At 65.7% G+C, this 115343-nt stretch carries 94 protein-coding genes and 1 riboswitch (1 of these 95 running past the window's edge); of the genes, 36 read left to right on the plus strand and 58 right to left on the minus strand.

What is annotated here, in order from left to right; translation table 11 throughout:
- From B0E47_RS06390 to glnK, 6 genes are all read right to left on the minus strand, one after another.
- Positions 1-1144 (minus strand): M56 family metallopeptidase (locus tag B0E47_RS06390; RefSeq protein ID WP_139351374.1); only part of this gene is annotated, 1144 nt, incomplete at its 3' end.
- A 1-nt stretch (position 1145) separates the two neighbouring features.
- Positions 1146-1532 carry a BlaI/MecI/CopY family transcriptional regulator gene (locus B0E47_RS06395; protein ID WP_077513188.1) on the minus strand — a complete coding sequence of 129 codons (387 nt, stop codon included), beginning with the start codon at positions 1530-1532 and terminating at the stop codon, positions 1146-1148.
- A 164-nt stretch (positions 1533-1696) separates the two neighbouring features.
- Positions 1697-4942 carry a carboxypeptidase regulatory-like domain-containing protein gene (locus tag B0E47_RS06400; protein ID WP_077513189.1) on the minus strand — a complete coding sequence of 1082 codons (3246 nt, stop codon included), beginning with the start codon at positions 4940-4942 and terminating at the stop codon, positions 1697-1699.
- Between the two features lie 265 nt (positions 4943-5207).
- Entirely contained in the window at positions 5208-6233 is a 1026-nt protein-coding gene (locus B0E47_RS06405) for a ribonucleotide-diphosphate reductase subunit beta (RefSeq protein ID WP_077513190.1), read from the minus strand.
- A 95-nt stretch (positions 6234-6328) separates the two neighbouring features.
- Entirely contained in the window at positions 6329-8812 is a 2484-nt protein-coding gene (locus tag B0E47_RS06410) for a ribonucleoside-diphosphate reductase subunit alpha (protein WP_077513191.1), read from the minus strand.
- A gap of 153 nt (positions 8813-8965) precedes the next feature.
- A riboswitch (cobalamin riboswitch) is annotated at positions 8966-9180 on the minus strand.
- Between the two features lie 68 nt (positions 9181-9248).
- Entirely contained in the window at positions 9249-9587 is a 339-nt protein-coding gene (gene glnK, locus B0E47_RS06415; RefSeq protein ID WP_077513192.1) for a P-II family nitrogen regulator, read from the minus strand.
- 191 nt (positions 9588-9778) lie between these two features.
- Between glnK and B0E47_RS06420 the strand changes: the two genes are divergently transcribed.
- The 3 genes from B0E47_RS06420 (at position 9779) to B0E47_RS06430 (ending at position 13649) form a co-directional block, all read left to right on the plus strand.
- Positions 9779-10042: an accessory factor UbiK family protein gene (locus B0E47_RS06420; RefSeq protein ID WP_077513193.1), complete on the plus strand. Its 264-nt coding sequence runs from the start codon at positions 9779-9781 to the stop codon at positions 10040-10042.
- A 145-nt stretch (positions 10043-10187) separates the two neighbouring features.
- A complete protein-coding gene (locus B0E47_RS06425) occupies positions 10188-11681 on the plus strand; it encodes a YifB family Mg chelatase-like AAA ATPase (protein ID WP_077513194.1) in 1494 nt (497 codons plus the stop codon).
- A 174-nt stretch (positions 11682-11855) separates the two neighbouring features.
- On the plus strand, positions 11856-13649 hold the full coding sequence (locus B0E47_RS06430) for a sodium:proton antiporter (protein WP_077513195.1): 1794 nt from the start codon (positions 11856-11858) through the stop codon (positions 13647-13649).
- An 84-nt stretch (positions 13650-13733) separates the two neighbouring features.
- On the opposite strand, the gene aceA is transcribed toward B0E47_RS06430, so the two are convergent.
- Together aceA and aceB are read right to left on the minus strand one after the other, a co-directional pair.
- Positions 13734-15026 carry an isocitrate lyase gene (aceA, locus tag B0E47_RS06435; RefSeq protein WP_077513196.1) on the minus strand — a complete coding sequence of 431 codons (1293 nt, stop codon included), beginning with the start codon at positions 15024-15026 and terminating at the stop codon, positions 13734-13736.
- A 142-nt stretch (positions 15027-15168) separates the two neighbouring features.
- Positions 15169-16779 (minus strand): malate synthase A, encoded by a 1611-nt coding sequence (gene aceB / locus B0E47_RS06440; RefSeq protein ID WP_077513197.1) that lies wholly within the window; start codon positions 16777-16779, stop codon positions 15169-15171.
- A 123-nt stretch (positions 16780-16902) separates the two neighbouring features.
- Between aceB and B0E47_RS06445 the strand changes: the two genes are divergently transcribed.
- Complete coding sequence (locus B0E47_RS06445; protein WP_077513198.1) at positions 16903-17940, plus strand: LysR family transcriptional regulator; 1038 nt, start codon at positions 16903-16905, stop codon at positions 17938-17940.
- A 46-nt stretch (positions 17941-17986) separates the two neighbouring features.
- Here the strand turns inward: B0E47_RS06445 and B0E47_RS06450 are convergent, their stop codons facing one another.
- The 8 genes from B0E47_RS06450 to B0E47_RS06485 form a co-directional block, all read right to left on the minus strand.
- Positions 17987-18724, minus strand: a complete 738-nt coding sequence (locus B0E47_RS06450) for an energy transducer TonB (protein ID WP_168171025.1) — start codon at positions 18722-18724, stop codon at positions 17987-17989.
- 46 nt (positions 18725-18770) lie between these two features.
- Positions 18771-19370 carry a 1-acyl-sn-glycerol-3-phosphate acyltransferase gene (locus B0E47_RS06455; protein WP_077513200.1) on the minus strand — a complete coding sequence of 200 codons (600 nt, stop codon included), beginning with the start codon at positions 19368-19370 and terminating at the stop codon, positions 18771-18773.
- Positions 19367-19789: an alternative ribosome rescue aminoacyl-tRNA hydrolase ArfB gene (arfB, locus tag B0E47_RS06460; protein WP_077513201.1), complete on the minus strand. Its 423-nt coding sequence runs from the start codon at positions 19787-19789 to the stop codon at positions 19367-19369. The genes B0E47_RS06455 and arfB overlap by 4 nt, the downstream gene beginning before the upstream one ends.
- A gap of 112 nt (positions 19790-19901) precedes the next feature.
- Positions 19902-20612: a pseudouridine synthase gene (locus B0E47_RS06465; protein WP_077513381.1), complete on the minus strand. Its 711-nt coding sequence runs from the start codon at positions 20610-20612 to the stop codon at positions 19902-19904.
- A 54-nt stretch (positions 20613-20666) separates the two neighbouring features.
- The gene (gene ubiB / locus B0E47_RS06470; protein ID WP_174566968.1) at positions 20667-22307 is read right to left on the minus strand and encodes a ubiquinone biosynthesis regulatory protein kinase UbiB; all 1641 of its coding nucleotides are present in this window, start codon (positions 22305-22307) and stop codon (positions 20667-20669) included.
- 5 nt (positions 22308-22312) lie between these two features.
- The gene (locus tag B0E47_RS06475) at positions 22313-22963 is read right to left on the minus strand and encodes an SCP2 sterol-binding domain-containing protein (protein ID WP_077513382.1); all 651 of its coding nucleotides are present in this window, start codon (positions 22961-22963) and stop codon (positions 22313-22315) included.
- A gap of 26 nt (positions 22964-22989) precedes the next feature.
- Positions 22990-23460: a tRNA (uridine(34)/cytosine(34)/5-carboxymethylaminomethyluridine(34)-2'-O)-methyltransferase TrmL gene (gene trmL / locus B0E47_RS06480; RefSeq protein ID WP_077513203.1), complete on the minus strand. Its 471-nt coding sequence runs from the start codon at positions 23458-23460 to the stop codon at positions 22990-22992.
- 54 nt (positions 23461-23514) lie between these two features.
- Positions 23515-23724, minus strand: coding sequence for a hypothetical protein (locus tag B0E47_RS06485; RefSeq protein WP_077513204.1), 210 nt, complete (start codon positions 23722-23724; stop codon positions 23515-23517).
- Positions 23725-24011: 287 nt separating this feature from the next.
- Between B0E47_RS06485 and B0E47_RS06490 the strand changes: the two genes are divergently transcribed.
- The gene (locus tag B0E47_RS06490; RefSeq protein ID WP_077513205.1) at positions 24012-26915 is read left to right on the plus strand and encodes a pitrilysin family protein; all 2904 of its coding nucleotides are present in this window, start codon (positions 24012-24014) and stop codon (positions 26913-26915) included.
- Between the two features lie 144 nt (positions 26916-27059).
- On the plus strand, positions 27060-27455 hold the full coding sequence (locus B0E47_RS06495) for a DUF4156 domain-containing protein (RefSeq protein ID WP_077513206.1): 396 nt from the start codon (positions 27060-27062) through the stop codon (positions 27453-27455).
- Positions 27456-27611: 156 nt separating this feature from the next.
- On the opposite strand, the gene B0E47_RS06500 is transcribed toward B0E47_RS06495, so the two are convergent.
- On the minus strand, positions 27612-28343 hold the full coding sequence (locus B0E47_RS06500) for a DUF6445 family protein (protein ID WP_139351375.1): 732 nt from the start codon (positions 28341-28343) through the stop codon (positions 27612-27614).
- Between the two features lie 256 nt (positions 28344-28599).
- Here B0E47_RS06500 and pssA point away from each other — a divergent pair, with 256 nt between their 5' ends.
- Positions 28600-30003 carry a CDP-diacylglycerol--serine O-phosphatidyltransferase gene (pssA, locus tag B0E47_RS06505; protein ID WP_077513383.1) on the plus strand — a complete coding sequence of 468 codons (1404 nt, stop codon included), beginning with the start codon at positions 28600-28602 and terminating at the stop codon, positions 30001-30003.
- Between the two features lie 11 nt (positions 30004-30014).
- Here pssA and B0E47_RS06510 read toward each other — a convergent pair whose 3' ends face one another.
- Positions 30015-30644 carry a GNAT family N-acetyltransferase gene (locus B0E47_RS06510; RefSeq protein ID WP_077513208.1) on the minus strand — a complete coding sequence of 210 codons (630 nt, stop codon included), beginning with the start codon at positions 30642-30644 and terminating at the stop codon, positions 30015-30017.
- Complete coding sequence (locus B0E47_RS06515) at positions 30637-30843, minus strand: DUF465 domain-containing protein (protein WP_077513209.1); 207 nt, start codon at positions 30841-30843, stop codon at positions 30637-30639. Before B0E47_RS06515 ends, B0E47_RS06510 begins: the two co-directional genes overlap by 8 nt.
- Positions 30844-31288: 445 nt before the next feature.
- On the opposite strand from B0E47_RS06515, the gene B0E47_RS06520 reads away from it, so the two are divergent.
- The 3 genes from B0E47_RS06520 (at position 31289) to B0E47_RS06530 (ending at position 34485) form a co-directional block, all read left to right on the plus strand.
- A complete protein-coding gene (locus B0E47_RS06520) occupies positions 31289-32491 on the plus strand; it encodes an amino acid aminotransferase (protein WP_077513210.1) in 1203 nt (400 codons plus the stop codon).
- Between the two features lie 175 nt (positions 32492-32666).
- Positions 32667-33584, plus strand: coding sequence for a recombination-associated protein RdgC (locus tag B0E47_RS06525; RefSeq protein WP_077513211.1), 918 nt, complete (start codon positions 32667-32669; stop codon positions 33582-33584).
- A 130-nt stretch (positions 33585-33714) separates the two neighbouring features.
- Positions 33715-34485: a YgjP-like metallopeptidase domain-containing protein gene (locus B0E47_RS06530; protein WP_077513212.1), complete on the plus strand. Its 771-nt coding sequence runs from the start codon at positions 33715-33717 to the stop codon at positions 34483-34485.
- A 48-nt stretch (positions 34486-34533) separates the two neighbouring features.
- On the opposite strand, the gene B0E47_RS06535 is transcribed toward B0E47_RS06530, so the two are convergent.
- From B0E47_RS06535 to B0E47_RS06570, 8 genes are all read right to left on the minus strand, one after another.
- On the minus strand, positions 34534-35118 hold the full coding sequence (locus B0E47_RS06535) for a sterol desaturase family protein (protein ID WP_077513213.1): 585 nt from the start codon (positions 35116-35118) through the stop codon (positions 34534-34536).
- Between the two features lie 152 nt (positions 35119-35270).
- Entirely contained in the window at positions 35271-36254 is a 984-nt protein-coding gene (locus tag B0E47_RS06540) for an alpha/beta fold hydrolase (protein WP_254422842.1), read from the minus strand.
- 88 nt (positions 36255-36342) lie between these two features.
- Entirely contained in the window at positions 36343-38205 is a 1863-nt protein-coding gene (locus B0E47_RS06545; protein WP_077513215.1) for a M1 family metallopeptidase, read from the minus strand.
- Between the two features lie 78 nt (positions 38206-38283).
- Positions 38284-38925, minus strand: coding sequence for a glutathione S-transferase family protein (locus B0E47_RS06550; protein WP_077513216.1), 642 nt, complete (start codon positions 38923-38925; stop codon positions 38284-38286).
- Between the two features lie 89 nt (positions 38926-39014).
- Positions 39015-39968: a prolyl aminopeptidase gene (pip, locus tag B0E47_RS06555; RefSeq protein WP_077513217.1), complete on the minus strand. Its 954-nt coding sequence runs from the start codon at positions 39966-39968 to the stop codon at positions 39015-39017.
- A 22-nt stretch (positions 39969-39990) separates the two neighbouring features.
- Positions 39991-41691, minus strand: coding sequence for an acid phosphatase (gene acpA / locus B0E47_RS06560; RefSeq protein ID WP_077513218.1), 1701 nt, complete (start codon positions 41689-41691; stop codon positions 39991-39993).
- Between the two features lie 31 nt (positions 41692-41722).
- On the minus strand, positions 41723-43279 hold the full coding sequence (locus B0E47_RS06565; RefSeq protein WP_077513384.1) for a peptidase S10: 1557 nt from the start codon (positions 43277-43279) through the stop codon (positions 41723-41725).
- A 166-nt stretch (positions 43280-43445) separates the two neighbouring features.
- Complete coding sequence (locus B0E47_RS06570; RefSeq protein ID WP_077513219.1) at positions 43446-45023, minus strand: peptidase S10; 1578 nt, start codon at positions 45021-45023, stop codon at positions 43446-43448.
- Between the two features lie 145 nt (positions 45024-45168).
- Between B0E47_RS06570 and B0E47_RS06575 the strand changes: the two genes are divergently transcribed.
- The gene (locus tag B0E47_RS06575) at positions 45169-46086 is read left to right on the plus strand and encodes a DMT family transporter (RefSeq protein ID WP_077513220.1); all 918 of its coding nucleotides are present in this window, start codon (positions 45169-45171) and stop codon (positions 46084-46086) included.
- A 20-nt stretch (positions 46087-46106) separates the two neighbouring features.
- Positions 46107-46805: a glutathione S-transferase family protein gene (locus B0E47_RS06580; protein WP_077513221.1), complete on the plus strand. Its 699-nt coding sequence runs from the start codon at positions 46107-46109 to the stop codon at positions 46803-46805.
- Positions 46806-46850: 45 nt separating this feature from the next.
- On the opposite strand, the gene B0E47_RS06585 is transcribed toward B0E47_RS06580, so the two are convergent.
- From B0E47_RS06585 to B0E47_RS06620, 8 genes are all read right to left on the minus strand, one after another.
- A complete protein-coding gene (locus tag B0E47_RS06585) occupies positions 46851-47465 on the minus strand; it encodes a hypothetical protein (protein ID WP_077513222.1) in 615 nt (204 codons plus the stop codon).
- Positions 47465-47818 (minus strand): DUF2249 domain-containing protein, encoded by a 354-nt coding sequence (locus tag B0E47_RS06590; RefSeq protein ID WP_254422843.1) that lies wholly within the window; start codon positions 47816-47818, stop codon positions 47465-47467. Before B0E47_RS06590 ends, B0E47_RS06585 begins: the two co-directional genes overlap by 1 nt.
- 22 nt (positions 47819-47840) lie before the next feature.
- A complete protein-coding gene (locus B0E47_RS06595) occupies positions 47841-48509 on the minus strand; it encodes a Pr6Pr family membrane protein (protein ID WP_139351376.1) in 669 nt (222 codons plus the stop codon).
- Between the two features lie 44 nt (positions 48510-48553).
- Positions 48554-49306 carry a bifunctional demethylmenaquinone methyltransferase/2-methoxy-6-polyprenyl-1,4-benzoquinol methylase UbiE gene (gene ubiE / locus B0E47_RS06600; protein WP_077513224.1) on the minus strand — a complete coding sequence of 251 codons (753 nt, stop codon included), beginning with the start codon at positions 49304-49306 and terminating at the stop codon, positions 48554-48556.
- Between the two features lie 145 nt (positions 49307-49451).
- Complete coding sequence (locus B0E47_RS06605) at positions 49452-50822, minus strand: amidohydrolase family protein (RefSeq protein ID WP_077513225.1); 1371 nt, start codon at positions 50820-50822, stop codon at positions 49452-49454.
- A gap of 74 nt (positions 50823-50896) precedes the next feature.
- Positions 50897-53560: a glycerol-3-phosphate 1-O-acyltransferase PlsB gene (plsB, locus tag B0E47_RS06610; protein WP_077513226.1), complete on the minus strand. Its 2664-nt coding sequence runs from the start codon at positions 53558-53560 to the stop codon at positions 50897-50899.
- A 26-nt stretch (positions 53561-53586) separates the two neighbouring features.
- Positions 53587-54519, minus strand: a complete 933-nt coding sequence (locus tag B0E47_RS06615; protein WP_077513227.1) for a hypothetical protein — start codon at positions 54517-54519, stop codon at positions 53587-53589.
- Positions 54520-54917: 398 nt separating this feature from the next.
- On the minus strand, positions 54918-55832 hold the full coding sequence (locus B0E47_RS06620; protein WP_077513228.1) for an HAD family acid phosphatase: 915 nt from the start codon (positions 55830-55832) through the stop codon (positions 54918-54920).
- A gap of 148 nt (positions 55833-55980) precedes the next feature.
- Here B0E47_RS06620 and B0E47_RS06625 point away from each other — a divergent pair, with 148 nt between their 5' ends.
- The 3 genes from B0E47_RS06625 (at position 55981) to B0E47_RS06635 (ending at position 63460) form a co-directional block, all read left to right on the plus strand.
- Positions 55981-57012, plus strand: a complete 1032-nt coding sequence (locus tag B0E47_RS06625) for a hypothetical protein (RefSeq protein ID WP_077513229.1) — start codon at positions 55981-55983, stop codon at positions 57010-57012.
- Between the two features lie 254 nt (positions 57013-57266).
- Positions 57267-60164, plus strand: a complete 2898-nt coding sequence (locus B0E47_RS06630) for a TonB-dependent receptor (RefSeq protein WP_077513230.1) — start codon at positions 57267-57269, stop codon at positions 60162-60164.
- A gap of 380 nt (positions 60165-60544) precedes the next feature.
- Complete coding sequence (locus tag B0E47_RS06635; RefSeq protein ID WP_077513231.1) at positions 60545-63460, plus strand: TonB-dependent receptor; 2916 nt, start codon at positions 60545-60547, stop codon at positions 63458-63460.
- Positions 63461-63585: 125 nt separating this feature from the next.
- On the opposite strand, the gene B0E47_RS06640 is transcribed toward B0E47_RS06635, so the two are convergent.
- The 3 genes from B0E47_RS06640 to B0E47_RS06650 all read right to left on the minus strand — a co-directional run bounded on the left by B0E47_RS06640 (position 63586) and on the right by B0E47_RS06650 (position 68943).
- The gene (locus B0E47_RS06640) at positions 63586-65157 is read right to left on the minus strand and encodes a sulfotransferase (protein ID WP_077513232.1); all 1572 of its coding nucleotides are present in this window, start codon (positions 65155-65157) and stop codon (positions 63586-63588) included.
- A gap of 72 nt (positions 65158-65229) precedes the next feature.
- Positions 65230-66807, minus strand: a complete 1578-nt coding sequence (locus B0E47_RS06645) for a sulfotransferase (protein WP_077513233.1) — start codon at positions 66805-66807, stop codon at positions 65230-65232.
- Between the two features lie 153 nt (positions 66808-66960).
- Positions 66961-68943, minus strand: a complete 1983-nt coding sequence (locus B0E47_RS06650; protein ID WP_077513234.1) for a UvrD-helicase domain-containing protein — start codon at positions 68941-68943, stop codon at positions 66961-66963.
- Positions 68944-69047: 104 nt separating this feature from the next.
- Here B0E47_RS06650 and B0E47_RS06655 point away from each other — a divergent pair, with 104 nt between their 5' ends.
- The 3 genes from B0E47_RS06655 to B0E47_RS06665 all read left to right on the plus strand — a co-directional run bounded on the left by B0E47_RS06655 (position 69048) and on the right by B0E47_RS06665 (position 72009).
- On the plus strand, positions 69048-70379 hold the full coding sequence (locus tag B0E47_RS06655) for an NAD(P)/FAD-dependent oxidoreductase (protein ID WP_077513235.1): 1332 nt from the start codon (positions 69048-69050) through the stop codon (positions 70377-70379).
- A 125-nt stretch (positions 70380-70504) separates the two neighbouring features.
- A complete protein-coding gene (locus B0E47_RS06660; RefSeq protein WP_077513236.1) occupies positions 70505-71215 on the plus strand; it encodes a thymidine kinase in 711 nt (236 codons plus the stop codon).
- A 26-nt stretch (positions 71216-71241) separates the two neighbouring features.
- Positions 71242-72009, plus strand: a complete 768-nt coding sequence (locus tag B0E47_RS06665) for a hypothetical protein (protein WP_077513237.1) — start codon at positions 71242-71244, stop codon at positions 72007-72009.
- Position 72010: 1 nt separating this feature from the next.
- Here B0E47_RS06665 and mutM read toward each other — a convergent pair whose 3' ends face one another.
- Genes mutM through B0E47_RS06690 form a run of 5 tightly spaced genes read right to left on the minus strand, consistent with a single transcriptional unit; the run spans position 72011 to position 76221 of the window.
- The gene (gene mutM, locus B0E47_RS06670; protein ID WP_077513238.1) at positions 72011-72838 is read right to left on the minus strand and encodes a bifunctional DNA-formamidopyrimidine glycosylase/DNA-(apurinic or apyrimidinic site) lyase; all 828 of its coding nucleotides are present in this window, start codon (positions 72836-72838) and stop codon (positions 72011-72013) included.
- 16 nt (positions 72839-72854) lie between these two features.
- The gene (locus tag B0E47_RS06675; protein ID WP_077513239.1) at positions 72855-73352 is read right to left on the minus strand and encodes a hypothetical protein; all 498 of its coding nucleotides are present in this window, start codon (positions 73350-73352) and stop codon (positions 72855-72857) included.
- 3 nt (positions 73353-73355) lie between these two features.
- Entirely contained in the window at positions 73356-74711 is a 1356-nt protein-coding gene (locus B0E47_RS06680; RefSeq protein ID WP_077513240.1) for a GldG family protein, read from the minus strand.
- Positions 74711-75466, minus strand: coding sequence for an ABC transporter permease (locus B0E47_RS06685; protein ID WP_077513241.1), 756 nt, complete (start codon positions 75464-75466; stop codon positions 74711-74713). Before B0E47_RS06685 ends, B0E47_RS06680 begins: the two co-directional genes overlap by 1 nt.
- The gene (locus tag B0E47_RS06690; RefSeq protein ID WP_077513242.1) at positions 75463-76221 is read right to left on the minus strand and encodes an ABC transporter ATP-binding protein; all 759 of its coding nucleotides are present in this window, start codon (positions 76219-76221) and stop codon (positions 75463-75465) included. Before B0E47_RS06690 ends, B0E47_RS06685 begins: the two co-directional genes overlap by 4 nt.
- A 186-nt stretch (positions 76222-76407) precedes the next feature.
- On the opposite strand from B0E47_RS06690, the gene B0E47_RS06695 reads away from it, so the two are divergent.
- A complete protein-coding gene (locus B0E47_RS06695) occupies positions 76408-77601 on the plus strand; it encodes a fatty acid desaturase (protein ID WP_077513243.1) in 1194 nt (397 codons plus the stop codon).
- A 395-nt stretch (positions 77602-77996) separates the two neighbouring features.
- On the opposite strand, the gene rpmG is transcribed toward B0E47_RS06695, so the two are convergent.
- Positions 77997-78164: a 50S ribosomal protein L33 gene (rpmG, locus tag B0E47_RS06700; RefSeq protein WP_007513765.1), complete on the minus strand. Its 168-nt coding sequence runs from the start codon at positions 78162-78164 to the stop codon at positions 77997-77999.
- A gap of 10 nt (positions 78165-78174) precedes the next feature.
- Positions 78175-78411: a 50S ribosomal protein L28 gene (rpmB, locus tag B0E47_RS06705; protein ID WP_077513244.1), complete on the minus strand. Its 237-nt coding sequence runs from the start codon at positions 78409-78411 to the stop codon at positions 78175-78177.
- Positions 78412-78726: 315 nt separating this feature from the next.
- On the opposite strand from rpmB, the gene secB reads away from it, so the two are divergent.
- The 7 genes from secB (at position 78727) to B0E47_RS06740 (ending at position 88575) form a co-directional block, all read left to right on the plus strand.
- Entirely contained in the window at positions 78727-79230 is a 504-nt protein-coding gene (gene secB / locus B0E47_RS06710; protein ID WP_077513245.1) for a protein-export chaperone SecB, read from the plus strand.
- A 9-nt stretch (positions 79231-79239) separates the two neighbouring features.
- Positions 79240-80265 (plus strand): NAD(P)H-dependent glycerol-3-phosphate dehydrogenase, encoded by a 1026-nt coding sequence (locus B0E47_RS06715; protein ID WP_077513246.1) that lies wholly within the window; start codon positions 79240-79242, stop codon positions 80263-80265.
- A 109-nt stretch (positions 80266-80374) separates the two neighbouring features.
- Positions 80375-83392 (plus strand): DEAD/DEAH box helicase, encoded by a 3018-nt coding sequence (locus B0E47_RS06720; protein ID WP_077513247.1) that lies wholly within the window; start codon positions 80375-80377, stop codon positions 83390-83392.
- Between the two features lie 207 nt (positions 83393-83599).
- The gene (locus B0E47_RS06725) at positions 83600-84265 is read left to right on the plus strand and encodes an ABC transporter ATP-binding protein (protein ID WP_254422844.1); all 666 of its coding nucleotides are present in this window, start codon (positions 83600-83602) and stop codon (positions 84263-84265) included.
- Positions 84249-86144, plus strand: coding sequence for an HlyD family efflux transporter periplasmic adaptor subunit (locus B0E47_RS06730; protein WP_077513249.1), 1896 nt, complete (start codon positions 84249-84251; stop codon positions 86142-86144). The genes B0E47_RS06725 and B0E47_RS06730 overlap by 17 nt, the downstream gene beginning before the upstream one ends.
- Entirely contained in the window at positions 86141-87346 is a 1206-nt protein-coding gene (locus B0E47_RS06735) for a hypothetical protein (protein WP_077513250.1), read from the plus strand. The genes B0E47_RS06730 and B0E47_RS06735 overlap by 4 nt, the downstream gene beginning before the upstream one ends.
- The gene (locus tag B0E47_RS06740) at positions 87343-88575 is read left to right on the plus strand and encodes an ABC transporter permease (protein WP_077513251.1); all 1233 of its coding nucleotides are present in this window, start codon (positions 87343-87345) and stop codon (positions 88573-88575) included. The genes B0E47_RS06735 and B0E47_RS06740 overlap by 4 nt, the downstream gene beginning before the upstream one ends.
- Before the next feature lie 6 nt (positions 88576-88581).
- Here B0E47_RS06740 and B0E47_RS06745 read toward each other — a convergent pair whose 3' ends face one another.
- The 4 genes from B0E47_RS06745 to B0E47_RS06760 form a co-directional block, all read right to left on the minus strand.
- Entirely contained in the window at positions 88582-88899 is a 318-nt protein-coding gene (locus B0E47_RS06745) for a hypothetical protein (protein ID WP_077513252.1), read from the minus strand.
- A 108-nt stretch (positions 88900-89007) separates the two neighbouring features.
- Positions 89008-89691, minus strand: coding sequence for an HAD family hydrolase (locus B0E47_RS06750; RefSeq protein WP_077513253.1), 684 nt, complete (start codon positions 89689-89691; stop codon positions 89008-89010).
- 46 nt (positions 89692-89737) lie between these two features.
- Positions 89738-90853: a glucokinase gene (gene glk / locus B0E47_RS06755; RefSeq protein WP_256363535.1), complete on the minus strand. Its 1116-nt coding sequence runs from the start codon at positions 90851-90853 to the stop codon at positions 89738-89740.
- 4 nt (positions 90854-90857) lie between these two features.
- Positions 90858-92534, minus strand: a complete 1677-nt coding sequence (locus B0E47_RS06760) for a S53 family peptidase (protein WP_077513255.1) — start codon at positions 92532-92534, stop codon at positions 90858-90860.
- A gap of 179 nt (positions 92535-92713) precedes the next feature.
- On the opposite strand from B0E47_RS06760, the gene hemB reads away from it, so the two are divergent.
- Complete coding sequence (gene hemB, locus B0E47_RS06765) at positions 92714-93706, plus strand: porphobilinogen synthase (protein WP_077513256.1); 993 nt, start codon at positions 92714-92716, stop codon at positions 93704-93706.
- Positions 93707-93791: 85 nt separating this feature from the next.
- Complete coding sequence (locus B0E47_RS06770) at positions 93792-94682, plus strand: hypothetical protein (protein WP_139351377.1); 891 nt, start codon at positions 93792-93794, stop codon at positions 94680-94682.
- An 859-nt stretch (positions 94683-95541) separates the two neighbouring features.
- Here B0E47_RS06770 and B0E47_RS06775 read toward each other — a convergent pair.
- The 4 genes from B0E47_RS06775 to trxA form a co-directional block, all read right to left on the minus strand.
- On the minus strand, positions 95542-96426 hold the full coding sequence (locus B0E47_RS06775) for an EamA family transporter (protein WP_077513258.1): 885 nt from the start codon (positions 96424-96426) through the stop codon (positions 95542-95544).
- A gap of 215 nt (positions 96427-96641) precedes the next feature.
- On the minus strand, positions 96642-98009 hold the full coding sequence (locus B0E47_RS06780) for a glutamate--cysteine ligase (protein ID WP_077513259.1): 1368 nt from the start codon (positions 98007-98009) through the stop codon (positions 96642-96644).
- Between the two features lie 226 nt (positions 98010-98235).
- Entirely contained in the window at positions 98236-100062 is a 1827-nt protein-coding gene (rho, locus tag B0E47_RS06785; RefSeq protein WP_077513260.1) for a transcription termination factor Rho, read from the minus strand.
- A 190-nt stretch (positions 100063-100252) separates the two neighbouring features.
- Positions 100253-100579 (minus strand): thioredoxin TrxA, encoded by a 327-nt coding sequence (gene trxA / locus B0E47_RS06790; RefSeq protein WP_077513261.1) that lies wholly within the window; start codon positions 100577-100579, stop codon positions 100253-100255.
- Between the two features lie 544 nt (positions 100580-101123).
- Here trxA and B0E47_RS06795 point away from each other — a divergent pair.
- The 6 genes from B0E47_RS06795 (at position 101124) to rpoH (ending at position 107455) form a co-directional block, all read left to right on the plus strand.
- Positions 101124-102866, plus strand: a complete 1743-nt coding sequence (locus B0E47_RS06795) for a DEAD/DEAH box helicase (protein WP_077513262.1) — start codon at positions 101124-101126, stop codon at positions 102864-102866.
- Between the two features lie 182 nt (positions 102867-103048).
- Complete coding sequence (gene ftsE, locus B0E47_RS06800) at positions 103049-103726, plus strand: cell division ATP-binding protein FtsE (protein ID WP_077513263.1); 678 nt, start codon at positions 103049-103051, stop codon at positions 103724-103726.
- A 2-nt stretch (positions 103727-103728) separates the two neighbouring features.
- Positions 103729-104697 (plus strand): permease-like cell division protein FtsX, encoded by a 969-nt coding sequence (gene ftsX, locus B0E47_RS06805; RefSeq protein WP_077513264.1) that lies wholly within the window; start codon positions 103729-103731, stop codon positions 104695-104697.
- 136 nt (positions 104698-104833) lie between these two features.
- Positions 104834-105700 carry a response regulator gene (locus B0E47_RS06810; RefSeq protein WP_077513265.1) on the plus strand — a complete coding sequence of 289 codons (867 nt, stop codon included), beginning with the start codon at positions 104834-104836 and terminating at the stop codon, positions 105698-105700.
- Complete coding sequence (ung, locus tag B0E47_RS06815; RefSeq protein ID WP_077513266.1) at positions 105697-106422, plus strand: uracil-DNA glycosylase; 726 nt, start codon at positions 105697-105699, stop codon at positions 106420-106422. The genes B0E47_RS06810 and ung overlap by 4 nt, the downstream gene beginning before the upstream one ends.
- A 172-nt stretch (positions 106423-106594) precedes the next feature.
- Positions 106595-107455, plus strand: coding sequence for an RNA polymerase sigma factor RpoH (gene rpoH, locus B0E47_RS06820; RefSeq protein WP_077513267.1), 861 nt, complete (start codon positions 106595-106597; stop codon positions 107453-107455).
- A 96-nt stretch (positions 107456-107551) separates the two neighbouring features.
- Here rpoH and B0E47_RS06825 read toward each other — a convergent pair whose 3' ends face one another.
- From B0E47_RS06825 to B0E47_RS06835, 3 genes are all read right to left on the minus strand, one after another.
- On the minus strand, positions 107552-108835 hold the full coding sequence (locus tag B0E47_RS06825) for an NAD(P)/FAD-dependent oxidoreductase (protein ID WP_077513268.1): 1284 nt from the start codon (positions 108833-108835) through the stop codon (positions 107552-107554).
- Positions 108836-108900: 65 nt separating this feature from the next.
- On the minus strand, positions 108901-110286 hold the full coding sequence (locus tag B0E47_RS06830) for a S41 family peptidase (RefSeq protein ID WP_077513269.1): 1386 nt from the start codon (positions 110284-110286) through the stop codon (positions 108901-108903).
- 130 nt (positions 110287-110416) lie between these two features.
- Positions 110417-111556, minus strand: a complete 1140-nt coding sequence (locus B0E47_RS06835; RefSeq protein WP_254422854.1) for a peptidoglycan DD-metalloendopeptidase family protein — start codon at positions 111554-111556, stop codon at positions 110417-110419.
- A 226-nt stretch (positions 111557-111782) separates the two neighbouring features.
- Between B0E47_RS06835 and B0E47_RS06840 the strand changes: the two genes are divergently transcribed.
- Positions 111783-112556 (plus strand): NRDE family protein, encoded by a 774-nt coding sequence (locus B0E47_RS06840; RefSeq protein ID WP_077513271.1) that lies wholly within the window; start codon positions 111783-111785, stop codon positions 112554-112556.
- A 100-nt stretch (positions 112557-112656) separates the two neighbouring features.
- On the plus strand, positions 112657-114348 hold the full coding sequence (ligB, locus tag B0E47_RS06845) for an NAD-dependent DNA ligase LigB (RefSeq protein ID WP_077513272.1): 1692 nt from the start codon (positions 112657-112659) through the stop codon (positions 114346-114348).
- 3 nt (positions 114349-114351) lie between these two features.
- Here the strand turns inward: ligB and B0E47_RS06850 are convergent, their stop codons facing one another.
- Positions 114352-114753, minus strand: a complete 402-nt coding sequence (locus B0E47_RS06850) for a YchJ family metal-binding protein (RefSeq protein ID WP_077513386.1) — start codon at positions 114751-114753, stop codon at positions 114352-114354.
- A gap of 44 nt (positions 114754-114797) precedes the next feature.
- Positions 114798-115343, minus strand: partial view of a DUF938 domain-containing protein gene (locus B0E47_RS06855; RefSeq protein WP_077513273.1) — the 3' portion only. The gene runs 51 nt beyond the window's last position; only the last 546 of its 597 coding nucleotides appear in the window; its start codon lies beyond the right edge, outside the window — the gene reads right to left on this strand; its stop codon occupies positions 114798-114800.

Below are 115343 nucleotides of genomic sequence, written 5' to 3' on the forward strand. Positions count from 1 at the left end.
GTAGCGGTGCAGGTGGTGCGGGTGGCGCCGGCGCATTCATGGGTGGCGCTGGCGGCAGGGGAGCCAGCGGCGTCAGCGCGGAGGCGTTTGCCGCGGGCAAGGCAGCGCTGTCGTGCTTGCTGCTGGCCGCGGTGACGCGATAGGGCAAGACGCCGGCCACGGCGACCAGCGCCACCAGCAGCCATCCACGCAGGTGCCGGCGGGAAACGGGGTCGAAATGCTGGAGCATGGTCAGTCGCCTCTTCAGGTTCTGGAACGTGGGGGACGCACCGGCGAGACCGGCATGCATCGGGTGGGATACGCCCAGGCGCAACAGCAGCTGGCCGTAGGCCTGCGGCATCGTGCCGGTCTGCTGCAGTACCTGCGCATCGCAGGCGGCCTCGCGGCTCAGCGCGTACTCGCGCACCGCCCACGCCACCAGTGGATGAAAGAAGAACAGTCGTTGTGCGACCGCCGGTATCCAGCCAAGCCACAGGTCACCGCGGCGCAGATGTGCCAGCTCGTGAGCCAGCGCCATCGACGATTCGGTCAGTGTCAGGTGCTGATCAGCCGGCAGCAACACGGTCGTGCGCCACAGGCCGGTGACTTGCGGCGAACGGATCGCCGTGGAAACACGCAGTTGCGGCTGACGGCGTAAACCCAGTTTGCGTACCTGTTCCGCGCACACCGCGCGCAGCGAATCATCGGTCAAAGATTGTGAATCGCGCAACATGCGGCGAGCGTCGCGCCAATGCCGGCCTGCGATGAGCAACTGCACGAGCACGGCGGCCAGCCACAGCGAAATCAGGATCAGTCGCCACTGCGCATACCACGCGGTCGGCAATGACTGGACCGGTATGGATGCCACGTGGAGCACGGGCAGGGCTCCCGTGATGGCAGTGGCCGGCAAGACAGCATGGTCTTGCGCAACGGTCGCGATCGGCACTGCCGGTGCCAGCACGCGCAGTTGCAGTGGCGAGCTCCAGCACAGCCCGAGGAGCAGCTGCAGGCCGACCAGCCACCACAGCGTGCAGCGCAATGCCGACGGCAGTTGCGGCAGCAGGCGGCCGATCAGCCAGACGGTACCGATCAGCAGCACGGCCTGGGCCGAAGTCCACGCCAGCCGGATCAGCAGGGTATCGAGCAGGGCAGTCAGCGATTCCATCTCACGACTCCTTGCGCCGGGTCTGCAGTTGCGCGACCAGCGCCTCGAGTTCGGCCAGCTCGGTCTCGCTGACCTCGGCATGCTCGGACATCCACGCGACGAACGGCGAGACCGAGCCGCTGAGCGTCTTCTCGACGAAGCTGCCCACCGCGCTGCGCATCGCCTCCTTCGGCCCGGTCGCGGTGTTGTAGCGGAACATGCCGCGCAATTGCCGGCGCTTCAGATAACCCTTGCCGCGCAGGCGTTCCATCATGGTCAGCACGGTCGAGCGGGCCAGCCCGCGCGGCTCGCCGAAGCCGCTGGCGACTTCGCCGACGGAGGCGCCGCCGTTTTCGGACAGGTAGTGAAGGAGCGCAAGCTCCTGATCGCCGATGGAGGGTTTGGGCATGACCGGAGTATTTCATGACTACAGGTGTAGTCACGGTACGCCTTGACTACACCTGTAGTCAATAGGTCGTCGGTAACGGTGCCCACGCCGCAGAGTGAATACACAAAAAAGCCGGCGCCACTGGGGCGCCGGCTTTCACATGTCGTGCGGGATCAACGAATCATTCAGAACGAATAACGCAGCGTCAGCATTGCCGACCAGCGTGAGACCACCCGGCTGGGATCGTAGAAACCACCGTCGTAGTAGGCCAGCTGCTGCGGCTGGTAGTTGCCGTTCTTGTCGGTGGGCAACGAGTACACATACTGGCCCTGCGCATTCACGCCGGCGTAGCTGGCCAAGTTGCGGGTCGGGTACAGGCCGGTGTTGAGCACCTCGCCCCAGTTCTTGTCGAGCAGGTTGAGGAAGTTGTACACGTCCAGCCGCAGCTCGCCCTTGTTGCCCTTGAAGATGCCCGGTACTTCCTGCGAGAAGCTCATGTCGAGCGAGTTGACCCATCCGGTGCGTGCACCGTTGCGGCTGGCGATCTGGCCGCGGTGATCGCGCAGGTAACTGTCGCTGGCGAGGAAGTCCTGGAACTGCTGGATCACCTGCGCACTGGTGCCCGCCGCATAGGCCACCTTCGGATCGTTGGTCGCCGGAATATAGGCCGGATCCCAGCCGACGACGCTGTCGCCGTTAGCATCGTTGCTGAATACCCAGGTGTAGGGATTGCCGGTGCGACCGTTGTAGAACATCGACACCTGGCTGCGGTAGTCGCCGAAGAAGTTGTGCTGCCAGGTCAGCGAGGCCTTGAAGCTCTTGGCGATGCTGTAGTTCGAGGTGGCCGCGACATCGGCGTTCGGGTTCAGTCGTGCCACGCGCTGGTAGCCGTTGTAGGCGATGGTGTCGGTGCCAGGGTCGACTTCGGTGGCGTGGTTGAAGGTCAGGCTGAGATTGCCCGAGAAGCTGTCCGAGAACGGCTTGCTCAGCGCCATGGTGAAGCTGTCCGACTTGCCCTTGTGGGTATTCGTGAGCAGGGTCGATGCGGTGCTGAAGGCATGGTTCTGGTTGGCCAGCGCATCGATCGACTTGGGCGCCTCGCCTGGCGTCTTCCAGAACTGCAGGCGACCGTCCGGCAACGTGCCGGTCGGTGCGCCGTAGTTCACCACCTGGTAGAGAATGCCGTCGCGTACCTTGATGTGTTCGTATTCGGCCGAGGCGATCAGGCCCCACCACGGCAGTTCGCGATCCAGCGCCAGACTGGCCTTCCACACCGTAGGCAGGCGGAAGTTCCTGGCGATGGTGTCGATCGAGCCGGCGCCGCCGCCCGCGGGAATGTTCTGGTTGAACGGGTCCGGGCTGAACGGGGCGCTGGCCGGATTGAACGAGGTATACGAGGAGAGGGTGACGCCGTTGTTCTGGAACGGGTTGGTCATCCACACCGTCGGCGGCGAGGTCTGGAACAGGCCGACGCCACCGCGCAGTTGGGTCTTGTAATCGCTGTCGAACGAGTAGTTGAACGAGAGCCGCGGCTCGACCACCCGATTGCGGGAGCCCACCGTGTTGTTGTTCGGATAGCCGAACACCTGCTCGAAGGCGGCGTTGTATACCGGCTTGGTGCTGGAGTGGGGAATGTCCACGCGCACGCCGTATTGCACTGACAGCTGGCTGTTGACCTGCCAGGTGTCCTGCAGGAACGGGCTGTACTGGCTGTAGGTCCACTTGGCGGCAATGTCGGCCAGGGTGTAGCCCGGCGCCGGGTGATACAGCACGTACTTGTTGTAGTTGCCGGCGAGGAAGTTGGCAATGCCCCAGAAGTTGTACTGGCCGAACTCGGTCTGACCGAACAGATTGTAGATCTTGTTGCGCTGGTAGTCGATTCCGCCCTTGATCGTGTGATCGCCGAGGTAATAGGTGCCGGCAAGGAAGACGCTGAGCTTCTTGGTGTCGATGTGGTTGTAATGACGGAATTGTTCCTCACCGAGGTTGACCGACGGCCCCACGCCATTCGGCGACAGGTTCACGTTCACCGCGGGCTGCTGGAACGGCGCGGCGGTGTCCTGTACGTACTTCTGGAAACCGACCTTCGCCTCGGTGGAGAAGTTGTCGGTCCAGTCGTCGAATACGTGGGCGACGTAGTTGTTGGTGGTGATCGTCTTGGTGTAGGTGTAACTGCTCAGGCCGACGCTGCTCGGGCCGTTGCCGCCGACGGCGGGCAGCAGTTCCTTGGTGTTCTGGTAGGTGAAGCTGGCACGGTGGTTGTTGCTGATGTTCCAGTCGATCTTGCCAAGGTAGCGCTTGTCGTCGTAGGTCAGCCCGGTGGGGCCGCCGAAATTGCCCGGGGTGAGGCCGAGCTGCGTGGCCGCGTCGATCACTTTCTGCAGGTCGCCCGGCGAAACCTTGCCGCTGGTCGAGGGGCCCTGGCCAAGGGTGTTGTCCAGGCCGTTGGCCGAGTCGGCGCCGATGCCGGTGGTCTTCTCGTGCTCGGCGGAGACGAAGAAGAACAGCTTGTCCTTCACGATCGGGCCGCCGACGTTGAAGCCACCGGTCCAGTCTTTCCCATAGCCGTGGTAGTTGTAGCCGTGGTCGCTGCTGGGCAGCCAGCCGGCATCGCCGACCAGCTTGCGCGCGTTGCGATAGGCGTAATAGACCGAGCCGTGGAACTGGTTGGTGCCCGACTTGGTCACCGCGTTGATGTCGGCGCCGACGGTGTCGGAAATGACGTCGAAGTTGGCGGTGGAGATGTTGTATTCGGCGATCGTCTCCGGCGAGATCGGTGCCTTCTGGTACGGCAGGCCGTTGGCGTTGAGGCCGAACGGATCGCCCTGGGTCACGCCATCGACGCTGATGTTGTTGTAGCGGTTGTTCATGCCGTTGGCGGAGATCGCGCCGACGCCCTGGTCGAGCACGGTGATGCGCGGATCCAGTCGGGCTACGTCGTCGATCGAGCGGTTACCCTGCGGCGTGGCCTGCAGCTGGCGCTGCGAGATATTGGTCGACAGGCCCTTGTTCTCCGACGAGAACGTCTGCGCCAGCGACGAGGCGCTCACGGTGACGCCGGCCAGATTCTTCGCGCTCTGCGCACTGGCGCCCATGCTCAGGTTGATCGAGGAAGGCTGGCCAAGTTGCAGGTAGACGTTGTCCTGCTCGGCGGTGGCGATACCGGCCTTGCTGACGCTGATTTCAAACGGGCCACCGACGCGCAGGCCTTGCGCCGCGTAGCGGCCATCGGCATCCGTGGTCACCGTCTTGGAGGTGCCGGAGGGTTCGTGCAGGATGGTCACCGTGGCGCCGGCGACCGGCTGACCCTGGGCGTCCAGCACGCGGCCGTTGACACCGGAGGTGGTGATGTTCTGCGCCGCGAGGGGCGCCATCACCAGCAGTGCGGCGATGGCGAGCGGCAGTGCCCGCATGCGGATTGAATTTGTCATCGAAAGATCCTTGATGTGGTGACGGTACGGGGCTCCCCCTCGCACGAGAAATCCATCCGACACCTTGCCCCATGAACCGGATCATCGATGTATTCCCCGTTGACAGTCGACGGGCAGCAGCGGTGAACAGCCGACGACCTTCGAGCCAAGCCGGGATTCTAGACCTGTTTTTGTGACAACCAAATGGCCCCCGGCCGTGGCAATATAACCGGCCGGGAGAGGTGCGGTATTCCGTGAGCCAGCGCGCCTGTGGGTGGCTCTGGACTCAGAACGCCATGTCGAACGCCACCTCGCCCTGCACGCCAACCTGATACGCGGAGACGCGGCGTTCGAAGAAGTTGGTCACCTCCTGCACGTCCTGCAGGTCCATGAAGTCGAACGGGTTCTTCGCGCCGTACTTCTTCGGCATGTCGAGCTGGGCGAGGCGCTGGTCGGCGCAGTATTCTAGGTACTGGCGCATGTCCTTCACCGACAGGCCGACCACGCCGCCGGAAAGCACGTCCTCGGCGAACAGGGTTTCGCAGGCGATCGCGTCTTCCATCATCTGCTCGACCTGCGCGCGCATGGCGTCGTCAAACAGTTCGGGCTCCTGCTCGCGCACCGTGCGCACGACATCGAATGCGAACGCCATGTGACCGCTCTCGTCGCGGAACACCCAGTTGGTGCCCGCGGCGAGGCCGTGCAGCAGACCGCGCGAGCGCAGGTAGTAGACGTAGGCGAACGCGGCGTAGAAGAACAGGCCTTCGATGCAGGCGGCGAAGCAGATCAGGTTGAGCAGGAACTGCCGCCGCTGCTCGCGCGTCTCCAGGCGGCGCAGGTCCTGCACCGAGTCGATCCATTTGAAGCAGAACTCGCCCTTGGCACGAATCGAGGGGATGTTCTCGATCGCCGCGAACGCCTTGTTGCGCTCGGCCGGATCAGGGATGTAGGTGTCGAGCAGGGTGAGGTAGAACTGCACGTGCAGCGCTTCCTCGTACAGCTGGCGCGATAGGTACATGCGCGCTTCGGGCGAATTGATGTGCTGATATAGGTTCAGCACCAGGTTGTTCGACACGATGGTGTCGCCGGTGGCGAAGAACGCCACCAGGCGATGGATCAGGTGGCGATCGGCGGCGGACATCTTCGACGAGAGGTCCGCCGTGTCCATCGAGAAATCCACTTCCTCGACCGTCCAGGTGTTCTTGATCGCGTTGCGGTACATCTCGTAGAAACCGGGATAGCGCATCGGGCGCAGGGTGAGCTCGAAGCCCGGGTCGAGGATGTGAGCGTTGCGGATGGGTTGAGTGGACATGGGTTACCTCAAGAAGATTTGTAGGAGCGCACCCTGTGCGCGATGGGCGTCACGGCAATGCGATTCGCGCACAGGGTGCGCTCCTACAGACAGGGTTACTGGCAGGCTTCGCAGTACTCGGGATTTTCCAGCGAGCAGAACACCGCGGCATTGGCCTGCGCCTGATCCACGACCAGCACGGTCTTGTCCGTCGACACGGTGGTCTTGGTGATCTTGGTGGCTGGGCGCGAGCGCAGGTAGTAGGTGGTCTTGATGCCGGCCTTCCACGCGTACATGTACATCGAGCTGAGCTGGCCGATGTTCGGGTTTTCCATGAACAGGTTCAGCGACTGGCTCTGGTCGATATAGGCGCCACGCGCGGCACCGAGTTCGATCAGTGCCTTCTGCGGCAGCTCCCACACCGTGCGATAGATCGCGCGCAGTCGTTCCGGAATCGCGCCGATACCCTGGATCGAACCTTCCGCCAGCTTGATCGCGTCGCGGATTTCAGAAGTCCACAAGCCGAGTGTCTTCAGTTCGTCGGCGAGGTAACGATTGACCTGAAGGAAATCGCCCGACAGCGTCTCACGCTTGAACAGGTTGCTGACCTGCGGCTCGATGCACTCGTAGCAGCCGGCGATCGAGGCGATCGTCGCGGTCGGGGCAATCGCGATCAGTAGCGAGTTGCGCAGGCCGTGTTGCTTGATGCGTTCGCGCAGTGCCTCCCAGCGCGCACTGTCTTGTGGCGTGGCACTCGGCCAGTAGTCGAACTGCAGTTCGCCGTTCGCGGCACGGCTCTTGGCGAAGCCCGGATGGGCGCCTTCGGCCGCGGCCAGTTCGGTCGACATCGACAGCGCGTGGAAATAGATCTCCTCGGCGATGCGGGTGGACAGTGCCAGCGCTTCGGTTGAATCGAATGGCAGGCGCAGTTTGAAGAACACGTCCTGCAGACCCATCACGCCGAGACCGACCGGACGCCACTTCATGTTGGCGGTGCGCGCGGTGTCGATCGGGTAGAAGTTGAGGTCGATCACGCGGTTGAGCTGGCGCACGGCGGTACGCACGGTCGAGGCGAGCTGTTCGAAATCGAACGCGTAGCTTTCATCGGCGGCGCGGACCACGTGCCGCGCCAGATTCACCGAGCCCAGGTTGCACACGGCCGTCTCGCTGGCCGAGCTCACTTCGAGGATCTCGGTGCACAGGTTGGACAGGTGGATCACATTGTCGGGATGGGCAGTCTGGTTGCTGGTGGCGTTGCAGCGATCCTTGAACGTCATCCAGCCGTTGCCGGTCTGCGCCAGCGTGCGCATCATGCGGGCATACAATTCGCGTGCCTTCACCGTCTTCACGGCGAGGCCGTTCGCCTCGGCTTCGCGATAGGCACGATCGAAGGTTTCGCCCCAGTTGTCGACCAGATGCGGCATGACCTTCGGATCGAACAGTGACCAGTCGCCATCGCTTTCGACGCGGCGCATGAATTCGTCGGGAATCCAGTTCGCGATATTGAGGTTGTGCGCGCGACGCGCGTCATCGCCGGTGTTGTCGCGCAGCGCGAGGAAATCCTCGATGTCGGCGTGCCACGATTCGAGATAGACGCAGGCTGCACCCTTGCGTTTGCCACCCTGGTTCACCGCCGCGACCGAGGCATCCAGCGTCTTCAGCCATGGCAGCAAGCCGTTGGAATGGCCGTTGGTGCCCTTGATTAGCGAGCCGCGCGAACGCACCCGCGAATAAGCCAGGCCGATGCCGCCGGCGAACTTGCTGAGCTTGGCGACGTCGGCGTACTTGTCATAGATCGACTCCAGCGAGTCGAGCGGCGAGTCGAGCAGGTAGCACGAGCTGAGCTGCTCGTGTGCGGTACCGGCGTTGAACAGCGTAGGCGAGCTGGCGATGTATTCCAGCGAGGACAGCAGTCGGTAGAGTTCCAGCGTTTCGCCGATCTCGTTGCCGCCGAGCGCGCAGGCGATGCGCATGAAGAAATGCTGCGGCGTCTCGATCACGAAGCGCAGCTGCGGATGGCGCAGCAGGTAACGGTCGTACACCGTACGCAGGCCGAAGTATTCGAAGCGGCGGGTGGCGAGCGGATCGATCGCGTCGTTCAACTTGCGTGCGTTGATGGCGACGAAGTCGCGCAGGCGCGCGTTGAGGATGCCCAGTTCCGCGCCGCGCGCGATCGACTGCGAGAAACTCTGGATTTCCTGGCCGCTCACTTCCTTGTCGATATAGGCACCGAGCAGGCGTGCGGCGAGCTGGCCGTACTCCGGCTCTTCAGCCGTAAGTGCAGCAGCGGTGCGGATGGAAAGCTGGTCCAGCTCCTGGGTGGTGGCGCCGTCGTACAGGCCGCCGATGGTCTTCAACGCCACGCGCAGCGGGTCGACGCCATGCAGGCCTTCGCTGCTGCGGGTCACCGCGCGCACGATCTTGTTGACGTCGACGGTTTCCTGGCCGCCGTTGCGCTTGGTCACGCGCATCTGGCTGGGGTTGTGTGGCGGGGTTAGCCTGAAAGCGGTTTCGGGCGAGGACGGTGCGACCGCTTCAGTGATGGGTGAATCGACGCGCGCGATGGTGCGCTCGCGTTCTGCGGTATCGAGGGGTTGCATGGCTGGTAGCTCCCGGCATGGACATCAAACACCTGCTCCCGCGCGCAGGGCCTGAAGCGATGGATTCCGGGAACGGGTCACAATGCAGGCGCCATGCGGCCTACTGCACTGCAACGTGCCTCCCCGCGAAAGCCGTCACTACGCACCGGGACACGTTCGTCCCGATGTGCCGGCAGGTCTTCGGACTTGCGGACATGGATCTTGCGATCCGCCTACTTGCTCCCGCTTCCCAGCCACGGAGGGCCAGTGCATGTGGGTGCTTTCGTTTCCGCTTTACCGCTGCGGGGCAGTTCCGGAATTACACCGGATTCCCTTTCAAGCCCGGCCGATGTCGCATCGGGTCGGGCACCGACGGGCACAACATATCGGGTGGCCGGGCAAAGATCAACCCAAGCACTTGTGTAGCCGTGACTGCTTTTGCTGGGCGCTGGCGCGGCTACAGCGCGTCGTTGTCCAGTTCACCGGTGCGGATGCGGATGACCTGCTCCAGCGCGCTGACGAAGATCTTGCCGTCGCCGATCTTGCCAGTGCGGGCGGACGCCTGGATCGCTTCAAGCACGCGGTCGAGCTGGTCGTCGGCCACGGCCACCTCCAGCTTGATCTTCGGCAGGAAGTCGACCACATATTCGGCACCGCGATAAAGCTCGGTATGGCCCTTCTGGCGGCCGAAACCCTTCACCTCGGTCACCGTGATGCCTTGCACACCGACTTCGGCGAGCGCCTCGCGCACATCGTCCAGTTTGAACGGCTTGATGACCGCCACGACCAGTTTCATGAAGCATCCCTCGATTCGGCAGGCATCGGCATGACGCCACCGCGAAACAACATTCTGCCCGTCCAGCGCGGCGTTGTCGCCTGATCGGCAGCGGTGTAGGACAATCCCTACAGTTTTTGGCGGAGCATACCGATGGCGGCAACCTTTTCCCTTCACCTAGTATCAAACCCGACGAGTGCGAGGCGCTGTCCATGATGGACAAGCAGGATATCGATCAGATTGCCCTGCGGCTTGTGTCGTTGGTGCCGCCAGGGTTGGCACAGGCGCAACAGGATTTGCGAGCCAACTTCCAGGACGTTCTGGTGCAGGGACTGCGCCGCCTCGACCTGGTCACCCGCGAAGAATTCGACGTCCAAGTGCAGGTGCTGGCGCGCACCCGCGCCAAGGTCGACGAGTTGGAGCAGCGTGTGGCCGAACTCGAGGCCGTCGCGATTACCCGCGGCAGCCAGCAGTAACCACCTCCCGGGAGCCGCCTCCGATCCGTCACCCTCACCCCGAGAACGATCGGAGGCGGTTATTTATCCAGCGTCGCTGATGGAGTCGCGCGATGTTTGTGCCTGTCAGCGCGCCATGCCTCATGCGCCACCCGACCAGGGTCGCATGAGTCTCGCCGTCACCCTCAGTCGTGCGCAGGAAGGCATCGCTGCACCGCAGGTGATGGTCGAGGTGCACCTCTCCGGCGGCCTGCCCAGTACCAATATCGTCGGCCTGCCCGAAGCTGCGGTGCGCGAGGCGCGCGATCGCGTGCGCGTGGCGATCCAGAACACCGCGTTCGAATACCCCAATCGCCGGGTCACGGTGAACCTGGCACCTGCCGAGTTGCCGAAGGATGGCGGCCGCTTCGACCTGTCGATTGCGCTGGGCATCCTCGCCGCCAGCGGTCAGGTGCCGCGCGAGAAACTGGACGATTGCGAATTCCTCGGCGAACTGGCTCTGACCGGTTCGTTGCGCAGCATTTCCGGCGTCCTGCCGGCGCTGCTGCGCGCGCGGGCGCGTGGTCGCCGCGTGGTGGTGCCGCGCGAGAACGCCGCCGAGGCGGCGCTGGTGCCGGACGTGGATGTGCGGGTCGCCGAGACCCTGGCCGAGGTCTGCGGTTGGCTGCGTGGCGCCCACGAACTGTCCATGCCAGTCGGCATTCCCAGCGATGGTGGTGCCCACGACGGTCCCGACCTGGCCGACGTGCGCGGCCAGCAGCAGGCACGGCGGGCGCTGGAAATTTCCGCCGTCGGGGGCCACCACCTGCTGCTGATGGGTCCGCCCGGCACGGGCAAGACCATGCTGGCCGAACGCCTGCCCGGCATCCTGCCACCGCTGTCCGAATCGGAGGCACTGGAGACTTGCGCGGTGTTGTCGGTTTCCGGGCAGACCACCGATCTGGTGCGCTGGCGGCGCCGACCGTTCCGGGCGCCACATCACACGGCATCCGCCGTGGCCCTGGTCGGCGGTGGCTCGTACCCGCGCCCGGGCGAAATTTCGCTGGCGCACAACGGCGTACTGTTCCTGGACGAACTGCCCGAGTTCAGCCGGCACGTGCTGGAAGTGCTGCGCGAGCCGATGGAATCGGGTCACATCGTGATTTCGCGCGCGGCGCGGCAATCGACCTTTCCCGCGCAGTTCCAACTGGTCGCGGCGATGAATCCCTGTCCTTGCGGCTACGCCGGCGATCCGCGCTGCCAATGCACGCCCGATCAGATCCAGCGCTACCGGTCGCGCATCTCCGGGCCGCTGCTGGATCGCATCGATCTGTGCGTGCAGGTGCCACCGGTGCCGCTGGCCGAACTGGGCACGCCACGCAACGCGCGTGACGAGGATTCCGCCACGGTGCGTGCGCGCGTACTCGGCGCACGCCGGCAGTCGCTGATGCGCGCAGGCCGTCCGAATGCCGAGATCAGCACGCGCGAACTGGAGCGCGATTGCGCGCTGGGCGCGCCCGAGCGGCGCTGGTTCGAGAGCGCGCTGGAACGGCTTGGCCTGTCCGCCCGTGCCTATCACCGCGTGCTGCGGGTAGCGCGCACGATCGCCGACCTGGATGGTGGCGCGGCGCTGCTCGAACGCGAGCACCTGGCCGAGGCGTTGCAATACCGCCGGTTTTGAAATCGGGAGTGAGTGGGAAGGAGTGAGAAGTGAGAGAGAGCCGGATCATGGCGTGCTTTGGCATTTCTCTCACTCCTCACTCCTCTCGACTCACTCCTGGCCTTTCTCCACTCGCTCCTCGCTTTTCATACCGTCGCGTGTTTCGATAGCGCCCTGATATTTCCAGGGACTGCGATGACTATCGAGCTCGGCCTGATGCTCGCCGGCATGTTGACGATCGGCTTCCTGGCGCAGTGGCTGGCATGGCGGGTCAGGTTGCCGGCGATCGTGTTCCTGTTGCTGGCCGGCATCGTGCTCGGTCCCGTCAGCGGTGTGCTGGACCCGGACAAGCTGCTTGGCGATCTGCTGTTCCCGGTCGTGTCGCTTGCGGTGGCACTGATCCTGTTCGAGGGCAGCCTGACCTTGCGCTTTCATGAATTGCCGGGCATCGGTCGGGCCGTGCGCGGGCTGGTCAGTTATGGCGCGGTGGCCACCTTGCTGCTGCTGGCCTGGGCTGCACATGTCGTGGCCGGACTGAGCTGGCCGATTGCCCTGCTGTTCGGTGCGTTGGCCTGCGTGACCGGCCCGACGGTGATCGCGCCGATGCTGCGTACCTTGCGGCCGAACGCGCGCATCGCCAACACGCTGCGTTGGGAAGGCATCGTGATCGACCCGCTGGGCGCGCTGTTCGCGGTGCTGATCTTCGAGGCGATCGTGTCGCGGCAGGAAGGTCACACCATCGGCATCTTCGTCGCCACGATCGGCTGCGGCGCGCTGACCGGTGCGCTGAGTGCATGGCTGACCGGCTTCCTGCTGCGCCGGCAGCTGATTCCCGAATACCTGCAGAACTACGCCGTGTTGGCCGCGGTGCTACTCGCCTTCAGCGTCTCCAATGTTATTACGCATGAATCGGGATTGCTGGCAGTGACCATCATGGGCATCGCGCTGGGCAATATGCGCGGTGTGCATATCGACGACATCCTCGACTTCAAGGAAAGCCTCACCACGGTACTGGTGTCGCTATTGTTCATCCTGTTGGCGGCGCGGCTGCACTGGCCGCTGCCGGACGGCATGCTTGGCGCGGGCATCGCGCTGTTTGCGATTGCCCAACTGCTTGTGCGGCCGCTGACCGTATTGCTGTCGAGCATGGGCAGCGGGCTGAGTTGGCGCGAACGGGCCTTGATCGGCTGGGTGGCGCCGCGTGGCATCGTGGCCGCCTCGGTGTCGGCGCTGTTTGCGCTGCGGCTCGATGCGCTAGGCGTGACCGGCGCCGGGGCGCTGGTGCCGCTGGTGTTCATCCTGATCATCGGCACGGTGGTGCTGCAGAGTGCCACCGCACGACCGCTGGCGTTGTGGCTGAAGGTGGCCGAGCCGGAGCCGCGTGGGCTGCTGGTCTTCGGCTCCGACGAAGTGGCGCGGGCGATCGGCAAGGTATTGAGCGAGGCCGGCTTTCGCGTGGTGCTGGCAGATGACGACTGGGATGGCATCCGCCTGGCACGCATGGATGGGCTCATCACGTTCTTCGGCAACCCGGCCTCGCCGCATGCCGAGCGCCATCTGGATCTCACCGGCATCGGTCGCCTGTTGGCGGTATCCACCCATCGTGAGCGCAACTCACTGGCCTGCGTGCATTACCGGCAGGAATTCGGTCGCGACAAGGTGTACCGGCTGCGCAACCTGACCCCGCAGGAAAATACCGATCGTGCAGCGCTGTCCGGCAGCCTGCTGGCGCCGCCGCTGTTCGACGAGGAGATGACCCATGGCCGCTTTGCCGAAATGCTCGAACAAGGCTGGCGGATCAAGTCGACCCGGTTGAGCGCCACCTTCGACTGGCCACACTTCATCGAGCAGTACGGCTCAAGCAGCGTGCTGATGTTTGGCATCGAGGAGAAGGGCACCTTGCGGGTCGCTTCGACCAAGCGCGAACTGGAACCGAAGGCTGGCTGGACGGTGATCGCACTGGTACCGGAGAACAGGAGTGAGAAATGAGGAGTGAGAAGTGAAAGAAAGCAGGTGCGAAGCACATCGCCAGCTCTCTCTCACTTCTCACTCCTCTTCCCTCACTCCCCGCTCTCACGCCACGGCTTGGCGGAACTGCGCCTCCTCGGTGGACCCGGTCAACGCCGTGGTGGACGACTGGCCCTGCTGGATCGCCTGGGTGACGGCGTCGAAATAGCCGGTGCCCACTTCGCGCTGGTGCTTCACTGCGGTGAAGCCGCGCTCGCCGGCGGCGAATTCCTTTTCCTGCAGTTCGACGAAGGCGCTCATCTGGCGGCGGGCGTAGCCGTGGGCCAGGTCAAACATGCCGTAGTTGAGGCTGTGGAAGCCGGCCAGGGTGATGAACTGGAATTTGTAGCCCATCGCGCCGAGTTCCTTCTGGAAGCGGGCGATGGTGGCATCGTCCAGGTTCTTCTTCCAGTTGAAGCTGGGCGAGCAGTTGTAGGCCAGCATCTTGCACGGGAACTTCGCGTGGATCGCCTCGGCGAAGCGGCGCGCATCTTCCAGGTTCGGCTTGCTGGTCTCGCACCAGATCAGGTCGGCATAGGGCGCATAGGCAAGGCCGCGGCTGATCGCCTGGTCCAGGCCGGGCTTGACCCGGAAGAAGCCTTCGACCGTGCGCTCGCCGGTGATGAACGGCTTGTCGTTGTCATCGACGTCCGAGGTCAGCAGGTCGGCGGCATCGGCGTCGGTGCGGGCGACCAGCAGGGTCGGCACGCCGGCGACATCCGCGGCAAGGCGTGCGGCGTTGAGCTTGTCGATCGCCTCGCGGGTGGGCACCAGCACCTTGCCGCCCATGTGGCCGCACTTCTTCACCGAGGCCAGCTGGTCCTCGAAATGCACGCCGGCGGCGCCGGCTTCGATCATCGCCTTCATCAGCTCGAACGCATTCAGCACGCCACCAAAGCCGGCCTCGGCATCGGCCACGATCGGCACCAGCCAGTCGATGTCGTGGTTGCCCTCGGCGTGGTTCAATTGATCGGCGCGCAGCAAGGTGTTGTTGATGCGCTTGACCACCAGCGGCACCGAATTGGCCGGATACAGCGACTGGTCGGGATACATCTCGCCGGCCACGTTGGCGTCGGCGGCGACCTGCCAGCCACTCAGGTAGATCGCCTGCAGGCCCGCCTTGACCTGCTGCATCGCCTGGTTGCCGGTGAGTGCCCCAAGGGCATTGACGAAATCTTCCTTGTGCAGCGATTTCCACAGGCGCTCGGCGCCGCGGCGGGCCAGCGAATGCTCGATCTGCACCGTGCCGCGCAGGCGCACCACATCATCGGCGGAATAGTTGCGCTGGACGCCGGTCCAACGGGCGTTGTTCTTCCAGTCCAGACTGATCTGTTCGGCGGTGGGCAGGTGGCTTTTCATGATGTGACTCCGTTTGGTTTAAGCCCCTCTCCCTGGGGGAGAGGGGTTGGGGAGAGGGTTCGGGCGGAGCGTGTTGATTCGCTCCGGGCGCACCCTCATCCGCCCTTCGGGCACCTTCTCCCAGAGGGGGAAGGGATGATCGTCAAAGCTGGTCGTAGGCGGGCAGGGTGAGGAAGTCGCCGAGCTGGTCCGCATGGGTCATCGTGGAAATCAGCGCGGCGGCGGCATCGGCACGAGTGGCGCCGGGGTGTCGGCTGCTGCGCAGGTGATGGGTGTGCGCGGCCAGCGCCTGGTCGAACAGGGCAAAGTCGATCGGCGCGTGGTCGGGGAACTCGAGGGCGCCGCCGGCCGGAACATCGGCATGGTGCAGCCACTGCCACAGCTGGGCGCGGGCGATCTCGGCGGTGGCGGCGTCTTCCATCAGGTGATGGATCGGCACGCAGCCCAGGCCGTCCAGCCAGGCGGCGGTATAGCGCAGGCAGACCTCGACGTTGTTGTCGAAACCGGCGCGGCTGATCGTGCCGCCGGGTGCGGCCAGCAATTGCTCGCGGCTCACCTGGACGTCCTCGCGCAGCTTGCCCAGCTGGTTCGGTGTGGGCATGTACTTGTCGAAGATCTCCTGTGCCACCGGCACCAGCGCCGGGTGGGCGACCCAGGTGCCGTCGTGGCCGGCCTGCACTTCGCGCAGCTTGTCCGCGCGCACCTTGTCCAGTGCCGCCTGGTTCGCCGCTTCGTCGCCCTTGATCGGGATTTGCGCGGCCATGCCACCCATCGCGAAGGCGCCGCGGCGATGGCAGGTCTTGATCAGCAGTTCGGAATAGCCTTTCAGGAACGGCACCGTCATGCCGACCTGGCCGCGCTCCGGCAGCAGGCGGTCGCGGTGACCTCGCAGCGTTTTCAGGTAGGAAAAGATGTAGTCCCAGCGGCCGCAGTTGAGGCCGACGATGCGCCGACGCAGCGCGTGCAGGATCTCGTCCATCTGGAACGCCGCCGGCAGCGTCTCGATCAGCACGGTGGCCTTCATCGTGCCGACTGGCAGCTGCAGCTCATCCTCGGCGGCGCTCATCACCTCTTCCCACAACGCGGCCTCTTCCATCGCCTCCAGCTTGGGCAGGTAGAAATACGGGCCTCGATCGCGACGCTGCAGGGCGCGCGCGTTGTGGAACACGAACAGGCCGAAATCCACCAGCGCGCCGGAAATCGGGGTGCCGTCCACATGAAAGAAGCGGTCGTGCAGATGCCAGCCGCGCGGGCGCACCACCAGCACGGCGGGGTTGTCGCCGACGCGATAGCTCCTGCCTTCGGGCGAGCGGAACTCGATGCTGCCGTTGACCGCGTCGCGCAGGTTGACCTGGCCGTCGAGCTGGTTGGCGAAGGTCGGCGAGGAGGAGTCCTCGAAGTCGGCCATGAACACCTTGGCGCCGGAGTTCAGCGCGTTGATGATCATCTTGCGCTCGACCGGGCCGGTGATCTCGACGCGACGATCACGCAGCGCGACGGGAATTGGCGCCACCGTCCAGTCCGAGGCGCGGATCGCCGCGGTGTCGGCACGGAAATCCGGCAGGCCGCCAGCGTCATAGCCGGCCTGGCGTTGGCGCCGGGCCTGCAGCAGGCACTGCCGCGTGGCCTCGAAACGACGGTGCAACTGGGCCAGGAAGCCCAGCGCCGCCGGGGTCAGGATGCCTTCGTAACCGGCGCCGTCGGCCAGGATCTCGGCCGCGCCGGTGTCGAGTCGTTCCTGCGGTACTGCCATGGGTTCGCTCCGTGTCGTGGATGACTCGAAGCTAGAGCAGAAATAATCTATTTGACAAAGTGAATGTTTCAATCAGTAATATGAGCATATTCAATATCAAACTCAATACGCTGAAATGAAACGATGAAAGTGGATGACGGGGCACCAAATCGGCCAAAAAAAACGCGCCGCACCGCAGCAAAAAAGCGTGCCGGTCGCGGGTCGGCTGCCGAAGGCGGCGGTCGCTACTACTACAAGGGCAACCGTCACAAGCAGTTGCGCGCGTTTGTCAGCGTGGTGAAGCTGGGCACGCTGACCCGTGCTGCCGAGGCGCTCTATCTGTCGCAGCCCACGATCAGCCTGCAGTTGCAGGCGCTGGAGCGCGAGCTGGGCGTGACCCTGGTGGATCGCCGCCGTCGTCGCATCAATCTCACCGACGCGGGCGAGGCGCTGTACGAACTGGCGCGGCCGCTGGTCGAGGGCTGGGAAACGCTGGATCGCGATTTCCAGGCGAAGGTGAAGGGCCTGCAGGCCGGCCGCCTGGTCGTCGCTGCCGGCACCTCGACCATCCAGTACCTGCTGCCGGAGCTGGTGCGTCGCTACCGCGAACGCTTTCCCGCGGTGCAACTGCAACTGGCCAACGTCACCGGCAAGGACGGCATGGCCCTGTTGCGCGCGGACGAGGCGGACTTCGCAGTCGGCTCGATGCTGGACGTGCCCAACGACATCGCCTGGGCGCCGGTGCACCACTACGATCCGATGCTGATCATGCCGCTCGACCATCCGCTGGCCGCGCAGGACAGGATCACGCCGGAGGATCTCTCACCGTACGGCCTGATCCTGCCGCCGCAGCGGTTGTCCACCTACCGGCTGGTGGACCTGGTCTTCCAGCAACGCCAGGTGCCGTACCACGTGGCGATCGAAGTCGGCGGCTGGGACGTGATCAAGGAATACGTGGCGATGGGCATGGGCATCTCCATCGTCACCGGCATCTGCATCACCGAAGCCGATCATGCGCGCCTGGCCGTGCGCAACATGAAGCAGTTCTTTCCCCAGCGCAGCTATGGCGTGGTGATGCGCAAGGGCAAGTTCCTCAGCGCCGAGGCGCGCGCCTTCATCGACCTGATCCGGCCGGGGTTGCTGACACGGGACTACGACGAGCCGGGACATTCGGGGCGCTGAAGGCCGAATATCCGGGGTTGACACGGACGATGCAAGCGTTGGGTGGCTAGGGTGAGGTGGACACCAGCCGCAAAGGACTGTCGAGTACGACCGGCACGTCGGCGAAGTGAGTAATGTCGATGCTGCCCTTGGCCGCTTTGTCGTGAGGTGCGTCCAGTGCGTGACGCAGATCACTCAGATCGTAGTTGTCCAGGGAAAAGGTGAATGGCACGCGCATATGGGTGACCACGGGCCGTCCATCGACCAGTTCCGGCAAATATTTCCCTTTCTCGACGGCATCGATCGATGCTTTGTAGAAAGCACTGCCTCTTGTGCCCCCGCTGGTCTTGGCGGTGACGACGTGAACATTCGACACACGGCCATCGCCGTTGACGTCCAATGCCACGACGACGGTTGCCTGAACCAGCTGCCTCTGCATTTCCGTTGGATATGCGGGTGACTGCAGCGAGATCGTGCCCGGACCATGCCAGATGTAGTGCAGACGCAATTGTTGATCGCCATCAACCGTCTGCATCTGCACATGGAACAAGGCATAGGTGCGCGCCGGTGCAGGCTTGCCGCCTACCGTTGCCGGCACGAATCGCCAGTGCTGGGTGGTTTGCTCGGTCAACTGTTGCAACTGCGGCAAGACATCCCTGCCGACAACTTGCGCATGCACGACATGGCCCCGCGCGTCGACGTCCAGCGCAGCGGTTATCGGAGGTCCGACTCTCGTCCATTCCTGCGCGGCCATGCAGGCCGGCGTAACCAGCAGCATCAAGAGAACCAGCAACATGTTTTTCATGAACATTACCTGCCTGCGCAACATGCGATGCCGTGAGCAGCCTAATCTAATCCACGTTGCGATGTTTGCCCTTGAACGGCGCATACCACGCACGCAGGCGCGCGATGTCCGCGTCCATGTCGGCGCTGGTGTCGAACAACGGGCCGAGATGGATCGTCTTGTCGGGATAGTGGAACGCGACCGGGAAGATCGGCACGCCGGCGTCGTGGGCGATATGCCAGAAGCCGCTCTTCCAGCGCTTCACCGGCTTGCGCGTGCCCTCCGGGGCGATGCCCAGCCAGAGCCCATCGCGCTTGCGGAACTGGTCGATCATCTGCTCGACCACGCCCTTGGCGGCGCTGCGGTCGATCGCCATGCCGCCGAGTCGGCGCAGCAGACCGCCCAGCGGCCAGCGGAACAGTTCCTGCTTGCCCATGAAATGCACGTCGGCGCCGACCGCCACCTTGATCAACAGACCCCAGACGCCGTCCCACCAGGACGAGTGCGGTGCCGCGAGGAGCACCAGCCGAGGCACGTCGGGAAAGTCGCCGACCAGGCTCCAGCCGGCCATGCGCAATACGCCGCGACAGGCGCGGCGCTGCCAGCCGTCACGCAGCCTGGGCATCTGCGGTGGCAGTTGCGCCGGTGCGAACAGACGGCGGCTCATTCGATATCCGGCTTGCGCGAGCGGCCCTGTTTGATCCTGCCGCGCTGCTGCTTTGCGACCAGTCGCCGCTCCTTCGAGGCGCGGGTCGGCCGGGTGGCCACGCGTTTCTTCGGTGCCTCCAGCGCGCCATGGATGATCTCGACCAGGCGCTCCCGCGCATCGTCCCGGTTGCGTGCCTGATCGCGGAAACGGCGGGCCTGGATCACCAGTGTGCCTTCTCCGGTCAGCCGGCGATCGCGACGCGCCAGCAGCCGCGCGCGAACATCATCGGGCAGGGACGGTGAATGGGCTACGTCGAAACGCAGCTCCACCGCGCTCTCGGTGCGGTTGACATGCTGCCCGCCCGGGCCGTCCGCGCGCAGGAAGCGCTCGACCAGTTCGGACTCCGGCAGGTGGATGGCGCGGCTGACGATCAACATGGGGGAAGTGTAGAGGAGCTGAGGAGTGAGTGATGAAGCGAGAAGTGAGAAGTGAGAGAACAGCCAAAGCGCGCCAAGCTCCTGCCTTCCCTCACTTCTCACTCCTCTCCACTCACTCCTCGCTCTTCGCCTTCACCGTCCAGCCGAAGCGATCAAGCAACTCGGCATATGCAGCGTCCAGCGGCGCCTCGAGCGTCATCGACGCGCCACTCAGCGGGTGGGCAAAGCTCACCCGCCACGCGTGCAGCAGCATGCGGTGGCAGCCGAAATGCTGCTTGTACAGCCGGTTGTGATCGCCCCGGCCGTGCTGGCAATCGCCGATCACCGGATGGTGGATGTGCGCCAGGTGCTTGCGGATCTGGCGGAAGCGGCCGCTCTCCGGTTCGGCCAGCAGCAGGGCATAGCGCTGTTGTGGATAGCGGCCGAGTTCGATCGGCACCTCGATCGAGTCCAGTTGCCGGTAACGAGTGCGTGCCTCGCGGCGCGGGCCGGTTTCGCGCGAGCCGGGCAAGGCGTAGTCGATCACGCCTTCGGCCGGTTCCGGCCAGCCGCGCACCACCACCAGGTATTGCTTGTGCACGGTGCGGCCCATGAACTGCTCACCCAGCAACGCAGCCACTTCCTTGCTGCGCGCCACCAGCAGCACGCCGCTGGTGGCGCGATCGAGCCGGTGCGCGAGATACACGTTGTCGCCGATCTGCTCGCGCAGCAGGTCGATCAGGAATTCCTCCGCATTGCCGACCATCTTCGAGCGGTGCACGGCAAGGTTCGCGGGCTTGTTCACCGCGATCAGGGCGTCATCCTGGTAGAGGATATCGAGCATGGGCTGGGTCATCCGATCCATCTGCGAGCCCGTTCGCGGGCGACGACACGCGGGTCAACGCTGGCGCGAACTGCCGAACGCGAAGGCGAGCAGGCCGGCCGCACCGAGCAGCAGCGGTGGCCAGACGCCGTGTTGCGGTGCCAGCGACCAGAGCAGGGTCGCGCTGAGGATCAGGGTGGCGCCGAGCAGGCCGCCGCCGAGCATCCGCAGCACGCGACCGGTGAGCCGGGCCTGCTGGCCCAGCGCATCCGCGTCGGCCAGCAGGCGCTGTTCGCCGCGGCCGGCCTGGCGCAGTGCATCGCGCACCAGTTCGGGGAACTCCGGTGCATGGCGCAGCCACTCGGGCAGCCGCTTGCGGATGTCGCGCAAGGTACGCAGCGGGCTGTAGCGTTCGCGCAGGATGCGCTTGAGCACCGGGTGCGCCACTGCCCAGATGTCGATCTCCGGGTCGAGCATGCGCCCGACGCCCTCGATGTTGAGCAGGGTTTTCTGCAGCAGGATCAGCTGCGGCTGCAGGGTCAGCTCGAAGCGGCGCGCGGTCTGGAACAGTTTCACCACCAGCTCGGCCAGCGAGATCTGCGACAGCGGGCGCGTGAAATACGGCTCGCACACGGTGCGCACCGCGGCTTCCAGTTCATCCAGCCGCACATTGGAGGGCATCCAGCCGGCGGCGACGTGCAGCTGCGCGATACGCGCGTAGTCGCGCTCGAACAAGGCGATGAAGTTCTGCGCCAACCAGTACTGGTCGGCTTCGGGCAGCGAACCCATGATGCCGAAGTCCAGCGCGATGAAACGCGGTTCATCGACGCGCGTGGGGTCGACCCAGATGTTGCCCGGATGCGCATCGGCGTGGAAGAAGTTGTCGCGGAATACCTGCTCGTAGAACACCCGCACGCCCTTGGCGGCGAGCGCCTTGCGGTCAAGTCCGGCGGCGTCGATCGCGGCGATGTCGTCGCTGCTGATGCCGTGCACACGCTCCAGCGTGAGTACGCGTGCGCTGGTGAGCTCCCAATGCACCGCCGGCACGTACAGGTCCACGCCGCTGGCGAAGTTGCGTTTGAGCAGGCTGGCGCTGGCACCCTCGCGCTGCAGGTCGAGCTCGTTCTCCAGCATCTTCTCGACTTCGGCCACCACGTCGAGCGGGCGGATCTTGTCCGCGTTCGGATGCCAGCGCTGGGCCAGTTCGCCCAGCGAGCGCAGCAGCTTCACGTCGCGGGCGATCTGCACGTCGATGCCGGGGCGCAGCACCTTCACCACCACCTCGCGACCGTCGCGCAAGGTGGCGGCGTGCACCTGGGCGATCGAGGCCGAGGCCAGCGGGGTTTCGTCGAAGCTGGCGTAGAGCTGGTCGGTCGACGCGTTCAATTGCTGCTCGACGATGGCGCGCGCCGCGCTGCCGAGGAACGGTGCCACCTGATCCTGCAGCAGCGACAGTTCGTCGGCGATATCGGCGGGGATCAGGTCGCGCCGGGTCGACAGCACCTGGCCGGCCTTGACGAAGATCGGGCCCAGTTCGGTCAACGCCATCCGCAGCCGTTCGCCGCGCGACAAGGCAGCCACGTTGGCGCGTGGTCGGGCCAGCAGCGGTCGCAGCAATTTCAGGGGCCGGTACAGATGCGCGGCGTCGACCAGCTCGTCCAGCCGCCAGGCCAGCAACACCGAGGCCACCCGCAGCAGGCGCGGCACCACCTTCAGCGGGGTCACGCGGCGTCGCCCCGAAGGCGTCGGGTCAGCCGTTGCACGCGCGACTCCAGCCGTTCGCCGCGTTCGCGCAAGGTGTCCACATCGTCGAGAAAGGTCTCGACCTCACCCGGCGCCAGCACGATACGCGCCTCGTCGCGCAGCCAGTCGGCACCGTCCTCGGTGAGATGCGCGGCGGATTCGCGGGCGTGCGCCAGACCCTTGCGCACGGCCCTGGCCAGCGGCACGCCGAGCACATCGCCGAAGGTGCGTGCGAAGGCCTCTTCGAAGTCCGGGGCGAATTTGCTCGCCAGCTTTTCCAGTCGGCGCGCCAGCTCGGCATCGCCGGCGATCTCCACCTTGCCCGGTGCGATGCCGTCTTCGTCGCGGCGGAACACCATCGCCAGCAGGCTGCCCGGCGTGGCCGCCACTTTCAGCTGGCTGTCGTCGTCGGGGGGCCCGACCTGCAGCCGGCCATCGGCGACAGTCACCGCGAGCGCGATTTCCGGCCCGCGCAGGTGCAACTGCACGCGGCGGCCGTCCAGCATCGCCAGTTTCTGCCGGGTGTCCGGATCCAGCGCCAGCGTGTGGTTGAGCGCGCTTTCCAGCGCGCGGCCGGCCAGCTTGCGCAACGGTTGCGGCATCCAGGCGTTGGGAGTGGCGGCGTTCATCGCGCCATTGTAGCCGTGGGCCGGACTCAAACGTTCGCTGCGCCGGCGAATCCGAGCTGGCGCCAGGCTTCGTACACCGCCACGGCCACCGTGTTCGACAGGTTCAGGCTGCGGCTGTCCGGCTGCATCGGCAGGCGCAGGCGCTGCGCGGCGGGGAGGCGGTCGAGCACCTCGGCGGGCAGGCCGGCGGTTTCGCAACCGAACAGCAGGGCATCGCCGTCGGCGAAGCGGGCGTCGACATGGGCGACACGGCCGCGCGTGGTGAACGCGAAAACGCGCGCCGCGCCGATCGCATCGAGGCAGGCGGCGAGGTCGTCATGCACCGCGATACGGGCGTATTCGTGGTAGTCCAGACCGGCCCGCCGCAATCGCGCATCGTCGAGCTCGAAGCCGAGCGGGCGGACCAGGTGCAACGCGGCGCCGGTGTTCGCGCACAGGCGAATCACGTTGCCGGTATTGGGCGGGATCTCGGGGCGGAACAGGATGACATGGAGCATCCCGCCATTATCGCGTGTCGCGCCTTGGGTCGTGTCCCGGGGCGTGTCGCTTCCTCAGCCGGCGATGCGCGGGCAGACCACGCCGTCGGGCGGCAGCGCACAGGTGCTCGGTGCGGCCAGAAGGATCGCACCGATGTGGCTGGCCGCCACCAGCTGCGTGCCGCCGGGCGACGGCACAGCCGTCACCATGGCGCCGAAGATCAGGCCGCAAACCGCCAGGCAGGCGAGGAACAGGCAACGCAGCATCAGGCTTTCGAATTTCATGGGGATCTCTCCTGCAAGTGGGTGAATAGTCCTGTGCGGTACCTCAGAGCAATCGCCGTGCCAAGCCGCATTTTTCATTCATTCGATTGAAATGACTGGAATTTTTCATGGAGTGATGGTGCGCGGGTGGCTGTCCGCGGACAGTTGTCCGTCCAGCAGCGGACGGTCGGACGCGACGCCGGCACAATCGGCTGTGTGCTTGCCGATGAGACCGATCGCAAGGATTTGCGATGCTGCTCCGACGCCGGTAGCCTGCGTGGACTCATCCGTGCAACAGGAGGTTCACCGTGACAAAGAAGCCACTCGCCCTGCTCATCACCGCCCTGCTCGCCTTTGGCGCCGCGGCACCGCTGGCGCTCGCCGCCCCCGATGTGCCCACCGCCAGCGCCAGCGCGGCGGCGACCCAGCAGATCCCCGAGCTGGCTTACAGCCGCTTCACCCTGCCGAACGGCCTGACCGTGGTGGTGCACGAGGACCACAAGGCGCCGGTGGTGGCGGTGAGCGTGTGGTATCACGTCGGTTCGTCATACGAGCCGAAGGGCAAGACCGGTTTCGCGCACCTGTTCGAGCACCTGATGTTCCAGGGTTCGGAAAACCACAAGGACGAGTATTTCAAGCCGTTCGAGCTGGCCGGCTCCACCGACCAGAACGGCACCACCTGGCTGGATCGCACCAACTATTTCGAGACCGTGCCGACCACCGCGCTGGACATGGCGTTGTGGATGGAGTCCGACCGCATGGGCCATCTGCTCGGCGCGATCGGGATGCCCCAGCTCGACGAACAGCGCGGCGTGGTGCAGAACGAGAAAAGGCAGGGCGAGAACCAGCCGTACGGTCGCGCCGGCGAGATGATCCAGGCCGAGGCCTTCCCCGGCAACCATCCCTATCACCACGACACCATCGGCTCGATGGCGGACTTGAACGCCGCCTCGCTGGCCGACGTGAAGCAGTGGTTCCGCGATTACTACGGCGCCGCCAACACCGTGGTGGTGCTGGCCGGCGACATCACCCCGGCGGTGGCGAAGGAAAAGATGCTGAAGTACTTCGGCGACATCGCCGCCGGCCCGCAGGTGCCGCGGCCGCAGCCGTGGATCGCCGCGCGCACCAGTTCGACCAGCGGCACGCTGACCGACAACGTGGCGCAGACGCGCATCTATCGCGAATGGAATGTGCCCGGTCGCGGCAACAGCGACGAAAACCAGCTGGAACTCGCCGCCGCGGTGCTGGGCGGCAGCAAGACCTCGCGGCTGTACCAGCGGCTGGTCTACCAGGACAAGCTGGCCGACGACGTCTCGGTCGACGTCGAGCAGCACGTGCTGGCCAGCATGTTCGAATTGCAGGTCGATGTGAAGAAGGGCGTCGATCCGGCCAGGGTCGAGGCGGCGGTCGCCGACGAATGGCGGAAATTCCTGAAGGACGGACCCACCGCCGACGAGCTGGCGCGGGTGAAGACCGAGACGCGCGCATCGTTCGTGCGCGGGTTGGAGCGGGTCAACACGCAGGCCTCGATCCTGGCCCAGGGCCAGCTCTACCACGGCGATCCGGGCCAGTACCTGAAAGACTTCAAGGAGCTGATGGCGGCCACGCCGGACAGCGTCAAGGCGGCGGCTAACAAGTGGATCGCGAAGGGCGACTACACCCTGACCGTGGTGCCGGGCAAGGTCGAGTCGACCGACATGGCCACGCTGGCCGGTCGCGCTGCCGCGCCGGGCGCACCCGCGCCGGTGCTCTCGCCCAAGGGCGATTTCAAGACGGTGAGCAGCGACGTCGATCGCAGCAAGGGCGTGCCGCAGGTCGGCAGTTTCCCGGACCTCAGCTTCCCGGCTCTGCAGCGCGGCAAGCTGGACAACGGCGTCGAGGTGATCCTGGCCGAGCGCCACACCGTGCCGGCGGTGCAACTGCAGTTGCTGTTCGACGCCGGCTATGCGGCCGACCAGGGCCGCAAGCTGGGCACCTCCAGTTTCAGCATGGCCATGCTCGACGAAGGCAGCAAGGATCTGGATTCGGTCGAGATCGCCAAGCGCAAGCAGCGCCTCGGCGCGTTGATCGCGTCCGGCTGCGGGCTGGATTACTGCAACGCTTCGCTCAATGCACTCGACGACCAGCTCAAGCCCTCGCTCGACCTGTTCGCCGACATCGTGCGCAACCCCGCCTTCCGCGACGCCGACATTGGCCGTCTGCGCGGCCAGTGGCTGGCGCGCATCGCGCAGGAAAAGAGCCAGCCCACCGGGATCGCCCTGCGCACCCTGCCGCCGCTGCTGTACGGCAAGGGACACGCGTATGCGATACCGTTCACCGGCTCGGGTACGGAGGACTCGATCAAGGCCTTGTCCGCCACCGACATGCAGCAGTTCATGACCGACTACACCCGGCCGGACAACATGCAGATCCTGGTCGCCGGCGACACCACGCTGGACCAGATCATCCCGCAATTGAATGCGGTGTTCGGCAACTGGAAGGCGCCGTCCAGCAAGGTGCCGCACAAGAACATCGGCAAGGTGGCGCCGCCGAAGCAGGTGCGCGTGTACCTGGTCGATCGCCCGGGGGCGCAGCAGAGCCTGATCCTCGCCGGCAGCCTGGCGCCGTCGACCGAGGCGCCGAACAACCTGCAGATCCAGACCATGAACGGCGCCTTCGGCGGCACCTTCACTTCGCGTCTCAACATGAACCTGCGCGAGGACAAGCATTGGGCCTACGGCGCCTTCAGCTTCCTGCAGAACGCGATCGGGCAGCGTCCCTTCATGCTCTATGCGCCGGTGCAGACCGACAAGACCGCGCCTTCCATCGGCGAGATGCTCAAGGAAGCGAACGGCATCATCGGCGACAAGCCGCTGACCGACCAGGAGATCAGCAAGGTCAAGCTGGGCGACGTACGCAGCATGCCGGGCGAGTACCAGACCACGTCGGCGGTGATGGGCGCGATGCAGGGCATCGCCCTGTACCACCGTCCGGACGATTACGTGCAGACCCTGAAGTCGCGCATCGAGGGTCAGAGCGATGCCTCGGTGGAAGCGGCCGCGAAGGAGATCATCCATCCGAACGGGCTGACCTGGGTGATCGTCGGCGACCTGGCCAAGATCGAGGCACCGATCCGCGCGTTGAAACTCGGCGAGGTGCAGGTGCTCGATGCCGATGGCAAGCCGGTTGCCGACCCGGCATCGAAGGCCTCGTCCGCGAAGGCGGTGAAGTAAGTCACGGGCGCGGTGGCGGGCACGCTCCGTCACCGCGCGTTTCGGATCCATTCGGGGACGCCGCGGCATCCCCGCGTTAGGATGGAGGCCGGGTCGGCAACGGCCCGGTCTCTTTACATTCCAGCCATCGTCGCGGAGCTCCTCATGCGCAAGACCCTGTTGTTGCTAATCCCCGTGCTGCTGAGTGCCTGCAGCTGGGGCATCACCATGGATCCCGCCGCGAAGAACGTACGCACCGCCTGGAACGGCGACGTTTCCGGTTGTCGCGAGCTGGGCAAGGTCACCGTGTCGGTGATGGACCACGTGGGCCCGGTCGACCGCAACAACATCACGGTGCGCGACGAACTCGAAGTGCTGGCGCGCAACCAGGCCGCCGAAATGCACGCCGACACCATCAAGCCTCTGGCCGAACCCAGCAACGGCTCGCAGCCCTGGGGGGCTTACCAGTGTGGTGCAGGCGGATTGAAGTCGACGGGCCGCCCTGCGGCGGCGCACTCGGCGGGCGGCGCTGTGCAGACGTTTCCGATCAAGGGTGGCTGAGGACTGCTGCGTTCGCATCAAACGCCTGGGCACTTCACCCAACCACGCCCTTAGCTCTCGATGGATGGGCGCCCGGAGTCGCTGGCCTCTCGTCGCGGCTGATGGTGGCGAAAGGCTGGCGATTGAACTTTCCGGTGCAAGGCGGCGCAGCCCGCTTCAGCTCGCACGCCTGCGGCAGGTATAAAAGCCGTTGAGGGTCAGGCGGCCACTCAGCGGATCGTTGTTGAGCTTTTCCGGAGCCACGATGTCACCCGAGTGCAGGAGGGTGCCGTCGTAGAACACCATCCGGTTCCAGCGCGCCGCGACCCCGCCGATGCGGTTGAAGTAGCGGTTGGAGTCGAGCATGTATCCGGCCTCGATTCCATGGCGTTCGGTGAAGGCGTCGGCGGAAAGCTGGATGGCGTCGCCGAACAGGTTCCTCATCTCGGCTGCCGGGCGAGCGGGCTCATAAAATCCGGTGCCACCCAGCCCCGGGTCCTTGAACAGGTAGAGTACCGACGCCTGGATGCTCTGCGCGGGCTCGAGCCCGAAGTGATCGCTGTGGCAGAGCCATTGCGCCGGACGCAACGCCGCCGGCGGCAGGGTCACCATCGACAGGCGCACATGCATCCTGATCAGGCGGCGGGCATCGAACAGTGGCCGCATGTACTGCGTGAACCAGGCACCGATAGCGGCATCCAGGTCCGCTGGCAGCATCACGAACTGGCCGGGATAGGCACTGAAGTCCACCGGCCTGAACGCCGACCTGCACGTATCGGCCCATGCCACCAGCCGCTCCGGTTCCAGCAGCACGTCGTCCACCACGTAGCAGCATTGCCCGCTCGACAGGTCCAGCCTCTCGATGCGCATGTGGGGACTGAAGAACGGACGCAAGGAATTGGAGTTCATGCGGGACGGTTTCACGCGGGCAGGGAGGACGGACTGCCCGGACTATACCGGCTCGACCAGCAGGGACTGGCGGGGACTGGCAGGCCGGTGCCAGGCCTGACACACACGGACCCCGGGCCGGCAGCGGCCACTCTTGCTCGACGCGCCGCCACTCGCAGGCGAACGCGGCGACGCGCAGCATTGCAACCTGTGGCGCGTACGGGCAAGCGGGCAAGGCCGGTAGGCGCGCGCGACAGGGTTTGCGATGATGGAAGGCATGACCGAGCGCAAATTCCTGATGACCACCCCGGTTCGCATGGCCCGGCGATTGTTGCCGTTCCCGCGACGTGTGCGCGGCACACCGGATGCGCTGCCGACGTTCGCCGTTCCGGCGCAGGCAATCACCTGCCTGCCCGATCCGGTTGCATTCCGGCAGACCTTGCTGGAGCTGATCGCGCAGGCGACCCGACGCATCGTGATCGTGACCCTTTACCTGCAGGACGATGACGCCGGCCGCGAAGTACTGGAGGCCCTGTACGCGGCCAGGCTGCGGCGGCCCGAGCTGGAGATTTCGGTGTTCGTTGATTGGCATCGTGCCCGCCGCGGCCTGATCGGAAGCCGGAAAAGCGACGGCAATGCCGGCATGTACCGTGCGTATGCCCAGCGTTTTGGCGAGGGCGTGGCGATCCATGGCGTGCCGGTGCAGAACCGCGAGTTGTTCGGCGTGCTGCACCTGAAAGGTTTCGTGATCGATGATGCGTTGCTGTACAGCGGTGCCAGCATCAACGATGTCTACCTGGCGCGTCACGGGCGCTACCGGCTCGATCGTTACCACCTGCTGCGGCATGCGGGGCTGGCCGAGTCGATGGCCGAATTCATGCAGCGCCACATCGCCGGCAATCCCGCGGTGCGGCTGCTGAACGCGGCGAACGCGCCAACCGCGCGGGGCCTGCAGCCGGATATCCGCCAGTTCCGCCAGCAGCTGCAACAGGCGGCCTACAGCGTGCCGCCCGGGACAGCGGGGCCGCGCGAGGTGGCGGTGACGCCGCTGCTCGGTTTCGGCCGTACCGGCAACACGCTGGACGCGGTGCTGCTGGCGCTGCTGCGCGGCACCCGCGAGCGGGTGATCCTGCTCACGCCATACTTCAATCTGCCGCGGCCGGTGCGGTTGGTGCTGGGCCAGTTGCTGCGGCGGGGTTGCTGCATCGACATCATGGTCGGCGACAAGACCGCCAGCGATTTCTTCATCCCGCCCGGCCAACCGTTCACCACGATCGGGCTGCTGCCCTATCTGTACGAGAACAACTTGCGCCGCTTCGCGCGCACGCACCGGCGGCAGATCGATGCCGGCCAGCTCAACCTCTACCTGTGGCGCGACGGCGACAACAGCTATCACCTGAAAGGCCTGTTCGTCGATGACGATGTGGCGGTGCTCACCGGCCACAACCTCAACCCGCGGGCGTGGTCGCTGGACCTGGAGAACGCGTTGCTGCTGCGCGATCCCGCGCGGCTGTTGCAGGGCCAGCATCAGGCCGAATGGGCCGCACTACGGCAACATGCCACCCGGCTGTCGGACTATCGTGCACTGGAGAGTCCGGGCCAGTATCCGGAGGCGGTGCGCAAGCAGCTGAAGCGGCTCAACCGCACGCGACTGGATCGCCTGCTCAATCGCCTGCTGTGAGGTGACGGTTTTTATCGCGAGCCGGCCGCGACGAGCCGCGCCAGCCGAAGTGCCAGCCAGCGTTTCACGTCCGGCCATTCGCTGGCCACGATCGAATAGCAGACGGTGTCGCGGATGGTGTTGTCGGGACGCCGCTTGTGCGCGCGCAGCACGCCGTCACGATGCGCGCCGAGGCGCTCGATCGCGCGCTGCGAATCGAGGTTGCGATGGTCGGTGTGGAACTCCACCGCGACGCAGCCCAGCGATTCGAAGGCGTGCTGCAGCAACAGCCGCTTGCACGCCACGTTGAGATGGCTTTTCTGCCAGCGCCTGGCGTACCAGGTGTAGCCGATGGCGATGCGCGGCAGCTCGGGCACGAAATCGTAGAAACGGGTGGTTCCCACGATCTCGCCGCTGCCTGCCTCGCGCACGGTGAACGGCAGCATCAAGCCTTCGGCGTGGCCTTGCAGCGCCTTTTCGATATAGCCGGAAGCCTGGCCCGGCGCCGGTACGCCGGTGAACCACAGATCCCACAGTTCACCGTCCGCCGCCGCCCGCTCGAGCGCCGTTGCGTGATCGGGTTGCAGGGGTTCCAGCAGCACATGCCGGTCCTGCAGCCAGATCGGGGCGAGAGGGGGCGTCGGTGGCGTCTGCTCACGCATCGAGATCGGGGATCAGCTTGCTCTCGAGCCGGGCAATGTGATCCTTGAGCAGGAGCTTGCGCTTCTTGAGCCGGGTCAGTTGCAGCTCGTCGCGGCCGATCGCATGGGCCAGCTGCTCGATCGCCGCGTCGAGATCGCGATGCTCCAGCCGCAACTCGGCGAGCATGTGGACGATTTCGGCGTGATCCTGAACCTGCATGGCGATGGCGGCATGGGGATGATCGCCAAGTTTAGCGCGGTTTTTTGGTTCGCCATCGGCGGCAGCGCAGGCGGAATATGTAAAGATCCCCGGCCGCCATGCGGCGAGGACACCAGCAAGGCCACAGTACCGCCGTGTGTTGCTATAGTCGGGAGTGAACGGGCGGCGCTGTCAAGAGATCGAGGCAACGACCGCTCATGCACATCCATTCGGCAGGCAAGCCTTGCGGCTTGCCGCGTACCGGGTGCTCGGGAGACGCGTTCGCCGGTGCAGCAGCGGAAGGTCGCAACCGTCCTCCGGGTTCGCAAACAACACGGCGGGATCGGGCGCACTGCCGCGAGACGGCGGCAGGGCAGCTGGTGTTGCGCGCCATGGCCGATCTGAACATGCTGTCCGCAACCGTCATTGAAGTTCCTGTTTTCATTCCATCTGTCGAGTAGCCCACGTGTCCTACTTTGCTTCTGTTGAAATGGCCCCCGGCGATCCGATCCTGGGCCTGACCGAAACCTATCTGGCGGATACCCGGCCGAACAAGATCAATCTCGGCGTGGGCATCTATGTCGACGAACAGGGGCGTATCCCGCTGCTGCCGACGGTGCACGAGGTGGAGCAGGCGCTGGTCGCGGCCGGCAAGCCGCGCGGCTACCTGCCTATCGATGGCCTGGCGGCGTACAACCAGCTCACCCAGCAATTGCTGTTCGGTGCCGAATCATCGCTGCTGGCGGCCGGCCGGGTCGCCACCGCGCAGACCATCGGCGGCAGCGCCGCGCTGCGCGTGGCGGCGGATCTGTTGAAGCAGGTCGCCGGCGCCGACGCGAAGATCGCGATCAGCAACCCGAGCTGGGGCAACCATCACGTGGTGTTCCGCACCGCCGGCTTTGAGCTGCTCGAATACCGTTATTACGACCCGGCCAGCCATGGCCTGGATTTCGCCGGCATGCTGGAGGATCTGGCCAAGTTGGAGCCGGGTACCGTGGTGCTGCTGCATGCGTGCTGCCACAACCCGACCGGCGTCGATCTGCACGCGACGCAATGGCAGCAGGTGATCGCGCTGCTGCAGGAGCGCCGGCTGCTGCCGTTCATCGACATGGCCTATCAGGGCTTTGACAAAGGTATCGAGCAGGACGCTACCGCGGTGCGTCTGCTGCAGGCATCGGGAATCGAGGCGTTCGTGGTGGCCAATTCGTATTCCAAGTCGTTCTCGCTGTATGGCGAGCGGGTCGGCGCGCTGTCGATGGTCGGCGCTGATCGCGACGAGGCGGCGCGGCTGCTGTCGAAGATCAAGCAGACCATTCGCGCGAACTATTCCAGCCCGTCCACGCATGGCGCAAGCCTGGTCGCCGGCGTGCTCGGCAGTGCCGAACTGCGCGCGCGCTGGGAGCAGGAGCTGGGCGAGATGCGCTCACGCATCCACGCGATGCGCGCGGGTTTCGTCGGCAAGCTGGCTGCGCTCGGTGCGCCGGATTTCAGCTTCATCAATCGGCAGGCCGGCATGTTCTCCTATTCGGGCCTGAGCAAGGCACAGGTGCTGCGCCTGCGCGAGGAGCACGCCATCTACGCGCTGGACAGCGGCCGCATCTGCGTGGCCGCACTCAACCGCAGCAACCTGGATACGGTGGCCGCGGCGGTCGCTGCTGTCAGCCGCTAAGTACCCACCACATCAATCACCTCGAACCTCCACCGTTCGCCCTGAGCGTAGCGCAGCGAAGTCGAAGGACACACTGCATCGACTCCCCTTCGACTTCGGCCTTTCAGGCCTGCGCTCAGGGCGAACGGCGAGACCTGAAACCTCGCCTTCGGGCCGCACCTCATCCGGATCTTGAATGTTCTTTCGCAATCTCACGCTGTTCCGTTTTTCCCCCGCCGTTGCCACTGATCTGGACCGCCTCGATGACGCGCTGGCCGAGCATCGTCTGCGCCCATGCGGTCCGCTGGAAATGTTCACCAAGGGTTTCGTGCCGCCGGTCGGGCGCGGCGAGGGCGAGCCGCTCACGCATGCGCTCAAGCGATGCACGCTGTTCACCGTGGGTGGCGAGGACAAGCTGCTGCCTGCCGCGGTGGTCAACGACGAACTGCAGCGCAAGGTGCAGAAGATCGCCGAAGAGGAAGGCCGCAAGGTGGGCGGGCGCGAGCGCAAGCGGATCAAGGAGGATCTGCTCACCGAACTGCTGCCGCGTGCGTTTGTGCGGCAATCGCGGATGTCCGCCTACGTGGACAAGAAGCATGGTTGGCTGGTGCTCGATACGTCCAGCCGCAAGTCCGCCGAGAACGCATTGACCCAGGTGCGCGAGGCCTTGGGCAGTTTTCCCGCGGTGCCGCTGGCGCCGGAAGAGGGTCCGCGCGTGCTGATGACCGACTGGCTGGCCAACGGCAACCTGCCGGCCGGCCTGACCCTGGGCGACGAATGCGAACTGCGCGACCCGGCCACTGCCAGCGGCGCGATCGCCCGCTGCCGCCGGCAGGATCTGGATGCGGAGGAGGTCAAGGAGCACCTGCGCAACGGCAAACAGGTGTTCCTGCTCGGACTCACCTTCGACGATCGCCTCAGCTTCGTGCTGGGCGAGGATCTGGTGATCCGCAAGCTGAAATTCCTGGACGTGGTGATGGACGAACTGGGCGACAGCCAGCAGGACGCCCATGCCGAAATGGACGCCAGTTTCGCCCTGCTGACGCTGGAACTGCAGCGGTTGCTGGGAAAACTGGAGGAATGGTTCGGCCTGCCGCGTCCCACGGAGGGCTGAGACCCGCATCCGGCGGGGCCTGCCGCCTGGCGTGACGCAAGGCCCTTGCGTCGGGGGGGCGGCTTCCCGGCATACTGCTCGTCCGGGTGCGCTGATTGTCGTATGCGACACCCGGCCGGACGACAGGATCATGACGCAGCATCTCGAAGGCGACTGGCTGGAACTGGCGACAGCGGGCGGCAACACCATCCTGGTGTTGAAGGCCGCCCATCCGCGCGCGCGACGCCTGCGTCTCACGGTCACCACGAAGGGCGCCCGCGTGTCGTATCCGCATGGCACGCATCCGGCCCAGGTCAGCGCCTTCCTGCGCAGCCACGCCGAATGGCTGGAGCACAAACTCGACGAACTGAACCTGATCGTGAAGCCGCTGCCGCCGTTGCGGCTGGGTCATCCATGCTGTTTTCCGCTGCGCGGCGAAATGGTGGCGCTGGACTGGGCCGAAGGTGCCTATCCGAAGATCGAGCCGCATGCCGACGGTCTCACGCTGGTGGTCCCGCGGCCGCATACGCGCGCCTTGCCGATTGCCCGGGGTCTGCTCGCTTCGCACCTGGAGGCGTTGATCCGCCGTGACGTGTCACGCTGGCTGGCCACTTACGTGCCGCAGCTGGGACTGGCGCCCACCTCGCTGCGGATTCGTCCGATGAAGAGCCTGTGGGGCAGCCTGGACACACGGGACCGCATCAATCTCGACCTGGCACTGGCGTTGGCGCCGCCGGCGGCGCTGCGCTACGTGCTGGTGCACGAACTTTGTCATCTCAAGGTGCGCAACCATTCACCGCGTTTCTGGGTGCAGGTGGAAAACCTGTTTCCCGACTGGCGCGAACAGCGCGACTGGCTGCGCCAGCGCGGCGCCATCCTCAAGGCCGAACTCGACCGGTTGATCGCCGACGTGGCCGATTGAGGCCGGGCAACCAAAGCCCGACAGACTCCTAAGTACGCGGATCGGGACTCAGACCTTGCGCGGCTGACGCACGTAGCGCGTGCCCAGCAGGATGTCCCACAGTGGCGTGGTCACGCCGAAATTGGTTTCCGGGTGGTAATGGTGCACGTGATGGGCACCGGCCCAGCGGCGCAGCACCGGATGGGTGAAGCGCACGTGGTGGATGATGAAATGGACCAGGCCGTAGATGATGTAGCCGAACGTGATGGAGCCGGACAGCAGCAGGGCGAAGCCGCTCGGCATCGCCAGCAGCAGGCCGGTCAGGGCGAGCAGCACCACGGCGGGCAGGAAGAACGGCAGCGAGTCGTAGCCGAGCGGGCGCTCGTGGTGCATGCGGTGACCCTGCTCGAACAGCGGGATGCGGGTGTGGAACATCCAGCGGTGGAAGAAGTATTCGATGAAGCTGAAGATGAACAGGCCGAGCAGGCAGGCCAGCAGGGCCATCCACGGACCGTCGACGCCATGGCGCCAGCCTTCGATCAGCAGCAGTGCGCCCAACGCCGTGTCCAGCGCGAGTTCGGCCCAGTAGTTGGTGGGGGTGGTGGACATCCGCGCAATCGCATCCACCCCTGAACGCAGGGGGCTTCGCTTCATCGGGGCACTATCTTGCAAGATGCCTTGCCAGGTTCCAGGGTCATGCGTCCATTCTCCCATGTTGTCGGCGACAATTCACAATACTGGCACAGGCTCCGGCTGAACCGTATCCGAGCGGTTTAACTAAGGCATCCCCCAAGGCACGCCCCCGTTCAGTGCGACAGGGCGAATCCGGTGAGGATCTGTGCGGTTTCGGCAGGTTTTTCCAGCATCGGCATGTGATTGCAGCCATTGAGGGTGCTGGTGCTGATCGCGCTGGCCGCGGTCAGGCCGTTGCGCAGGCTGTCCAGGGCCGAGAGGTCGACGATCCTGTCGTCATGGCACCACAGGCCGAGCACCGGCATGGTCAGCTGGCCAAGCCGGTGCTGAACGGCAAGATACTGCGACGGCTGGCGCAGCGCATCGAAGCTGCGCTGGATAAAGGTATGGTCGCGCTGGTTGCGCGCGACCAGCACGTCGACAAAGCGGCCGGGGATCTCCGGCGGCTTCTCGAACGCCAGCGCGATGGCGTGGTTGAAGCCAGCGCGATCGTCGAACAGGAACGGATTCTTGCCGGCCAGCGCTTGCTGATCGAATGCGTTTGGCGTGGCTTTCAGGCCGAACGCGTCGACCAGCGCCAGCTCCGCCACGTGCTCCGGATGGTCCGCGGCATAGACCCCGGCAATCGCCCCGCCCATCGAGTGACCGACCAGCACGAAGCGTTGCAGCCGCAGCGCCTGCACGAATGCGTCCAGCCGCGAGGCCTGCGCGTCGATGTCGTAGCTGGCGTCCGCGTTGCGCGAGGACTCGCCCCAGCCGGGCAGGTCGGGAATGATCAGGTGGAAATGCGACGTGAGCAGCTTGGCCACCGGCAGCCAGACCTCCTTGCTGCTGGCGAAGCCGTGCAGCAGCACGATGGTCGGGCCATCACCGCCCTCGTAGTACGACCAGCGCGTGTCGCCGGCCCGCACGGTGTGCTTTTCCAGATGCGCCGCCATCGCCTCGCGCATGAAGTTCGCCCGCATCAGCCACTGCGGTGCGAACAGGTAACTGCCGCCCAGCACGATCACCAGCAACGCGACCAGCCACGCCAGGAATTTCAGCCGGCGCAGCAGCATGCGTTTCCAGAGCGGGGTGGTGGTCGTTGATGTGGGCATGTCGGGTTTGGCCGGTGACTGGTATGAAGCGGCGAACGAGAAACGAGGGTGAACGGTGAGGGGCCGGAGCGATCGGTGTCTACCGCGATCAGTCTCCGCCCGTCTTTGTCTTCGCCTTCGCGAAAATGCCTTCCACGACCTGCTGGGTCAGCGGGTGGTAACCGGCCTTGGCCTTGGCATAGACCTGTTCGGCGTAGGCCAGTCCTTCCGGTGTCTTCACGAAGGCCGTGTACAGCGGCGTGGTCAGGTAGAGCCGGCCGATCCGGGTCATGTGTTCGGCGGCGGCGGGCCATGCGGCCTTGTCGCCCGCGGCGATGGCGTGGCTGTACCAGCGCATGCCGATCTCCGCGTTCGGCGTGCCGGTGAGATGCCAGGCGGCGTCGAGCTGCTGCAGCTTGCCCAGCGGGGCGACGTCGGGCAGGCGGTCGAGGAAGTACATCCATTCCTGCGTGTTCCAGCCCTTGGCGTCGAGCTTGTCGGCGACCAGCGAGCCGGCGAGAAAATCCGTGCGTTCCTGGTCGATCGCGTTGAAGCGCGGCGAATCAGGCAGTGGCGCGTCCTTCGGAATGCCTTCGCCGTAGACCCAGGCCTTCACCTCGTCCCAGCTCATCCTGCCGGGATATTTCTCGACCAGGTTCGGCTTGAGGAAGGCGAGCATCTGCTCGGTGGTGATGCTCTGGAACGCGAAGTGGTCGAAGTAGCTTTTCAGGTACGCATCGAAATGCTCGCGGCCGTAGCGCTGTTCGAGCGTGCGCAGGAACCACGAGCCCTTGTCGTAGGCCACGTCGGACAGCGAATCGTCGGCGCCGACGCCGCGCGGGTCCGGTGCCAGTTTTTGCGAGTTGGCTGGCATCTTGCCGATCTCCTTCTGCAGTGCGCGCGCCGACAGCAGCGCCTCCTCGTCGGCCAGCGACTTGCCGTACAGCGCCTCGGTGATGCGACCCTGCACGTAGGTGGTGATGCCCTCGTTGAGCCAGATGTCGCGCCACGACGCGGCGGTGATCAGGTTGCCCGACCACGAATGCGCCAGCTCGTGCGAGATCACGCTGACCAGGCTCTTGTCGCCCACGATGATGGTCGGCGTGGCGAACGTCATGTTCGGGTTTTCCATGCCGCCGAACGGGAACGATGGCGGCAGCACCAGGATGTCGTAGCGGCCCCAACGGTATGGGCCGTACAACGACTCCGCGGTGGCGATCATCTTCTCGGTGTCCTCGAACTCGTGCGCGGCCTTGCCGACCACCGAGGGCTCGGCATAGACGGCTGAACGCGGGCCGGTTTCCTGCACCGCGATGTCGCCGGCCGCGATCGCCAGCAGGTAGGACGGGATCGGGTGCGGCTGGTCAAAGCTGAAATCACCGTCCAGCGGATGCTTCGCGTCGTTGATCGCGCTCATCACCACGCGGATGTTCTTCGGTGCGGTGACATGCGCGTCGTAGGTGAAGCGGATGGCCGGCGAATCCTGCAGCGGCACCCACGAGCGCGCGTGGATCGACTCGGACTGCGAGAACATGAAGGGCGCCTTCTTGTCCGCGGTCTGCGCCGGCGTCAGCCATTGCAGGCCGCTGGCATCGGGCGAGGTGGCGTAGACGATGCGCACCCGCGCCGGGTGCTTCGGCGCGGCAATCGTGAGCTTGCCGCCCAGTTCCTTGTCGCGCGACGCCAGCGCGTATTTGAGCGCGGTGGCCTTGCCCGAGGCATCGAGCGCGCTGACCGAGGCGATCTTCAGGTCGCGGGTGTCCAGCACCAGCGACGGTGCCGTCGGATTTTTCCAGTCCAGTTTGAGCGTGGCGACGCCGTCGAGTTGCTTGTGCGTGAAGTCGACCTTCAGGTCGAGGTCGAGATGCGTCACGACCACCTGATCGGGTTGCGCGTACGAGTGGGGATCGTTGGCCTGGGCGGCGAGCGGCAGCAGCAGCGTGCCGAGGGCGAGAACAGGGAGCAGGCGCATGGAAGGGGGACTCTCGAGGCGGAAAACCCCGAGTATGCCATTGCAACAGCTTCCGCCGCCCGTGACGAAAGCCCCGGGTCAGGGCAATTCGTGCACCGAATATGGGTCGATCGCATAAGAATGCATGCTGGCAAGAAAGCCCGGCTGCGACTCCACCCGCGTGACCCAGTGGCGGAAATGCGGATGCCTCTGCAGCGACAGCCCCGCCTCCTCGGCGCGGCTGGCATAGGCAAATATCGCCATGTCGGCGATGCTGTAGCAGCCGCCGGCAATGAACGGCCTTGTGGCCAGCTCATTTTCCAGGATATCCAGTGTTCGCCGTGCGGCGCGACGTTTGCCGTCGATCAGCTCCGGCGAACGGCGCGCCAGCTTGCCGGTCATCATCCAGTGGCGCAGCGAACCGATCACCGATTCCACCCGCTCCTGTTCAAAGCACAGCCACTGCGCGATTTTTGCCCGTTCGAACATATCGTCCGGCAGGTAGCGCGTCCCGTTGGCGAGATACATGAGAATTGCATTCGACTCGGCCAGCACGCGACCGTCGTCGAGCCGGATCGCCGGCACCGTGCCGGTGGGGTTGATGCGAAGGTAACTGTCGGTGCGTCCCTCGCCCTCGAAGATGCTGATCAGCACCGTCTGGTGGGGCTGCCCAAGGTGGTGCAGCAACTGCCGCACCTTCCAGGCGTTTTGTGAGGGCAGATAATCGAACAGGGTAAGCATGGGCGGATCCCGTGTTGGTATCTGCCCATGGTGGTGGTGAGAGCCGTATCCGCCTATCCGGTTCTTGTGCTGGATTCGCAGGTTCCGGCTCAGACGTAGTGGTCAGCCAGTCGATCCGTTGCCTGCACCAGCTGGTCGACGATCGCCGGATCGACCGCGCTGTGGCCGGCCAGCACGATGTGCAGGCTGGCCTCGGGCCATGCGCGGCCGAGATCCCAGGCGCTGCTGACCGGGCAGATGATGTCGTAGCGACCGTGCACGATGGTGGCCGGAATGTGCCGGATGCGTTCGACATCGCGCAGCAACTGGTCGGGTTCGAGGAACAGCGCGTGGCGGAAATAATGCGCTTCCATCAGCGCCACGCTGACGGCGTGGTGCGGGTCCTCGAAGATGCCGGCGGCGTCGGGGTCGTGGTCCAGGATGGTGCTGCCGCCCTCCCACGCGCTCCACGCTTGCGCGGCAGCGAGCCGCGTGGCTTCGTCGCTGCTGTTCAGGCGCTGCCAGTAGGCGTCCAGCATCGAGCCGCGTTCATCGGGCGGAATGAAGCCCACGAAGCGCGCCCAGCGTTCGGGGAAGATCTGTCCGGCGCCACCGTCGAGTTCGTTGAACCAGCGCAGCTCCTGTGGTCGCCCGAGGAAGATGCCGCGCAGCACGATGCCCAGGGCACGTTCCGGATGCGCCTGCGCATACGCCAATGCCAGGGTCGAGCCCCACGAACCGCCGAACACCACCCAGCGTTCGATGCCGAGGTGCTCGCGGATGGCCTCGATATCGGCGACCAGGTGCGCCGTGGTGTTGTCGGCAAGTTCGGCAAACGGCGTGGACTGCCCGCACCCGCGCTGGTCGAACAGCACGATGCGGTAGCGCGCCGGGTCGAAGAAGCGGCGATGGTACGCCGACAGACCGGCGCCCGGGCCGCCGTGCAGGAACACCACCGGCAGGCCGGCAGGGTTGCCGCATTCCTCGACATGCAAGGTGTGCAGGGCATCGACCGGAAGACGGTGGGTCCGGTACGGCGCGATCTCGGGATACAGCTCGTGCATGGGGCGGGCTCCGTGGTGCAGGTCAGCTGGTCTCGAACTGTAGCGCGGCGGTGAGATCACCCGGCGGTGGACCGCCGGCGGCGATCATCGAGGCATCGCGCAACTTCAGGCCGGGCAGTTGCCTGAGGCCGAAGCGGCGCGTGATGAAGCGCAGGATCGAACCGGTGTCGTAGATGGTGTGGTCGACGTGGTTCCTTTTCGCATGCGGCGACACGACGATCGCCGGGATGCGCGTGCCCGGCCCCCAGCGATCGCCCTTCGGCGGCGCCACGTGATCCCACCAGCCGCCGTTCTCGTCCACCGTGATCACCACCAGCATGTGCGGCCACTGCGGACTCTTCTGCAAGGCCCCGACTACCTGCGCCAGGTGCGCGTCGCCGGCTTCCACGCTGGCGTAGCCGGCGTGCATGTTGAGATCGCCCTGCGGCTTGTAGAACGTCACCGGCGGCAGCGTGCCGGCCTCGATGGCAGCGATGAAATGATTGCTTGCCGCGCTGCTGCCGACACCGGCATCGCGCAGGTGCTGCTGCCGTGCCGCCGTGCCCGGACCGAACTGGCGGAAATAGTTGAACGGCTGATGATGCGGCTGGAAGTCCGGCACTTCCGGGAATTCCCTGTGGTTGCCCTCGCCATGCCCTTCCAGCGCCAGCTGCCAGGCGCCGGCATACCAGGCCCAGTCGATGTTCGCCTGCGACAGCACGTCGCCGATGGTCAGGTGCGTTTGCGGCGGCAGGGTATTCGGGCTCGCCGGGTCGGCCAGCCGCGGATCGTGCGGGTCGGTCGTGTAGCCGGGTGCATAAGCCGGTCCGATGGTGTTGACCGCCCAGAAATCGGGAGTCAGCGCATCGCGTGAGGCCCACTTCGGCCGGCCCTGCATGGCGCTGGCCGGCGAATCGTCCGCGGACTTCGGGCGGATGCCGGTCGGGTCGTCTCCTTCCATCACCGCGATCTGGAATTTCGCCGAGCCCTGGTCCGCGTGCGGGTAGAACGGCGGCTGCGCTGCCGCCAGGTATTGATGGTTGAGGAATGAGCCGCCGAATGCGCCCATGAAGAAGTTGTCGCACAAGGTGTATTGCCGGGCGAGCCGCCACAGGTGCAATTGATCCGCCGTGTCCGCGTAGTGACCCATCACCATCGCGCCGGTGTTGCCCCAGGCGACGAAGCCGTCGTTGCGGCCGCCGTTGATCTGCAACTGGTTCTCGTAGAAGCGATGGATCAGGTCGCGCGTGATCACGCCGTGCGGCAACAGCGCCCCTTGCGGCGTGCGCAGTGCAAAGGGCTGGTTCGGCAGGCCGGTGATGGCCTGTTCGTCGATATGGAAGCGCTGGCCGTCGACGATCTGTGGATGCGGTACCAGGCCGCTCCAGATCGGCGGCAGCGTGGTCAGCAGGCTGCCGTCGCGGTCGCGCTGGCGGTAATCGGGCGAATCAAGTGCCTGCAGCGGCTGCGCCAGTCCCGGAAAGCGGGCGAACAGGTTGTTGAAGCTGCGGTTCTCGGCGTACAGCACCACCACCGTGCGGATGTGTTCGCGCAGGCTGGCGTCGAGTGCCGCGTCCTCCCGGGTCGCTGCGGATGCGCGGTGGGTGCCGTCGACGCCGCAACCGCCCAGGGTGATCGCCGCGCCCGCCAGCGCCATCCCGCCGAGTACACGGCGCCGCGCGGGGTTGTCCGGCGGCATCCCATCAACGCTGTCGATCGTGGTGTCGCTTGGCTTGTCGGTCATCGGATCGAGCTATGTCAGGTTGCCGTGGGTGTCACGATCGCGGCGCAGCCTCGTCGTAGAAACGCGCCAGATCCGCCTTGACCTGCTTCAGTGCGTCGACATCGAAGTAGATCATGTGCCCCGACGGATAGAAACCGAATTCGATGTTCTTGCGGATCGCCGGATCCAGGCCGAGGTGGCCGAGATCGAATTCGGTGGCGTAGAACGGCGTGGCCAGGTCGTAGTAACCGTTGGCGGAGAATACCTTGAGGTGCGGATTGCGGCGCATCGCGGCGGCCAGGTCGACACCCACGTATGGCGTGCTGGTGAAGCCCGGATTGCCCTTGCGCTTCCAGTCCCAGTGCCGGCCGATCACCGGGTAGTTGTTTGGCAGGTAGGTCTGGTCGCTGGTGTACTTGAGTTCGTTCGCGGCGTACTGGTTGAATGCCGCGTTGTAGGCACCGGTGGCAGCATCGCTGGCGGCGTCGCCATCGGGTGTCTCGCCGGCGGCGTCCGGGTCGATGCCTTCGAAACGGCCGTCCAGACGTCCGACCGTACGACGCTGGTCGCGCAGCAGTTCCTTGCGGAAGCGGCTCGGATCGATGCGCAGGTTCGCCTCCTTGAGGTAGGTGGTCGACAGCCCGGTGTACTGGCTGAGCTGGCTGGCGATGCGGTCGGCTTCGGTCGGCGTGATCGCATCGCCCTTGGCCAGCGCCAGGGTGTAGTCGGTGCTGGCGAAGTGGCGCACGGTGTCGAGGAAGCTGGCGATGTCGGCCGGTCTGTTCGGAACCTTGTCGTGGTACCAGGCGATCGCCGCCTCGGTGGGCAGGTTCATGATGTAGGCATGATCGACGCCGGTGGTGGCCCACACGTTGAAGTCCAGGATCGAGGACATCAGCACGATGCCGTTGAGCTCCATGCCTTGCGATTGCAGCACCTTCGCCAGTACCGCCGAGCGGGTCGTGCCATAGCTCTCGCCGAACAGGAATTTCGGCGAGTTCCAGCGGTGGTGGTCGCCGACGTAGCGGGTGATGAATTTGGCGAAGGCGTCGGCGTCCTGGTCGATGCCGTAGAAATCCTTGCCCTTGGCATCGCCGACCAGGCGCGAATAACCGGTGCCCGGTGCATCTATGAAGACCAGGTCGGACTTGTCCAGCAGGCTGTACTGGTTCGGCACCGTGGTGTACGGCGGTGGCTGGATCGGCTGGTCGCCCTGGTTGGCCACCCGCACCGGCCCGAACGAACCCATGTGCAACCACATGCTGGACGATCCGGGACCGCCGTTGTACAGGAAGGTCAGCGGCCGGTTGGCGGACTTGCCGCCATCGACGGTATACGCCACGTAGAACAAGCTGACCGTGGGCTTGCCCTTGTCGTCCTTGATCAGCAGGGTGCCGGTGGTGGCCTTGTAGGCGATGTTGCGGCCGTCGATGCGCACGCTGTGCGAGGTCGTCACGCTGCGTTCGGGCGGGATCGGCAGTTCGTTCTTCTTGCTGTCCTTGTCGCCCTGTGAGGTGGCCTCGTGCTTCGGCGCGTCGGCCGCATGGATCGGGCTGGCGAGACCGAGCAGCAGGATCAGGGCCAGGGGTGCGAGCAGTGCATGGCGCATGGTCATGGCTCCGTATCAGTGTCTGGGAAGAAAACCACGTCCGGTGGTTTTCTTCTATCGCGAATCCGGTACAAGCCCGTACTCGCTCACGCGAATCAGGCACTGGCGTGCCCGCTTCGCGACCAGCCATCCGTGGCTGGCCTGAGAGTTTGTTTTTCGCAAACTCTCAGTGAATCGGCGCGGCGCGGTCATAGAAGGGGGCGAGATCGCCCTTGAGCTGCTTCAGCGCGTCGGTGTTGAGATAGATCATGTGACCCGACGGGTAGTACAGGAACGACAGGTTGCCGCGTAGCGAAGGGTCGAGGTTCATGTGTGACAGATCGTATTCGGTGATCGAGAACGGCGTGGCGAAGTCGTAATAGCCGTTGACCGACAGCACCTTCAGGTTGGGATTGGTGCGCATCGCATGGGCCAGGTCGCCGGCCACGTAGGGCAGCGGCAAGGGACGACGCATGTCGGAAGCCTTGTGCTTCCAGTCCCAGGTCTTGATGATCTCGCCGTAGGTGGGGCGGTAGTCCAGCTTGCTGTGGTAGTTGAGCTCGCCTTCCAGGTATTCGTGGAAGGCGGCCACGAAGGCGCCGCTGATGCCGGCATCGGAGGCGTCGTAGTCAGGGGTCTCGCCGGCAGCGTCGGGATCGGTGCCGGTGAAGCGGCTGTCGTAGCGGCCCAGGGTCAGGCGCTGGTCGCGCAGCAGCTCCTTGCGGAAGCGACTGGGGTCGACGCGCAGATTCGCCTCCTTCACGTATTGCACCGACAGGCCGGTATAGGCGGCCATCTGCTGCGCGATCGCATCGAGCTGTGCCGGCGGCAGGTTCTGGCCTTGCGCCAGCGCGGCGGCATACGGACCGCTGGCCCAGCTGCGTACCTGGTCGAGGTAAGTCTTCAGATCGGCCGGCTTGTTGGCACCGCTCTTATAAGGCGTTTTGTCGTGATACCACGCGGCCGCGGCGAAGCTGGGCAGGTAGCCGATGTAGCTCTCGTCGTAGCCGGGCATGCGGATGGCGTAGTTGAGGATCGACGACATCAGGATCACGCCGTTGAAGGCCATGCCCTTGTCCTGCAGCACGTCGACCAGTGCCGCCGAGCGGGTGGTGCCGTAGCTTTCGCCATATAGGAACTTGGGCGAGTTCCAACGCTTGTTGATCGTGACGTAACGCTGGATCGCGCGGCTGAAGGCGGAGAGGTCCTGGTCGACGCCCCAGAAGTCCTTGCCGGTGGCCTTGCCCAACGGGCGCGAGTAACCGGTGCCGACCGCATCGATGAAGACCAGGTCGGTCTTGTCGAGCAGGCTGTCGTTGTTCGCCACCAGGTGATACGGCGGCGGCGCGGTGGCCTGCGGGCTGGCGGTCTCGATCCGCATCGGCCCGAACGAACCCATGTGCAGCCACACGCTGGAAGAGCCGGGGCCGCCGTTGTAGAGGAAGGTCAGCGGACGTTGCGCCGCCTTGCTGCCGTCCAGCGTGTAGGCCACGTAGAACACGCTGGCCTGCGGCTGGTCCTTGTCGTCGCGGATGATCACGGTGCCGGCGGTGGCGGTGTATTTGAGCGTGCGCCCATCGATGCTGGCACTGTGTTCGGTGCGCACGGCGGTTTCGGTGTCGGGAATCCTGGCGTCGGCTGGTGCCTCGTGCGCGGCGCTGGACGTCGCCTTGGTCGGTGCGGCGGATTCATCGGCGCGGCCGGCGGCAGGCATGCAGCCCAGCGCGATGGCACCGGTCAGCAGCAGAGAGACAAGGTGGCGCATGGCAATCCCCTGGATAAACAAATACAGCGTGCGAGTATGCGTCGCCAGCCCGGTCGGCGACCGTGACAAAAGTACTGGTCGCCGTGCGGCCCCTTCGCGGATCGAAGGGCGTAGGATGCGCATTCCCCACGTAGCCAAATCCCCCATGGACACCACCGCGCGTCTTGACGCACGCACGCTCGCAGCGATCGTCATCGCCCTGCTCACATGGTCGTCGGCGTATGCCGCGATCGCCTATGCGCTGGCCTCGTTCACGCCGGGCGAGGTGGCGTTTGCGCGGCTCGCCATCGGTTCGCTGTGTTTCGCCGCCCTGCTGCTGATCCGGCGTGTGCCGCTGCCGGCGCGACGCGACTGGCCGCAGCTGGCCGCGCTCGGCGTGATCGGGCTGAGCGTGTACCACCTGTGCCTCAACCATGCGGAAACGCGCATCGCCAGCGGCACCGCCTCGATCCTGATTTCCCTGACGCCTGCCGCTACCGCCGCGGTCTCGGCGATCTGGCTGCGCGAACGCCTGCCCGCGCGTACGCTGGCCGGCCTCGGCGTGGCCCTGCTTGGCGTGCTGCTGGTGGTGCTGGCCAGCGGCAAGCAGGTGCGGTTCCAGCCCATGGCCGCGCTGGTGCTGGTCTGCGTGCTCGTCACGGCGGTGTTCTTCGTGGGACAGAAGCCATTGTTCGCCCGCAGCAGCATGCTCGGTGTCACCGCATTCACGTTCTTTGCCGGCACCCTGGGCGCGCTGCCGTTTGCCGGCGGCATCGGCACCGCATTGCGGCTGGCGCCGTGGTCGCATGTCGCGGCCCTGCTGTATCTGGGCATGGCGCCGACCTTCGTCGGTTACCTGGCGTGGAACGTGGCGTTGCGCCGTGTTTCCGCCTCGCAGCTCTCCAGCTTCCTGTACTTCTCCCCGCCGATCGCGGTGCTGATCGGTTGGTTGTGGCTGGGCGAGCGCCCCGGCCTGTTGACCCTGGTCGGCGGCGTGATCACCGTGGCCGGCGTGGCGCTGGCCAATGCACGGCGGCGAACCGCGCCCGGCATGGTGCCGGGTGAACCCTGCGAACAGCACTGACTTTCCGGAGGCATTGCGACATGTACCAGCTCCATATCGCCAACAAGAACTACTCGTCCTGGTCGTTGCGGCCGTGGCTGCTGCTCAGCGAGCTGGGCATTCCATTCGAGGAGCGACAGGTGATGTTCGCCCAGGGCGACGGCGCCAGCTGGCAGGCGTTCCGTGCATTTTCCCCCAGCGGCAAGGTGCCGTGCCTGCGCGATGGCGACATGGTGGTATGGGATTCGCTGGCCATTGCGGAGTACCTGGCCGAGCGTCATGCGGACGTCTGGCCGTCTGATCAGGCGGCGCGTGCCTGGGCGCGTTGTGCCGCTGCCGAGATGCATTCCGGCTTTTCCGCGCTGCGCAATCAGTGCGGCATGAATTGCGGTCTGCGCATCCGCCTGCCGGATGCGTTGCCGACGGCCCTACGCACCGACATTGCACGCATCGACGAACTGTGGAGCGAAGGGCTGGCACGATTCGGCGGGCCGTTCCTGGCCGCTGCGCAATTCGGTGCGGTGGATGCGTTTTTCGCGCCGGTGGCGTTCCGCATCCAGACCTATGGCCTGACTCTCGGTGCTGCGGCAACCGCCTATGCGCAGCGCCTGTTGCAGTTGCCCGGCATGCGCCGCTGGTATGCGGCGTCGCTGCAGGAAACCTGGCGCGACGAGGCGCATGAGCAGGAAGCGCGGCAATCGGGCAGCGTGTGGCAGGATCTGCGCACGCCGGCAGTCTGATCGCCGGACTCCGGGAGGGCGGCGTGCCGCCGCCTCACGACATCGTCAGTCGAGGCGATTCAGGCGCACCACCGCGGGGTCGTCGGCATGCTCCAGCAGCAGTCGCCGGACCCGTTCCTGCCATGCCTGCGCAAAGCGGCTGCGCTGCTCCGCCGAGGCTGCCGGGTCGAGCGCGGCGCCGAGCAGTTGGCGCAAGTTGGCTGGCGCCGGGATGCCGGCCATGTCCAGCTCCACCGTGACGGTGGCGCCGTTGTCCTTGCGGCTGAAGTGCACCGCATCGCTGCCGGGCTGCGCGGAGAAACCCAGCAGCGACTGCCGCACGTGGCGACCGCCGATACCATGAAAACCGTTGTCCGCCGCGGCGCCGGTAATCAAGGTGAGCACTTGCGCGATCACGCCGTTGACGCCCTCGCGCTCCGCACCGGACATCTGCACGGTGATGCCGCCGCGCTCGGCCGGGCCGTCCGGGTACAGCGCAAGCACGGCGGCACGTGCCATCAGCCAGGCGCCGGCCACGGTGGGGCAGGAGTGTCCGGCCAGACGCACCGCATCGAGGTAGTGATATTCGATCAGTCCGTCTTCGGCGGCACCCAGCAGGGCCGCCAGCGGGTCACGCATCGCGATCGCGGGAGCCTGGTCGAAGAAGGCCGGGTAGCGCATCACTCCACCGGCAGGTCGCTGATGCCGAAGTCGACCACCACCGCGCCGGGCTCGCGCTGGCGATAGGTCACCGTGAGGTGTTCGCCAAGGCGTTCGTGCAGTTGGTTGATCAGCGGCAAGGGATCATGGTCGTTGACGAAGCGCATCGTTTCGCCGGAGCGCAGCACGCCGACGGCGCCGAAGATGGCCGAATGACGAAAGCGTCGGGCCACGCCACGGGCGTCGAAAAGGTGGACGTTGGGTTCGGTCTGGATATCCGGGGACATGATGGCGGGCTCGCTTGGAAAGGGAGCTTCAACATACGCCGCAGGCAGGCGCGAGCCACTGACCTGGATCAGGCAGGCCGCCGCCACGGCGTGGTTTGCCGCGCGCTGTTCAGCCGCCGGTCGAAGTGATGCCTGCCGCCGCTCGCCGAACCTGCCAGCGCCCGAGCCCGACCAGCAGCAGGCCCATGGCGATGAACACCAGCAGCACGCCGATCGCGTTGCCGAGCACGCGCAGGTAACCCAGCGCGTGCACATCGACGAACGGATACGGATACCAGCCATTCAGCGCCCCGCGCGCCAGCGCATAGACGAAGTAGGCCGCCGGATAGACCTGCCAGACCAGCACCCGGGACCAGCGCAGGTTTGCCTTCGGCACGGCCAGCCACCAGTGCAGCACGAATAGCAGCGGCATCACCGTGTGCAGCGCATCGTCGCCGACCACTTGCCAGCCCTGCGGTTGCCACAACTGGCGCAGCAGCAGGTGATAGATCGCCGCCACCACGATGATGCTCATGGCAATCGCGGTGTGCACATCCGGCTGGGTGAAGAACCGGCCAAGGCCGCCACGGTACCCGCTCGCGCTGGCGGTCAACGCCAGTGCCGCGGCGAGGTTGGTCAGCACCGTGAAATAACCGAGGTAGATCCAGACGCCCGCCCATGCGCCCTGGCCATTGGCCACCGTGAGCTGGATCGTCAGCAGCAGTTGCAAACCCAGCGCAAGCCAGCCGATGACGGCGGCAATCGTGGCGAAGGAGCGGGGGCGGTCCGGCACGGGCATGGCGCTGCCGTTTGGGGGAGGTGGGTCCGCGCTTCGCGCGAACTTCAGAACTTCCAGGCTCGATGGATGGCCACGATGCCGTTGCTGAGGTTGCGCACCTCGACCTTGCCGAAGCCGGCGCGCTCCATCATGCCCTTCAGGGTTTGCTGATCCGGATGCTTGCGGATCGACTCGGCCAGGTACTGGTAGCTGTCGGCATCACCGGCGAACAACCGGCCCAGCTTCGGCAGCACCTTGAACGAGTGGAAGTCGTACAACTTGCCGAACAGTTCGCTCTGCACGCGCGAGAACTCCAGCACCAGCAGGCGTCCGCCGGGCCTGAGCACGCGGCAGATGTCGGCCAGCGCCTTGTCCTTGTCGGTGACGTTGCGCAGGCCGAAGGCCATGGTCACGGCGTCGAAACTGTTGTCCGGGAACGGCAGTACCTCGGCGTTGAGCTGGGCCCAGCGCAGGCCGCCGACCAGGCCGCGGTCGGTCAGGCGGTCGCGGCCAACGCCGAGCATTGCCGCGTTGATGTCGCCGACCACCACCTCGCCCTCGTCGCCGAGTACCGGCATGAGCAGCGCGGCGATATCGCCGGTGCCGCCGGCCAGATCCAGCACGCGATCACCGCGCCGCACGCCACTGGTGGCCACGAAATGCCGCTTCCACAGGCGGTGCGTGCCGAACGACATCAAGTCGTTCATCAGGTCGTAGCTGCGCGCGACCGAGGTGAACACCTGGCCGACCAGCTTCTGCTTGTCGCCGACCGGCACGTCGCGGAAGCCGAAGTGGGTGGTTTTGGGCTGCTCGTTCATGGGCGCAATGCTACAGGAAGGGCGGTTCGACCGATCCCCTGCGGTAGGAGCCCGCTCGCGGGCGATGCTCTTGCGAATCCCGAATCCCGAATCCCGAATCCCGAATCCCGAACAAAGAGCATCGCCCGCGAGCGGGCTCCTACGCTCAGAGTGTGGGCTTGCCGTTTTCCTTGTAAACCACGCCATCCTTCATCACGAAGCTGACGTGTTGCATGACGGTGATGTCGTCCAGCGGGTTGCCGGGCACGGCGATCACGTCGGCGCCGCGGCCCACCGCGACCCGGCCGAACTGGTCCTGCTTGTGCAGCAGTTCGGCCGCGTGCGTGGTGGCGGCCTGCAGCACGAACATCGGCGGCATGCCGGCCTGCACCATGTATTCGAACTCCTTCGCGTTCTCGCCGTGCGGGTAGACGCCCGCGTCGGTGCCGAAGGCGATCTTGACGCCCGCCTTGTACGCCTTGCCGGCGGTGGCCATGATCACCGGGCCGACTTCCTCGGCCTTGCGCGCCACCTGCGGCGGATACCAGCCTTCCTTCGCCTTCCCCATCACGAACTGGCCGGCGATGATGGTGGGCACGTACCAGGTGCCGCGTTCCTTCATCAGCTTCATGTCCTGCGCATCCATGAAGGTGCCGTGCTCGATCGAGTCGACGCCGCCAAGCACCGCGCGCCGGATCGCCTCGGCGCCGTGCGCGTGCGCGGCCACGGTGAAACCGTAATCATGCGCGGCGGCGACCACGGCCTTGATCTCCTCCAGCGTCATCTGCGGATTCTCCGAGCTGGAGCTCTCGTCAAGCACGCCGCCGGAAGGCATGATCTTGATCAGGTCGGCGCCATCCTTGTAATGCTGGCGCACCGCTTTCCATGCATCCTCGGGCGAATTGATGATGCCGTCCTTGGGACCCGGATCGCCCTGCAGATCCCAGCGGAAGCCGTTGGTCGGATCGGCGTGACCGCCGGTGGTACCGATGAACTGGCCGGCGCTGAAGATGTGCGGCCCGGGCACGATACCGGCATTGACCGCATTGCGCAGCGCGATGGATTCGTTGTGCTCGTCGCCAAGGTTGCGCACGGTGGTGAAGCCGGCCAGCAAGGTGCGTTTTGCATACACCGTGCTGCGGATCGCATAGTCCGCCGGGTTCAGCCGGAACTTGTCGCTGTAGGAGTTCCTGCCGAACTGCATGGTCAGATGCACATGCGAGTCGATCAGGCCCGGCATGCAGGTGGCGTCGATCATCCTGACGTACTGGAAAGGCTTGCCCGCCGCGGTTGCCGCCTTGCGATAGGGCTCGATGTCGACTGTACCGGCGTGCATTTCCCTGATGTGGCCGTTCTCGACGACCAGGGTGGTTTCGCCGAGCATCTTGCCGGCGACGGGGTCGAGCAGGCGTGCGCAATCGAGCACGCTGACCTGGTCCGTGCCGGCATGGACGGGACCCGGCGCATCGGCGGTGACGGCGCCAAGCGGCAGGCACGACAGAACGGCGGCGAACAGCAGGCGACGATGTGCAGTCATGAGCGGGCCCTTCAGTGGAAGTGCGGTCATCCTACTCGGCTGCGTTGCGACGTGCCTTGCCCCCGTCGGGGCGATCAGGCTTGCGGCGGTGGCTCGCGGCGGTCGCTGCCGCCGCGGCGATCGTGTTCGTGCTGCTCGGCATCGACATGGCGATCGTGCATGTCTGCCGCCGAAGCATCTCCGGGAAACAGGTCGGCCGGTGCCGCGGATGCCTTCGGCGTGAGGGCCGCGTGGCTCGCGGTTGGTTCCTTGTCGCTGCCTGGGGTGATCTTGAGGATCGAATGGCGCACCTCGCGCGACAGGATCACGCGTGCGTCGCGCACCAGGTCGTCCAGCGCGCTGTCGTAGTCGAGCTTGCCGCTATCGTCATTCCACACCACCTTGCGTTCGCGCAGTTTCTGGATGAAGCCGCGGAACAGCGCCTTGTCGAAGAACTCCGGGGCGGATAATTCGTTGAGCAGGCTCAGTCGTTGCGCGGTGAGCGTGCAGGCGTTCTCCAGCTCGGCGCCGGTCATCATGTGCGGGCCGTTCTTGGCCAGCGCGGCGATGGTGATGTAGTAGCGCTCGAAGGCCTGGATCAGGCTGCGGGCAATCACCTTGAGCTGGAACGCGCTGTCTTCCTGGCCGGTGCTGCGCTCAAGCGTGCGCCCGTCGTTGTTGGTCTCCAGCAGGCCACGCCGCACCAGGAAGTCGATGGTCGCCTGCAGCTGCCGGTTGAAGCCGTCGTCGTCCCACGGCAGGAACAGTTCGCCCTGGATGAACGGGTAGATGATGCCGCCCAGCCGCAGGATCGCGTCACGCGTCATCCGTCGGTTGTTGAGGAAGCAGCAGGCGATCCAGGCTGCGCTGGCCATCAGGTGCAGCACGTTGTTGCGGAAATAGCTGAGCAGCACCGCCTGCTCGGCGCCTACCGTCAGCACGTCGCCAAGCGGGTGCTGTACACGCTGGATCCAGCCCATCTGCTCGCCGTAGGCGATGATCGCGGCGGGATTCATCGGCGTCAGCGTGATGCGATCCGAGTACGGCAGTTCTTCCACCAGCGCCTTGCTCAGCTCCAGCTGGGTCAGCAGGTCGTGCTCGGACATCGCATGCTTGGGCGTGGCCAGCAGCGCCAGCGCCAGCAGGTTGACCGGATTGACGTCGGCGGCACGATTGATGTTGACCTGGATCTGCTCGGCGAGGCGATCGGTGACCGCGCCCAGCCATTCCGGCTTCGCCTCGGGGTCGGTGCTGGTGGAGCGCCAGTCGGCGCCGAGCGTGTCCAGCAGTGGCGTCAGCTCGATCGGTTCACCGAAGTTCAGCGCCACGTGGCCATAGCGCTGACGCAATACCTTCAGGCCCTTGATCAGGCCGAGCAACGACTCCTTTTCCTTCGGCTTGCCGCTCAGCTCGCCGGCGTACGACTTGCCCTCCATCAGTTTTTCGTAGCCGATGTACACCGGCTGGAACAGCACCGGCCGCCGCGGTGCGCGCAGGAAGGCACGCACGGTCATCGAGAGCAGGCCACCGCGCGGCGCCAGCAATCGGCCGGTGCGCGAACGGCCACCCTCGATGAAGTACTCCATCGGCACGCCGCGATCGATCAGCTGGGCCATGTACTCCTTGAACACCACCGAGTACAGCGGGTTGCCGCTGAAGCTGCGGCGCATGAAAAACGCGCCGCCGCGGCGCAGGATCGGGCCGATGCCCGGCAGGTTGAGATTCACGCCGGCGGCTATGTGCGGCACCACCACGCCGGACACATGCAGTTGATAGCTGAGCAGCAGGTAGTCGGTGTGGCTGCGGTGGCAGGGAACGTACACCACCTCGAAGCCGGGCGCGGCGGCGCGGGCCTGGTCGAAGTGATGCATCGCGATGCCGTCATACAACTTGTTCCAGAAATTGCGCAGCAGGAACGACACTGAACGCACCACCGGGTGCGAATAGTCGGCGGCGATCTCCAGCACCAGTTTCTGCGCCTTGCGCCAGGCCTTGGCGTGGCTGATCTTTTCCTTCGTCGCGCTGGCGGCGATCGCCGCGCGCACCGGTTCGGCGTTCAGTACCGCATCGACCACGGTGCGCCGGTGCGACAGGTCGGGCCCGATCACGGCGGCGCGGATGCGGTGGAAGTGCGTACGCAGCACCCGCGCGATCTTGCGCGTGAAGCGCTCCGGGCTGATCTCGCCGGATTCGTCCAGCACGCTGCGCAGCGATACCGGTGCGGAGAAGTGCACCACGGTGTCGCGGCCGTTGAGCAACAGGGCGAGCATGCGCCCGAAGCGGCCGACCATCACCCAGTTCTCGGAGAACAGCACGCGGAACCAGCCGCTGTCGCGACTTGGCGCGCGACCCACATAGATCGACACCGGCACGATCTGGATGTCGTGCTCGGGCCGGCCCTCCAGCGAGTACACCAACTGGCGCAGGGAGCCGCTGGCGGCACGTTTGCGGTTGCGTCCGAGGATCCAGCCATCGCGTCGGGTCAGCGCGAAAACCGAGCGACGCCGGCGCGTGCCGGCCAGCGCCTGCATCGGGCTGGGCAGACCGGCCTCGCGGCAGGCGCGCTGCAGGATCAGCGCGTCGGAGAAACCGTCGCGCTCGATCACGTAGCAGACCGCCACACCGGGCTGCAGCAGGGCCGCGGGCTCGGCCGGGTCGCGTCGGATGCGCACCCACGGCTGCAGCAGTTGTCCGGCGAGATTGAACCACCACGGGGCGCGGCGGCGTGCGGTGGAGTCCACGGCAGGGGAAGTCGGCATCCGGCTATTCTACGCGGCGACGTGATTCAGTCTTTGCCGGCCACGCTGGCGGCGGCCACGGGCGTGGTGGTCTGGGCCACGCTCGGCTGGCTCAGTTGCTGGTGGGACTTGCGCACGTTGGCCAGCATGTCTTCGCTGTACCAGCGCCCATTTTCCTGGACCAGTTTCGACTCGGTCGAGAGCGGCTTGCCAAGGAGGGTGTAGTCGATCTTCACCACGGCGTGGCCGTTGCTGTTGGACAGCTCGCTCAGCTTGATCGAATTCAGCGTGTCGTCCACCGACAGACCGTAGATCGCCAGCAATTGCTTGAGGCCGCCGTAACCGATCGAGTATTTGCCCATGACGGCGTCGAAATCCATCGCGCGCAGTTGCTCCGGGCTCTTCAGGTCCAGCTTGCGCGCGGTGGCCACGGCCACGCCGATCGCCGCCTTGGCCTTGGCCTGGTCGAACCATGGCGTCTGCTGGGCCCACGGCCCGATCACATCCAGCGCATCGCTGGCCTGGGTCTTCTGCGTCGGGGTGAGGTCCTTGCTTTGTGCGACGGTGTTCTTGGCCAGTGCCGCGCCCACGCTGATCAGCACCGGCAACTGATCCTTGTACTGTTGCTCCATCGCGACCAGCTTCGGCTGCAGTTCGGCATATAGCTTGTTCTCGGCGTCGGGTCCGGTGAGCCGCTGCATCGTTTCGTTGAACTTGGCGCGGTCCTCGGCGGTGACTGGTTGCTTGTCCTGCTCGCGACGGCTCCAGTCGGTGCGCAGGTTGGCGTAGTCGGCCGGTGGCAAGGCGTGTTTCCACAAGCCGTTGAAATCGCCGGCCTTGACCAGGTCGATCGACGTCTGCACGGCGGCCACCGGGCTGCTGCCACCTGGCTGCGAGGCATCGTCCTTGCCGTGGCAGGCGCCGAGCAGGAGGGCGGCGAACAAGGGCAACGCGACGTGGCGCAGGAACGGGATGCGCATGGATGGGTTCTCGTGATGGATGAGGTCGAGGCAAGCGAGGAGCGTGGGCCGTGGAAACTTTCGAGGTGGAAATATGGACCACGCAGCCGCTTTTGCAGCCCGGAAAATTTCTGCGGCCCACGCTCCTTAGGCCGCCCAACGAGCGGGCAGGGTAAGCGGCGCGCCGGGATCGGACAAGAGCGGGTGATGGGGGAGCCGCGCCCGCGCAGGGCGCCCGGCACAAAAAGAAAACCCCGCGGGCCAGAGCCTCACGGGGAAATCCGGCCGGGCCGGAAGGGAAATGGCCTTGCCCGCATGTGTCTGGTCAGCAGGGTCGGCGGTTGAATATTACCTGTTCGTTAAAGTTAAGGCAATACTTTTGTTTAACTGTATAAGTAATTGATGTATAAATATTTTAGTCAATGGTAGTGAAGCGCATCCAGCTTCAGCTGGCGGCGCTGTGCCGGTCCCGCCTTCGGGTTCTGGTTGAACAGCGCGGATTCCCATGAGCCGTAAGTGGGGTTGGGCAGGACGAACCAGCGCCTGCCGATCCAGTCGAGATACGGTGCCATCGCCTGTTGGCGTCCGTCGACATTATTGGTCGAAACGTCCACAAAATCGCCAATCTGGTCGCCAAATTGCATCAAGACGCGATATTTCCGGCTGATCAGCTGGCGCCGGCATTGCTTGGATGAGCCGCTCTGCCGGCAGCCCGCGACCACCGTGCCCAGCCCCAGCAAGGCCTCCGGGCCGGATATCGGGAGGCCCACCTTGTGCAAGTTGGCCAGGGTGGCCTGATCCAGCACCTTGGCCCGGTTGGAGATGTAGATCACCGCGATGTCATGGCTGGCCGCGAACTGGGTGAACTCGACCGCGCCGGGCATCGCGCGGGCGACTTCTTCCCTGCACCAGGCCTGCCATTCTGCCTCGTTGAATTCGCCGCCACGGCGAATCGCGCGCGCCTCGTAGGGTGAGTTGTCCAGCACGGTTTCATCGATATCCAGCACCACCGCCGGCTTCAGCCCATGGCTGGAAACCATCCGGTCTTCCTTCGACAGGGCGTCCCAGTCAGGGTCGTGCAGGGCGGCCAGCAGGCGTGATTCGGCGTCGCGATAGGTTTGCAGGTAGATCAGGTCGTGCTCGATCGCCGTCTGGGTCCAGGCGACTGCATTGAGGTTGTCGTCGGCGAGTGGGCCTGCCGGATGTGCCGCTGCGCTGACCTGCGCCGGGGCCGCCGTCGGCGCGGCGCTGATCGGAGTGGGCCGCTGCGATGGGGTGGCGCAACCGGTCAGCAGTACCAGGGTGAACAAGGCGGCGGGCAGGCGAAGCGTCATGGCGGGTCCTTCGGCAATGGCGGTGAGCGCGGGGATGGCGCCGCGCCAGGACCAAAGTGTACGACAGCCGCGTGGCCGCCCCGGACGGGGCTGGCAGCCGGCGCAGGCTGCTGACAGACTGGTCATCCCGTCCCACGGTTGCCCACGCATGGATCCATTCCAGCCTGCCTTGCTCGAGCCCTCGCTCGCGATGCGCCGAGTGAGCTACGCGGTGGTCGCGGTCGGCCTGCTGCTGGCGCTGGTTCTTCACCTGTTGTCCGCCTTGCTGGCCGGTTTGCTGGTGTATGAGCTGGTGCAGTCGATGGCCCCGCTGCTGGGCCGGCGACTGTCCGGCGATCGCGCGCGGGTGCTGGTGGTGACCGCGCTCGGGATCATCGTGGTGGGCCTGCTGATCCTGCTCATCCTTGGTGCGATCAGCTTTTTCCGCAGCGAGATAGGCAACCCCGAGCTGTTGTGGCAGCAGCAGTTGATGCCGTTGGTGGACAAGGCCCGCCAGCAGCTGCCGGCCGCGCTGGTCGATCACCTGCCCGACAGCGTCGATGACCTGCGCGTGGGTGCGCTGGAGCTGGCCCGCCGCCATGCCGGCGAGCTGCAACTTGCCGGCAAGGGCGCGGTGCGTGCCTTCGCGCACATCATCATCGGCCTGGTGCTGGGCGCGATCATCGCGCTCAGCCGCACGCGCCCGGCGCATCAGATGGGCCCGTTGGCGGTAGCGCTCGGCCGGCGCTGCGCGCATCTGGCCGAGGCGTTCCACAACATCGTGTTCGCGCAGATCAAGATCTCGCTGATCAATACGCTGTTCACGGCGATCTTCCTGCTGGGCGCGCTGCCGCTGCTGGGCATCCACGTTCCGCTGGCCAAGACCCTGGTGCTGGTGACCTTCATCGTCGGCCTGCTGCCGGTGATCGGCAACCTGATCTCCAATACCGCCATTGCCATCGCCGGGCTGTCGGTGTCGCTGGGCGTGGGCATTGCCGCCTTGGTCTTCCTGATCCTGATCCACAAGCTCGAATACTTCCTCAATGCCCGCATCGTCGGCACCCAGATCCGCGCCCGCGCCTGGGAACTGCTGCTGGCGATGCTGCTGATGGAGGCGGCCTTCGGGCTGCCCGGGCTGGTCGCCGCGCCGATCTATTACGCCTATCTGAAGATCGAGCTGGAAGCTGAGCGGCTGATCTGACCGCGCGCCCTGCCACGTTTTTTTCCTGTAATCGCAACATAAAGCGATGGCAAAAACTTACGGTATCGTGAAGAAACTGTTTGCAAATTCTTGCGCTTGCATGCTAAAACTTGCGCAGTCATGAGCCGATCGAGCGGCAGCGGGTGCGTTGGATAGCACATGGCTCATGTACGAATTCGTGTCGAATTGCCCGCCATGCATGGCCCGGGCTCAACTGTAAATGCTGAAAACTCTGAGGGGAGTTCCGAAAGACCATGATCAAGTCAAAAATTACCGTTGCCATCGTGGCTGCACTCGCGCTTGGCTATACCTCCGCCCATGCGCAGTCGAGCCAGCCAGATGCCTCGCAGCAGAGCGCCGACCAGGCGCCCACTCCCACGAACGTCAAGAGGCTAGAGGCAGTCACCGTCACCGGCTCGCTGATCCCGCAGACCGCGATCGAGACCGCAACGCCGATCATCACGATCACGGCGGACGAGATGAAGACGCGCGGCTTCAGTACGGTCGCCGAAGCCTTGCAGCAGTCGTCGTTCGCCACCGGCACCGTGCAGGGTGCACAGGACACCAACTCATTCACGCCCGGCGCGAAGACGCTGAGCATGTTCGGCCTGCCGGTAGGGTTCGTGAAGTATCTGATCGATGGCCGCCCGATGGGCAGCTTCCCCGGCCTGTACAACGGCAGCGACACCTTCAACAGCCTCGGCGGCATCCCGATGGACATGGTCGATCACATCGACATCCTGCCGGGTGGCCAGTCTTCGCTGTACGGTTCGGACGCGATCGCCGGCGTGATCAACATCGTGCTGAAAAAGCGCATTGATGCACCAACCATCGACGTGCGCTATGGCGCGTACCAGAACGGCGGTGGCGCTGATGCGCGGATCAGCCTTGCTGACAGTTTCCACGTCGGCAAATTCAACTCCCTGGTCGGCCTGCAGTGGGAGAACACCCAGCCGATCTGGCGCAAGGACCGCAGCCTGACCAAGCAGTATTACACCCAGGGCATCAGTCCGCCGGTTGCCTCGCGTGATTACCTGGTGCTGAGCGCGTATGCCAACGACCCGGCCTACAAGAACGGCTATCACATGCTGGATCCGAACAAATGCGCGGGTCTGACTGATCAATGGGGTGGTACCGAAGGCCTGCGGACTCGTCCCGGCAGCGGCGATTACTGCGGATCGTTCTACACGCCAGGCGCGGGTACGCTGAACAACGGCAGCAAGACTGCCAACCTGTACACGCACAATACGTTCGACGTGAGCGACAACCTGCAGCTGTACGGCGACCTGCTCTACAACTACTCTGAAACCAAATACGTCAACGGCGCCAGCACCACCTGGTGGGGTACTACCGTCGATACGGCCAAAGCCGGTGGCGGCTATTTCTGGGATCCGACCCAGGGTGGTGGCGCGCTGATGCTGCTCCAGCATTCTTTCTCGCCGGAAGAGGTGGGCGGCTACCAGCACATCATGAGCAAGGATGTCGAAAACTCCTACATGCTGTCGTTTGGTGCCCGGGGTACGTTCGGTGAGTCGAACTGGGACTACGACCTTGGTTTCACCCATTCCGACGACAAGCTGAACAGCCGCGACCTGCAGCGCATGGCCGGCCCGATGGAGCAGTATTTCTCCGACCATGTCGTGGGCAAGCAATTGGGTACCTATTCCGGTTATCCGGTGTTCGAGCCCAATTATGCGGCGCTGTACAACCCGGTTTCGACGGCTGATTTCCGCAGCTTCACCACCTACTCGAACAGCTACGGCAAGACCTGGGACAACATGGTGCGCGGCCAGTTGACGAATGCCTCGCTGTTCCACCTGCCCGGTGGCGACGCGGGTCTGGCGGTGGTGGTCGAGGGTGGCAACGAGGGCATGAACATCAGCCCGGACCCGCGCCTGATGGAAGAAACCACTATCTTCAACGGTGAGACGGTGCCGTACTTCTGGGGCACCAGCGCCACGCCGGCTGCCGGTCATCGCTCGCGCTATGCGGTTACCAGCGAATTCAAGCTGCCAGTGCTAAGCCAGGTCACCCTGGATCTCTCCGGCCGTTATGACAGCTACAAGGTTGCCAGCGCAACTGTCAGCCACCCGACCTACAACCTGGGCATTGAATATCGCCCGTTCGAGTCGTTGCTGCTGCGTGGTCGCTACGGTACCGCGTTCAAGGTACCGACGCTGTCCGACCAGTTCCAGCTTCCCAGTGGCGCCTACGGTTTCGTGTATGACTACCTCAACTGTCAGCGACTCGGCTTCACCGGCGCCACCGCGTCCAAGTGCCCGACGCCGTACAACAGCGAGCAGTATCATCAGATTACGCAGGGTAATCCGGGGCTGCAGCCGATCACCGCGAAGGTGTGGAGCTACGGCTTCGTGTGGGCGCCGATTCCGAAGATGTCGTTCGGCGTGGACTACCTGCACTGGAGCATCAACAACGAAGTCGCTCAGCTCAGCGCCACCCTGCTGTCGCAGACGCAGGCTCAGTGTGACACCGGCGCGCTGGACCCGAACTCGGGGCTGTGCCAGCAGGCCTTCGATCTGGTCACTCGCGGCCCGGGCATCACCAAGAACGGCATCCCGCTGCTGGGCATCATCACGGACGTCAACAAGCCCAAGCTCAACGTGGCGAACGAGAGCGTCAATGCGATCCAGGCCAACTTCGGCTATGTCCAGGATATCGGCCGTTTCGGCAGCCTGAGCTTCAACGCGTCCTACTCGGACCTGCTCAAGCATACCTACCAGGCCTACGCCACCAATCCTTCCCTGAACCTGTTGACCAATCCCGGCCAGAGCACCGATTTCAAGAGCAAGGCCAATGCGTCGCTGACCTGGTTGAACAGCAAGTGGAGCACCACACTGTTCGTCAACCGTTACGGTTCCACGCCGAACTATGCGGCACAGGTGGCCAACAACTACACCGCGGCGAATGCGGGCAAGGTGGCGCCGTGGATCCTGTGGAATGGCAGCGTGACTTACAACCCGATCAAGGATCTCGGTTTGTCGCTGCAGGTATCGAATCTGTTCAACAAGATGCCGCCGGTGGATCACACCATGCCGGGCACCACGTACATGCCGTATAACCAGGATAACTACAACGTGTACGGTCGGCAGGTCTTCTTGGAAGCAAAGTACAAGTTTGGCAACGGTGGTTGATATCCTCCAGCGCTGAACGCTGATGCAAGAAAGGCCCCGCTTCAAGGCGGGGCTTTTTTTGTGCGCCATTACTCGTGCTGCCCCTGCCTTTGGTGCTGTGCGGGAAACGTGTCAGCAGCGGCCGTATTGAGCCGGCGCAGGTAATAACTTGCACCAAGCGCATCGCATATTATTGCGATATACAAGTAAATATCGCATTATTTTGCGTATCTGAGCCAATTGTAAAGGTATTGTTGCGCGCTCTTCCAAAGCCGTGATAGATATGAACGGGACATGGACCGTTCGGATTCGAGCAATGAGTTCGTGTCGCGTATCGATCGACCTAATGACTGACTGCATGTACCGAACCGTTGCGAAAACTCTGAGGGGAGTTCTGAAAAATGATCAAATCAAAAATCACCATGGCGATCGTGGCGGCACTCGCGCTCGGCTATGGCACCGCCTATGCGCAGTCGGCGCCGTCCGATGGCTCCCAGCAGGGCAGCGACCAGCAGCCGGCGCCCGACGTCAAGAACGCCAAAAAGTTGCAGGCAGTCACAGTCACCGGCTCGCTGATTCCGCAGTCCCAGATCGAGACGGCGACGCCGATCATCACGATCACCGCGGACGAGATGAAGGCCAAAGGGTTCACGACGGTTGCGGAAGCCTTGCAGCAGTCCTCCTTTGCGACCGGTAGTGTGCAGGGCATGCAGGACACCAACTCGTTTACCACGGGTGCCGAGACGCTGAGTATGTTCGGCTTGCCGGTCGGCTTCGTGAAGTACCTGATAGACGGTCGTCCGATGGGCAATTTCCCGGGCCTGTACAACGGCAGCGACACCTTCAACAGCCTGAGTGGCATCCCGATGGACATGGTCGACCACATCGACATCCTGCCGGGTGGCCAGTCCTCGCTGTACGGCTCGGACGCGATCGCGGGCGTGATCAACATCGTGCTGAAGAAACATATCGACGCGCCGACCATCGACGTGCGTTACGGCTGGTACAAGGATGGCGGCGGTGCCAACCGGCGCATCAGCTTCGCCGACAGCTTCAGTGCAGGCAAATTCAACTCGCTCGTGGGTTTGCAGTTCGACAGCACCCAGCCGATCTGGACCAAGGACCGCAGCTTCACCAAGGGCTACTTCCAGCAAGGCACCAGCCCGGGCATTCCGTTGCGCGACACTCTGGTTTACGTGCCCTTCAGCTACGATTCAACGATTAGTGGCATGTATCTGAGCGACCCGAATCATTGCCAGAACATCTCCCAGTTCTGGGGCGGCACCACCAGCGAGCACAACCGGCCGGGTCATGGCTTGTACTGCGGTTCGCCAGACACCCCGGGGGCAGGAACCCTGACGCTCGACAGCAAGAGCGCCAGCCTGTACACGCACAACACGTTTGATGTGAACGACGACCTGCAGTTGTATGGCGATCTGCTCTACAACTACTCGGAAAAGAAGTGGGAAAACGGTCCCAACACCACGTGGTGGGGCACGGCCGGCCCCTCGGCCGGGAGCTCGGGTGGCTATTTCTGGGATCCCACGCTGGGCGGTGGCAGCCTGGTCGACCTGCAGCACTCCTTCGCACCCGAGGAAGTGGGTGGCTACCAGCACATCATGAACAAGCAGTATGAGAACGCCTACATGCTGACCCTGGGCGCGCGTGGCACGTTTGGCCAGTCGAACTGGGACTACGACCTCGGCTTCACCCATTCCGACGATCACTTGCGCGAACTCGACTTCCAGCGCGTGGCGGCCGGAGTGGAAGGCTATTACTCCAGTCACGTGCTCGGTCCGCAGCAGGGTACGTATTCGGGCTATCCGGTGTTCACGCCGAATTACGCGGCGATGTGGAATCCGATCTCCCAGGCTGATTTCAAGAGCTTTACCGGCTATTCCAACAGCTTTGCCAAGACTTGGGACAATCTGCTCCGCGGTCAGTTGACCAACGCGTCGCTGTTCCATCTGCCCGGCGGCGATGCGGGTATCGCGATGGTCGTGGAAGGTGGCAACGAAGGTTGGAGCTCCACCCCGGACCCGCGTCTGCTGGAAGATGTGACGATCGACTACGGTAACGGGAACACGGTTACCACGCCTTACTTCTGGGGCACCAGCGCCACGCCAGGCGCCGGCCACCGGTCGCGCGCCGCCGCCACCGTCGAGTTGAAGCTGCCGGTGTTCTCGCAGCTGACCGCGGATCTTTCGGGTCGCTACGACAACTACAAGGTAGGTAACCAGAATGTCGGTGCCGGCACCTACAATCTCGGGCTGGAATATCGTCCGTTCGAGAGCCTGCTGCTGCGCGGCCGTTACGGCACCGCCTTCAAGGTGCCTACCCTGTCTGACGAGTTCCAGCTCCCCAGCGGTTACTACAACACTGTCACCGACTACCTGAATTGCGGCAGGTTGAACTTCACCGGCCCCACGCTCGTCAACTGCCCGCAGAACGTCAGCCCCACCCAGTACAACGGCGAGACGTATGGCAATCCGGCGCTGCAGCCGATCAAGGCCAAGGTGTGGAGTTACGGCGTGGTATGGGCGCCGATCGAGAACATGTCGATGAGCGTGGATTACCTGCACTGGAGCATCAACAACGAGGTCGCCCAGCTCAGCGCGGACACACTATCGAGGACCGAGTATCTGTGCGACATCGGCACGATCGACCCGAGCACGCAGACCTGCAAGAACGCGTTCGACCTGATCACCCGCGGAACGGCCGGCAAGATCATCAACGGCGTGCAGTTGCTCGGCCCGATCACCCACATTGTCACGACCAAGCTCAATGTCGCCAACGAGCAGGTCAACGCGATCACGGCCCATTTCAGCTACGGTCACGATATCGGCTCGCTTGGCAGACTGGTGCTCGGCATGTCCTATTCGGACATGTTGAAGCATGAGTATCAGGACTACGTGATCGATCCGCCGGTCGACCTGCTGCGCCATCCGAATTACAGCACCGATTTCAAGAGCAAGGGGAATGCATCGTTGACCTGGCTGAAGGGTGAGTGGAGCGCCACGGTGCTGGCGAACCGCTTTGGTCGTAGCCCGAATTACGCGGCTTATGCCTCAGACGGCTACACGGCCAAGGGTGCCGCCAAATTGCCGGGGTGGATCCGCTGGAACGGCAGTGTGACCTACAATCCGATCAAGAGCCTCGGACTCTCGCTGCAGGTCACCAATTTGTTCAACAAGATGCCGCCGGTCGATCACACTTACCCGGGAACGACCAGCCTGCCGTATAACACGGACAACTACAACGTCTATGGACGCGCGATGTATCTGGAGGCGAACTACAAGTTCGGCCAAGGCTCCTGATCGTCGCTTGATCCGATTGTCTGCATTACTTCAGTGGCCCCGCTTCGACGGGGCCACTTTTTTGGGGTGCGCATGTGAGGCTCATGACACTGCGATCGTTCCCGCATGAGCCGGGTGCTGCAGAATCAGGGCGTGATGCCGGCGGCGGCCAGCACGGATTGCAGTTCACCCAGCTGCGGCTCGTACTTTTTCCAGCGACGGAGCGAACTCCGGTAGATCGGCGAACGCACCTGGACCACGCTGGCGGTGTTGACCGGGGCAGTGTTGTGCTCGAACTGAAGGCAGTTGTTGTCCCAGGGCAACTGGCAGAACTCCAGCAATTGCCGCGTGCTTGCCTCCTGCGAATCGACCAGGGTCTCGTACCGCACCTCCAGGATGCGGCCGGGAAGCACCCGTTGCCAATGCGCCATCAGCCGATCGAACAGGACGTAGTAACGCCCCGTATCCAGCAGATCGAACGAGTACCCGAAGTTTGGCGACTGCGGTGCGAACAACTGCCGGAAGTTGCTGAGGCAGGTGTCCAGCGGGTCGCGGCGCAGGCAGATGATTTTCGCGTGGGGCAGCGCCCGGGCGATCCAGCCGGCGTAGAGGAAGTTATGTGGGAGCTTGTCGATGAAGCGCGGTCGCTGGCCCGTCGCCGGACGCGTACTGCTGACATAGCGCTCGCCCAGCGCTGCCCAATCAAGCGTTCGCGCTCCCTGAATGGTGTCGTTATCGAGCATCACCGGCGTGCGGCTGCCGGAAGCGCGTTTCAGCGCGAGGCCGAAGTTCAGCAACTCGCCGGCCGAATAGACGTCCGGGTGACTGCTGATGATGCGCTCCACCAGGGTGGTGCCGCTGCGCGGCATGCCGATCACGAAAATGGGCTCGTCCGAGTTGCAGCCTGCCGGGGCACCTGCCGCTGAAGGGAACTCGGTCGTGATCGCCGCAAACAAGGCTTCATCCTGCGCGATGTCGTAACCGCGCCCGGCACCGGCAGCCGACTTGCCTCGGGTGTAGTGCGTGAATGCCGCAGGGTAATCGGCGCAGTCTTCGTATTCCTTCGCCAGCGCCATGTTCAGGTAGGTTTGCGCTTCGAGATTGGTCTCCTGTCCGGGGAGCAGCGATCGCAGGCGTTCGATGTGATTGTCGGCTGTCGATTGCCGGCGCTGCTGGGCCAGGGTGAGATGAGCCTTCCAGAAGCGCGGGTTGATTTCGATGCAGGCTTCGAGTTCGTCCCTGGCGGCATCGATCTCGCCCGTAGCCAGCAGCGCGGTGGCAAGATTGAAGCGATACGGTGCGTGCTTTGGGTTGAGCGCGACGGCGCCGCGAAAAGCGGCCTTCGCCTGGACATGGGCATGGACTTGCGTATACACCACGCCCAACGTGTCCAGCGTGATGGGGTCGTTCGGCGACAGCGCCATGGCACGATCGGCCGCGCCACGCGCCTCGGGCAACATCTTGACCAGGGCCAGCGCCTTGGCGAATTGGGTGAGCACATCGACGCGCCTGGGATCGAGGTCCGCCGCCTGGTGCAGGTGCGAAAGCGCCTTCGGCATCTGCTCGAGCTCCATCGCCGCGACGCCCGCGATGTAGTGTACGGCGGGGTGCCGTGGCGCTATCGGCAGCAGCTGCGTCGCCAGGGCCTGGGCCTTGGGCCACGCATGCTGGTTGAAGGCGGTGGTGAGCTCGGCGAACAGCGCGGCGGAATCGGTCATGGGCAGGTCAGCAGCGGCACGTGGTAAGACACTATCGGGATTCCCGGATGGCGATGCAATGGAATGCCTCTCTCACAGGCCGTCCAGGCCCGCGTCCTGCAGGAGCTTGCGCAGATCGGTCAGCTCGCGTTCGTAGTGTTTCCACTGTCCGATGGATGAGCGGTACATCGGCTGGCGGACTTGCTGTGCACTCATCGTCGCGACGGCGGACGGGTTCCTTTCGAAATGCAGGCACGCGTCATTCCAGCTCAGGCCGCAGTAGCCGATCAGTTCTCGCGAAATCGCTTCCTGCGATCCGACCAGCGCTTCGTAGCTCACCTCATGGATGCGTCCGGGAAACACGCGCCGCCAGTGCGTCATCAGGCGGTCGAACAGGATGTAATACCTGCCCGTGTCAAGCAGGTCGCAGGAGTAATCGAGGTGGATCGACGGATGCGAGAAATACTGGCGGAAATTGCCGAGGCAGGTGTCCAGCGGATTGCGGCGCATGCAGATGATCCTGGCATTGGGCAACGCGTTCGCAATGAATCCTGCATAGAGGAAGTTGTGTGGCATCTTGTCGATGAAGCGGGGCTGGTGTGCGGTGGCCGGGCGGGTGCTCGCCAGATAACGTGCGCCGAGCCGATTCCAGTCGATGGCGCGAGTATGTACGGCCAGTTCCGGATCGAGCAGGAACGGTCTCCGGTTACCCGATTCCTGTTGGAGTGCCGCGGCGAAATTCTGCAGCTCGCCGGCGGCATGGACGTCCGGATGGCTGGACAGGATGCGTTCGACCAGGGTGGTGCCACTGCGCGGCATCCCCATGATGAAGATCGGTTGTTCGCTGGGGTCGCCGCTGGGTGTACCCGAAGAGGCCTCCGGGAATGTCCGCATCAGTGCCTCGAAAAGGTCTTTGTCGCGCTGGCTCGAGTAGGGGCGTGTGGCTCGAGCGGCGGCCTTTCCCTGCACGGTGTGCCTGAAGGCTACCGAATATCTGCCGAGATCTTCATATTCCTTGGCCATGGCCAGGTTCAGGCAAATCGCCGCAGCCGATTCGTTCTGGTGCGTCGCCAACAGGTTCTGCAACCTTGCCAGGTGGTTGCCTTCGGTGGTCTGCCGGCGCAGCTGCGCCAGCAACAGGTGGGCGTACCAGGACGCCGCATCCAGGTCGATGCATGCTTCGAGCTCGCGTTCGGCGGCGTCGACGTCCCCGGTGGTGGTCAGCGCGGTAGCGAGGTTGAGTCGAAAGGCCGCCGAGGTCGGCGCAAGCGACACGGCTAGTCGAAATGCCGCGACCGCTGCCTCATGCGCCTGGGCCTGCACGTAGATCATGCCGAGGGCATCCAGTGTCATCGGATCCTGCGGCTTCAGCACCATGGCGCGATCGGCTTCCAGACGGGCCTCTGCAGGCACGTGGCTGGTCAGGAGCGCCTTGGCGAGCATGGTCGCAAAATCTGCACGTGATGGATCCAGCTCGGTCGCCCTGCGCAAGTAGGCAACGGCCTGCGGCAATTGCTGCAATTCCAGACAGGTCATGCCCGCAATGCTGTAAACGCCGGCGTGTTCAGGAGCAAACGGCAGCAACTCGGTGGCCAGTGCCTGAGCCTCCTGCCATCTGCCCTGCCTGAATGTGGCTACAAGTTGGGCATACAGTTCGGCGGGTTGGGCCATGGGCATCCGGATGGTTTCCTCTGTGTGTCCTGGAGGGCACGCCGTTGCTGTCCATCCCGGAGCGTCGCCGCGCCAAGGCGACGTCGGCAGTCATCGGGCGGGCGGCTCCCGATTGTAGCGTGATCATGCGGGATGGCTGCGGCTGACGCGGGGTCACCCGCCCGCCAGCATCGCCGCGATCTTCGCCATGTGCGACTCGGCGGTTTCCCGGGTCACTTCCTTGTCCGCCTCCGGATCCTTGCCCTGCCAGTGCAGGTCGTCCTGCGGCAGTTCGTGCAGAAAGCGGCTGGGCTGGTTGCGGTGGATGTCGCCGTAGCGTTTGGTCTGCGCGCACCAGGACAGGGTCAGCAACTCCTTGGCGCGGGTGATGCCGACGTACATCAGCCGGCGTTCCTCGTCGATGCGGCCTTCGTCGATGGCGCCTTCGTGCGGCAGGGTGCCGTCCTCGCAGCCGACGATGAAGACGAAGCGGAACTCCAGCCCCTTGGCGGCATGCAGGGTCATCATGCGCACGGCATTACCCGGTTCGTCGCGGTCGGCGTGGCTGAGCAGGGCCAGTTGCGAGGCGAGGTCGCCGGCGGAGTTGCCACCCTTCTGCATCGCCCGAAACCAGTCGGCCAGCTCTTTCAGATTGCCCAGCTTGCGCTCGCGCACGCTGGCGTCGGGCGTGCCGGCGGCGATCTGCGCGGCGTAGCCGGTGCGTTGCAGGATCCGCTCGACCAGGTCGGCGGCGCTTTCGTGCAGCGAGGCGCTGCGCAGTTCGTCGAGCAGGTTCGCGAACGAGGCCAGCGCGGCCGCGGGGCGCGGGGTGAGCTGGCGCAGCACGCCGTCGCTGCGGGTGGCGTCGAGCAGGGAGGAATGGCGCGACTGCGCGATCTGGCCCAGCTTCTCCAGCGTGGTGGCGCCGATCTCGCGCTTGGGCACGTTGACCACGCGCAGGAAGGCGGCGTCGTCGCTGGGGTTGGTCAGCAGGCGCAGGTAGCACAGCAGGTCCTTCACCTCGGCGCGGTCGAGGAAGGACAGCGCGCCGGTAAGGTGGTAGGGGATGCGTGCCAGGCGCAGAGCCTTCTCGAGAGCCCGCGCCTGGAAGTTGCCTCGGTACAGGATCGCCATGTCGTGCCAGCGCGCCTTGTGCTTCTCGGCCAGGGTGGTGACGATCGCGGCGACGCGTTCGGCCTCCTGCTCGGCTTCCTTGCACTCCAGCACGCGAATCGGCGCACCTTCCGGATGCTCGCTCCACAATTTCTTCTCGTGCAGGTGCGGGTTGTTGGAAATCAGTTTGTTGGCCACGCGCAGGATGCGTTTGCCGCAACGGTAATTCTGCTCCAGCTTGATCACGCGCAGGTTCGGCCAGTCGCGGCCGAACTGGTCGATGTTCTCCGGGTTGGCGCCGCGCCAGGCGTAGATCGACTGGTCGTCGTCGCCCACGCAGGTAATGCCGCCGCGTTCGCCGGTCAGCGCTTTGAGCAGGCGATACTGTGCGTCGTTGGTGTCCTGGTATTCGTCCACCAGCAGGTAGCGGAAACGCTCGCGCCAGGCGTCGCGGCATTCGACATCGCTTTCAAGGATGCGCAGCGGCAGCCGGATCAGGTCGTCGAAATCCACCGCGTTGAATGCGGCCAGGCGCTGCTGATACATCTCGTAGATGGTTGCTGCCTCCAGCTCGCGCGGGCTGCGTGCGGCGGCCAGTGCTTCCTCCGGTGAGAGTCCGCCATTTTTCGCGCGACTGAGCAGGTTGCGCAGGCCGAACAGCACGTCGGGCTTCACGCCTTTGGGCGCGAGCTCCTTGACGATGCCGCCGCTGTCGTCGGCGTCGAGCACCGAGAATCCCCGGCGCAGGCCGGCACGCGCATGTTCGATCTGCAGGAATTTCAGGCCCAGCGCGTGGAAGGTGCTGACCGTGAGCGCGGCGGCATCCTCGCTGCTGACCAGCTTCGCCACCCGCTCGCGCATCTCGCGGGCGGCCTTGTTGGTGAACGTGATCGCGGCGATCTTCGACGGCGCCAGGCACTTGCGCCGGATCAGGTATGCGATCTTCTGGGTGATCACGCTGGTCTTGCCGGAGCCGGCGCCGGCCAGCACGAGCAGCGGCCCCTCGCAATGTTCGACGGCGGCCAGTTGTTGGGGGTTGAGCATGGATCGGAACGGTGCAGGATGCGGAGGCCGATGTTAGCAGAGCGGCGCTGGCAGACCCGCCCGCTTCGGCCATAATCGGTCCACGACAGTCGCCGGGGAAAGGCATGGCGGAACAGCAAGTGGAGCAATGTGATGTAGTGGTGATCGGTGGCGGTCCGGGCGGCAGCACCGCCGCAACGCTGCTGGCCCGCAGCGGCTACAAGGTGATCGCGCTGGAGAAGGCATACCACCCGCGTTTTCATATCGGCGAATCGCTGCTGCCGATGAACCTGCCGGTATTCGAGCGACTCGGTGTGCTGGACAAGGTGCGCGCGCTGGGTGTGTTCAAGCCCGGCGCGGACTTCGAGGCGGACAACGCGCGCGGCTACAACACCTACGCGTTTGCCCGCGCGATCGGGCAGAGCCCGCCGCACGCGTATCAGGTGTGGCGGCAGGATTTCGACCGGATGCTTTACCGGCACGCGCGTGAATGTGGCGCCGATGCGCGCGAGGGGCATGAGGTGGTGCAGGTCGAACAGCGCGGTTCGCGCGAAAGCTGGCTGGACGTGAAGACCGACGACGGTGGCAGCTATGCGATCCAGGCGCGCTACGTGGTCGACGCCAGCGGTCGCGATGCGCTGCTGTCCACGAAGAAGAAACTGCGGCGCAAGAACGGCCAGCACCAGAGCGCGGCGATCTTCGGCCACTTTCGCGGCGCCGTGCGGCGCGAGGGCGAGGACGCCGGCAACATCAGCATCTACAGCTTCGCGCACGGCTGGATGTGGATGATCCCGCTGCCCGACGGCGTGATGAGCGTGGGTGCGGTATGCCGGCCGGATTACCTGAAGCAGCGCAAGGGCCGCACGCTCGAGTTCCTGCTCGATACGCTGAAGCTGAGCCCGGCGTTGTGGCAGCGCGTTCAGCATGCCGAGTTGATCGACAACGAAGTGCGCGTCACCGGCAATTATTCCTACGATTCCCGCTGCATGGGCGGCCCGGGCTGGATCCTCGTCGGCGATGCATTCGCCTTCCTCGACCCGGTGTTCTCCTCCGGCGTGTACCTGGCGATGAGCGGCGCGGAGCAGGCGGTGGAGGTGGTCGACGCCGCGCTGCGCGATCCGGCGTGCGAGACGAAGCGGATGCGCGACCTGGAAAAGAGACAGCGTGCCGCCATGGCGCGCTTTTCCTTCTTCATCTACCGCTTCAACGGCCCGGTGATGCAGCAGATGTTCCGCCAGCCACGCAACACTTGGCAGCTGGAGCAGGGCGTGATCTCGATGCTGGCCGGCGACCTGTTCGACACGCCGAAGGTGCTGCGCAAGCTGCGCCTGTTCAAGCTGGTCTACGCGATCAGCTTCCTGCGCGACTGGCGCCGCGGTCGCGCCGAACACCGCTACCGCATGGCCCAGGCCCGCGCGCAGTTCACCGGCGGCAATACGGCTGTGGATCGGGAATAGGGAATGGGGAGCAGGGAATCGGCAGAAGCAAAGGCTCGGCGATCGGACGTGTGAGAAACTGGGAAGTGTGACTCGGCTGCTGCCTCGCGATCTGACCATTCCCTATTTCCTATTTCCGGCTCCCAATGGCCAAACTCTATTTCTATTACTCGGCGATGAACGCCGGCAAGACCACCACGCTGTTGCAGAGTGCGTACAACTACCACGAGCGTGGCATGCGCACGCTGATCCTGAAACCGGATGTTGATACGCGCGAGCATGGCGAACCCCCATCCGACCCTGCGGGCCACCTTCCCCCGCAGGCGGGAGAAGGGAAGAAGGAGCAGCCTGCGGCTGCGGTCACCACGGTGGCTTCGCGCATCGGCCTGAAGGCGAACGCGCGGCGTTTTAGCGGAAACGAGGATCTGTTTGCGCTGGTCGAGGCGGATATTGCCGCACGCGGTGCCTTGCACTGCGTGTTCGTCGACGAGGCGCAGTTCCTGACCAGGGCGCAGGTATGGCAGATCAGCGACGTGGTCGACCGGCTGAACATCCCGGTGCTGGCCTACGGCCTGCGCACCGATTTTCGCGGCGAGTTGTTCGAGGGCAGCCGCTACCTGCTGGCGTGGGCCGACAACCTGGAGGAGATCAAGACGATCTGCCATACCGGGCGCAAGGCCACCATGGTGGTGCGCGTGGATGAACAGGGGCGCGCCGTGACCGACGGCCCGCAGGTTGAGATCGGCGGCAACGAACGCTATGTCTCGGTGAGCCGCGCCGAGTTCAAGAAGATCAGCGCGGGCCAGGGCCGCATCGAGCTGCAGCAGACCGTGCTGCCGCTGGGCGAAGAGCGCTGAGCACGGCCCATAACCCGAGGAATTCCATGAGCCACCCGATCACCATCCCCGCCTGGCAGCGCCCGCACTGGCGGGCCAGCGACGAGAAGATCCTGCTGCAGTTCTACGTGTTCGGGAAATTCGACGCCGTGCGCGTGCCTTCGCAGGACTACGGCAGTCCCGGCCTGCCGGCGGGGCTCACCGCCACCAGTCACCGCCACGCCGACCTGCGCAGCTGGGACGGCTATCCGCTGAAGGGTGCGATGGGCCGCATGTACAAGGCCGATGCGCCGCAGGCTTACCAGCGCGCGCTCGATGCGCCTGAAGTAATGGTGGTGCGCGGTACGCTGGAAGACAGCCCCGCCACGGGCTACCTGCGCGACACCCTGGGCGTGCTGGCGGGCATGCTCGGCGTCGGCGGGGTGGCGATCCTGGACCCGCAGATCCTCAGCCTGCTCGATGCCGCTGCCTGGCGCCGGCACTATCTGATCCGCGACGGCGCGCCGATCCGCCACCATCTGCTGATCCTGTGCGATGGCGAATCCGAACCGGGTCGCTCGTGGATCCATACCCGCGGCATGCGCAAGTTCGGCCGCCCCGATGTAAGCATCCACCACGTGCCCGATGCCGCCATCGACCGCGCCGGGTTGTTATGTGAGCAGTTGGTCGAGTTGCAGGCGCTGGGCGCGCACTTTGCCGAAGGGCAGCGACTGGACGTGGAAGGCGTGTCCGCGGGTGCGGTGGTGCGTCTTGGTGGTGGTCTGGAGGATCCGCAGTTCAACAACAGCTTCGTCGAGCTGACCTGGCCGACATGACTCAGCGCTGGCAGCGCGGACACCAGAACGTGGAGCGCTGGCCCAGCACGACCTGCCGGATCGAGGTGCCGCATACGCGACAAGGTTCGCCGGCGCGGCCATAGACGTTCAACTCGCGGAAGAAATAACCCGGTGCACCATCGGGACTGAGGAAGTCGCGCAAGGTGGTGCCGCCGCGCTCGATCGCCAGGGCGAGGATGCGCTTCACCTCCAGCGCGAGCCGCGCATAGCGCGCGCGAGAAACGGAGCCGGCGGCGCGGCGCGGGTCGATGCCGGCGGCGAACAGCGCTTCGCTGGCGTAGATATTGCCCACGCCGACTACCACCGCGTTGTCCATCAGGAACAGTTTCACCGCTGCACTGCGGCCGCGCGACCGCTGCCACAGCAGGTCGCCGTCAAAGAGGTCGGTGAGCGGTTCCGGGCCTAGCCTGGCCAGCAGTTCGTGGGTTTCCCCCGGCGCCTGCCACAGCAGGCAGCCAAAACGGCGCGGATCGGTGAAGCGCAGGATGCGCGGTGCCTGCGCGCGGGTGCGTTCCAGCGCGATGTCGACGTGGTCGTGCTTGCCGACGGGTGCATCCGGCGGCAACACGCGCAGCACCCCGGACATGCCCAGGTGCAGCAGGGCACTGCCAACCGCCGTGTGCAGCAGCAGGTATTTCGCACGCCGCTCCACCGCGTCGATGCGCTGCCCTGGCAGTTGCTCGCTGATTTCCGGCGGAATCGGCCAGCGCAGATCGCGCCGGCGCAAGATTACGCCCAGCACGCGCCGGCCGATCAGGTACGGCGCGATGCCGCGGCGGGTGGTTTCGACTTCGGGCAGTTCGGGCAAGGGAGGATTCCGCGACTCAATGCAACTCGGTGGTCTTGATTTCCGGTGAGTGCGGCATGTAACGCAAAGACACCAGCGCAATGCGCTGGCCGACCTGCACGTACCGTTGTGGCCCGGTCACCGCGCTGACACCGAAGGCCAGCGACTGGCCATCCAGGTCCAGCACGGCACGCGGCGGCGACAGGCCGATCTTGGCCGGATCGAAGTCACCGAGCGGGCGCCAGCTCAGTACGTGCGCGGCAGCGATATCGGTCAGGTCGTTCAGGCGGTCATCATCGGCCACGCGATTCGGGGTGCCGTCGGTACGCCACCAGTGGCCATCGCGGCGCTTCTCATAGTGCAGCGTGGCGGCGCCGGGCAGGGTCAGGCTGACATGGCGGATGCTTGCCGGATCGAGCGCAGTGAGGTTGCCGTTCTCGCGGCTGGCGTCGCGCTGCAACTGCCAACCGGCGAGCGCGAGCAGCGCCAGCACGGCGCACAGCAGGAACACGCGTTGGCGAGCGGCACGCTTCATCGGTCAGCGCCGACGCCGGCGCCACACGATCGCGCCACCGATCAGCAGCAGCAGCAGCGGCAGCACGATCAGGAAGCCGAAGCTCAGCGCATTCAATTCACCCTGCGAGATGTCCAGCAGCCGGTCCGGCGCGCCGCGCGGCGGCAGGTTGACCAGCTTGTCGTCGCCCAGCAGCCAGTCGAACACGCGCTCGCCCAGCGCGCGGTTGCCGCCGTTGCCGAGGAAGGTGTTGGACAGGAAATCGCCGTCGCCGATCACCACCGCGCGCTGCTCGCTCTTGTCCGGGCTGGGCGACAGGCGGCTCAGCGCGAAGCCGAAATCCAGCGGCCCCTTCAGCTCGCCGGCGGCGGCGTCGAACTGGATGTCCGAGGTCTTCGTGTTGTCGATCGGCTTGAACTCGGTCCAGCTCTGCGGGCCGGAACGCAGGAATGCCTGCACCTCCCATTGCGTGCGCGCCACCTCGGCCAGCGCCGAGACCTGCGGAAACAGCGTGGTCAGCTGGAGGCCTTGAGTGATCGCCTGCGGCGGGTAACTGCCCAGCGCAATCATGCGCGGATCGTGCAGACCCAGCGCCGTGCCGGAGCCGTCGACCAGCACGCCCGGGAGTATGCGCACGCCGAGGGCATGGGCCAGCGGCTTCAGGCCGAGGTCGTCGTTGCCGGGCTCGGTGAGCCACAGCAGATTTCCGCCGTTCTGCACGTAATCGACCAGCGCCTTCACCGCACCTGGCGCCAGCGGCACGGTGGGGCTCGCCAGTACCACCAGATCGGTATGCTCGGGCACCGCGTTGACCTGGGCGAAGTTCAGCGGCACCGCGCGCATGCCGCGGCTTTCCAGTTGCGACATGAAGGTGCCCATGTCGGCATTCGCCTGGCCATCGGCACGTCGTTCGTCGTCGCCGGTGACGAAGGCGACGATGCGGTCGTTGCCGCGCTGCAACCGTTCCAGCGCATTGGTGAGGCTGCGCTCGGAGAGCTCGTCCAGCCGCTGCTGGTGACCCTTGTAGTGCAGGATCAGCGCGCCATCGACGGTGATGCCCAGTTCGCGCATCTTCGCCGGATCCAGCTGCGGATCGACGAAGCGCAGGCTGAGGTCCGGCTTTACCGCCTGATAGCGCTGCAGGAAGCCGGCGATGGTCTGGCGCAGGTCGCCTTGCGGGTTCGCGTAGCTCACGACTTCCACCGGGCCGTCCAGCTGCTTCAGCACGGCGCGACTTTCCGCCGAGAGGCTGATCCGGCCATTCGCGGTCCAGTCGGCACGGTAGGCGTGGCGCGTACCCAGGTAGCCGATGGCCGCGCATGCGAGCACGAGCAGCAGCGCGAACAGCCAGCCGTCCAGACGTCTGAACAGATTGCGCATCAGCCATGCTCCATTTCGGTGGCAAGCCGGCGTGTGGCCAGCGCCAGCGAAAGCGCGATAAGCAGCACGAACCACAGCACATCGGCGCTGGACACCAGGCCGCGCAGCAGCGGTTGCACATGCGTGCTCATCGCCAGCCAGTTGATCGCGCCGCCGTTGACGCCGGCCATTTGCGCACCGAGATTCACGCTCCACAAAGCGAGTGCCACGATCAGTGCGGCGGCGGCGGCGATGGCCGGATGCGAGGCAAAACCCGAGCAGGCCACGCCCAGCGCCGCCAGGGCGGCCAGCATCAGGACGAGTCCCAGGGTGGCGGCGGCCAGCTTGCCCCAGTCCAGATGGGTGGCGTGGGCCAGTGCCAGCGGCATCGACAGCGTCAGCAGCAGCCACAGGAGCAGCCACGCCAGGATCGCCAGATACTTGCCCAGCACGATGCGCGACGCCGGCACACCGGCGGCGAACAGCAAGGGCAGGGTGCCGTTGCGGCGTTCGCCGGCAAGCACCGACATCGTCAGCAGCGGCACCACCAGGAAGGCCATCTGGGCCAGTTGCCCGAGCAGCGGCACCGCCACCAGGTCGGTGAAGCCGGGCCCATCGGGCAGCGCCGCACGCTGGATCTGGCCGGCCAGGAAACTTCCCAGCAGCAGGGTGAAATTCCAGCCGAGCCACGCGAGGGTCATCGCGGCCAGCACCCAGGCCAATGGACGCACCAGCAAGCGACGCCACTCCAGCCGTGCCACCACCAGCGTGCTCATGCGGCCCGCGCCGGGCGAGGGTTCATCGCAATCTCGAAGAAGGTCTTTTCCAGCGCGGCATGGTCGTTGGCACGTACCGCGCCATCGTGTCGCAGCTTGCCTTCGTGCAGGATCACCACGCGATCGCAGATCGCGGTGACCTCGGCCAGCAGGTGGGTGGAAAGGATCACCGCCGTGCCGGCGGCGGCCTGCCCGCGGATCAGCGTGCGCAGCGCGGCCACCTGGACCGGGTCGAGCGCGTTGGCGGGTTCGTCCAGCACCAGCAGTGCCGGTTTGTGCAGTAGGGCACAGGCCAGCCCCAGTCGCTGGCGCTGGCCTTGCGAAAGCACGCCGGCCAGCCGCCGTGCCAGTGGCTGCAGTTCCAGTCGTTCGATGATGCTCGTGCATGCCGCGCGCAGGGCGGTGGCGCGCAGGCCGCGCAGACGACCGTGCGCGGCCAGGTGCTCGGCCACGGTGAGCTCGGGCCAGAGTGGCGCGCGTTCGGGTAGCCAGCCGATCCAGGTGCGGGCCAGTTCGGGTTGCTCCAGGAAGTCCACGCCGTTCAGCTTGATGCTGCCGCGGTCCGGGCGCAGGGCGCCGGCGATCATCGACAAGGTGGTCGACTTGCCCGCGCCGTTGACGCCGAGCAGGCCCAGTACCTGGCCGCGTGGCAGAGTCAGACTCAGGTCCTGCACGGCCGGACGCCCGGCCCGGCGGCGATCGAGATGTTCCAGTTCCAGCACGGGCGCCGATGTCGCGGGAATGATCGTGGTCATTGCGTGATTGTCACGGCGACCCCACTCTTTAACAACTGGCGATGCTCGTGCGTGCGAACCAACACCTGTTTTACGTCCGCCTCTTGACAGACTGTTATCATGGTGGTTCTGCCATGCTGGCGGGTATGGAAAGCCCTCCACTAGACTCCGCCCGTTCCTCTGCAGTTCCCCCACCCGGTGCCCTCCATGCTCGATGCAGTCCTCGACTTTCTGAACAACGGCCTCGCCCACGCAAGCTGGGGCCAGATCGCCGTTTACATGCTGATCGTGACCCAGCTCACCATCTTCACGGTGACCTTGTACCTGCATCGCAGCCAGACCCATCGCGGCGTGGATTTCCACCCCGTGCTGGCGCACTTCTTCCGTTTCTGGGGCTGGCTCACCACCGGCATGGTCACCCGCGAGTGGGTGGCGGTGCATCGCAAGCACCACGCCAAGGTCGAGACCGAGGAAGATCCGCACAGCCCGATGATCTACGGCATCAAGAAGGTGTTCTGGGACGGCGTCTCGCTGTACCGCGATGCCTGCGAGTCGAAGCAGGACATGGAACAGTACGGCCGCGGCACGCCGGATGACTGGGTCGAGCACAAGGTTTATGGCGCGCATCCGTACTGGGGCCCGACCCTGATGCTGTTCATCAGCATCGCGCTGTTCGGCGTGATCGGCGCGGCGCTGTGGGCGCTGCAGATGGTCTGGATCCCGTTCTGGGCCGCCGGCTTCGTCAACGGCATCGGCCACTGGGCCGGCTACCGCAACTTCGAGAGCGCTGATACCGCGCGCAACCTGATCCCGTGGGGTTTCTGGATCGGCGGTGAGGAGCTGCACAACAATCATCACGCGTTCCCCAGCTCGGCCAAGTTCGCGCTGCGCAAGTGGGAATTCGACATCGGCTGGGCGGCGATCTGCGGTTTGCGCGCCGTCGGTTTGGCCAAGGTGCTGCGCGTGGCGCCCTCGCTCGACGTGCGCCCGAACGTGCGCCTGCCCGATGCCGACACCTTGAAGGCGGTGCTTACCCATCGCTTCCAGGCCATGACCGATTACTACCGCGGCGTGATCGTGCCGACCCTGCGCGACGAGGCGCAGCATGCCGGCGAGAGCCTGAAGGCGATGCCGCGCCGGATGCGCCTGGCCATGGCCGATGGTGGCCGCTGGCTCGACAGCGAAGGCCGTGATCGCATGCAGGCGGTGCTGGCCAAGCGCCCGACGCTGAACACCGTGGTCGAGTTCCGCAGCCGCCTCGCGGCACTGATGGAGCAGCGTGGCGCCGAGCAGGCCCTGAAGGGCCTGCAGCAGTGGATCCACGAGGCCGAGGAAAGCGGCATTCGCGCGCTGCAGGAGTTTGCACAGCGGCTCAAGGGTTACGCGGTCGCGACTGCCTGAGTTTGCAGCCAAGTTGTTGTTTCGACAAAACCCGCCGTCTGGCGGGTTTTGTTTTTGGGGCCGGTGAGAGTGTCTAGCCAGAGACCTTGAAATACCTTCCAATGTCGTCATTCCAGCGAAGGCCGGAATCGCTTTTCAACATCGAAGCTGGTCATCGCTTTTCGGTAGGGAAATAGATCCCGATCTGGCCTTTCGCATCAGCCATACAGACCCCGGTTTGAGTAGCCATCCGGGAAAAAGAAAACCCGCCACGAGGGCGGGTTTTCTTGGAGGCATCAGTGTCGCTGGTGCACATGCAGTTGCGGGAGCAAAGGCAAGAGCAGAAGCGATCCCGGCCTGCGCCGGGATGACGTTCCGGCAAAGGCGTTCGCGCGATGCGCGAACGCGCCGTCACGTCACTTGATCTTGCCTTCCTTGTAGATCACGTGCTTGCGCACGACCGGATCGTACTTCTTGAACTCGAACTTTTCCGGGGTGTTCTTCTTGTTCTTCTGCGTGGTGTAGAAGTGGCCGGTGCCGGCCGAGGAGATCATGCGGATCTTGTCTTGTGATTTGTTAGCCATGGCTCAATCCTCAGACCTTTTCGCCGCGGGCGCGCATGTCGGCAATCACGGCTTCGATGCCATTCTTGTCGATGGTGCGCAGGGCGTTGTTGGACACACGCAGCTTGATCCAGCGGTTTTCGCTGGGAACCCAGAAGCGACGCTCATGCAGGTTCGGCAACCAGCGGCGACGGGTACGGTTGTTGGCGTGCGAGACGTTGTTGCCGCTCATCACACCCTTACCGGTGACTTGACATACACGGGCCATGACGACCTCCGTAAGAATGGCTTGTTGAAAGCCGTGATTACCACCCGTTAGCCAGGGTGACATCGGCCCAGCGACGCCAATGCGCCACGCAATGCTGGAGAGTGCTGCAACGCCCGGTCGCGCAGGTTCGTATTGCGTGAAGAACCACCCGGAGAACCGGGCCGACATGGGGCGAGCCGCGTATTCTGGCAGAAATACAGGGTTGTGCGCAATCTTTAGGCGTCCCCATCCGGCTGTTCAGGGGTGCGCAGGACGGGGATGTATGGAACAATCAGTCTCTTTGCTCGACCGCCCAAGACTCAAGAGGAACACCCGATGGCACAAGAGATCACCAACGACCAGGCCAATGGCCAGGCCAGTCAGCCGCAGCTGGTGATGCAGAAGATCTATGTGAAGGATGTTTCCTTCGAGGCGCCGAATGCGCCGCAGATCTTCCAGGAAATCGACGAGACCAGCCAGCCGCAAGTGCAGCTGAACCTGGGCCAGAAGGCGACCGACCTCGGCAACGACCTGTATGAAGTGGTGCTCAGCCTCACCCTGACCTGCACGGTCGGCCAGCGCACGGCCTATCTGGCGGAAGTCGAGCAGGCCGGGGTGTTCGGCATCGCCGGTTTCAACGAGGCCGACCAGGCCGGCATCATCGGCAGCTATTGCCCGAACCTGCTGTTCCCGTATGCGCGTCAGGTGATCTCCTCGATGGTGCTGGAAGGCGGTTTCCCGCCGTTCCTGTTGCAGCCGATCAACTTCGACGCGCTGTTCGCCGAACAGCAGCGCCGCGGGATGGGTGGCGACCAGGCCCCGGCCACGCTCAACAGCTGAGTCCGGCGCATGTCCGACAAGCCGAAGCTGACTGTTCTCGGCGCCGGCTCCTGGGGCACGGCGCTGGCGGCGCTCACCGCGCGCAACGGCGTGCCCACGCGGTTGTGGGGTCGCGATGCCGTTGCGCTGGCGGAGGTGGCGGCGAAGCGTTGCAACGAACGCTACCTGCCGGGCATCAGCCTGCCCGAGGCCTTGCATTACGAAGCCGACCTGGCGGCTGCGGTGCGCGGCGCCGACATCGTGCTGATCGTGGTGCCCAGCCACGCGTTCTCCGCGATGCTGGGTGCATTGGTGCCCCTGCTCGACGCAGGCACCGCGATCGCCTGGGCGACCAAGGGCTTCGAGCCGGGCACCGGACGATTTCTGCATGAACTGGTCGCCGAGAAACTGCCGGGTCGACCCGCGGCCGTGGTCACCGGGCCGTCGTTCGCGAAAGAGGTGGCGACCGGTTTGCCCAGCGCGGTCACCGTGCATTCGGATGACGATGCCTTTGCGCAGCAACTCGCCGGCCTGCTGCATGCACCGAACCTGCGCGCCTATTCCGGTGGCGACATGCTCGGTGCCGAACTCGGCGGGGCGATGAAGAACGTGCTGGCCGTGGCGACCGGTGTCGCCGACGGCATGCAGCTGGGCCTGAACGCCCGTGCCGGCCTGATCACCCGCGGCATGAACGAGATGTTGCGCCTGGGCGTGGCGCTGGGCGCGCGCCCGGAAACCCTGATCGGCCTGTCCGGCCTGGGCGACCTGGTGCTGACCTGCACCGGCGATCTGTCGCGCAACCGACGCCTCGGCCTTGCGCTGGGCCAGGGCGTGGCGATCGACGAGGCGGTGCGCCGCATTGGCCAGGTGGTCGAGAGCATCCTCACCGCCGACGAGGTGGCGCGACTGGCCGACAAGCATGGCCTGGACCTGCCGATCAGCGCCGGCGTACGCGCCGTGCTGCACGGCGAGGTCACGCCGGTGGACGGACTCAAGGCGCTGATGGCACGCGAGCAGAAGCCGGAATATCCACACGGCCTGTTCGGCAACGACTGAAGCGCGGCCGGCGACGCGGGTTCACGCGCCAGCGTGCGCGACAACAGCCGCATCCTGCCCCGGCGCTGCTAAGCTCAAGCATTTGGTCTTCGCCACGGAACGCATGCGGATGCAGCAACCGGACGAGAAGCAACGCGCCGCCAGCGTGCCGGCCGGCGACGACGAAGCCTTGCCGCTGGCCTGGCGGCGGCTGCTGGCCGCGCCCAAGCCTGCCGTGGTCGAGGACCATGGCGTGCTCGGTTTCTTCGTGGAGTTGATGCCGGAAGAGGGCGCCGCGTTTGCCCGTGCGGATGTGGCGCCGGTGCTGCTGACCGTGGCCGAGCATGGCCGCTACAGCCGGCCGGTGCCGCTGGACAGCCGGCATCTGGCGCACTCGCCGCTGCAACCCCATGAGCAGCGCTTGGCGGCCAGCGTGCTCGGCCTGCCGCAGAGCGTGCGCAAGAGTCGCAGCTATGCGCGCCTGGGCGGCCACGTCGGCGATACCCTGCTCGCCGAGATTCTGGATACTGCGCCGTGCTTCCTCGGCGGCCTGGCTGGGCTGCGGCTGTCGCGCGGCAAGTCGCATCAGCTCAACTGGCACTGGCAGATGGAAGCCGACGGCAGCCAGCGCCTGCTGCCGCTGCTGCCGCACGGCCAGCGTTTGCTGCGCATCGATGCGCTTTGGTATCTCGATGCGGAACGCGCCACCCTGGGTCTGTTCGATGCGGCGACGGACGAAACCCAGTGGCTGGATCTGCCGTCGTTGAAGCACGAGCATGGCCGCCGCCTGCGCAACCGCCTGCCGAACAGCCGGCTGGCCACGCGGGTACCGCTGCCGCAGGTATTCGGCGAGGTCAAGCGTTCGCAACTCGCACCCCGACCGGTGCTGACCCTGCACGCGCTGACCCGGCATGCCCGGCTGGCCGCCGGCACGCCGCCGCTGGGTTATGCGCGGCTGGCCTTCGACTACGCCGGCGAACGCCTGCCCGGCCGTGGCGGCGAACCGCTGGTACGCCGCGTGCGTAACGACCAGCTGGTCGAGATCACCCGCCGCCGTGCCGAAGAACTCACCGCGATGGAGCAGCTCGAACGCGTCGGCCTCACCCCCGGCGTGGACACCGAGGGCCTGCCGTGGGACGTGGCCGAGACCTTGCCCGAGGATGCCTGGCTGTTTCCCGGTGCCGGCTACGCGGGCGCGCTGGAGGTCAACACGCCGGCGCGCTGGCTGGCGCTGCGGCCCAAGCTTGAGGAAGAGAACTTCCTGGTCGAGTACGCGCCCAGCTTCCCGTTCGAGGTGCTGGAAGGTCCGGTGCGCTGGTACGGCCAGGCGGTCGAGGACACCGACGACCACGCCTTCGACCTGGAAATCGGCATCGAACTGGACGGCCAGCGGCACAACCTGCTGCCGGCGGTGGCGCAGGCGCTGACCGAGAATCAGCTGAGCCTCAGTCCCGCGGCGAACGAGCCGGAAGACGCGGTGTGGTACGCGCCGGTCGACGCGCGGCGCCGCGTGCCGGTACGGCTGAAGGAACTGCGCGGCCTGCTGGCGCCGCTGGCCGAATACCTGGAGAAGCCGCGCAAGGCGCTGCACCTGCCACGGGTGCAGGCCGGCCGACTGGAGGAACTGGTCGCGGCGATGCCGGAAGGCGGCAGTCTGCAGGCAGCCGAACCGCTGCTCGGCTTCGCTGCGCGCCTGCGTGACGCCGCCGCGCGCGCCAGCGATGCGGTGCCCGAGGGGCTCACCGTCGAGATGCGTCCGTACCAGCGCGAGGGCCTGCGCTGGTTGAACGCGCTGGCCGAGGCCGGCGTCGGCGGCGTGCTGGCCGACGACATGGGCCTGGGCAAGACCCTGCAATTGATCACCCACCTGCTGTCGCTGAAGCAGGGCGGTGCGCTGACCCAGCCGGCCCTGGTGGTGGTGCCGACCAGCCTGATCCCGAACTGGCAATCCGAGATTGCCCGCTTCGCGCCCACACTCAAGGTGTTGACCCTGCACGGGCCGCAGCGCGCGGAGGATTTCGACCAGCTCGGTGCGCAGGACATCGTGCTGACCAGCTACGCCCTGCTGCCGCGTGACGTGGCGCCGCTGCGCCAGCAGCCGTTCGCGCTGATCGTGCTGGACGAAGCACAGCAGGTGAAGAACCCGCGTACCCAGGCGCGCCGTGCCCTGCTCAGCCTGCGCACGGCACGCTATGTCTGCCTCACCGGCACCCCGCTGGAAAATCATCTGGGCGAACTGTGGTCGCAGATCGATCTGGCCGTGCCCGGCCTGCTCGGCGACGAAGGCGCGTTCCGCCGCCACTACCGGCTGCCGATCGAAAAGCAGCGCGACGAGGAATGCCAGCAGCGCCTGAACCTGCGGCTGGCGCCGTTCATCCTGCGCCGGACCAAGGCGCAGGTGGCGAAGGAGTTGCCGCCGAAAACCGAGATCACCCGCCGCGTGGTGCTGGAAGGTCGCCAGCGTGAACTCTACGAAGGCCTGCGCCTGTCGCTGGCCGAGGAACTGCGCGAAGTGATCGCCCAGCGCGGCATCGCGCATTCGGGCATCGTGGTGCTCGATGCGCTGCTCAAGCTGCGCCAGGTGTGCTGCGATCCGCGCCTGGTGAAACTCGAAGTGGCGCGTGGCGTGCACGAATCGGCCAAGTTCGAGTTGCTGATGGACATGCTGCCGGCGCTGCTCGACGAAGGTCGCAAGGTGCTGCTGTTCTCGCAGTTCACCGGCATGCTGAAACTGATCGCCGCCGAGCTCGATCGCCGGCGCATCCGCTACGTCACCCTCACCGGCGATACGCGCGATCGCGCCGAGCCGGTACAGCGTTTCCAGGCTGGCGAGGTGCCGCTGTTCCTGTTGTCGCTGAAGGCCGGCGGCGTGGGACTCAACCTCACCGCCGCCGACACCGTGATCCACTACGACCCGTGGTGGAATCCCGCCGCCGAGGCGCAGGCCAGTGATCGCGCCCATCGCATCGGCCAGGACAAGCCGGTGTTCGTGTTCCGCCTGATCACCAGCGGTACGGTGGAAGAGCGCATCGAAGAGTTGAAGGAACGCAAGGCCGAACTGGCCGCCGCCGTGCTCGAAGGCGGTGGCAGCCGCGAGCGGCTCAATTTCGATCAGGTGGATCTGGATTCGTTGCTGGCGCCGGGCTGAAGCGATCCGTCGCGCCCATTTGTAGGAGCGCACCTGCGCGCGATGCTCTTGGTTTGCGTGACGGAAAGCATCGCGCACAGGTGCGCTCCTACTCAAGAACGCCATCACCGCGAACCGGCGCGCATGCCGGACGTCACTTGTCAAAGCGGCCATCAACCGCAAAACTCCACGGACGGTGTTTGACGGGGCGGCAACACGATGGTGTGCATGGAGGCGGTGACCCGCCATTACCGGGTGGGCGGGCAGACGATTGCCGCGCTGGATGGGGTCAGCTTCGAGGTGCCGCAAGGCCAGTTCGTGGCCATCGTCGGGCCGTTCGGCTCGGGCAAGTCCACCTTGTTGAACATGCTCGGCTGCCTCGACCGACCCGACAGCGGACGCTATCTGCTCGATGGCGTGGATGTCTCCAGCTTCGATGACGAACGGGCCAGCGACTTCCGCAACCGGCGCATCGGTTTCGTGTTCCAGTCGTTCCACCTGTTGCCGCGCTTGAGTGTGCTGGAAAACACCTTGCTGCCGCGGCGTTTCCTGCGCGGCCCCGACGACGGCCTGGAACAGCGCGCGCATGACTTGCTGCAGCGGATGGGCCTGCAGCGGCATCTGGCGCATCGCCCCGGCCAGCTCTCCGGTGGGCAGATGCAGCGCGTGGCGATCGCCCGCGCGCTGCTGATGAAGCCGGCCCTGCTGCTGGCCGACGAGCCGACCGGCAATCTCGACTCCAAGAGCGCCGCCGATGTGCTGGCCTTGATCGCCGAGGTGCATGCCGACGGTCAGACCGTGGTGCTGGTCACCCACGACGCCGAAGTCGCCGCCCGCGCACAACGGCAGATCAGTCTGCGCGACGGAAGGATCGAGCATGATTCGGCGGCTTGAGCTTTTCGCGCTGTTGCTGCTGGCGGCCCTGCCGCTGCACGCCACCGTGTTCAGCGGTGAGGTGCGCGTCGCCGACTCGCAGGACATCTTCACCCCGCCGTCGCTTAGTTCGCCGGTAGTGCTGCGCTACTACGCTGCCGATGGTGCCATGGTAAAAAAAGGCGACGTGCTGCTGCGCATCGACGCCGGTCCGGCGGAGACCCAATTGCGTACCCTGCAGGCCCAGCTGGAGCAGATGCAGGCGAAGAACGCCAAGGAAATCGCCGACCTCGAACTGAAACAGGCCGACGCCGAGCTGGCGCTGGCCGATGCGCAGGCCGAACGCGACACCGCGGCGGTGGATGCGGTGATTCCGAAAGCGTTGATCTCCGCGCTGAACTACGATCGCCACCAGAGCGAGATGAAGCGTACCGAGCAGGCGCTGGCGCTGAAGAAGCTGGAGGTGGCGCAGGCGATCGCGGCGGTGGCGCGCCGGCGCGAGGACAGCGATCTGGAACTGCGCAAGCAGCGCCTGTCGGTGCAGTTCTATCAGGACCAGGTCGCCGGCGCGGTGGTCTATGCCGAACGTGCCGGCACCGTGATCCACGGTTTCGACAACCTGTTCGGCCGCGGTAGCCGTTACGAAGAGGGTTCGACCAGCTACCCGGGCACCCGGGTCGGTGAGGTGGTCGGTGCGGGGAGTGGCTACACGGTGCGCGGCTGGGTGCTGGAGCCGGATCGTACCGGCCTCAAGGCGGGTCAGCCGCTGCGGCTGCATCTCGACGCGTTGCCGGGGCGCGAGTTGCAAGGGCACATCCGGGCGATTGCCGGTGCCTCGACCAGCCGCACCGAATGGGGTGACGGCCGTTACTACGAGGTCGATATCGCGCTGCCGGCAAAAATGGATCTGCCGCTGCGGCCGGGCATGAGCGTGCGCATGGACAGCGACCTGGCCGACCCCGGCGACCGCGACCCGCACATGGCCACGGCGCACGCCGAGCCGTTACGTGTGGATGGCGAGGTCCACGCCCGGCGCAGCCTGGCGATTTCCCCGCCGGCCGTGGACGGCCTGTGGCAACTGACCGTGACCCAGATGGCCGGCGATGGTGAAGTCGTGAAGAAGGGCGACCTGCTGGTGGCGTTCGATGCCGGCTCGGTGGTGAAGGATCTCACCACCAAACAGGGCCAGCTCGCCGAGAAACTGCGCAAGCAGGAGCAGCTCAGGCTGGACCTGGCTGACCGGGCGCGCGAGGCCGAACTGGCCACCGCGCAGGCGCGTGCCGAGATGGACAAGGCAGAGCGCAAGGCGGCGCAACCGAAGGAATACATCGCCCGCGTGGATTACCAGAAGCTGGTGGTGGCGAAGATCAAGGCCGAACGCAAGCTTGCTCTCACCGTGCAGCGCCAGGGCGTGGCCGCGGTCGAGCGTGCTGCCGAACAGCGCATGGCCGACGCCGAGGTCAGCCAGCTGCAGGAGGAGGTAACCAAACTGAAGACCTCGCTGGCCTCGTTGACGGTCATGGCGCCGCAGGCCGGCATCGTGCTGCACCAGGACGACTGGAAAGGCGGCAAGATCGACGTCGGCTCGCAGATCTGGCGCGGCCAGGCAGTGGCGCAGATGCCGGACCTGAGCAGCCTGGCCGTGCGCGCCGCGCTGCCCGAACGCGACCTTGAACGGGTCAGCTCCGGTCAGCGCGTGCGCGTGGTGATCGCCGGCGGCAGCGACCGCGATCTTGGCGGCAGCATTGCCGACATCGGTGGCACGGTGCACAGCAAGTCGCGGGTCGAGGCGGTGCCGGTGGTCGACCTGGTGATACGGCTCGATCCCGGCCAGCTCAAGCTCAAGCCAGGCCAGTCCGTGCAGGTAAGCATTCCAGCGGCAGCGGGAGCAAGCCGATGAGCGCGCGCTGGGCATGCCTGCTGTTGATCGCGCTGCTGGGTGCCTGCGGCCATGCGACCAGCGATCGCATCGTGCTGGAACAGGCGCGGGAGACGCCGCTGCTGTTCAGCGTGCGGGGTGAAGGCGATCTGCATTCGACCGGACCCACGCCCTTGCTGGTGCCGGGCGAGCAATGGACCGCACGCCAGCTCAACTGGATGGTGCCTGACGGCAGCACGGTCCAGAAAGGCGAGCTCGTCGCGAAGTTCTCCGCCGAGCAGAGCAAACAGGACCTGGCCCAGGCGCGCATCGACCTGGAGCGCAACCTGTTTGCGCGCGCCGGCAAGCAGGCCGAACTGGAGGACAAGCGCGGTCAGCTCGGGGTCGACCTGACCCAGGTCGCCGGCCAGCGCATGATCGCCGAGCGCTATGCCCATGCCACGCTGGAGGCGATGGCGCGCAACGACATTCTCGATGCAGTGCAGGATGTGCATTACCTGGATGTGCGCCAGCGCATCCTGACCTGGCGACAGGATCAATCCGCCGCACGCGGCAACGCCGAGCTGGCGGTGCTCGACGCGCAGCGCAGCAGTTACGACACGGTGGAAAAGCAGAAGCAGGCCGACCTGGCGGCGCTGGAGCTGCGTGCTCCGCATGCCGGCGTGCTGATGCTCGAAAAGGACTGGATGGGTCAGGTGCCGCATGTGGGCAGCAGCCTGTATGCCGGCAACAGTTTTGCCAGTCTGCCCGATCTGGACGCGCTCGAGGTGCAGTTGGCGGTGCCGCAGATCGAGGCCCAGGGCATCCAGGTCGGCGACGTGGTGGAACTGCATCGCTGGGGCATACCGGCGCAGGTGGCGGATTCGAAAATCAGCTGGGTCGCCTCGGCGGCGCAACCGCGCAGCGACGACAACCCGGTCAAGTACCTGGCCCTGAAAGCCACCGTGCCGGCCGCACTGGCCCGCGGCTACGGCTGGATTCCCGGCCAGCGCTTTGTCGGCAGGATCATCCTGCTCAAGGTCGAGCGGGGTTTCAGCGTGCCCAACATGGCGCTGGCGCATCACGGCGACCAGGCCAGCGTGCAGGTACTCGAGGGCGGCCAGGTCGTGACGCGCGTACTCAGACTCGGAGTCCACGGTGCCACCCGCACCCAGGTACTCGACGGCCTGCATCCGGGCGACCACGTGCTGCTGGCCAGCGGCGGCGCGAAGGAGGCGAAATGATTCCGGCATTGTGGCGCGAGGCGATCGAGGAGCTGTCGCGGCGCAAGCTGCGCACCTTGCTGACCCTGCTCGGGATGATCTTCGGCGTCGGTGCAATCGTGGCCATGCAGGGCGTGGGCGAGGGCAGTCGGCGTGAAGCACTGAAGCTGGTCGACAGCCTTGGCCTGCACAACCTGATCGTCGAGGCGAAGAGCCAGGACGGCGATGCGCTGAAGGAAACCCGCGCGCGCAGCCTCGGCCTCACCGTGGCCGATGCACATGCCGCGCTGGCGGTGGTGCCGGCGGCGGAAAGTTATGCGGCCGAGAAGCAGGTCAAGCGGCTGGGCATGTTCAGCGACGACGGCCATGCCGATGCGCAGGTCGAAGGCATCAGCCCCGAGTATTTCCAGCTGGCGTCGTTGCGTCTCGCACAGGGCCGTGCGCTGAATGCCGACGACGATGCGCACCTCGCCGCAGTCGCCGTGCTCGGCCACCAGGCGGCGCACGACCTGTTTCCCGACGGCAAGGCGCTGGGCCGGCTGGTGAAGATCAACCAGGCGTGGTGGCGCGTGGTGGGTGTGCTGGCCGATCGCGACCTGGGCCAGGACAAGTTCGAGGGCGTGGCCTTGGGTGCGGACAGCAACACGGCGTTCGTGCCGTTGTCCAGTGCGCGCGCGCGTTTTCGTTTCCAGCCGATGGAAGACGAGGTCAGCCGGTTCCTGTTGCGCCTGAAGGACCCCGAAGGCCTCGCCGCCGGTGCCCGCGTGCTTACCCGATTGCTCGACCAGCGCCATGCCGGTGCCAGCGACTACCGGCTGATCGTGCCGCAGCAGCTGTACCAGCAGAACCAGAAGACCCAGCGCATCTTCAGCGTGGTGATGGGCTCGATTGCCGGCGTCAGCCTGCTGGTTGGCGGCATCGGCATCATGAACATCATGCTGGCCAACGTGCTGGAGCGGCGCCGCGAGATCGGCCTGCTGCGGGCGATCGGGGCGCGACGGCAGGATATCGTGCAACGCTTCCTGCGCGAGGCGCTGGTGATCTGCGCATCGGGTGCATTGATCGGACTGTTGTTCGGCGCGGCGCTGGCGTATGTGATCGCGGCCTTTGCCGGCTGGCAGGTGGCCTGGGCACCCGTGGGTGTCGTCGCTTCGGTGCTGCTGTGCATGCTGATCGGGCTGGCTTTCAGCATCTACCCGGCGCGCCAGGCCGCGGCGCTGGATCCGATAGCGGCGATCCGCGACGAGTGAGCCGGCTCAGGATGCGGGTGGCACCCGCGTGCGCAACAGCGCATCCACCGACTGCTGCCACTGCGGCGAGCCGGGTTTCGATTGTGGCGCCTCTTCGCCCAGCTTGCGCTGCACCGCCTGGTTCCATTCGTCCGAGCCGGGATCGGGAGCATGCCCCTTGTCTCCGATGCCCAGGCTGCGATCGACCCATGCATACCAGGCTGCCGAGCCGAGGGCGGCGTCGACGGGTGCGCTCTGCCCCGTGGCGGATGCCGGGGGTGCCGGCGTGGGCGAGCAGGCGGCAAGCAGCAGGGCGAGCGGGAGGCTGGCGACGAGACGGCGCATGACACGGCTCCGGAAACGCGATGTCGGTGCAGCCTAACTCCGCGCCGGATGCGGGTGATTAAGTTTTCATGTGGCAGGCGAGCGTGGTTCAGCGAAGGCTGCCCGGCATCAGTCGCGAGCTGCCACCTCATCGACATGCTGCAACAGGTCGGCCGGGTCGGCGTACACGCGAAACGCGCCGGCCTGCTGCAGTTCCGCGTGGCCGTATCCACCGGACAGGAAGCCCACGCCCAGCGCGCGGGCACGCTGGGCGGCCAGCATGTCCCACACGCTGTCGCCGATCACCAGCGACTGGTGGATATCCACGCCCAACTGCTCGGCGGCGGCGAGGAACAGATCCGGGTCGGGCTTGGCATGGCGTACCTGGTCGCGCGTGACCACCGGCACTTTCGCCGGATCCACGCCAAGCGCCTCCAGGTTGTGACGTGCCGTTTCCATCCGGCCGCTGGTGGCGATCGCCCACGGGATGGTCTGCGCATCGAGGTAGGCCAGCAACTCGCGCGCACCCGGCAGCGGCCGTACCGAACCTTGTGCATGGTGCCGGTTGAACGCGTCGGCATGCCGCTGGCGCAGGCGATCAAGGCGCTCCTCGGTGATCGGCAGGGAGGTTTCGCGCAACAACATGTTGGCGAACAGGCCGCCGCTCATGCCGATCTTGCGGTGAATCCGCCATACGGAAATATCGAGGCCCTCCGCGTCCAGGGCCTCCTTCCACGCCAGCACGTGCTGGTACACGCTGTCGATCAGGGTGCCGTCGAGGTCGAACAGAAAGGCCGTGTCGCGGCGGGGCATCGCGTTCTCCGCAGGCTGCACGCCAGTGGCAGCCGGTGACTGCTGCCTAGCGTCGCGGCAGCAAGGATTGGCCCGACTCCAGCACCGCTATTGCGGCGGCGCCGAGCAGGCCCGGCTCGGGGTTCATGATCGCCTGGGTCGGCACTTTTTCCATGATGTCGCGGAAGCGGCCCTTGGCCTCGAAGCGTTCGCGGAAGCGGCCGCGTTCCAGCCACGGCAACAGCACCGGGATCAGCCCGCCGGTGAGGTAGACGCCGTCCCACGCACCGAGCGTCAGCACCAGGTCACCGGCCACGCTGCCGAAGATGCCGGCGAAGGTTTCCACGGTGCGCGTGCACAACGGGCAACTGCCGTCCTTCGCGCGCTTGGTGATGTCCTCCGGCTTCAGGTCGGCGGCCTTCGCGCCGACGATGTGGCAGATCGCGTCGTACAGGTTCACCAGCCCCTGGCCGCAGATCAGGCGTTCGTTGGAGACGCGGCCGTACTTGTGGTTGAGGTAGTCGAGGATGGCGATGTCCTCCGGCGTGTGCGCGGCGAAGCCGGCATGGCCGCCTTCGGTCTGCAGCACGCTGCAGTGGCCCTGGCGCACCAGCAGGCCACCGACGCCCAGACCGGTGCCCGGCCCCACGATGGCGAAGGTCTGTTCGTTCTCGGCACCGATCACCGGCCGCGGCACCGTGCCCACGTCGACCAGGTCATCGCCCTGCAGCAGGGTCACCGCCATGCTCTGCGCGGCGAAGTCGTTGACCAGGTGCACGTATTCCAGGCCGAGCGCGCTGGCGGTCTGGTGCGCCGAGATCGCCCACGGATTGTTGGTGACCTTGACCGTCTCGCCATCGACGATGCGGCCGGCCGCCGCGACGATCGCGCGGCTCACCTGCAGGCCGGTGTCGGCGAGATATTGCTTTGCGGTGGAGACCAGCGAATCGTGCTCGGCCACGCGGTAGCGCCGGATGCTGTCGGTCAGCAGTGGCTTGTCGCGTGATGGATCGGCCACCCCGAAACGGACATTGGTGCCGCCGAGATCGACGAGCAGGGTAGGGGCGGCAGGAACGTGCATCGGGACTCCAGGGGACGACGCGAAAGCAGCAAGCCTGCCGTGAATGCCGGCCAGCGTCCAGCATCCCGGCGAATCCGGGATGCTGGTGGAAGGGTTCGGCACCCGCTCAGCTCGACGATTTGCCCTTGGGATGCTTGCCGCCGGAGGCGGGCGGCTTGTGTTTGTGCTTGTGTTTGTGCGGCGGGCCTGGCGTGGGTGCGGGACTCGGTGCGGGCGCAGGGGACGGCGCGGGAGCCGGGCTCGGTGCCGGTGCCGGACTTGGCGCCGCACCTTGCAACGCGCTGAGCAGAGCCTGGCCGTTCGGGCTGCCCAGGCCGGTACAGGCGTCCCAGCCCGGGCCGGCCGTGTAGCTGCCGTTGTTGCCTTGGGTGATGTCGTGGAAGCCTTTTTCGCCGAGGCCATAGAGCGTGGCGTTGGCGGCACCCAGCGCATGGCCGAGCTGCTGGTTGAGGCGCGCCACCAGCGCGGCCCACAACGGGGCGACCGCGCTGGTGCCGCCGACCACTTCGTCCTGGCCGTCGACGCGCACGGCGTAGCCGGTGAGCGGATCCGCGTTGCCGGCGACATCCGGCACGCCGCGACCGGCGAAGCCGCCCGCCGTCGCCGGCACGCCCGCGTTCGCCTGCCAGGCGGGCAGCGCGAACACGGCACTCACGCCGCCGCCGGTGGCACCTTCGTTGCCGGCGGTCTCGTTCCACACCACTTCGCTGCCGATCGTGCTGCCGCTGCCGAGCAGCTCGGTGCCGCCGCAGGCCAGTACGGACGGGCTGGCGGCCGGGAAATCCACATGCGGCAGGCCATCGCTCTCGCCGTCGCTGGAGCCGTTGTCGCCGGACGCCACGCTCACTGTCACGCCGAGTGCGGCGGCATCCTCCAGCGCGGTCTCCATGGCGTTGCGCGAGGCCATGCTCCAGCTGTCCTCGGGGCCACCCCAGCTGATCGACATCACCGTGGCCGGCTGGCTGCTGTCGTGCGCAGCCTGCGAGATCGCGTTGTAGAAACCCTGATCGGTATTCGCGGCGAAGTAGACGACGAACTTCGCCGCCGGGGCCAGCGCACCGGCGACTTCGATGTCCAGCATCACTTCCGCATCCGCGGCACCGCCGGGCTGATTGCTGCCGCCATCGACGGAAACCGCGGTGACGGAAGGTGTCGTCAAGCCGAGTCCGCCGAAATAGGTATCCAGATCGGCCTGCACGTAACCGCCGCCGAGTTCGATGATCGCGATGGACTGGCCGCTGCCGTCGGTGCCGGCGGGAAAGTTGTACAGCTGGCCGACCTGCGGCGGGGTGTAGGTCGTGCTCGGCTGTGCCTGCGCGACGCGGAAATGCGGTTGCGCGACCGGGCGGCGGTCCAGCCCCAGCACGGCGATGATGGCCGGATCGGGCAGGGTGGGTGCTTGTGCGGAACCGACGTAGGAAGCGCCGCCGGGTGTCAGCTCGTAATGCCCCAACTGCACGCCGAACGCCTGCTGCAGCGACTGCGCCGTGCCACGCAGATGCAGCGTGCGCCGTCCCTCATCGCAGGCCAGCTCCTGCAGGCCGTGCTGACGGCTGAAGTCGCGCAGGCGCGTCACATCGGCCGGATCGGCGCCGTGACGCGCCACGAAATCGGCGTGCCGGGCGCTGCGCGATGCGGATGGGGCCGGCGCGCCCAGCGGGCTCTTGCGCCGCAGCACCAGGGTCACGTCGAGCGTTTCGTCCGGGGCATGCGGCCCCAGGTAGCGTGCCCCGGCAGGCAGCGGCCAGTGGGAAGCTGCGGCGGTGGGCTTGGTCTTGCTCATGGTGGCGTCCTCCGGTGGGGAACGGCGGGTCGTGGCGCGGAGGGTGCGCCCCGCGGTGTTATCGCGAGGTGTCCTCGATGTTGGGCCGGTCGCGACAAGGTATGCAGGCCATGCCGCCGCGCGGTCGCGGGCCTGGGTTGTGGCCTAAAATGCCGGGATATGACCCACCAGGATCTGCCATGAGCTTTCCCGCCATCCGCATGCGCCGCATGCGCCGCGATGCTTTCTCCCGCGCGCTGATGCGTGAGCACACCTTGCTGGCGAGCGACCTGATCATGGTCGCGTTCGTGATCGAGGGCGAAGGCCAGCGCGAGCCAGTGCCGTCCATGCCGGGTGTCGATCGGATCTCCATCGACCAACTGCTGAAGCTGGCCGGCGAATGCGTGCAACTCGGTGTCCCCGCGCTGGCGCTGTTCCCCTCGCCAGGCTCCGCGGTGAAGAGCGAGGACGCCGCCGAGGCGTGGAATCCGCAGGGCCTGATGCAACGCGCCACCCGCGCGCTGAAGGCGAAGTATCCCGAGCTGGGCCTGATCGGCGACGTCGCGCTCGATCCGTACACCACACACGGCCAGGACGGCCTGATCGACGACACCGGCTACGTGATGAACGAGCCCACCGTCGAGGCACTGATCAAGATGTCGCTGGCGCAGGCCGAAGCCGGCATGGATTTCGTGGCGCCGTCGGACATGATGGACGGCCGCATCGGCGCGATCCGCGAAGCGCTGGAAGAAGCCGGTCACATCCACACCCGCATCCTCGCCTACTCGGCGAAATACGCCTCCGCGTTCTACGGCCCGTTCCGCGATGCGGTCGGCTCCTCGACGAATCTCGGCAAGGGCAACAAGCACACCTACCAGATGGACGTCGGCAACAGTGACGAGGCGCTGCATGAAGTCGAGCTCGACATCACCGAGGGAGCGGATGCGGTGATGGTGAAGCCGGGTCTGCCGTATCTGGACATCGTGCGGCGGGTGAAGGACACGTTTGGCGTGCCGACCTTCGTGTATCAGGTCAGTGGCGAGTACGCGATGTTGAAGGCGGCGTCGCAGAATGGGTGGCTGGATGAGAAGGCCGTCGTTTTGGAATCGCTCACGGCGATGAAGCGGGCGGGGGCGGATGCGATTCTTACTTACTATGCGGTGGATGCGGCTAGGTGGTTGCGGGGGGCATAGATTGTTCGGGGGATTGTGGCGCTGTTTGACTCAAGGCGGGGGTGTAACATTGGGCAGGAAATTTATCGTGCGACCGAATGCGTCTATGCCGAAATCGACAGATTCGAGAACGCCAAAAATTTTTGCACAACCAACCTATCTGGGCAGCCTGTTGGGCATGTTCTTGCTTTCCATGCTCTATGCATTTCCCGCCTACAGCCAGTGCGTTCATTGGTACCACGCCGCAGGGGAGAAATTTAACAACGGATTGGATGGTCCCTCGAATCTGAGGATATTTTCCGGCAACGTTGGCAATCAGCAAATAAGAATGTCGTTGCACTACGATGTCGCCGCCAATTCGATCGATGGGTTCTACGGCTATAACAATCAACCTGGTACGCTGACCATACATGGGAAAATGCGTTCTTCCGGTGCGGGAATGGATCTCGTGGAGCGAGATGCTCAAGGAAAGACAACGGGATATTTTTCTCTCCTTTTTACCTACCCCACCGGTCCAGGCTACGACGCAGCAGGGGTTCAAAAACACGTTTCGGACTACGACTGTAGCTACGTCACCGGAACTTGGCATTCGGCGTCGGATAGCCACCCGATAAAGGTGAAACTCTATTCCAGTGGAGAGCAAACGCCAGCGGAGCAGCAAGCACGTGAATCGAATGACGAGGCTGCTTACAAAGTCCAAAAGGCGCTCCTGAGCAATGACAGAAAGGAGTTTGCCTCAGCGCTTAAATACCCCTTCTGTACTTCTCGATACCGCGTCGGCGTAACTTGGTGGAAGTCGCCGCATGACGTGATTGCGCACTATAAACAGATAGCTATACTCGCCGACCCCCTCTCGCTTCGTCCGGCGGTACCGCATGCGATCGAGACGGTCGGGAAGTTGAGCTACTGGATCGGCGACACGATGGAGTTTGAGAATGGCAAGATGCAAGCCATGTGCGACGCGTCATGCTTTCATTCGGAGTGCTATCACCCTTAGCTGACGATGTTCAAGCAAGAGCTTTCGTTCGCCGAAGGCGACCGAGTCACTTTTCTCTTGCGTGGCCAAGAGAAAAGTAACCAAAAGAGAAGGCCACCCCGCTTGGCGCTTGCCGCCCATCCTTGGGCGGCAAGTCCGTGAGCTGGGGCCGGGCTTTTCGACAGGACTCCTGTCCTGGCGAAAAGGCATCGGCCTCCATGCCGATGCCCCTGCGGGCCTGTCGTCCCCACCTCACCGCCGCACAGGGGCCCCGGGTAAAGCGGCGGGCCATCGTGGCCCGCACTCGGTGAAAAGCCTAAAAGCTGAAAAGCCATGGCAAAAGCGAAGTGTGCTCTGCAACGGTTTTGCTTTTGATCTGGTTCTTCTGAAAAGTACGCGCAGGATGCGCGTCGCTCTACCCGGGGCCCCTCTGAAGCGGCGGGCGGGTGGAGGAAAAGCCCGCAGGGTGGTTCGCAGGGATGCGAACCAGTTTGGCGTCAGTCCATGGCGACGGCATGGATGCCGGAGTTGAGGCAACGCAGGAGCGGTTGCCCGATGGACTGTCGACAAACCCCGTAACCCGACCGCGTACTTTCCGGGCATGGATGCCCGGAAAGCGCGTAAGCGGGGTGTCGTTTTCTCTTGGTTACTTCTATTTTGGACAAGCAAAAGAGAAGTAACTCGCCCTCTGCAGGAGGGTGAAAGCTCTGCTTTGCTGTTGACAGCCAGATTGGGTTATCGGGTCCGATTCAGTTTCTACGGTCGCGATTCCTATCTGTTGCGAGGTCGACGCCGCGCGCTGGCTGTACGGGGGATAGGCTCCGATTCGCGCTGGGTCTGTAGAGCCCGATCCGCGGCACCGCCGTTTCGGCTACGGCGCTCAGTTCGCCAGCGGCTCCGCCAGCATGGGCCGACGAACGCTCAACGCGGTACCGGCCGCAGCCACGATGATCGTCGCGATAGCCAGCCACTGCAGCAGGCTGAGTCGTTCGCTCAGCAAGGCCACGCCGGCCAGCGCCGCGATGGCTGGCTCCAGACTCAGCAAGGTGCTGAACGTTCGCGCCGGCAAGCGGGTCAGCGCGACCATCTCCAGCGAATATGGGAGGGCCGAGCTGAGCACCGCCACACCCAGCGCATATGGCAGCAGCGTTGGCGACAGCAGCGCGCTGCCGGCATGCGCGATACCGAACGGGATCGCCAGCAATGCGCCGATCGACGTGCCCAGCGTTACGGCGTCCGCGCCATAGGCTGCCCCGGCCTTCTTTCCCAGCACGATGTACAACGCCCAGCCCGCGCCGGCGGCCAGCGCGTACATCACGCCCACCGGATCGAGCGCCTGCATCGAGCCGCGCAGCGGCAGCAACAGGGCCAGTCCGGCCACCACCAGCGCGATCCAGACGAAGTCGATCCAGCGCCGCGAGCCGAACAGCGCCAGCGCCAGCGGGCCGGTGAATTCCAGCGCCACCGCGATGCCCAGCGGGATCGTGCGCAGCGACATGTAGAACACCAGGTTCATCGCGCCCATCGAGAGGCCATAACCCCATAGCGTGCGCCAGTCGCGGCGGCTGCCCGATCGCCGCCAAGGTCGCCGCCACAGCAGCAGGAGCAGCGCGCTGATGCCCAGCCGGTAGGCGGTGGCGCCCTGCGCGCCGACCTGCGGGAACAGGTGCTTGGCCAGCGACGCGCCGCATTGGTAGGAAACCATGCTGATCAGCAGCATGCCGACGGCGAGCGCGACGGGGGCAACGGTGGAGCGTGGTGACATGGGTGCGGCCGCGGCGGGAGAACAGTCAGCCCATGATGCCCGCAGACCCGGACGAAACCCACCATGCAGACCGTCTCGCCGTGCTCATTGCTGACAGCGCCTGGCAGCAATGAGCGGTGTGCACGGGGATGGTGGGTGGCCGGGCTTCGCCGTTCGGTCTCGCGCAAATGCACAGCGATTGTGCGCCGGGTGCAGGTCGTTCGCGCCGTGGGTGCTCAGTACGCGAACTCGCGGAACACCGGATCGACGCTGCCGTTCCAAGCACCGTGGAACAGCTCCAGCTTGCGTTCGGCAGGGGTCTGGTTGGCCCGCACGATCTCGATCATCGGTTCGAGGAAGATGCTTTCGTCGGCGCCGTTCTTGTTGAGGCGGGCTCGACGCTTGAGGCCGTGGGCGGCGATTTTCAGTGCCTGCTCGGCGAGGTCGCGTACGCTGCCGCCGCGAAACGGCAGTTTCAGCGCCTGCTTCGGCACGCCGTCGCGCAGGGCGTGGCGCTCGACGGGGGTGAAGTCCTTGACCAGGTCCCATGCCGCGTCCAGCGCTTCCTGGTCGTAGAGCAGGCCGACCCAGAACGCGGGCAGCGCGCACAGCCGGTTCCACGGGCCGCCGTCGGCGCCGCGCATTTCCAGGTACTGCTTCAGGCGCACCTCGGGAAAGGCGGTGGTGAGGTGGTCGGCGAAATCCTTCATGGTGGCTTTGGTGCCGGGCAGGGCCTGCAGCTCGCCGGCCATGAACGTCTTGAAGTCCTGGCCGGCCAGGTCGAGGTACTGGCCGTTTTGCAGGCTGAAGTACATTGGCACGTCGAGGATGTAGTCGACGTAGCGCTCGTAACCGAAGCCGTCGGCAAACACGAAGTCGAGCATGCCGGTGCGCTGCGGATCGGTATCGGTCCAGATCTGCGAGCGGTACGACAGATAGCCGTTTGGACGTCCTTCCGTAAACGGCGAATCGGCGAACAGCGCGGTAGCGATCGGCTGTAGCGCCAGGCTGGCGCGGAATTTCTCGATCATGTCCGCTTCGGACGAGAAATCCAGGTTCACCTGCACGGTACAGGTGCGCGTCATCATGTCCAGGCCGAGCGAGCCGACCTTGGGCATGTATTCGCGCATGATCTTGTAGCGGCCCTTGGGCATCCAGGGCATCTCGTCGCGGCGCCACTTCGGCTGGAAGCCCATGCCGAGGAAGCCGATGCCGAGCTCGTCGGCGACCGAGCGCACGTCCTTCAGATGCGAGTTCACCTCGCAACAGGTCTGGTGGATGGTCTCCAGCATCGCGCCGGACAATTCCAACTGGCCGGCCGGCTCCAGCGTGATCGACGCGCCCTCGCGCGACAGCGCGACCGGGTTCTCGCCCTCGCGCGCCACGTCCCAGCCGTAGCGCGTGGCCAGCGTTTCCAGCAAGACCTTGATGCCGCGGTCACCCTCGAAGGTCGGGGGACGCAGACTGTCGGTAAGGAAGCCGAACTTCTCGTGCTCGGTGCCGATGCGCCACGCCTCGCGCGGCTTCTCGCCGGCGGCGAGATAGTCGGCGAGCTGTTGGCGACCCACGATCGGGGTGCTCTTGACGGCACTGGGTATGGACACGGGCGATGCCTCGCAGGGGGAGTCGACACTATGGGGGCGACGCAGGGCGACGAAAAGGGGTGTCGTGGGATGCGAGGTCGGCGGTCTATTGAAGCAGGGTTTGGCCGGTGCTGCTTTGAGCTGGATCAGGTTGGCGCACAAAGCAAAACGGCGGCCAGTGGCCGCCGTTTCATTCCAGAGCGGAATCGCCGTATCTTGCGATTCCCGATTCCCGATTCCCCGCTTCTCAGCGCTTCATCGAATTGAAGAACTCGTCGTTGGACTTGGTGTTCTTCATCTTGTCGAGCATGAACTCCATTGCCGACAACTCATCCATCGGATGCAGCAGTTTGCGCAGGATCCAGATCTTGGCCAGCATGTCCGGGTCGATCAGCAGATCCTCGCGGCGGGTGCCGGAGCGGTTGATGTCGATCGCCGGGTAGACGCGCTTCTCGGAGATGCGCCGGCTCAGGTGCACTTCCATGTTGCCGGTGCCCTTGAATTCCTCGTAGATCACCTCGTCCATCTTGCTGCCGGTTTCAGTCAGTGCGGTGGCGATGATGGTGAGGCTGCCGCCTTCCTCGACGTTGCGCGCGGCGCCGAAGAAACGCTTCGGGCGTTGCAGGGCGTTGGCGTCGACGCCGCCAGTGAGCACCTTGCCGGAGCTCGGTACCACGGTGTTGTAGGCACGCGCCAGGCGGGTGATCGAGTCGAGCAGGATGATCACGTCGCGCTTGTGCTCGACCAGGCGCTTGGCGCGCTCAATCACCATCTCGGCGACCTGCACGTGGCGCACGGCGGGTTCGTCGAAGGTGGAGGAGATGACTTCGGCGCGCACGGTGCGGGCGATTTCGGTGACTTCTTCCGGACGCTCGTCGACCAGCAGGATGATCAGGTGCGCTTCGGGGTGGTTGTACTGGATCGCCTGGGCGATGTTCTGCAGCATCATCGTCTTGCCGGACTTCGGCTGCGAGACGATCAGGCCGCGCTGGCCCTTGCCGATCGGCGCGATCAGGTCGAGGATGCGGCCGGTGATGTCCTCGCTGGAACCGTTGCCGCGCTCCAGCTTGAACGCCTTGCGCGGGAACAGCGGGGTGAGGTTCTCGAACAGCATCTTGTTCTTGGATGCTTCCGGCGGATCGCCGTTGATCGTCTCCACCCGCAGCATGGCGAAATAGCGCTCGCCTTCCTTCGGATGCCGCACGCGGCCGGTGATGTAGTCGCCGGTGCGCAGGTTGAAGCGGCGGATCTGGCTGGGCGAGACATAAATGTCGTCGGGTCCGGCCAGGTAGGACTCGTCGGCCGAACGCATGAAGCCGAAGCCGTCCTGCAGGATTTCCAGCACGCCCTCGGCCCAGATGCCGCCGCCGGAGCGGGCATGCGCCTTGAGCACGTTGAAGATCACGTCCTGCTTGCGGGCGCGGGCGATGCCTTCGTGCAGGCCCAGCGATTCGGCGAAATCCAGCAGCTGGATCGCGTTCTTGCGCTTGAGCTCGGTGAGGTTGATCACCCGGTCATTGCTGCCCGGATCAGCGTTGTCGTCGTCCACCGGCAGCCCGTTCGGGTTGGGGCGCGGGTGGCGTTCGCCCTGCGGGCGCGGCTGGTTGTTGTTGCGCTCGCCGCGCTCGTTGCGGCGGCGACGGCCACGCCCTTCACGGGCTTCGCGACCACCGTTCTGGCCCTGGTTCTGACCTTGTCCCTGGTTCGGATTCGGGTTGCCAGCCTGGTTCGGGTTGGCGTTCGGCGCCGAGCCGGACGAAGGTTCGCTACCCGGGCTCGCACCCGTGGGCTGGCTGGCGTTCGGGTTTGCCGGGGTGGCGGCCGGCTGTTCCCTGACGGGAGCCGAAGCCTCCGTCGGGGCAGGTACCGGAGCCGCGGGTGCGGGCGCCGGGCGCTCGACCGGTGCTGCCGCCGCGGGAGCGGTCGACTGCTGCTCGGCGGCGGCATTCGCCGCCGCCTTGGCTGCCGCGCTGCGGCGCGGCGCACGGCTGCGCGGCTCGGGCTTGCCTTCGGTCACAGGGCTGGTATCGGCGCCCTTGGCGTCGGGCAGGGTCTGGTTATCGGTATCGGACACGGGCAATCCTCGCGGGGCGCCGTTGAGTTGCAGGAGGGAGGGTGTGCGTCGCGCGGAGGGCGCAAGGGGACAGGACTGTCCCGACGGACGCGGTCAATCTAGCACCCGCTGCGTGTCGGCGTAAAGCCTCGGCAAGCGGCCGCCCCGTGACGCGGGACGGGCTGTCGGCAGCGGGCGGGGTTCAGGCGATTCAGATCGCCTTGTCGATCATCTGGGTCAGCTGACCCTTGCTGACGGCGCCGATCTGGGTCGCCTCGACCTTGCCGTTCTTGAACACCATCAGGGTCGGGATGCCGCGCACGCCATAGGCGCGCGGGGTCTGCTGGTTCTGGTCGATGTTCACCTTGACCACGCGCAGCTTGCCCTCGTACTGCTGGGCCAGCTCGTCCAGCATCGGCGCGATCGCCTTGCACGGGCCGCACCATTCGGCCCAGAAGTCCAGCAGCACGGGGGTTTCGGACTTCAGCACTTCCTGCTCGAAGGCGTCGTCGCTCACATGGGTAATCAGGTCGCTCACCGGGAAATCTCCGTGGCTGGGGGCGCAGGAACTGCGGGGGAACACACAATGGGGTGGCCGACGCCGCAATACAAGGATCGGCGTCATCAGCTACACTCAGGCGCCCATGAAGCATGGGTTGGGCGGGAAGAAGGCAGGCCAGGGCGGCTTGTCGTTCATTCCAGCGCAACTCCGGGCACGATTCAAGGGCGGCCTTCCAAGCCGCCGTCAGACCGCCGGCAAATACGGCGTCGCTAGGAGACTGGGTGGTAGAAAGCCAGCGAGCGAGGCAAAGCGGATTTGAGTCAGGTTTTTCGATCGTTTGAGGCGAATAGCCGTAGCTATTCAACGAAAAGGAGCGGAAAAGATGGCCAAATCCGCGCAGCCGCAGCCGCTGGTGTTTCTGCCACCCAGTCTCCCGACCGCGGCGCGACCTTGTTGACCCTGACTTGAGCCGCTTCGCTGCGCATCGCGCACCCGTCCTGCACCGTTTCGCGCCGATCCCCGGCCGCTGGAGCGGCACAGCGCATCACGCCGCCGTCAGGCAAGGTTACCCATTCCGCATATGTCACAAACCGTACTCACCGACACCTTCTTCACCAACTTCGATCTTCAACCACTGCTGCAGCAGGGCCTGGACGACAGCGGCTTCACCCGCTGCACGCCGATCCAGGAAATGACCCTGCCGCTGGCGCTGGCCGGCCGCGATGTCGCCGGCCAGGCGCAGACCGGCACCGGCAAGACCTGCGCCTTCCTGGTCGCGCTGATGAACCGCCTGCTGACCACGCCGGCCGTGGCCGGGCGCAAGGACAGTGATCCACGCGCCCTGATCATCGCACCGACCCGCGAGCTGGCGATCCAGATCGACAAGGACGCTCGCAACATCGGCCGCCACACCGGCCTGAAGACCGCGCTGATCTACGGCGGCGTCGACTATGACAAGCAGCGCCAGCAATTGAAGGATGGCTGCGACATCATCATCGCCACGCCCGGCCGCATGCTCGATTACCACAAGCAGGGCGTGTTCAACCTCAACAGCGTCGAGGTGATGGTGATCGACGAGGCGGACCGCATGTTCGACCTCGGCTTCATCAAGGACGTGCGCTTCATCTTCCGCAAGCTGCCGCCGCGCGAGCAGCGCCAGGTGCTGCTGTTCTCCGCCACGCTGAGCCATCGCGTGCTGGAGCTGGCCTACGAGCACATGCACGAGGCCGAGAAGCTGGTGGTGGAGAGCGACAATGTCACCGCCGACCACGTGCGCCAGCTGGTCTACTTCCCCGCCAAGGAAGAGAAGATGCCGCTGCTGCTGAATCTGATCGATCAGCACCAGCCCTCGCGCAGCATCATCTTCGTCAACACCAAAGCCGCCGCCGAGCGCATCACCGAGCGCGTGAAGCGCCACGGCTGCCGGGTCGGCGCGATCTCCGGCGACGTGCCGCAGTTGAAGCGGCAGAAACTGCTGCAACGCTTCCAGGACGGCCAGTTGGATATCCTGGTGGCCACCGACGTGGCTGCGCGCGGCCTGCACATTCCGGCGGTCAGCCACGTCTTCAACTACGACTTGCCGCATGAGGCCGAGGATTACGTGCATCGCATCGGCCGCACCGCGCGGCTGGGCGCCGAAGGCGACGCGATCAGTTTTGCCTGCGACCTGTATGCGATGTCGCTGCCGGACATCGAGGCCTATATCGGCCAGAGCATCCCGGTGGCGCCGATGGATCCGGCCTTGCTGGTGATGCCCAAGCCGCGCGCGATCGACGCCGAATTTGCCGCGAACGCCGCGGCCGACAGCGCCGCGTTCGGCGACGTGGTACCACCCCGGCCGGGCGAGAAACCGCGCCGTGGCGCGGCGGCCGGCGGGCGCGGTGAGCGCGGCGGCAGTCCCCGTGGCATGCCGCGGCCGCCGCGTGAGCGCAAGCCGGAGGCGGCCGAAACGGCATCTGCGCAGCCGGTGGTCGTGGCCGTGCAGCCGACCGAGGCAGCACCGGCTGACGGCCCTGCGGCAGCCGCTGCGGAAGGTACGCGCAAGCCGCGCCGCCGCCGCGGTGGCCGCAATCGCCGGCGCGACGGTGCGCCGACCGACGGTGTCGAGACGACCGGGCACTCCCCGGCCGTTACCGAAGGGAACCGCGCGCCTCGCGGCGAGCGTCGTCCGCCGCGCGAGCGCAATGCCGCCGAGTCCACCGGCAACACCCACAGCCGCCCGTCGCGGCAGGTGGCAGTGACTTCCGGCAAGACCGGCGAGCACGCGCACCCGAACAAGCCCGGCCTGTTCCGTCGGCTGACCCGGCTGTTCACCGGGAAATAGTCGTTGCCGGGATGCCCGGTCAGGCACTACTTCCGGTGCCTGATTCGTGCCGGGTCTCCTGGGTCCCCGCCGGGTACGCGCTGAATCGGCATGGATCGATCGGTGCCGGAAGTCCGCATCTCGCCGCCGGCATCCCTTATCCTTGCGGTTGGCATGACGGCATCCAGGTGCGGGGATACGCGGTGATCCAGTTCGATCAAGTCAGCAAGCGCTACGAGGGCGGCCACGAGGCGCTGTCGCAGCTTTCGTTCGAGGTGCCCACCGGCGAGATGGCCTTCGTCACCGGCCATTCCGGCGCCGGCAAGAGCACCCTGCTCAAGCTGCTTGGCCTGATCGAGCGGCCGTCGCATGGCGTGATCAGCATGGACGGCAGGAAGCTGTCGAAGATCCGCCACAGCGGCGTGCCGAAATGGCGCCGGCAGATCGGCATGGTGTTCCAGGACCACCGGCTGCTGATGGATCGCACGGTATTCGCCAACGTCGAGTTGCCGCTGGTGATCGGCAGCATCGCGCGCGCCGAACGCGGGCGGCGGGTGCGTGCGGCGCTGGAGAAGGTCGGCCTGCTGGCCTATGAGCGGCAGTTGCCGGCGACCTTGTCCGCCGGCGAGCAGCAGCGGGTGGGCATCGCCCGCGCGATCGTGGCGCGCCCGGCCCTGCTGATCGCCGACGAGCCCACCGGCAACCTCGATCCGCAACTGGCGCTGGAGATCATGGGCCTGTTCGGCGAGTTCCAGCAGATCGGCACCACCGTGCTGGTGGCCAGCCACGACCTGCCGCTGATCAAGCGCATGAAGAAGCGTGTGATCGTGCTCGACCACGGCCGGCTGGTGGCCGACCTGGCGGCGCAGGAGGTGTTGTGACCATGTCGCCGGAAACGCAGCACGCCGAAACGCCGGTACGCAACGAGCACAGCCGTGGTCGCCGGCTGGCCAGCTGGCAGGAACACCACGGCTGGAGCGCGGCGGCGAGCCTGCGCCGGCTGGCCGCGCGGCCGCTGGGCAGCCTGTTGACGATCGCCGTGATGGGCCTGGCACTGGCCTTGCCGCTGGCGTTCTACCTGCTGCTGGGCAATGTGCAGAAGCTCGGCGATGCGCTGGGCCAGAACCAGGCGATCAGCGTGTTTCTCAAGCCCGATCAAGCGGCGCAGCAGGCGCAACTGCTGGCGAAGGAACTGGGCGGGCGCCCGGAGCTGGCGGCGGTCACGATCAAGTCGCCGCAGCAGGGGATGGACGAACTGGCAAAAATGCAGGGCTTCTCCGGCGCCGTACAGACGCTGGGCGACAACCCGTTGCCGTACGTGCTGCAGCTGCAGCCACGATCGGATGCCAGCGCCGCCGCGCTGGCGCAGCTGGTGACGGATGTGCGCACGATGCGCAGCGTCGACCTGGTGCAGGACAGCGGCCAATGGCGACAGCGCCTGGAGGCGTTGCTGGGCGTGGGCAATCGCATCGTGCTGATCCTCGCTTCGCTGCTCGCGCTGGCGGCCTTGCTGGTGGTCGGCAACACCGTGCGGGTGGATATCGCCAGTCGCAGCGAGGAGATCGGCGTGCTGCTGCTGGTCGGCGCGGGCAAGGCATTCGTGCGTCGGCCCTATCTGTATGCCGGGATCTGGTACGGCCTGTTCAGCGGCATCCTAGCCGCGCTGCTGGCGGTGTCGATCGAGTTTGCGCTGGCGGAACCGGTCGCCAGATTGAGCCATGCCTACGATGGCCAGCTGCACGTGGGCGGTCTGCCGCCATGGCTGCTGCTGGCGGTGCCACTGGTAGCGGCGTTGCTGGGCTGGCTCGGCGCGCGGCTGGTCAGCGCATGGCAATTGCGCAAGGCGGCATGATGGTTTGCCGCTGCGGTGACGTGAATCGCAGCGGTCACGGCTGCCGTCGTGCATCATCCAGCGGGAACGTGCGCGGGGCGCACGCGAGCAGGTCCACCTGGCATGGAACGCCGCCGGTCAGCGGGATGAGTGAGGCATGAGTACAAACATCAGCAGCCGTCTGCTGACCGAGGCGCCGCGGGTACTGGTGGTCGACGGTTCGCGCGTGGTGCGCCAGCTGATCAGTCGCGTGCTGAAAGACGAACTGCCCGGCGTCGAGGTGGTCGGCTGCGGCGGCGGCGAGGAAGCGCAACGGGTGCTGGGCGAGGGTGCGTTCGACTTCATCACGATTGCGCTGCGCCTGCCCGACATGGACGGCCTGGAGCTGGCGAAATTCGTGCGCGAGTCGGCCGCGCAGGCCTACATACCGATCGTGGTGGTCTCCGGCGATGTCGAGGATCGGCTGCACCGGCGTTCGCTGGGCGAACATGTCACCGACTATTTCGACAAGGCGCTGGGCTTCCAGGCGCTGGCCGAATTCATCCGCGGCTATGTCAGCCCGCAGGCCAGTGCCAAGGGCACCGTGCTCTACGTCGAGGACAGCCGGGTGGTGGCGCTGGCCACGCGGCGCATGCTGGAAAAGATCGGGCTGACCGTGCGTCACGTGGTGAGCGTGGAGGACGCGATCGCCCTGCTCGAGACCGACCGCGCACTGGGCTGGATCGGCGCCGACGCGGTATTGACCGACGTCAGCCTGAAGGGCGAGTTGACCGGTGGCGACCTGCTCGAACACATCCGCAACGAATTCCGCTACGACAAGGGCCGTTTGCCGGTGCTGGTGATGACCGGTGACGAGAACCCGGCCAACCAGGCCGCGCTGATCCGCGCCGGCGCCAACGATCTGGTCGAGAAGCCGGTCGAGGAAAAACTGCTGGTCACCAAGCTGCTGTTCCAGTTGCGCGTGGCGGAGCATCTGCGCGGGCACGCACAGGCCGAGCGCGAAGCCGCCAGCAAGGGCGCATGAGCGAGCATCCGGTCAAGCTGGAGCCGTCCTGGAAGGCGCGCATCGGCGACTACCTGCAACGACCAGAGATGCAGGCGCTGGCGGGCTTCCTGCGTGCGCAGAAGCAGGTCGGCAAACACATCTACCCGCCCGGGCCGGAGATCTTCGCCGCGTTCCAGCACACCCCGTTCGACGCGGTGCGGGTGGTGATCCTGGGCCAGGATCCCTATCACGGTGCCGGCCAGGCGCACGGCCTGTGCTTCTCGGTGCGTCCTGGCGTGCGGGTGCCCCCTTCGCTGGACAATATCTTCAAGGAGATCCAGCGCGACCTCGGCATCGCCCGGCCCGATCATGGTTGCCTCACCGCTTGGGCCGATCGCGGCGTGCTCCTGCTCAACAGCGTGCTGACGGTGGAGGAGGGGCGCGCCGGCGCGCATGCAAACCGGGGCTGGGAGGGTTTCACCGATGCGGCGATCGATGCGCTCAACCGGGAGCGCGAAGGCCTGGTGTTCCTGCTATGGGGCTCGTACGCCCAGCGCAAGGGCCAACTGATCGACACCAGCCGGCATTGCGTGCTGAATTCCGTGCACCCGTCGCCGCTGTCGGCCCATCGCGGCTTCCTCGGCTGCGGGCATTTCTCCGCGGCCAATCGCTATCTGGAGAGCCGGGCTCAGCCGGCGATCGACTGGTCGCTGCCGGCGCAATCCCGGAGCCAGGTCGGCTCCGCCGGGCCCGAAGCTTGAACGCCGCCAGATAACCCCAACCAGGTCGTGGTCGGGGCCTCGACAAGCGCGACTTATATCTGTACTATACGGTTCATTAAGGCCCGGGTTCCTTCCGGATCGAACCAATCGAGGCTTTAGCACTCCAACCCACCGAGTGCTAAACTTTGACGTCAAGCAGGAGGTTTCAACCATGTCCCAAGCCTTGGTGACTGCCAACTTCCCACTGCCCAGCGTGGTCGGAAGTCTGGACGCCTACATTTCCGCGGTGCATCGCATTCCGGTGCTGAGCGTGGAAGACGAACAGGCGCTGTCGCGCGATTATCTCGAAGCGGAAAACCTCGACGCGGCGAAGAAGCTGGTGATGTCGCACCTGCGCTTCGTGGTGCACGTGGCGCGCGGCTATTCCGGTTACGGCCTGCAGCTGGCCGACCTGATCCAGGAAGGCAACATCGGTCTGATGAAGGCGGTCAAGCGTTTCGATCCCGACATGGGCGTGCGCCTGGTCAGCTTCGCGGTGCACTGGATCCGCGCCGAGATGCACGAGTTCATCCTGAAGAACTGGCGCATCGTGAAGGTCGCCACCACCAAGGCGCAGCGCAAGCTGTTCTTCAACCTGCGCAAGAGCAAGAAGCGCCTGGGCTGGATGAACGCGGCCGAGGTGAGCACGGTGGCGAAGGATCTGGGCGTGCCGGAAGCGACCGTGCGCGAGATGGAATCGCGCCTGTCCGGCCGCGACATCGGCTTCGAGGCGCCGGTGGACGCGGATGATGATGCCAAGCCGGCACCGGCCGCGTTCCTGATCGACGACGGCGCCGATCCGTATGAGAACGTCGCCGACGAGGACTATGCCGACAACCAGATGCAGACGTTGAGTGACGCACTGAGCCATCTGGACAAGCGCTCGCGCGACATCATCCAGCGCCGCTGGCTGGACGACGACAACAAGGCCACGCTGCAGGACCTCGCCGACGAGTACGGCGTGTCCGCCGAGCGCATCCGCCAGGTCGAGGCGAATGCGATGAAGAAGATGCGCGGGCTGTTTGCGATGTAAGGTGGGTCTCGTGCGCCTTCGGGCGCAGCTTCGCCAGTGGCATCGACGGCCCGGGAAACCGGGCCGTTTGCGTTGCGGCTTGTCGGCATCTGCCAGTCAGTCGTGGTTTTCGGCGTCTGTCCCGCCGACGATGCGGGCCTGCCGCTGGTGCGTCCAGTAGGCCCAGGCCCAGTCCAGCATCACGGACAGACGGTTGCGGAAGCCGATCAGAAACCAGATGTGCACCAGCAGCCAGGCGATCCAGGCCGGCAGGCCGGAGAGCTTCAGTTTGCCGAATTGCGCCACCGCCGCCATGCGCCCGATCGTGGCCAGCGAGCCATCGTCGCGGTAGCGAAACGGCGGCGATTCGCCACTGCCGCGCAACCGCGCCCGCAACACGTCGCCCACATGTTTGCCCATCTGCTTGGCCGCCGGGGCCACGCCGGGCACCGGCGCGCCATCGGGTTGGTCGAGATGGGCCAGGTCGCCGATCACGAAGACCTCCGCATGGCCGGGCACGCTCAGGTCGTCGCGCACGCGTACGCGCCCGGCCCTGTCCAGCGGTAAGCCGAGCATGCGTCCCACCGGCGAGGCCGCCACGCCTGCGGCCCAAAGCACCGTACGGGCGGGCAAGCGGCGTTCGCCCAGCTTCACGCCGTCGGCGTCGATCGCGCTGACCGCGACACCGGTGTGTACCTCCACCCCAAGCTGCTCCAGTTGCCGGCGCGCCTTGTCCGACAGCGAGGTGTCGTAACTGGCCAGCAGTCGCGGTCCGGCTTCGACCAGACGCACAACGGCCTGTCGCGGATCGCAGCGACGGAACTCGCCGGCCAGGGTGTGCCTGGCCAGTTCGATCAGGGTGCCGGCCAGCTCCACCCCGGTGGAGCCGCCGCCGACCACGATGAAATTGAGCCAGGCCTGGCGGCGCGCGGGATCGGGTTCGCGCTCGGCCTGCTCGAAAGCGAGCAGGATCCGGCGGCGCATCAGACGGGCGTCGTCCAGGGTCTTCAGCGCTGGCGCGAAGCGCGCCCATTCGTCGTGGCCGAAGTAGGCGTGGGTGGCGCCGGTGGCGATCACCAGGTAGTCGTAATCCAGCGTGGTCGAGCCGCACCGGACCTGCCGCGCGGCCGGCTCCAGCCCGGTCACCGTCTCCAGCAGCACGGTGAGGTTGCCCTGTCGACGCAGGATGTGGCGCAGCGGTGCGGCAATCGACGGCGCGGCCAGGCTGGCGGTGGCGACCTGGTAGAGCAGGGGCTGGAACAGGTGATGGTTGTGCTGGTCGACCAGGGTGACCCGCGCGTTCGCGCCGGCCAGCCGGCGCGCGACGGTGAGGCCGCCAAAGCCGCCGCCGAGGATCAGCACGTGCGGCAGGCTGACAAGGTCGGTGGCAAGCTGATTCATCGGCTCAGTCTGACCGCCGCGATGTGGACGCGCGGTGGATCACGATGACCTAGGCGCATTCCCGGTCAGTGCCTCGATGCCGCGGACTGTCGCAACGCCATGCCCTTGAGCACGTTCAACGCCTGCGCCAGCGCGTAGTCGCTGGTGGCCAGTTTGGCGTCGGCGGCGCTGCCGTCGTTGTCGATGTCGGTTGCCGCCTTGGCGTTTTCGTTGGCCAGGTGGTTGGGCAGGTCGGCCTCGGAACTGATCAGCACCGGCGCGCTGTCGGCCTTGTTCACGGTCAGGTCGGCCAGCGCGATGTCCGGCTTGATGCCCTCGGCCTGGATCGAGGTGCCGTTCGGGGTGTAGTAGCGGGCGGTGGTGATCTTCACGGCGTGGTCCGCATCCAGCGGCAGCACGGTCTGCACCACGCCCTTGCCGAAAGTGCGCTGGCCCATGGTCAAGGCGCGGTGGTTGTCCTTCAGCGCGCCGGAGACGATCTCGGCGGCCGAGGCGGTGCCATTGTTGGTCAGCACGATCATCGCTGCGCCGTCGAGCTGGTCGCCGGGGTGCGCGCTGAAACTCATGTTGGCGTCGGCCAGCCGGCCGCGCGTGGTGACGATGACGCCGGAATCGAGAAAGTCGTCGCTGACCCCGACCGCGGCGGTAAGCAGGCCGCCGGGATTGTTGCGCAGGTCCAGCACCGCACCCTTCTGCGGCCCATCCTTGGTAATCAGCTGACCCAGTTTCTTCTCCAGGTCGGCGGCGGTATCGTCCTGGAACTGGCTGATCCGGATGTAGGCGTAACCGGGCTCCAGCTCGCGCACCTTGACGCTGCTGACCGAGATCTTCTCGCGCACCAGGTGCAGGTCGATCAGCTTGTCGCTGCCCTCGTGCGCGATCGTCAGGGTGATCTTGCTGCCAGGCTTGCCGCGCAGTTGCTGGAACATCTCGTTGATGTTTTGCGCGTCCACCAGCCTGCCGTTGATCTTGACGATGCTGTCGCCCGGCTTGATGCCGGCCCGCGCCGCCGGGGTGTCGTCGATCGGCGAGACGATCTTGAGGCCACCGTCGACCTGCAGCACCTCGATGCCCAGGCCGCTGTACTGGCCGGAGGTGTCTTCATTGAGCTGTTGCAGGCCTTCCTTGTCCAGGTATTCGCTGTGTGGGTCGAGCCCCGCCAGCATGCCGGTGATCGCGTCCTTCATCAGGGTCTTGTTGTCGACCTTCTCCACATAGGCCTGGCGCACGAGTTCGTAGACGCGGCTGAAATTGCGGATGTCCTGGAGATCCACCTGGTCGGGGCCGGAGCTCGCGCTGGCCGGCGCGGGGCTGCTGACGGACGGGACATCCGCCGGCGGTGCGGGCACGCTGGTGCTGGGGGCCGGAGCGCTCTGCGCCTGCGCGGCGGAAACCGCCAATGCCAGCAGGATGGCCAGACCAAGGGACGGTCGACGGTCGGACAGGTGCATGCAGATGACTCCGCTCAACAGGAAAACGTGGCGCCACGGACGCGGTCCAGAGTATGGCAGGACGTGGGACAACCGAACGCGGGAGTAATTCACCGAACGCGGGTCGAGCCGCGATACCGCGGCGCGGGTTTCAACGATGCTTGCCCAGCCAGCTGCGCGGATCCACCGGCTTGCCGTCCTTGCGCAGCTCGAAATACATGCCGGTGTTGACGCCGGTGACCGCGCTGGCGGTGCCGATCGCCTCGCCGGCCTCGACCTCGTCGCCGACGCCGTGCAGCAGGCTCTCGTTGTTGCCGTACATGCTCATCCAGCCGTTGCCGTGGTTGACGATGAGCAGCATGCCGTAGCCGCGCAGGAAGCCGGCGTAGATCACCCGCCCACGCGCCACCGCATGCACTTCGCTGCCCGCGGCGGCCTTGATCAGCACGCCGTTGCCGAAACTGTTGACCACGCCGTTGGCCGGCCACGGCAGGTTGCCGCGAATGTTGGCGCCGGCACCGCCGATGCCGAGTGCCGGCTGGTGGCCCGGCCGCGAATTCGCCGCGGCCGCACGCTGGGCGGCGGCTTGGTCGATCACCTTCTGCAACTGGGCGAGCAGGTGGTTGAGCGATTCCGCGTTCTGTTTCATCGCGGCGAGCCGCTGTGCCTGATCCTTGTAGCGGGCGTCCGTGGCGGCGGCCAGTTTTTGCTGCGCGGCACGCTGCTGCCCCAGCTTCTTCGCCTGTTCCTCGCGCTGGGCCCGGGTCGCCTGCAACGCCTGCTGCTCGGCGGTGATCGAGGCTTCCAGTTGCTGCAGCTGCGCCAGGTCGCCCATCAGCTTCTGCACGCGCTGCACGCGGTCACGCTGGAAATATTGCGAATAGACCAGCGCGCGGGCGATGCGCGCCACGTCCTGGTCGCCCAGCAGCAGGCGCAGATCCGAACCATGACCCAGCGCATAGGTGGCGCGCAGCAGGTCGGCGATCGCGGCGCGCTGGCTGTCCAGCGTCTGCTGCAGCGTATTGCGCTGCTGTTGCAACTGCTCCAGCTGTTGCTGCTTGGCGGCGAGTTCGGCGTCGGTCTGGCGCACCGCATTCGCCGCGGCAGCCACCGCGTTGGCCTGTTTCGCCAACTCCGCGTTGACGCTGTCGCGCTTCGCCGCGGTGTCGGCCTGTTCGGTGGCCAGCGCTTCCATCTTGTGCCGCAGATCGGCCAGCTTCTGCTTCGCTTCGGCCTGTTCGGTGCGGCTTTTCCCATCCTGACCGGCATGCAACGGCGCGGGGTTCGGCATGCCAAGCCAGACGACAGCGAGCAGGGCGACGGCAAGATGGCGGGTGGAACGGAGGCGGTTGTGCATCGAATGATTATCACCGAGCCCGACACGGGGAGCGAGTGCACCGTGCAGGCCGCCGGAACGCGGCGGATGCCCGGGCCCGTTCCATCCGCTGCAAGCTTGATTAAGCTGCGATGCTGGCGGCGATCGCAGTGCTATTGGTTTTTAGGATGAGGGAAAGTTCATGTGCCTGATCGCGTTTGTCTGGAATGCGCATCCGCGCTGGCGATTGCTGCTGGCCGGCAATCGCGACGAGTTTCACGCGCGCCCCAGCGCGGCGCTGGCGCGCTGGGGCGATGCGGCTATCATCGGTGGTCGCGATCTGGAAGCCGGTGGCACCTGGTTGGGTGTTACCGACAATGGCCGCTGCTGCGTGGTGACCAATGTACGTGATCCGCACGATCCGCAGCGCGGTGCCTCGCGCGGCCTGCTCGCCACCGATTATCTCGGCGGCGAACCGGGCGCCGCCACGCATGCACGACAGTTGCTGGCCACGGCGTCCGACTATCGCCCATTCAACCTGCTCACGTTCGACGCGCACGATGCGTTCTATCTGGGCAACCGGCCCGAACCGCGCATGCAGGCGGTGCAGCCCGGTGTGCACGGCCTGTCCAATGCGGATTTCAACACGCCATGGCCGAAGACGCGTGCGCTGATGGACCGGCTGCGAGCCTGGATCGACGCGGGCGATGCGGCCGACTTCGCACCGTTGTTCGATGCGCTGGCAGACGAGCAGGTGGCACAGGATGCGGACCTGCCGGACACCGGGATCGGACGGGAGCGCGAGCGCCGGCTGTCCAGCGCCTTCATCCGCGGCGCCGACTACGGCACGCGCGCCAGCACGGTGGTGGCGATCGGCCACGCCAACGGGGGCGTGATCGTGGAGCGGCGCTTCGGGCCGCATGGGCGTTTCCTTGGCGAGACCATGCTGCGTTTCGCGGATACGCCGCTGTCGTAGCGCCGGGCCCGGCGCCTACGCCGAAGGCCGGTGTTGCCGGATGCCGCGGCCCCATGTTGTTGACTAGGCTGGGGTTCCCATCCGTCCAAGGAGCAACGGCATGCGCAAGGAAGCCTGGCTGCTGCTGGTCGCTGTCATCGCGCTGACCCTCGACGCTGCGCATGCGGCGGCCTGCCCCGACTGGTCGCCGGCGCAGGCCGGCCAGGAACTGGCCGCGCTGCACGATCGACTCGATGGCTGGAACCACGCCTACCGGGTGGAAGGCCGTTCGCCGGTCGACGATGCCGTCTACGACCAGGCGCAGCAGCGCCTGGACCAGTGGCAGCGCTGCTTCCCCGCGCAGGCGCCGGCTGCGCTCAAACACCTGGCCGATGCCGGCGGCCGGATCACCTCGCCGGTGGCGCAGACCGGGCTGGCCAAGCTACCGGACGCTGCGGCATTGGCGCAGTGGATGGACCAACGTGGCGGTCGCGATCTGTGGGTGCAGCCCAAGGCCGACGGCGTCGCCGTCACCCTGCTGTATGTGGACGGTCGCTTGCGCCAGGCCAGCAGCCGCGGCGACGGGCTGCACGGCTCGGACTGGACCGCGCTGGCGCAGCGCATCGCGGCGATTCCGAAGCAGTTGCTGCATGCGCCGGGGCGCGTGGTGCTGCAGGGCGAGCTGTACTGGCGTCTGCCCGGCCACGTGCAGGCTGATGCCGGCGGCGTCAACGCGCGCTCGGCGGTCGCCGGCGCGCTGGCGCGCGAGCATCTGGACGATGCCACCGCGGCCCGCATCGGCCTGTTCGTGTGGGACTGGCCCAGCGGTCCGGCCGACATGCCGGCGCGGCTGGCGGGGCTTGCGGCGATGGGATTGTCCGAAAGCGCCAGCTACACGAAGCCGGTTCGCACGCTGGCCGAGGTCACGCGCTGGCGTGAGCAGTGGTATCGTCATGCGCTGCCGTTTGCTGCCGACGGCACGGTGGTGCGACAGGGACATCGACCGGCCGCTTCCAGCTGGAAGGCGGCACCGCCGGACTGGGCGGTGGCGTGGAAATATCCGGCGGCCTCGGCGCTGGCCGAGGTGCGCGCGGTCGACTTCACGATCGGTCGCAGCGGCCGGATCACCCCGGTGCTGCAGCTCGAGCCGGTGCAACTGGATGATCACCGCGTCCAGCGGGTCAGCGTCGGCTCGCTGCGCCGCTGGCGCCAGCTCGATATTCGTCCGGGCGATCAGGTCGAAGTGGTACTGGCCGGGCTGACCATTCCGCGGCTCAAGTCGGTGGCTTGGCGCGCGCAGCAGCGAGCCGCGCTGAGCGTACCGGATCCGAAGTCCCATAGCGCACTGACATGCTGGCGGCTGAGCCCCGGCTGCGAACAGCAATTCCTGGCGCGCCTGGTGTGGCTGGGCGGCAAGCAGGGTTTGCGCCTTGAGGGCGTCGGTGCCGACACCTGGCAAACCCTGGTCGAAGCGGGCCTGCTGCATGGCTTGCTGGACTGGACGGAGCTGACGCCGCAACAACTGGCATCCGTACCCGGTCTCGGCTCCAGTCGCGCGGCGGTGCTGGCGCGTTCCTTCGCGGCGACGCGCATGCAGCCTTTCGCTCGCTGGCTGCAGGCACTGGGCGTGTCGCCCGGCGTGGCGGCGGGCCTGACCGATTGGTCATCTGCGAGCGCGCGTCGCGCCGGCGAATGGCAATCGATAAGTGGGATCGGTGCCGCTCGCGCTGACCAGCTGGTCGCGTTCTTCGGTTGTCCCGAGTTGCGCGAGCAGGTCGCCCGCCTGCATGAGGCCGGCGTGCAGGGTTTCTGAGCCTCAGCTCTTCAGCTCGCCATCCAGGTAATACCAGCGCCCGTTCTTGCGCACGAAGCGGCTGGTTTCGTGCTGGCGCTGCGCGCGACCGCCGCCGAGGCGATAACGGGCGACGAACTCGACGATCGCATGGTCTTCGTCAACGCGTTGCTGGCGCCGCACTTCCAGCCCCAGCCAGGTCGGTGCGGGCTGTTGCGCGGCCAGTCGCAACGTGTCCGGCCGCGTCTCGGGATGCCAGCTGGCGAGCAGATAATCCTCGCGCCTGAGCACATAGGCGCTGTAGCGCGAGCGCATCAGTTGCTCGGCGCTCGCGGCCATGGCTCCCTCGTGCAGAAGGCCGCAGCAGTCGGTGTAACCGGCGGGGTTGCCACAGGGACAGGGGGTAAGCGTATCGATCGACTTCATGCCGCCCTTTTTACCCGGTTCGAGCGGATCGTGCAGGTTCGATCTCAGGGCTTCGCGCGCCGCCACACGCGACAGCGATTGTTCGCTGGCATCGCGACGTCGTTGATCAGGGCAAATCCCGCGGCATCGGCCAGGGCATCGACCGCCTCGGCGTCGCGGATTGCCATGTGCGCGCCGCGTGCCTGCAGCCATTGGTCGAACGCGGCGTTGCTTTCGCTGCTGTATTTGCCGTCGTGGTTGAATGGCCCGTAGATGACCAGGATCGCGTCATCGCGGGTAATCGTCGGCAGATGCGCAAAGAAGAGCTGCACTTCGGGCCACGCCATGATGTGCAGGGTATTGGCGCTGAACACCGCATCGAACGGCCCCCGCGGCCAGTGGCCGCCGACGTCGAACTCCAGCGGGGCCGGCGTGTTTGGCAGCACTGCCTCATCCAGCCACGCACGGATGCCGGGAAGATTTTCCGCACGATCCGAGCTCTGCCAGATCAGCTGCGGCAGGGCCGCGGCAAAGTGCACCGCGTGCTGGCCGGTGCCGCTGCCGACCTCCAGCACGCGCCGGCGGTCGGCGAAGTATTCGCGCAGTACCTC

The sequence above is a fragment of the Rhodanobacter sp. B05 genome (assembly GCF_002001085.1).
GTDB lineage: Bacteria > Pseudomonadota > Gammaproteobacteria > Xanthomonadales > Rhodanobacteraceae > Rhodanobacter.

What these genes read in the sequence shown, in the direction of transcription:
- B0E47_RS06395 (WP_077513188.1), bottom strand. Translation starts at nt 1,532, where the DNA reads ATGCCCAAACCCTCCATCGGCGATCAGGAGCTTGCGCTCCTTCACTAC.
- B0E47_RS06400 (WP_077513189.1), bottom strand. Translation starts at nt 4,942, where the DNA reads ATGACAAATTCAATCCGCATGCGGGCACTGCCGCTCGCCATCGCCGCA.
- B0E47_RS06405 (WP_077513190.1), bottom strand. Translation starts at nt 6,233, where the DNA reads ATGTCCACTCAACCCATCCGCAACGCTCACATCCTCGACCCGGGCTTC.
- B0E47_RS06410 (WP_077513191.1), bottom strand. Translation starts at nt 8,812, where the DNA reads ATGCAACCCCTCGATACCGCAGAACGCGAGCGCACCATCGCGCGCGTC.
- glnK (WP_077513192.1), bottom strand. Translation starts at nt 9,587, where the DNA reads ATGAAACTGGTCGTGGCGGTCATCAAGCCGTTCAAACTGGACGATGTG.
- B0E47_RS06420 (WP_077513193.1), top strand. Translation starts at nt 9,779, where the DNA reads ATGATGGACAAGCAGGATATCGATCAGATTGCCCTGCGGCTTGTGTCG.
- B0E47_RS06425 (WP_077513194.1), top strand. Translation starts at nt 10,188, where the DNA reads ATGAGTCTCGCCGTCACCCTCAGTCGTGCGCAGGAAGGCATCGCTGCA.
- B0E47_RS06430 (WP_077513195.1), top strand. Translation starts at nt 11,856, where the DNA reads ATGACTATCGAGCTCGGCCTGATGCTCGCCGGCATGTTGACGATCGGC.
- aceA (WP_077513196.1), bottom strand. Translation starts at nt 15,026, where the DNA reads ATGAAAAGCCACCTGCCCACCGCCGAACAGATCAGTCTGGACTGGAAG.
- aceB (WP_077513197.1), bottom strand. Translation starts at nt 16,779, where the DNA reads ATGGCAGTACCGCAGGAACGACTCGACACCGGCGCGGCCGAGATCCTG.
- B0E47_RS06445 (WP_077513198.1), top strand. Translation starts at nt 16,903, where the DNA reads ATGAAAGTGGATGACGGGGCACCAAATCGGCCAAAAAAAACGCGCCGC.
- B0E47_RS06450 (WP_168171025.1), bottom strand. Translation starts at nt 18,724, where the DNA reads ATGAAAAACATGTTGCTGGTTCTCTTGATGCTGCTGGTTACGCCGGCC.
- B0E47_RS06455 (WP_077513200.1), bottom strand. Translation starts at nt 19,370, where the DNA reads ATGAGCCGCCGTCTGTTCGCACCGGCGCAACTGCCACCGCAGATGCCC.
- arfB (WP_077513201.1), bottom strand. Translation starts at nt 19,789, where the DNA reads ATGTTGATCGTCAGCCGCGCCATCCACCTGCCGGAGTCCGAACTGGTC.
- B0E47_RS06465 (WP_077513381.1), bottom strand. Translation starts at nt 20,612, where the DNA reads ATGCTCGATATCCTCTACCAGGATGACGCCCTGATCGCGGTGAACAAG.
- B0E47_RS06475 (WP_077513382.1), bottom strand. Translation starts at nt 22,963, where the DNA reads ATGAACGCCGCCACTCCCAACGCCTGGATGCCGCAACCGTTGCGCAAG.
- trmL (WP_077513203.1), bottom strand. Translation starts at nt 23,460, where the DNA reads ATGCTCCATGTCATCCTGTTCCGCCCCGAGATCCCGCCCAATACCGGC.
- B0E47_RS06485 (WP_077513204.1), bottom strand. Translation starts at nt 23,724, where the DNA reads ATGAAATTCGAAAGCCTGATGCTGCGTTGCCTGTTCCTCGCCTGCCTG.
- B0E47_RS06495 (WP_077513206.1), top strand. Translation starts at nt 27,060, where the DNA reads ATGCGCAAGACCCTGTTGTTGCTAATCCCCGTGCTGCTGAGTGCCTGC.
- B0E47_RS06500 (WP_139351375.1), bottom strand. Translation starts at nt 28,343, where the DNA reads ATGAACTCCAATTCCTTGCGTCCGTTCTTCAGTCCCCACATGCGCATC.
- pssA (WP_077513383.1), top strand. Translation starts at nt 28,600, where the DNA reads ATGACCGAGCGCAAATTCCTGATGACCACCCCGGTTCGCATGGCCCGG.
- B0E47_RS06510 (WP_077513208.1), bottom strand. Translation starts at nt 30,644, where the DNA reads ATGCGTGAGCAGACGCCACCGACGCCCCCTCTCGCCCCGATCTGGCTG.
- B0E47_RS06515 (WP_077513209.1), bottom strand. Translation starts at nt 30,843, where the DNA reads ATGCAGGTTCAGGATCACGCCGAAATCGTCCACATGCTCGCCGAGTTG.
- B0E47_RS06525 (WP_077513211.1), top strand. Translation starts at nt 32,667, where the DNA reads ATGTTCTTTCGCAATCTCACGCTGTTCCGTTTTTCCCCCGCCGTTGCC.
- B0E47_RS06530 (WP_077513212.1), top strand. Translation starts at nt 33,715, where the DNA reads ATGACGCAGCATCTCGAAGGCGACTGGCTGGAACTGGCGACAGCGGGC.
- B0E47_RS06535 (WP_077513213.1), bottom strand. Translation starts at nt 35,118, where the DNA reads ATGAAGCGAAGCCCCCTGCGTTCAGGGGTGGATGCGATTGCGCGGATG.
- B0E47_RS06540 (WP_254422842.1), bottom strand. Translation starts at nt 36,254, where the DNA reads ATGCCCACATCAACGACCACCACCCCGCTCTGGAAACGCATGCTGCTG.
- B0E47_RS06545 (WP_077513215.1), bottom strand. Translation starts at nt 38,205, where the DNA reads ATGCGCCTGCTCCCTGTTCTCGCCCTCGGCACGCTGCTGCTGCCGCTC.
- B0E47_RS06550 (WP_077513216.1), bottom strand. Translation starts at nt 38,925, where the DNA reads ATGCTTACCCTGTTCGATTATCTGCCCTCACAAAACGCCTGGAAGGTG.
- pip (WP_077513217.1), bottom strand. Translation starts at nt 39,968, where the DNA reads ATGCACGAGCTGTATCCCGAGATCGCGCCGTACCGGACCCACCGTCTT.
- acpA (WP_077513218.1), bottom strand. Translation starts at nt 41,691, where the DNA reads ATGACCGACAAGCCAAGCGACACCACGATCGACAGCGTTGATGGGATG.
- B0E47_RS06565 (WP_077513384.1), bottom strand. Translation starts at nt 43,279, where the DNA reads ATGCGCCATGCACTGCTCGCACCCCTGGCCCTGATCCTGCTGCTCGGT.
- B0E47_RS06570 (WP_077513219.1), bottom strand. Translation starts at nt 45,023, where the DNA reads ATGCGCCACCTTGTCTCTCTGCTGCTGACCGGTGCCATCGCGCTGGGC.
- B0E47_RS06575 (WP_077513220.1), top strand. Translation starts at nt 45,169, where the DNA reads ATGGACACCACCGCGCGTCTTGACGCACGCACGCTCGCAGCGATCGTC.
- B0E47_RS06580 (WP_077513221.1), top strand. Translation starts at nt 46,107, where the DNA reads ATGTACCAGCTCCATATCGCCAACAAGAACTACTCGTCCTGGTCGTTG.
- B0E47_RS06585 (WP_077513222.1), bottom strand. Translation starts at nt 47,465, where the DNA reads ATGCGCTACCCGGCCTTCTTCGACCAGGCTCCCGCGATCGCGATGCGT.
- B0E47_RS06595 (WP_139351376.1), bottom strand. Translation starts at nt 48,509, where the DNA reads ATGCCCGTGCCGGACCGCCCCCGCTCCTTCGCCACGATTGCCGCCGTC.
- ubiE (WP_077513224.1), bottom strand. Translation starts at nt 49,306, where the DNA reads ATGAACGAGCAGCCCAAAACCACCCACTTCGGCTTCCGCGACGTGCCG.
- B0E47_RS06605 (WP_077513225.1), bottom strand. Translation starts at nt 50,822, where the DNA reads ATGACTGCACATCGTCGCCTGCTGTTCGCCGCCGTTCTGTCGTGCCTG.
- plsB (WP_077513226.1), bottom strand. Translation starts at nt 53,560, where the DNA reads ATGCCGACTTCCCCTGCCGTGGACTCCACCGCACGCCGCCGCGCCCCG.
- B0E47_RS06615 (WP_077513227.1), bottom strand. Translation starts at nt 54,519, where the DNA reads ATGCGCATCCCGTTCCTGCGCCACGTCGCGTTGCCCTTGTTCGCCGCC.
- B0E47_RS06620 (WP_077513228.1), bottom strand. Translation starts at nt 55,832, where the DNA reads ATGACGCTTCGCCTGCCCGCCGCCTTGTTCACCCTGGTACTGCTGACC.
- B0E47_RS06625 (WP_077513229.1), top strand. Translation starts at nt 55,981, where the DNA reads ATGGATCCATTCCAGCCTGCCTTGCTCGAGCCCTCGCTCGCGATGCGC.
- B0E47_RS06630 (WP_077513230.1), top strand. Translation starts at nt 57,267, where the DNA reads ATGATCAAGTCAAAAATTACCGTTGCCATCGTGGCTGCACTCGCGCTT.
- B0E47_RS06635 (WP_077513231.1), top strand. Translation starts at nt 60,545, where the DNA reads ATGATCAAATCAAAAATCACCATGGCGATCGTGGCGGCACTCGCGCTC.
- B0E47_RS06640 (WP_077513232.1), bottom strand. Translation starts at nt 65,157, where the DNA reads ATGACCGATTCCGCCGCGCTGTTCGCCGAGCTCACCACCGCCTTCAAC.
- B0E47_RS06645 (WP_077513233.1), bottom strand. Translation starts at nt 66,807, where the DNA reads ATGGCCCAACCCGCCGAACTGTATGCCCAACTTGTAGCCACATTCAGG.
- B0E47_RS06650 (WP_077513234.1), bottom strand. Translation starts at nt 68,943, where the DNA reads ATGCTCAACCCCCAACAACTGGCCGCCGTCGAACATTGCGAGGGGCCG.
- B0E47_RS06655 (WP_077513235.1), top strand. Translation starts at nt 69,048, where the DNA reads ATGGCGGAACAGCAAGTGGAGCAATGTGATGTAGTGGTGATCGGTGGC.
- B0E47_RS06660 (WP_077513236.1), top strand. Translation starts at nt 70,505, where the DNA reads ATGGCCAAACTCTATTTCTATTACTCGGCGATGAACGCCGGCAAGACC.
- B0E47_RS06665 (WP_077513237.1), top strand. Translation starts at nt 71,242, where the DNA reads ATGAGCCACCCGATCACCATCCCCGCCTGGCAGCGCCCGCACTGGCGG.
- B0E47_RS06675 (WP_077513239.1), bottom strand. Translation starts at nt 73,352, where the DNA reads ATGAAGCGTGCCGCTCGCCAACGCGTGTTCCTGCTGTGCGCCGTGCTG.
- B0E47_RS06680 (WP_077513240.1), bottom strand. Translation starts at nt 74,711, where the DNA reads ATGCGCAATCTGTTCAGACGTCTGGACGGCTGGCTGTTCGCGCTGCTG.
- B0E47_RS06685 (WP_077513241.1), bottom strand. Translation starts at nt 75,466, where the DNA reads ATGAGCACGCTGGTGGTGGCACGGCTGGAGTGGCGTCGCTTGCTGGTG.
- B0E47_RS06690 (WP_077513242.1), bottom strand. Translation starts at nt 76,221, where the DNA reads ATGACCACGATCATTCCCGCGACATCGGCGCCCGTGCTGGAACTGGAA.
- B0E47_RS06695 (WP_077513243.1), top strand. Translation starts at nt 76,408, where the DNA reads ATGCTCGATGCAGTCCTCGACTTTCTGAACAACGGCCTCGCCCACGCA.
- rpmG (WP_007513765.1), bottom strand. Translation starts at nt 78,164, where the DNA reads ATGGCTAACAAATCACAAGACAAGATCCGCATGATCTCCTCGGCCGGC.
- rpmB (WP_077513244.1), bottom strand. Translation starts at nt 78,411, where the DNA reads ATGGCCCGTGTATGTCAAGTCACCGGTAAGGGTGTGATGAGCGGCAAC.
- secB (WP_077513245.1), top strand. Translation starts at nt 78,727, where the DNA reads ATGGCACAAGAGATCACCAACGACCAGGCCAATGGCCAGGCCAGTCAG.
- B0E47_RS06715 (WP_077513246.1), top strand. Translation starts at nt 79,240, where the DNA reads ATGTCCGACAAGCCGAAGCTGACTGTTCTCGGCGCCGGCTCCTGGGGC.
- B0E47_RS06720 (WP_077513247.1), top strand. Translation starts at nt 80,375, where the DNA reads ATGCAGCAACCGGACGAGAAGCAACGCGCCGCCAGCGTGCCGGCCGGC.
- B0E47_RS06725 (WP_254422844.1), top strand. Translation starts at nt 83,600, where the DNA reads ATGGAGGCGGTGACCCGCCATTACCGGGTGGGCGGGCAGACGATTGCC.
- B0E47_RS06730 (WP_077513249.1), top strand. Translation starts at nt 84,249, where the DNA reads ATGATTCGGCGGCTTGAGCTTTTCGCGCTGTTGCTGCTGGCGGCCCTG.
- B0E47_RS06735 (WP_077513250.1), top strand. Translation starts at nt 86,141, where the DNA reads ATGAGCGCGCGCTGGGCATGCCTGCTGTTGATCGCGCTGCTGGGTGCC.
- B0E47_RS06740 (WP_077513251.1), top strand. Translation starts at nt 87,343, where the DNA reads ATGATTCCGGCATTGTGGCGCGAGGCGATCGAGGAGCTGTCGCGGCGC.
- B0E47_RS06745 (WP_077513252.1), bottom strand. Translation starts at nt 88,899, where the DNA reads ATGCGCCGTCTCGTCGCCAGCCTCCCGCTCGCCCTGCTGCTTGCCGCC.
- B0E47_RS06750 (WP_077513253.1), bottom strand. Translation starts at nt 89,691, where the DNA reads ATGCCCCGCCGCGACACGGCCTTTCTGTTCGACCTCGACGGCACCCTG.
- B0E47_RS06760 (WP_077513255.1), bottom strand. Translation starts at nt 92,534, where the DNA reads ATGAGCAAGACCAAGCCCACCGCCGCAGCTTCCCACTGGCCGCTGCCT.
- hemB (WP_077513256.1), top strand. Translation starts at nt 92,714, where the DNA reads ATGAGCTTTCCCGCCATCCGCATGCGCCGCATGCGCCGCGATGCTTTC.
- B0E47_RS06770 (WP_139351377.1), top strand. Translation starts at nt 93,792, where the DNA reads ATGCCGAAATCGACAGATTCGAGAACGCCAAAAATTTTTGCACAACCA.
- B0E47_RS06775 (WP_077513258.1), bottom strand. Translation starts at nt 96,426, where the DNA reads ATGTCACCACGCTCCACCGTTGCCCCCGTCGCGCTCGCCGTCGGCATG.
- B0E47_RS06795 (WP_077513262.1), top strand. Translation starts at nt 101,124, where the DNA reads ATGTCACAAACCGTACTCACCGACACCTTCTTCACCAACTTCGATCTT.
- ftsX (WP_077513264.1), top strand. Translation starts at nt 103,729, where the DNA reads ATGTCGCCGGAAACGCAGCACGCCGAAACGCCGGTACGCAACGAGCAC.
- B0E47_RS06810 (WP_077513265.1), top strand. Translation starts at nt 104,834, where the DNA reads ATGAGTACAAACATCAGCAGCCGTCTGCTGACCGAGGCGCCGCGGGTA.
- ung (WP_077513266.1), top strand. Translation starts at nt 105,697, where the DNA reads ATGAGCGAGCATCCGGTCAAGCTGGAGCCGTCCTGGAAGGCGCGCATC.
- rpoH (WP_077513267.1), top strand. Translation starts at nt 106,595, where the DNA reads ATGTCCCAAGCCTTGGTGACTGCCAACTTCCCACTGCCCAGCGTGGTC.
- B0E47_RS06825 (WP_077513268.1), bottom strand. Translation starts at nt 108,835, where the DNA reads ATGAATCAGCTTGCCACCGACCTTGTCAGCCTGCCGCACGTGCTGATC.
- B0E47_RS06830 (WP_077513269.1), bottom strand. Translation starts at nt 110,286, where the DNA reads ATGCACCTGTCCGACCGTCGACCGTCCCTTGGTCTGGCCATCCTGCTG.
- B0E47_RS06835 (WP_254422854.1), bottom strand. Translation starts at nt 111,556, where the DNA reads ATGCCGAACCCCGCGCCGTTGCATGCCGGTCAGGATGGGAAAAGCCGC.
- B0E47_RS06840 (WP_077513271.1), top strand. Translation starts at nt 111,783, where the DNA reads ATGTGCCTGATCGCGTTTGTCTGGAATGCGCATCCGCGCTGGCGATTG.
- ligB (WP_077513272.1), top strand. Translation starts at nt 112,657, where the DNA reads ATGCGCAAGGAAGCCTGGCTGCTGCTGGTCGCTGTCATCGCGCTGACC.
- B0E47_RS06850 (WP_077513386.1), bottom strand. Translation starts at nt 114,753, where the DNA reads ATGAAGTCGATCGATACGCTTACCCCCTGTCCCTGTGGCAACCCCGCC.